Annotated in this window: 106 protein-coding genes and 1 tRNA gene (2 of these 107 running past the window's edge); 59 read left to right on the forward strand and 48 right to left on the reverse strand. The window is 69.1% G+C overall.

What is annotated here, in order from left to right; genetic code table 11:
* A protein-coding gene (locus K6T25_RS07345) for a DUF2391 domain-containing protein (RefSeq protein WP_222917629.1) crosses the window boundary here: on the reverse strand, positions 1–358 show its 5' portion. 83 nt of this gene lie to the left of the window's left edge; only the first 358 of its 441 coding nucleotides appear in the window; its start codon is at positions 356–358; its stop codon lies beyond the left edge, outside the window.
* 310 nt (positions 359–668) lie between these two features.
* On the opposite strand from K6T25_RS07345, the gene K6T25_RS07350 reads away from it, so the two are divergent.
* Both K6T25_RS07350 and K6T25_RS07355 read left to right on the forward strand, forming a co-directional pair.
* Entirely contained in the window at positions 669–1,850 is a 1,182-nt protein-coding gene (locus K6T25_RS07350; RefSeq protein ID WP_222917631.1) for an aspartate kinase, read from the forward strand.
* A 92-nt stretch (positions 1,851–1,942) separates the two neighbouring features.
* A complete protein-coding gene (locus tag K6T25_RS07355) occupies positions 1,943–2,548 on the forward strand; it encodes a DUF7090 family protein (RefSeq protein ID WP_222917633.1) in 606 nt (201 codons plus the stop codon).
* A gap of 26 nt (positions 2,549–2,574) precedes the next feature.
* Here K6T25_RS07355 and K6T25_RS07360 read toward each other — a convergent pair whose 3' ends face one another.
* The 6 genes from K6T25_RS07360 to K6T25_RS07380 all read right to left on the reverse strand — a co-directional run bounded on the left by K6T25_RS07360 (position 2,575) and on the right by K6T25_RS07380 (position 7,181).
* Positions 2,575–3,402 (reverse strand): DUF7089 family protein, encoded by an 828-nt coding sequence (locus K6T25_RS07360; RefSeq protein WP_222917635.1) that lies wholly within the window; start codon positions 3,400–3,402, stop codon positions 2,575–2,577.
* Entirely contained in the window at positions 3,403–3,492 is a 90-nt protein-coding gene (locus K6T25_RS15780) for a hypothetical protein (protein ID WP_425600880.1), read from the reverse strand. It lies immediately after the preceding gene.
* Between the two features lie 179 nt (positions 3,493–3,671).
* Positions 3,672–5,177, reverse strand: a complete 1,506-nt coding sequence (locus tag K6T25_RS07365) for an MATE family efflux transporter (protein ID WP_222917636.1) — start codon at positions 5,175–5,177, stop codon at positions 3,672–3,674.
* 365 nt (positions 5,178–5,542) lie between these two features.
* Positions 5,543–6,145, reverse strand: coding sequence for a Zn-ribbon domain-containing protein (locus K6T25_RS07370; RefSeq protein ID WP_222917638.1), 603 nt, complete (start codon positions 6,143–6,145; stop codon positions 5,543–5,545).
* A 2-nt stretch (positions 6,146–6,147) separates the two neighbouring features.
* On the reverse strand, positions 6,148–6,540 hold the full coding sequence (locus K6T25_RS07375) for a DUF2073 domain-containing protein (RefSeq protein ID WP_222917640.1): 393 nt from the start codon (positions 6,538–6,540) through the stop codon (positions 6,148–6,150).
* Positions 6,540–7,181 carry an Era-like GTP-binding protein gene (locus tag K6T25_RS07380; protein ID WP_222917642.1) on the reverse strand — a complete coding sequence of 214 codons (642 nt, stop codon included), beginning with the start codon at positions 7,179–7,181 and terminating at the stop codon, positions 6,540–6,542. The genes K6T25_RS07375 and K6T25_RS07380 overlap by 1 nt, the downstream gene beginning before the upstream one ends.
* A 1,121-nt stretch (positions 7,182–8,302) precedes the next feature.
* Here K6T25_RS07380 and K6T25_RS07385 point away from each other — a divergent pair.
* Positions 8,303–10,132, forward strand: a complete 1,830-nt coding sequence (locus K6T25_RS07385; RefSeq protein WP_222917644.1) for a Cdc6/Cdc18 family protein — start codon at positions 8,303–8,305, stop codon at positions 10,130–10,132.
* A gap of 186 nt (positions 10,133–10,318) precedes the next feature.
* Here K6T25_RS07385 and K6T25_RS07390 read toward each other — a convergent pair whose 3' ends face one another.
* Positions 10,319–11,077 carry a S26 family signal peptidase gene (locus K6T25_RS07390; RefSeq protein ID WP_222917646.1) on the reverse strand — a complete coding sequence of 253 codons (759 nt, stop codon included), beginning with the start codon at positions 11,075–11,077 and terminating at the stop codon, positions 10,319–10,321.
* A 398-nt stretch (positions 11,078–11,475) separates the two neighbouring features.
* Between K6T25_RS07390 and K6T25_RS07395 the strand changes: the two genes are divergently transcribed.
* Positions 11,476–13,068 carry a DNA-directed DNA polymerase II small subunit gene (locus K6T25_RS07395; RefSeq protein ID WP_222917648.1) on the forward strand — a complete coding sequence of 531 codons (1,593 nt, stop codon included), beginning with the start codon at positions 11,476–11,478 and terminating at the stop codon, positions 13,066–13,068.
* Positions 13,069–13,397: 329 nt separating this feature from the next.
* Complete coding sequence (locus K6T25_RS07400; RefSeq protein WP_222917650.1) at positions 13,398–13,976, forward strand: hypothetical protein; 579 nt, start codon at positions 13,398–13,400, stop codon at positions 13,974–13,976.
* A gap of 217 nt (positions 13,977–14,193) precedes the next feature.
* Here the strand turns inward: K6T25_RS07400 and K6T25_RS07405 are convergent, their stop codons facing one another.
* Positions 14,194–14,622 carry a hypothetical protein gene (locus tag K6T25_RS07405; RefSeq protein ID WP_222917652.1) on the reverse strand — a complete coding sequence of 143 codons (429 nt, stop codon included), beginning with the start codon at positions 14,620–14,622 and terminating at the stop codon, positions 14,194–14,196.
* A gap of 171 nt (positions 14,623–14,793) precedes the next feature.
* On the opposite strand from K6T25_RS07405, the gene K6T25_RS07410 reads away from it, so the two are divergent.
* Positions 14,794–15,486 carry a class I SAM-dependent methyltransferase gene (locus tag K6T25_RS07410; RefSeq protein WP_222917653.1) on the forward strand — a complete coding sequence of 231 codons (693 nt, stop codon included), beginning with the start codon at positions 14,794–14,796 and terminating at the stop codon, positions 15,484–15,486.
* A gap of 97 nt (positions 15,487–15,583) precedes the next feature.
* On the opposite strand, the gene K6T25_RS07415 is transcribed toward K6T25_RS07410, so the two are convergent.
* The 4 genes from K6T25_RS07415 to K6T25_RS07430 all read right to left on the reverse strand — a co-directional run bounded on the left by K6T25_RS07415 (position 15,584) and on the right by K6T25_RS07430 (position 20,428).
* Entirely contained in the window at positions 15,584–16,108 is a 525-nt protein-coding gene (locus K6T25_RS07415) for a DoxX family membrane protein (protein WP_222917655.1), read from the reverse strand.
* 129 nt (positions 16,109–16,237) lie between these two features.
* On the reverse strand, positions 16,238–17,524 hold the full coding sequence (locus tag K6T25_RS07420) for an ABC transporter ATP-binding protein (protein ID WP_225917835.1): 1,287 nt from the start codon (positions 17,522–17,524) through the stop codon (positions 16,238–16,240).
* Positions 17,517–19,289: an ABC transporter permease gene (locus K6T25_RS07425; protein WP_222917659.1), complete on the reverse strand. Its 1,773-nt coding sequence runs from the start codon at positions 19,287–19,289 to the stop codon at positions 17,517–17,519. The genes K6T25_RS07420 and K6T25_RS07425 overlap by 8 nt, the downstream gene beginning before the upstream one ends.
* Positions 19,250–20,428: a thiamine ABC transporter substrate-binding protein gene (locus tag K6T25_RS07430; RefSeq protein ID WP_222917661.1), complete on the reverse strand. Its 1,179-nt coding sequence runs from the start codon at positions 20,426–20,428 to the stop codon at positions 19,250–19,252. The genes K6T25_RS07425 and K6T25_RS07430 overlap by 40 nt, the downstream gene beginning before the upstream one ends.
* Before the next feature lie 118 nt (positions 20,429–20,546).
* Between K6T25_RS07430 and K6T25_RS07435 the strand changes: the two genes are divergently transcribed.
* On the forward strand, positions 20,547–21,617 hold the full coding sequence (locus K6T25_RS07435) for an AI-2E family transporter (RefSeq protein ID WP_222917663.1): 1,071 nt from the start codon (positions 20,547–20,549) through the stop codon (positions 21,615–21,617).
* 9 nt (positions 21,618–21,626) lie between these two features.
* Here the strand turns inward: K6T25_RS07435 and K6T25_RS07440 are convergent, their stop codons facing one another.
* Entirely contained in the window at positions 21,627–22,409 is a 783-nt protein-coding gene (locus K6T25_RS07440; RefSeq protein WP_222917665.1) for a sulfurtransferase, read from the reverse strand.
* Between the two features lie 250 nt (positions 22,410–22,659).
* On the opposite strand from K6T25_RS07440, the gene K6T25_RS07445 reads away from it, so the two are divergent.
* Positions 22,660–23,529, forward strand: a complete 870-nt coding sequence (locus K6T25_RS07445; protein WP_345778232.1) for a sulfurtransferase — start codon at positions 22,660–22,662, stop codon at positions 23,527–23,529.
* Positions 23,530–23,571: 42 nt separating this feature from the next.
* On the opposite strand, the gene K6T25_RS07450 is transcribed toward K6T25_RS07445, so the two are convergent.
* Positions 23,572–25,170: a stage II sporulation protein M gene (locus K6T25_RS07450; RefSeq protein WP_222917667.1), complete on the reverse strand. Its 1,599-nt coding sequence runs from the start codon at positions 25,168–25,170 to the stop codon at positions 23,572–23,574.
* 77 nt (positions 25,171–25,247) lie between these two features.
* Here K6T25_RS07450 and K6T25_RS07455 point away from each other — a divergent pair, with 77 nt between their 5' ends.
* On the forward strand, positions 25,248–25,877 hold the full coding sequence (locus tag K6T25_RS07455; RefSeq protein ID WP_222917669.1) for a transcription antitermination protein: 630 nt from the start codon (positions 25,248–25,250) through the stop codon (positions 25,875–25,877).
* A 33-nt stretch (positions 25,878–25,910) separates the two neighbouring features.
* Here K6T25_RS07455 and K6T25_RS07460 read toward each other — a convergent pair whose 3' ends face one another.
* The gene (locus K6T25_RS07460; RefSeq protein WP_222917671.1) at positions 25,911–26,180 is read right to left on the reverse strand and encodes a DUF7553 family protein; all 270 of its coding nucleotides are present in this window, start codon (positions 26,178–26,180) and stop codon (positions 25,911–25,913) included.
* 196 nt (positions 26,181–26,376) lie between these two features.
* Between K6T25_RS07460 and uvrB the strand changes: the two genes are divergently transcribed.
* On the forward strand, positions 26,377–28,464 hold the full coding sequence (gene uvrB, locus K6T25_RS07465) for an excinuclease ABC subunit UvrB (protein ID WP_222917673.1): 2,088 nt from the start codon (positions 26,377–26,379) through the stop codon (positions 28,462–28,464).
* 75 nt (positions 28,465–28,539) lie between these two features.
* On the opposite strand, the gene K6T25_RS07470 is transcribed toward uvrB, so the two are convergent.
* Positions 28,540–29,958 (reverse strand): MATE family efflux transporter, encoded by a 1,419-nt coding sequence (locus K6T25_RS07470; RefSeq protein ID WP_222917675.1) that lies wholly within the window; start codon positions 29,956–29,958, stop codon positions 28,540–28,542.
* A 214-nt stretch (positions 29,959–30,172) separates the two neighbouring features.
* On the opposite strand from K6T25_RS07470, the gene lipA reads away from it, so the two are divergent.
* The 5 genes from lipA (at position 30,173) to ilvA (ending at position 36,552) form a co-directional block, all read left to right on the forward strand.
* The gene (lipA, locus tag K6T25_RS07475; RefSeq protein ID WP_222917677.1) at positions 30,173–31,105 is read left to right on the forward strand and encodes a lipoyl synthase; all 933 of its coding nucleotides are present in this window, start codon (positions 30,173–30,175) and stop codon (positions 31,103–31,105) included.
* 322 nt (positions 31,106–31,427) lie between these two features.
* A complete protein-coding gene (pdhA, locus tag K6T25_RS07480) occupies positions 31,428–32,543 on the forward strand; it encodes a pyruvate dehydrogenase (acetyl-transferring) E1 component subunit alpha (protein ID WP_222917679.1) in 1,116 nt (371 codons plus the stop codon).
* Between the two features lie 4 nt (positions 32,544–32,547).
* Positions 32,548–33,561 (forward strand): alpha-ketoacid dehydrogenase subunit beta, encoded by a 1,014-nt coding sequence (locus K6T25_RS07485; RefSeq protein ID WP_222917681.1) that lies wholly within the window; start codon positions 32,548–32,550, stop codon positions 33,559–33,561.
* 3 nt (positions 33,562–33,564) lie between these two features.
* Positions 33,565–35,214 (forward strand): dihydrolipoamide acetyltransferase family protein, encoded by a 1,650-nt coding sequence (locus tag K6T25_RS07490; protein ID WP_222917683.1) that lies wholly within the window; start codon positions 33,565–33,567, stop codon positions 35,212–35,214.
* A gap of 117 nt (positions 35,215–35,331) precedes the next feature.
* Complete coding sequence (ilvA, locus tag K6T25_RS07495) at positions 35,332–36,552, forward strand: threonine ammonia-lyase (protein WP_222917685.1); 1,221 nt, start codon at positions 35,332–35,334, stop codon at positions 36,550–36,552.
* A 505-nt stretch (positions 36,553–37,057) separates the two neighbouring features.
* Here ilvA and K6T25_RS07500 read toward each other — a convergent pair.
* Positions 37,058–39,031, reverse strand: coding sequence for a DUF460 domain-containing protein (locus K6T25_RS07500; RefSeq protein ID WP_222917687.1), 1,974 nt, complete (start codon positions 39,029–39,031; stop codon positions 37,058–37,060).
* A 43-nt stretch (positions 39,032–39,074) separates the two neighbouring features.
* A complete protein-coding gene (gene rnz / locus K6T25_RS07505; protein ID WP_222917689.1) occupies positions 39,075–40,010 on the reverse strand; it encodes a ribonuclease Z in 936 nt (311 codons plus the stop codon).
* 197 nt (positions 40,011–40,207) lie between these two features.
* On the opposite strand from rnz, the gene K6T25_RS07510 reads away from it, so the two are divergent.
* The 6 genes from K6T25_RS07510 to hjc all read left to right on the forward strand — a co-directional run bounded on the left by K6T25_RS07510 (position 40,208) and on the right by hjc (position 45,801).
* A complete protein-coding gene (locus K6T25_RS07510) occupies positions 40,208–42,205 on the forward strand; it encodes a DUF4382 domain-containing protein (RefSeq protein ID WP_222917692.1) in 1,998 nt (665 codons plus the stop codon).
* A 228-nt stretch (positions 42,206–42,433) separates the two neighbouring features.
* Entirely contained in the window at positions 42,434–42,958 is a 525-nt protein-coding gene (locus K6T25_RS07515) for a DoxX family protein (RefSeq protein ID WP_222917694.1), read from the forward strand.
* Positions 42,959–42,971: 13 nt separating this feature from the next.
* On the forward strand, positions 42,972–43,265 hold the full coding sequence (locus tag K6T25_RS07520) for a hypothetical protein (RefSeq protein ID WP_225917836.1): 294 nt from the start codon (positions 42,972–42,974) through the stop codon (positions 43,263–43,265).
* Between the two features lie 200 nt (positions 43,266–43,465).
* On the forward strand, positions 43,466–44,515 hold the full coding sequence (locus K6T25_RS07525; protein ID WP_222917696.1) for an AAA family ATPase: 1,050 nt from the start codon (positions 43,466–43,468) through the stop codon (positions 44,513–44,515).
* A complete protein-coding gene (locus tag K6T25_RS07530) occupies positions 44,512–45,201 on the forward strand; it encodes a protein sorting system archaetidylserine decarboxylase (protein ID WP_225917837.1) in 690 nt (229 codons plus the stop codon). Before K6T25_RS07525 ends, K6T25_RS07530 begins: the two co-directional genes overlap by 4 nt.
* Before the next feature lie 111 nt (positions 45,202–45,312).
* A complete protein-coding gene (gene hjc / locus K6T25_RS07535; protein ID WP_222917697.1) occupies positions 45,313–45,801 on the forward strand; it encodes a Holliday junction resolvase Hjc in 489 nt (162 codons plus the stop codon).
* 31 nt (positions 45,802–45,832) lie between these two features.
* Here hjc and K6T25_RS07540 read toward each other — a convergent pair whose 3' ends face one another.
* Complete coding sequence (locus tag K6T25_RS07540; RefSeq protein WP_222917699.1) at positions 45,833–46,624, reverse strand: SWIM zinc finger domain-containing protein; 792 nt, start codon at positions 46,622–46,624, stop codon at positions 45,833–45,835.
* Between the two features lie 126 nt (positions 46,625–46,750).
* On the opposite strand from K6T25_RS07540, the gene K6T25_RS07545 reads away from it, so the two are divergent.
* Positions 46,751–46,957 (forward strand): DUF7472 family protein, encoded by a 207-nt coding sequence (locus K6T25_RS07545; RefSeq protein ID WP_222917701.1) that lies wholly within the window; start codon positions 46,751–46,753, stop codon positions 46,955–46,957.
* Positions 46,958–47,017: 60 nt separating this feature from the next.
* On the opposite strand, the gene K6T25_RS07550 is transcribed toward K6T25_RS07545, so the two are convergent.
* A complete protein-coding gene (locus K6T25_RS07550) occupies positions 47,018–48,118 on the reverse strand; it encodes a DNA primase (RefSeq protein WP_222917703.1) in 1,101 nt (366 codons plus the stop codon).
* A gap of 105 nt (positions 48,119–48,223) precedes the next feature.
* Entirely contained in the window at positions 48,224–49,327 is a 1,104-nt protein-coding gene (locus tag K6T25_RS07555) for an aminopeptidase (protein WP_222917705.1), read from the reverse strand.
* A gap of 137 nt (positions 49,328–49,464) precedes the next feature.
* Between K6T25_RS07555 and K6T25_RS07560 the strand changes: the two genes are divergently transcribed.
* The 3 genes from K6T25_RS07560 (at position 49,465) to K6T25_RS07570 (ending at position 51,270) form a co-directional block, all read left to right on the forward strand.
* Complete coding sequence (locus tag K6T25_RS07560; RefSeq protein WP_222917930.1) at positions 49,465–50,382, forward strand: decarboxylating 6-phosphogluconate dehydrogenase; 918 nt, start codon at positions 49,465–49,467, stop codon at positions 50,380–50,382.
* 97 nt (positions 50,383–50,479) lie between these two features.
* Complete coding sequence (locus tag K6T25_RS07565) at positions 50,480–51,064, forward strand: 2Fe-2S iron-sulfur cluster-binding protein (RefSeq protein ID WP_222917707.1); 585 nt, start codon at positions 50,480–50,482, stop codon at positions 51,062–51,064.
* Between the two features lie 133 nt (positions 51,065–51,197).
* Positions 51,198–51,270 (forward strand) — tRNA-Arg (locus K6T25_RS07570).
* Positions 51,271–51,701: 431 nt separating this feature from the next.
* Here K6T25_RS07570 and K6T25_RS07575 read toward each other — a convergent pair.
* Complete coding sequence (locus tag K6T25_RS07575) at positions 51,702–52,745, reverse strand: zinc-dependent alcohol dehydrogenase family protein (RefSeq protein ID WP_222917709.1); 1,044 nt, start codon at positions 52,743–52,745, stop codon at positions 51,702–51,704.
* A gap of 435 nt (positions 52,746–53,180) precedes the next feature.
* Here K6T25_RS07575 and K6T25_RS15715 point away from each other — a divergent pair, with 435 nt between their 5' ends.
* Complete coding sequence (locus tag K6T25_RS15715) at positions 53,181–53,999, forward strand: high-potential iron-sulfur protein (RefSeq protein ID WP_222917711.1); 819 nt, start codon at positions 53,181–53,183, stop codon at positions 53,997–53,999.
* Between the two features lie 39 nt (positions 54,000–54,038).
* Here K6T25_RS15715 and K6T25_RS07585 read toward each other — a convergent pair whose 3' ends face one another.
* Both K6T25_RS07585 and K6T25_RS07590 read right to left on the reverse strand, forming a co-directional pair.
* A complete protein-coding gene (locus K6T25_RS07585; RefSeq protein ID WP_222917713.1) occupies positions 54,039–54,230 on the reverse strand; it encodes a DUF8106 domain-containing protein in 192 nt (63 codons plus the stop codon).
* A gap of 77 nt (positions 54,231–54,307) precedes the next feature.
* The gene (locus K6T25_RS07590; protein WP_222917715.1) at positions 54,308–55,858 is read right to left on the reverse strand and encodes an FAD-binding oxidoreductase; all 1,551 of its coding nucleotides are present in this window, start codon (positions 55,856–55,858) and stop codon (positions 54,308–54,310) included.
* Positions 55,859–55,976: 118 nt separating this feature from the next.
* Here K6T25_RS07590 and K6T25_RS07595 point away from each other — a divergent pair, with 118 nt between their 5' ends.
* Positions 55,977–56,363, forward strand: a complete 387-nt coding sequence (locus K6T25_RS07595) for a hypothetical protein (RefSeq protein ID WP_222917717.1) — start codon at positions 55,977–55,979, stop codon at positions 56,361–56,363.
* 155 nt (positions 56,364–56,518) lie between these two features.
* Here K6T25_RS07595 and thsA read toward each other — a convergent pair whose 3' ends face one another.
* The 4 genes from thsA to eif1A all read right to left on the reverse strand — a co-directional run bounded on the left by thsA (position 56,519) and on the right by eif1A (position 60,323).
* The gene (gene thsA / locus K6T25_RS07600) at positions 56,519–58,168 is read right to left on the reverse strand and encodes a thermosome subunit alpha (protein WP_222917932.1); all 1,650 of its coding nucleotides are present in this window, start codon (positions 58,166–58,168) and stop codon (positions 56,519–56,521) included.
* Between the two features lie 193 nt (positions 58,169–58,361).
* Positions 58,362–58,925 carry a KH domain-containing protein gene (locus K6T25_RS07605; protein WP_222917719.1) on the reverse strand — a complete coding sequence of 188 codons (564 nt, stop codon included), beginning with the start codon at positions 58,923–58,925 and terminating at the stop codon, positions 58,362–58,364.
* Positions 58,926–59,029: 104 nt separating this feature from the next.
* On the reverse strand, positions 59,030–59,956 hold the full coding sequence (gene rio1, locus K6T25_RS07610) for a serine/threonine-protein kinase Rio1 (protein WP_222917721.1): 927 nt from the start codon (positions 59,954–59,956) through the stop codon (positions 59,030–59,032).
* A 76-nt stretch (positions 59,957–60,032) separates the two neighbouring features.
* Positions 60,033–60,323 (reverse strand): translation initiation factor eIF-1A, encoded by a 291-nt coding sequence (gene eif1A, locus K6T25_RS07615; protein ID WP_222917723.1) that lies wholly within the window; start codon positions 60,321–60,323, stop codon positions 60,033–60,035.
* A 168-nt stretch (positions 60,324–60,491) separates the two neighbouring features.
* Here eif1A and K6T25_RS07620 point away from each other — a divergent pair, with 168 nt between their 5' ends.
* Both K6T25_RS07620 and K6T25_RS07625 read left to right on the forward strand, forming a co-directional pair.
* Positions 60,492–60,671 carry a DUF7470 family protein gene (locus K6T25_RS07620; protein WP_222917725.1) on the forward strand — a complete coding sequence of 60 codons (180 nt, stop codon included), beginning with the start codon at positions 60,492–60,494 and terminating at the stop codon, positions 60,669–60,671.
* A gap of 95 nt (positions 60,672–60,766) precedes the next feature.
* Positions 60,767–61,147 carry an Hsp20/alpha crystallin family protein gene (locus K6T25_RS07625; protein WP_222917727.1) on the forward strand — a complete coding sequence of 127 codons (381 nt, stop codon included), beginning with the start codon at positions 60,767–60,769 and terminating at the stop codon, positions 61,145–61,147.
* A 125-nt stretch (positions 61,148–61,272) separates the two neighbouring features.
* Here the strand turns inward: K6T25_RS07625 and K6T25_RS07630 are convergent, their stop codons facing one another.
* Both K6T25_RS07630 and K6T25_RS07635 read right to left on the reverse strand, forming a co-directional pair.
* Positions 61,273–62,289 (reverse strand): tyrosine--tRNA ligase, encoded by a 1,017-nt coding sequence (locus tag K6T25_RS07630; protein ID WP_222917729.1) that lies wholly within the window; start codon positions 62,287–62,289, stop codon positions 61,273–61,275.
* A 100-nt stretch (positions 62,290–62,389) separates the two neighbouring features.
* Entirely contained in the window at positions 62,390–63,520 is a 1,131-nt protein-coding gene (locus K6T25_RS07635) for an ORC1-type DNA replication protein (RefSeq protein WP_222917731.1), read from the reverse strand.
* A 280-nt stretch (positions 63,521–63,800) separates the two neighbouring features.
* On the opposite strand from K6T25_RS07635, the gene K6T25_RS15670 reads away from it, so the two are divergent.
* Complete coding sequence (locus K6T25_RS15670; protein ID WP_222917733.1) at positions 63,801–64,433, forward strand: response regulator; 633 nt, start codon at positions 63,801–63,803, stop codon at positions 64,431–64,433.
* Positions 64,434–64,492: 59 nt separating this feature from the next.
* Here the strand turns inward: K6T25_RS15670 and K6T25_RS07645 are convergent, their stop codons facing one another.
* The gene (locus K6T25_RS07645) at positions 64,493–66,511 is read right to left on the reverse strand and encodes a MutS-related protein (RefSeq protein ID WP_222917735.1); all 2,019 of its coding nucleotides are present in this window, start codon (positions 66,509–66,511) and stop codon (positions 64,493–64,495) included.
* 266 nt (positions 66,512–66,777) lie between these two features.
* On the opposite strand from K6T25_RS07645, the gene larE reads away from it, so the two are divergent.
* A complete protein-coding gene (gene larE / locus K6T25_RS07650; protein ID WP_222917737.1) occupies positions 66,778–67,683 on the forward strand; it encodes an ATP-dependent sacrificial sulfur transferase LarE in 906 nt (301 codons plus the stop codon).
* Positions 67,684–67,716: 33 nt separating this feature from the next.
* Here larE and K6T25_RS07655 read toward each other — a convergent pair whose 3' ends face one another.
* Positions 67,717–68,361 (reverse strand): histidine phosphatase family protein, encoded by a 645-nt coding sequence (locus K6T25_RS07655; RefSeq protein ID WP_222917739.1) that lies wholly within the window; start codon positions 68,359–68,361, stop codon positions 67,717–67,719.
* 163 nt (positions 68,362–68,524) lie between these two features.
* Here K6T25_RS07655 and K6T25_RS07660 point away from each other — a divergent pair, with 163 nt between their 5' ends.
* On the forward strand, positions 68,525–68,857 hold the full coding sequence (locus tag K6T25_RS07660) for a DUF5789 family protein (protein ID WP_222917741.1): 333 nt from the start codon (positions 68,525–68,527) through the stop codon (positions 68,855–68,857).
* A 67-nt stretch (positions 68,858–68,924) separates the two neighbouring features.
* On the opposite strand, the gene tatC (K6T25_RS07665) is transcribed toward K6T25_RS07660, so the two are convergent.
* Positions 68,925–70,241 (reverse strand): twin-arginine translocase subunit TatC, encoded by a 1,317-nt coding sequence (tatC, locus tag K6T25_RS07665; protein WP_222917743.1) that lies wholly within the window; start codon positions 70,239–70,241, stop codon positions 68,925–68,927.
* Between the two features lie 181 nt (positions 70,242–70,422).
* Here tatC (K6T25_RS07665) and tatC (K6T25_RS15870) point away from each other — a divergent pair, with 181 nt between their 5' ends.
* From tatC (K6T25_RS15870) to K6T25_RS07680, 3 genes are all read left to right on the forward strand, one after another.
* Positions 70,423–73,197, forward strand: a complete 2,775-nt coding sequence (tatC, locus tag K6T25_RS15870; RefSeq protein WP_222917745.1) for a twin-arginine translocase subunit TatC — start codon at positions 70,423–70,425, stop codon at positions 73,195–73,197.
* 179 nt (positions 73,198–73,376) lie between these two features.
* Positions 73,377–73,589: a ribbon-helix-helix domain-containing protein gene (locus tag K6T25_RS07675; protein ID WP_222917746.1), complete on the forward strand. Its 213-nt coding sequence runs from the start codon at positions 73,377–73,379 to the stop codon at positions 73,587–73,589.
* Positions 73,586–74,308: a queuosine precursor transporter gene (locus K6T25_RS07680; RefSeq protein ID WP_222917747.1), complete on the forward strand. Its 723-nt coding sequence runs from the start codon at positions 73,586–73,588 to the stop codon at positions 74,306–74,308. The genes K6T25_RS07675 and K6T25_RS07680 overlap by 4 nt, the downstream gene beginning before the upstream one ends.
* A 13-nt stretch (positions 74,309–74,321) precedes the next feature.
* Here K6T25_RS07680 and K6T25_RS07685 read toward each other — a convergent pair whose 3' ends face one another.
* Positions 74,322–75,161 carry a 23S rRNA (uridine(2552)-2'-O)-methyltransferase gene (locus K6T25_RS07685; RefSeq protein ID WP_222917749.1) on the reverse strand — a complete coding sequence of 280 codons (840 nt, stop codon included), beginning with the start codon at positions 75,159–75,161 and terminating at the stop codon, positions 74,322–74,324.
* Between the two features lie 357 nt (positions 75,162–75,518).
* Here K6T25_RS07685 and K6T25_RS07690 point away from each other — a divergent pair, with 357 nt between their 5' ends.
* From K6T25_RS07690 to K6T25_RS07710, 5 genes are all read left to right on the forward strand, one after another.
* A complete protein-coding gene (locus tag K6T25_RS07690) occupies positions 75,519–76,595 on the forward strand; it encodes a histidine kinase N-terminal 7TM domain-containing protein (protein ID WP_225917838.1) in 1,077 nt (358 codons plus the stop codon).
* Complete coding sequence (locus K6T25_RS07695) at positions 76,550–76,714, forward strand: DUF1328 family protein (RefSeq protein ID WP_222917934.1); 165 nt, start codon at positions 76,550–76,552, stop codon at positions 76,712–76,714. The genes K6T25_RS07690 and K6T25_RS07695 overlap by 46 nt, the downstream gene beginning before the upstream one ends.
* 336 nt (positions 76,715–77,050) lie before the next feature.
* Positions 77,051–78,088 (forward strand): AI-2E family transporter, encoded by a 1,038-nt coding sequence (locus tag K6T25_RS07700; RefSeq protein WP_222917750.1) that lies wholly within the window; start codon positions 77,051–77,053, stop codon positions 78,086–78,088.
* 306 nt (positions 78,089–78,394) lie between these two features.
* Complete coding sequence (locus K6T25_RS07705) at positions 78,395–78,994, forward strand: hypothetical protein (protein ID WP_222917752.1); 600 nt, start codon at positions 78,395–78,397, stop codon at positions 78,992–78,994.
* Positions 78,995–79,093: 99 nt separating this feature from the next.
* A complete protein-coding gene (locus K6T25_RS07710) occupies positions 79,094–79,963 on the forward strand; it encodes a DNA adenine methylase (protein ID WP_222917754.1) in 870 nt (289 codons plus the stop codon).
* Between the two features lie 69 nt (positions 79,964–80,032).
* Here the strand turns inward: K6T25_RS07710 and K6T25_RS07715 are convergent, their stop codons facing one another.
* Positions 80,033–81,757: a YegP family protein gene (locus K6T25_RS07715; RefSeq protein ID WP_222917755.1), complete on the reverse strand. Its 1,725-nt coding sequence runs from the start codon at positions 81,755–81,757 to the stop codon at positions 80,033–80,035.
* A gap of 191 nt (positions 81,758–81,948) precedes the next feature.
* Between K6T25_RS07715 and K6T25_RS07720 the strand changes: the two genes are divergently transcribed.
* Positions 81,949–82,692 (forward strand): DNA polymerase sliding clamp, encoded by a 744-nt coding sequence (locus K6T25_RS07720; RefSeq protein WP_222917757.1) that lies wholly within the window; start codon positions 81,949–81,951, stop codon positions 82,690–82,692.
* Between the two features lie 53 nt (positions 82,693–82,745).
* Entirely contained in the window at positions 82,746–83,360 is a 615-nt protein-coding gene (locus K6T25_RS07725; protein WP_222917759.1) for an HAD family hydrolase, read from the forward strand.
* Between the two features lie 60 nt (positions 83,361–83,420).
* Here the strand turns inward: K6T25_RS07725 and K6T25_RS07730 are convergent, their stop codons facing one another.
* Together K6T25_RS07730 and K6T25_RS07735 are read right to left on the reverse strand one after the other, a co-directional pair.
* Positions 83,421–83,732 (reverse strand): hypothetical protein, encoded by a 312-nt coding sequence (locus K6T25_RS07730; RefSeq protein ID WP_222917761.1) that lies wholly within the window; start codon positions 83,730–83,732, stop codon positions 83,421–83,423.
* A 166-nt stretch (positions 83,733–83,898) separates the two neighbouring features.
* Complete coding sequence (locus K6T25_RS07735; protein ID WP_222917762.1) at positions 83,899–85,272, reverse strand: MFS transporter; 1,374 nt, start codon at positions 85,270–85,272, stop codon at positions 83,899–83,901.
* A gap of 95 nt (positions 85,273–85,367) precedes the next feature.
* Here K6T25_RS07735 and K6T25_RS07740 point away from each other — a divergent pair, with 95 nt between their 5' ends.
* The gene (locus K6T25_RS07740; protein WP_222917763.1) at positions 85,368–86,120 is read left to right on the forward strand and encodes a DUF7979 domain-containing protein; all 753 of its coding nucleotides are present in this window, start codon (positions 85,368–85,370) and stop codon (positions 86,118–86,120) included.
* Between the two features lie 41 nt (positions 86,121–86,161).
* Here the strand turns inward: K6T25_RS07740 and K6T25_RS07745 are convergent, their stop codons facing one another.
* The gene (locus K6T25_RS07745; protein WP_222917764.1) at positions 86,162–86,749 is read right to left on the reverse strand and encodes a DUF7474 family protein; all 588 of its coding nucleotides are present in this window, start codon (positions 86,747–86,749) and stop codon (positions 86,162–86,164) included.
* A gap of 83 nt (positions 86,750–86,832) precedes the next feature.
* A complete protein-coding gene (locus K6T25_RS07750) occupies positions 86,833–89,616 on the reverse strand; it encodes a hybrid sensor histidine kinase/response regulator (protein WP_222917765.1) in 2,784 nt (927 codons plus the stop codon).
* A 243-nt stretch (positions 89,617–89,859) separates the two neighbouring features.
* On the opposite strand from K6T25_RS07750, the gene K6T25_RS07755 reads away from it, so the two are divergent.
* Positions 89,860–90,324 (forward strand): universal stress protein, encoded by a 465-nt coding sequence (locus K6T25_RS07755; RefSeq protein ID WP_222917766.1) that lies wholly within the window; start codon positions 89,860–89,862, stop codon positions 90,322–90,324.
* A 25-nt stretch (positions 90,325–90,349) separates the two neighbouring features.
* On the opposite strand, the gene K6T25_RS07760 is transcribed toward K6T25_RS07755, so the two are convergent.
* On the reverse strand, positions 90,350–90,562 hold the full coding sequence (locus K6T25_RS07760) for a hypothetical protein (RefSeq protein WP_222917767.1): 213 nt from the start codon (positions 90,560–90,562) through the stop codon (positions 90,350–90,352).
* Positions 90,563–90,714: 152 nt separating this feature from the next.
* Between K6T25_RS07760 and K6T25_RS07765 the strand changes: the two genes are divergently transcribed.
* Together K6T25_RS07765 and K6T25_RS07770 are read left to right on the forward strand one after the other, a co-directional pair.
* Complete coding sequence (locus K6T25_RS07765) at positions 90,715–91,923, forward strand: DHH family phosphoesterase (protein WP_222917768.1); 1,209 nt, start codon at positions 90,715–90,717, stop codon at positions 91,921–91,923.
* A gap of 42 nt (positions 91,924–91,965) precedes the next feature.
* Positions 91,966–92,145, forward strand: coding sequence for a hypothetical protein (locus K6T25_RS07770; protein ID WP_225917706.1), 180 nt, complete (start codon positions 91,966–91,968; stop codon positions 92,143–92,145).
* A gap of 151 nt (positions 92,146–92,296) precedes the next feature.
* Here K6T25_RS07770 and K6T25_RS07775 read toward each other — a convergent pair whose 3' ends face one another.
* Entirely contained in the window at positions 92,297–92,803 is a 507-nt protein-coding gene (locus K6T25_RS07775; protein ID WP_222912950.1) for a DUF5807 family protein, read from the reverse strand.
* A gap of 147 nt (positions 92,804–92,950) precedes the next feature.
* On the opposite strand from K6T25_RS07775, the gene K6T25_RS07780 reads away from it, so the two are divergent.
* Positions 92,951–94,372 (forward strand): PAS domain-containing protein, encoded by a 1,422-nt coding sequence (locus K6T25_RS07780; RefSeq protein WP_222912951.1) that lies wholly within the window; start codon positions 92,951–92,953, stop codon positions 94,370–94,372.
* A gap of 34 nt (positions 94,373–94,406) precedes the next feature.
* Here K6T25_RS07780 and K6T25_RS07785 read toward each other — a convergent pair whose 3' ends face one another.
* From K6T25_RS07785 to K6T25_RS07800, 4 genes are all read right to left on the reverse strand, one after another.
* Positions 94,407–94,847: a DUF7112 family protein gene (locus tag K6T25_RS07785; RefSeq protein WP_222912954.1), complete on the reverse strand. Its 441-nt coding sequence runs from the start codon at positions 94,845–94,847 to the stop codon at positions 94,407–94,409.
* Positions 94,848–94,868: 21 nt separating this feature from the next.
* Positions 94,869–95,273 carry a 30S ribosomal protein S6e gene (locus K6T25_RS07790; RefSeq protein WP_222912956.1) on the reverse strand — a complete coding sequence of 135 codons (405 nt, stop codon included), beginning with the start codon at positions 95,271–95,273 and terminating at the stop codon, positions 94,869–94,871.
* 285 nt (positions 95,274–95,558) lie between these two features.
* The gene (locus K6T25_RS07795) at positions 95,559–96,413 is read right to left on the reverse strand and encodes a hypothetical protein (protein WP_222912958.1); all 855 of its coding nucleotides are present in this window, start codon (positions 96,411–96,413) and stop codon (positions 95,559–95,561) included.
* A 71-nt stretch (positions 96,414–96,484) separates the two neighbouring features.
* A complete protein-coding gene (locus K6T25_RS07800) occupies positions 96,485–97,435 on the reverse strand; it encodes a DUF8155 domain-containing protein (protein WP_225917707.1) in 951 nt (316 codons plus the stop codon).
* Between the two features lie 199 nt (positions 97,436–97,634).
* On the opposite strand from K6T25_RS07800, the gene K6T25_RS07805 reads away from it, so the two are divergent.
* The 3 genes from K6T25_RS07805 (at position 97,635) to K6T25_RS07815 (ending at position 100,267) form a co-directional block, all read left to right on the forward strand.
* A complete protein-coding gene (locus K6T25_RS07805) occupies positions 97,635–98,279 on the forward strand; it encodes a lipoate--protein ligase family protein (protein ID WP_222917938.1) in 645 nt (214 codons plus the stop codon).
* 39 nt (positions 98,280–98,318) lie between these two features.
* Positions 98,319–99,635 carry a dihydroorotase gene (locus K6T25_RS07810; RefSeq protein ID WP_222912960.1) on the forward strand — a complete coding sequence of 439 codons (1,317 nt, stop codon included), beginning with the start codon at positions 98,319–98,321 and terminating at the stop codon, positions 99,633–99,635.
* 89 nt (positions 99,636–99,724) lie between these two features.
* The gene (locus K6T25_RS07815) at positions 99,725–100,267 is read left to right on the forward strand and encodes a DUF7529 family protein (RefSeq protein WP_222912962.1); all 543 of its coding nucleotides are present in this window, start codon (positions 99,725–99,727) and stop codon (positions 100,265–100,267) included.
* Between the two features lie 55 nt (positions 100,268–100,322).
* Here the strand turns inward: K6T25_RS07815 and K6T25_RS07820 are convergent, their stop codons facing one another.
* On the reverse strand, positions 100,323–100,910 hold the full coding sequence (locus K6T25_RS07820) for a cysteine hydrolase family protein (protein ID WP_222912963.1): 588 nt from the start codon (positions 100,908–100,910) through the stop codon (positions 100,323–100,325).
* Between the two features lie 196 nt (positions 100,911–101,106).
* Here K6T25_RS07820 and K6T25_RS07825 point away from each other — a divergent pair, with 196 nt between their 5' ends.
* The 3 genes from K6T25_RS07825 to K6T25_RS07835 all read left to right on the forward strand — a co-directional run bounded on the left by K6T25_RS07825 (position 101,107) and on the right by K6T25_RS07835 (position 104,643).
* Positions 101,107–102,822 carry an Hvo_1808 family surface protein gene (locus tag K6T25_RS07825; protein ID WP_222912966.1) on the forward strand — a complete coding sequence of 572 codons (1,716 nt, stop codon included), beginning with the start codon at positions 101,107–101,109 and terminating at the stop codon, positions 102,820–102,822.
* A gap of 68 nt (positions 102,823–102,890) precedes the next feature.
* Positions 102,891–104,054 (forward strand): nicotinate phosphoribosyltransferase, encoded by a 1,164-nt coding sequence (locus K6T25_RS07830; RefSeq protein ID WP_222912968.1) that lies wholly within the window; start codon positions 102,891–102,893, stop codon positions 104,052–104,054.
* Positions 104,055–104,127: 73 nt separating this feature from the next.
* Entirely contained in the window at positions 104,128–104,643 is a 516-nt protein-coding gene (locus tag K6T25_RS07835; protein ID WP_222912970.1) for a hypothetical protein, read from the forward strand.
* Between the two features lie 64 nt (positions 104,644–104,707).
* Here the strand turns inward: K6T25_RS07835 and K6T25_RS07840 are convergent, their stop codons facing one another.
* Positions 104,708–105,310, reverse strand: coding sequence for a TIGR00296 family protein (locus K6T25_RS07840; protein WP_222912972.1), 603 nt, complete (start codon positions 105,308–105,310; stop codon positions 104,708–104,710).
* 510 nt (positions 105,311–105,820) lie between these two features.
* Between K6T25_RS07840 and K6T25_RS15875 the strand changes: the two genes are divergently transcribed.
* From K6T25_RS15875 to K6T25_RS07875, 6 genes are all read left to right on the forward strand, one after another.
* Positions 105,821–106,366, forward strand: a complete 546-nt coding sequence (locus K6T25_RS15875; RefSeq protein WP_486606331.1) for a WNWW family protein — start codon at positions 105,821–105,823, stop codon at positions 106,364–106,366.
* A 174-nt stretch (positions 106,367–106,540) separates the two neighbouring features.
* Positions 106,541–107,473 (forward strand): MBL fold metallo-hydrolase, encoded by a 933-nt coding sequence (locus K6T25_RS07855; protein WP_425600859.1) that lies wholly within the window; start codon positions 106,541–106,543, stop codon positions 107,471–107,473.
* A gap of 163 nt (positions 107,474–107,636) precedes the next feature.
* Entirely contained in the window at positions 107,637–109,568 is a 1,932-nt protein-coding gene (locus K6T25_RS07860) for an AMP-dependent synthetase/ligase (protein WP_222912976.1), read from the forward strand.
* Between the two features lie 149 nt (positions 109,569–109,717).
* Positions 109,718–111,583, forward strand: a complete 1,866-nt coding sequence (locus K6T25_RS07865) for a cation:proton antiporter domain-containing protein (protein ID WP_222912978.1) — start codon at positions 109,718–109,720, stop codon at positions 111,581–111,583.
* A gap of 58 nt (positions 111,584–111,641) precedes the next feature.
* The gene (gene lpdA, locus K6T25_RS07870; protein WP_222912980.1) at positions 111,642–113,069 is read left to right on the forward strand and encodes a dihydrolipoyl dehydrogenase; all 1,428 of its coding nucleotides are present in this window, start codon (positions 111,642–111,644) and stop codon (positions 113,067–113,069) included.
* A 58-nt stretch (positions 113,070–113,127) separates the two neighbouring features.
* Positions 113,128–113,388, forward strand: partial view of a hypothetical protein gene (locus K6T25_RS07875; RefSeq protein WP_222912982.1) — the 5' portion only. The gene runs 78 nt beyond the window's last position; only the first 261 of its 339 coding nucleotides appear in the window; the start codon lies at positions 113,128–113,130; its stop codon lies beyond the right edge, outside the window.

A 113,388-nucleotide genomic window follows, 5' to 3' on the forward strand; every position in this document is an offset into this window, starting at 1 on the left:
GATCGCGCATCGCCACCGGCGGGTCGACGTGGTTCGGGATGAGCGTCGCCGGCGCGTCGAACGACAGCGCGAGGATCCCGACCGAGAGGTACGAGACGGCGATGAGCGAGACGAACCGCAGCGGGACCCCGGCGACCTCCGCCTCGCGGTCGGGGTCGCGCTCGTCGTCGGCCTTGTACAGCGCCCCGTACCCGACCGTGAGAACGATGCCGACGGTCACGACTACCTGATACCACGCCATCCCGACGGCGAGGCCCCACACCTCGTCGGTGACGACGAACGGTCCCGCGAGGAGGAACCCACCGACGACCTGTTGGGCGGTGTCCGCGATGGCGAACCGCCGGCTGCGTCCGACCATGTCGCTTCGTTGCGGGGACGGATGAAAACTCCCCGTGACCGCGGATCGGCGAGGATACCGCGACCGCGGATCGGCGAGGATACCGCGACCGCGGATCGGCGAGGATACCGCGACCGTGGACCAGAAAGCGGACCGGACGGCCGAGTGCGGCTCGGAGTCGCAACCGTGCACGGCCGCGGGGGCAGTGAGTGCCGCGGCCGGCGACCCTTGCGACAGAGGACAGCGTTAAACGCGAACCGGTGTTATCCGGCGCCATGAATCGCGGAGAATCTGACGTACGTCCACCGCTGGTGGTCGAGGTGCGGTCGTAATGCGCGTCGTCGCGAAGTTTGGCGGTACCTCGCTCGGCTCGGGCGACCGGGTGGAGCGCGCCGCCGACTCCATCGCCGCCGCCGTCGAGCAGGGCCACGAGATCGCCGTCGTCGCGAGCGCGATGGGGTCGACGACCGACGACCTCCTCGACGAGATCACCTTCGAGATCGGCGACAAGGACCGCGCCGAGATCGTCTCGATGGGGGAGCGCACCTCCGTGCGCATGCTGAAGGCGGCGCTGGCCGCCCGCGGCGTGAACGCGATGTTCCTCGAACCGGGACGCGACGAGTGGCCGGTTATCACCGACGAGGTCGGCGAGGTCGACGTCGCTGCGACGCAAGAGCGCGCAGCCGCGCTGGCCGCGCAGATGGACGGCGTCGTCCCGGTCATCACGGGCTTTCTCGCGCAGACGCTTGACGGCGGGGTAACCACCCTCGGCCGCGGCGGTTCGGACACGACGGCCGTGATGCTCGGCAGGTACATGGACGCCGACGAGGTCGTCATCGTCACCGACGTGGAAGGCGTGATGACCGGCGACCCCCACGTCGTCGAGGGGGCGCGCAACGTCGCGAGTATCACCGTCGACGAGCTCCGGAACCTCTCGTTCCGCGGCGCCGAGGTGATCGCTCCGTCGGCGCTCGTGTACAAAGACGAGAGCCTCGACGTCCGCGTCGTCCACTACCAGCACGGCGACCTCCTCGGCGGCGGGACCCGCATCGAGGGGAGTTTCGAGAACCTCATCGACATGCGGGAGGACCCGCTTTCGTGCATCACGGTCGCCGGGCGCGCGATCCGAAACCGACCGGGAATTCTGGCCGATCTCTCGGAATCGCTCCGCAAAGAGGAGATCAACATCGACGCCGTCGCCTCCGGAATGGACTCGGTGACGTTCTACGTCGACACGGAGGTATCCGACCGCGCCGAGGCGGCGCTTCACGACGAAGTCGTCGTCGGCGACGGCTCGCTGTCGTCGGTCAGTACGGAGGCCGATTACGCCGTCATCCGTGTCATGGGCGGAGAACTCCCGAACCGGCCGGGCGTCGTCTCAAGCATCGTCGGCCCCGTGGCGAACGCGGGGATCAACGTCCACGACATCATCACCTCCGCCACCTCCGTCGCGATCTTCGTCTCCTGGGACGATCGCGAGGAGGTGCTCGAGATCGTCCAAGCCGAGTTCTGATCGCCGGGGGTCGTGTGACCGGTCGGGCACTGAACGACCGACTGGCTCGGAGCCGCAACGGAATTTAAGTTCGAGCGGTCGCTGTCAGGTACATGGACTACACGCTCGCCGTCAGCGACACCGAGACGACGATCCCCGGCGGAACGGGGGTGCTGCTTCTCCACCCGAGCATCGGCGAGACCGACCGCATCGACACGGACTTCCTGAAGGCCGACACCGACAACTTCCTCGTCGTCTCCACGCGAACCACCGCCCGCGAGGTCGAACAGAAGCTCGAACATTACGACGTAGACGAGTCGCGTGCGGAGATCCTCGACACGATCTCCGTCGAGCGGGGCTACTCCCGGCGCAGTTCGGACCATTTTCATTACGTCTCGTCTCCGGATGACCTCGACGGCGTCGTCAAGCAGGTCGAACGCTTCCTCGCCGCCCACGCCGGGAAGCGACGGATCAGCGTCGACTCACTCACCGAATTGGCCTATTACGCCGACGTCGACGGCGTTCACGATGCAGCAGAGAGGATGCTCAGCCTACTGGCAGAGCACGAGGCAGTCGGTCTGTTTCACCTCTCGCGAGAGGTCCACGACGACGCCGAGATCCGACGGTTCCGCGAGCTGTTCGACGTGGTTATCGACCTCACCGACGACGGCGACGTGACTGTCGAACTTCCCGGGGAGGACTCCTCGAACGGGGTCTGAAACGCCTTACGAAGCAAATCTGAGGGTTACTCGCCGAGCTTCTCGAACGTCTTCTCGGCCCACCGGACCGCGTAGCTTGGCCCGTGGTCGCGGTACGCCGCGGTGTCCAGCGCCGAGAACGGCGCGGGGAGGTCGAGGTCGTGTTTCACCGCTGCGCACGCGTACTCCGTCGCCGCGGTAAACGAGAGGTCGCCGCGGGCCACCTCCGACGGGAGGTTTTCCAGACGGCCGACGAGCCGGTCGCCGGCGTCGACCCACGCGGCGTGGATCTCGGGGTTCGACAGGGGTTCGGTGCCGATGCCAGCGTCGGTGTCGGCGTCGTCCGCCCACGACCGGAACACCTCGCGTGTCTGAACGCCGACCCAAGCGTCGAACAGTGCTGCCGCGAGCTGGTACGTCTCGTTGGGGGCCAACGGCGTCGCCGCTGCGAGATCGCGATACGACTCCCCGAAGAACGGGAGGAAGTGCTCCGGAACGTCGAGCGACAGTTCGACGAACGCCTCCGCCAGTAGGAACGCGAGGAAGTCCTCGGGTGTCCCCTCCGCGCGCTTCTTCGCGATAATCGTCGGCGGGGTCGTCTGACGCGTCCACACGACGGTGCCGTCGCCGGGCATCCCGATGGTGAAATCCGAGCCGGCGTACCGCCGCAGCTGCGCCGGCGCGTCGTCCGGAAGCCACTCCGCGGGATACGCCGCGGGATCGAGCGCGTCGACCAGTAAGCCGAGTTCCTCGGCGGCTTCCGGCGGGAGCGTCTCGAAGTCCGCTCCCGCGTCGAGGACGACGCACTCCGGGGCGTACGCCTCGCGGACGGTCGCGACGGGCGGCGCAAGCGTTCGTCGCTCGAAGCCGGCCATCTACCCGAACGCGAGAACGAGGATGATGCCGACCGCGAGGACGGCCGACACGCCGACGGTACCGAGCACGATCTTCGTCGCCTTACTCATGCCTCGACGTGGCAAGGCGTGGTGCATAAAGGCTTCATTCCGTCGCCGTCAGCCGACGGCGAGCCACGCGGACGGTCGTGAAGTGTCGGCCCCGGATAGCAGGTGCGAAGTGTCGGCCCCGGATAGCAGGTGCGAAGTGTCGGCCCCGACGGTCGGGTCATCGGGCCGTCAGTACGCGATCAGTCCGCCGACGTGCCGACGCCGGATTCACGAGCGACAGCCTTCCACGCGTCGCTGTAGTAGCGAACGACGTTGACGGCGGCCCGGGCGTACATGTCCCCGAGGATGGCCGCGAACACCGCGACCAGCCCGAGGCCCATCCCCGGAAGCGGAACGACCAGCGGGGCGATCCCGAGCGTCGCCGCGAACGGTCCGGTGAACAACGTGGCGGCGTACCCCGCGGGAAGTGCGAGCGCCGCGATCGGCAGTCGAACGACGTACGTGCCGATGATGCCGCCGTAGAACGGCCAGCGCGTGTCGCCGGCGCCGCGAAGTCCGCCGCGCATCGTCCGCGAGACAGCGAAGCCGGCGACGCCGAGCCCGAACACGCGGACGAACGTCACCGTGAGCGTGAGGTTCTCCGAGCCGAAGGCGGCCGCGATAGGTCGTGCGGCCACCGCGATGACCGCCCCGATGAGGAGTTGGGTGACGAGCGCGAGTCGGAGGGTCTGCCAACCGTACTCGTCGGCCTCATCGGGATCGCCGGCGCCGATCGCCTGCCCGACGAGTGTCGAGGCGGCCGTGGAGTATCCCCACGCGGGCATCAGCGCGAGCAGCATCACCCGCCGACCGATCGCGTAGGCCGCGACGACGTCCGTCCCGAGCACCCCCAACAGGAACAGGAACGGGAACCGACCGAACGTCCGGGAGAGCCTGGTTCCCGCCAGCGGGAGGCTCACCCGGACGAGTTCGCGCGCGATCCCCGTGTCCCACTGCTTGCCGCGGATCGGCAGGCGAACGGAGTAGCGACCCGAGAGGAGGGCCCAGGCGAACACGACCCCCGCGAGCGTCGTCGCGGCGACAGTTCCCCACGCCGCGCCGACGACGCCGAGTTCCGGGAACGGGCCGAGCCCGAAGATGAGCGCGGCGTTGAGCCCGACGTTCGTCGGGAGCGTGAGCAGGCGGACGTACATCGGGGTACGGGTATCGCCCGAACCGGCGAGTGCGCGGGCGGCGATCATCGACCAGAAGCGGAACCCGACGGAGTACATCACGACGCGGAGGTAGTCGCCGCCGAGGGCGATCGTACGCGGGTCGTTGGTGAGAACGCCGATAAGTTCCTCGGCGAAAAAATGCGTGAAGACAGTGATCGGCACCGCGAGTGCGATCGCCAACCACAGGGACTGCTTGATCGCGAAGTTCGCCTCCGCGGGATCGTCGGCACCCTGAAAGCGGGAGACGACGCTGATCGTCCCGGACGTGAGCGCGAGCGCGAGGCCGAACGGAACGAAGTAGTACTGAAAGCCGAACTCCAGCGCCGCGATCGCCGCGCCGCCGGCGTACATCCCGACCATCAGGAAGTCGGCGACGCGGAGGAGCGTCCGCAGGCCGCCGGTCACCATCACCGGGACCGCCAGATCGAACGCCTCCTCGCCTTTCCTCCGATCGATCAGCCCGAACGCTGCTAATACCGAGGGGAAGGCGAACAGCGCCGATCGGAGGCGCTCACGGAGCGCAGAGAGCATCCGATTCGGATCGGTGGTGGCGATGGCAAGGCACTATCGGAACCAGAAGCTGACACGAGGGGAACCGTACGGGTCGGGAGAAGGGGGCTAGTTCGAGTGGAGGGTATCGTTCGGAAGGAGGGGCTAGTTCGAGTGGAGGGTATCGTTCGGAAGGAGGGGCTAGTTCGAGGGGAGGGTATCGTTCGGAAGGAGGGGCTAGTTCGAGTGGAGGGTATCGTTCGGAAGGAGGGGCTAGTTCGAATGGAGAGTGTGATTGGATGGAGAGGATGAGGTCTCCTGGGCCGATGTGAAACAGGTCGGATCAGCGAGTCGTCCGATTGCGAAAGGGAGCCGTTTCGGGTGGCGCAGATCGTTCGGGCCCGCGTTCAGCGGTCGTCCCAGCCTTCGGGCATCTCGATGACGTATCGGCCGTCCTCACGCAACGAGATGATGTACTCCTCTCGGTCGTACAGCTCCATGAGGTTCAGTTCGTACTGTCCCGGACTGACGATGCGGATGGACTCGAACTGGTCGTTGAGCTTCTGCCGGAGGGCATCCAGGTTCGGGTCCGAATCCTCCGTATCCGCCGAATCGGCGTCGTCAGCTGACGAGGATACCTCATTCTGTTCGGTTCGATCGGTCACCGGTTCAGTGGATTCGGCGGCCGCCGCGAGTTCGTCGGGCGAGACGACGTCAGAGCGGGCGCTCGCCTGTGCGCCGTCTTCCGTGTCGGGTGCCGTCCGGGACGACGTGTTCGTTCCCGCCACGTCGTCTGGGTTCGTTCCCGCCACGTCGTTAGCGCTCGGTTCATCGCTCGAGACTGTCGAAGCGGTTCGGTCCGTGGTATCCTCCGTTTCGGGTGGAGCGGTATCGCTCCCGCCGTCCGGGTCGAACTGGAACTTGTTGCCGCCGCAGTCGGGACACCCCGAGAGCATCTCCTTCGATCCGTCGGCGAACGTCCGTCCGCAGTTGGTACACTGGTGCGGCATCGCTACTTGCGTGAGACGAGCGCGCTGATGAGGTCCTCGTCTTTGTGCAGCGTCTCGATCTGGTTTGCCGGCCCGATCACGGTCAGCTTCTTCGCGGTCTCCTCCTTGCCGAGGAGCCGACCGACGAGTCCCTGGTTCGGCTGTTGACTCGAGGGGTACGTCTCGATCTCGATGCCCGAGAAGTCGTCGGGGCTGATCTCGGTCATCGTGACCTCGATGAGCTTCGATTCCTCCTCGGGCGAGAGGCCGGCCTCGAGAACGACGATATCGCCGTCGCGGACGGAGTCGAGAATGAGCCGGATCTTCTCCATCGAGGTGAGTCCCTCCATCCGGCCGCCGCTGATCAGGTCGATACGGACGCCGTCCCCGTCGTCGGGAGCGGTTGCTTCGGACATTATCCGAAGTACTCCGCGATCTTCTCGTACACTTCGTCCATGTTGTCCCCCTCAAGCGCCGACAGCGGCACGGTCTCGTGTTGCGGGAACGCGTCGGCGATGCGCTTCACGTCGGCGTCGTCGAGGTCGACCTTGTTCGCGAAGATGAGCACCGGGAGGTCCTGACTCTCGATGATCCCGATGAGCATCGTGTTGACCTGCGTGAACGGGTCCGTGGTCGAGTCGAGCACGTAGATGACGCCGTCGACGTCCTCGCGGAGCCAGTGCATCGCCTCCGCGACACCCTCGGTCGCTTCCCGCGACCGCTTGACGGCGTCCTCCTTCTCCATGTCGTGATCGAGGAACTCCTTGTAGTCCACCTTCGTGGTCACGCCCGGCGTGTCCACGATGTCGATGGTGACGGTCTTGCCGTTCCGTTCGATCTCGACGTTCTCTTTCCTTCGCGCGCGACGCGTCTCGTGCGGGATGTGGCTCTCCGGCCCGACGGCGTCGCCGGTCCAGTCGCGGGCGATCCGATTCGCCAGCGTCGTCTTGCCCGCGTTCGGCGGGCCGTATATCCCGATCCGTTTGGGCTCGTCGTCGGCAAAAAGCCGATCGGTGACCCGTGTAATACTGTCCCTGAGATTGGTGAGCAGACCCATCCTGGCCTCCGTTCCCCTCCGTCCCGTGTGGAGGGCGTTATCGCTCCAAACCATCGGCGCCACTTAAGCACTACGTCAGACAGGGTACGCTACGGTTTCTCGCCGACGAACGGGTAGTACGAACGATCAACCTGTATGTAACCGATTGCAAGCCGAACGCTCGGGAGTGACAGCTGATTGGAGGAATCACGGTAGCCGGTCGGAAGGGAGGACTGCAGTTGGGGACATCCAACCTGAGAGGGGTGAATTGAGGTGATCGCTGTGAACACGCGTAGACGGGATAACGCCCGAAACGGATGCTAGGAAGGACTGCTAGCGCTCCGGGAGGACACCCAACCTCCGATCGGGACGATATCCCGACTCGGTATCGACTCGTATCTGGGTCGTGTGTCTGGTTGTAGTGATCTACTACCAACAGTAACGTGCGGAGGCTGCTAGATCACAGTCGGGTCCGATCACCCCCACCCCTCTGTTTCGTGTGGAACTCATCGATCACGGGGAGTGGGGGTCGTCGAGAAGAGGTTCTCTAGATCAGATAACACACCAAATAAATCGTATTTGCTAGTCGTTCGGATATTGTTAAATCTGCTGTGGCATAAATACTTCTGATCTGAATAAGGTCCTTCCCCCTCCCCCTCTACGAGCGTTTCCACCGGAAACGAAGGGGTGGGGGGGATACGAAGCGCGGCCCAGCTACGGACTCGGCATCGAGTATAGGTTCGACGCCACCAGGAGAACTTCTAGTCGAATCCGGGTACAACGTAGATCGATTCGAGCCGATGAAACTGCGGTCCTCGGTCGCAAAGCGAGCGAGTAATCCGTGTATCGTATCGGGATGTCCCGTAGTCGAAGACCGCTCATCTGACCGATCGCACACCCGAAACTTCGTATGTTGCACCCTTCTTTCTCGTCGAACGACCGCTCTCGAACTCGCCCGCATCGACGCCGTTCGAGCGAACAGTAACGTTTTTTAACAGGCTGTCCATCCTCTTCGATTGCATCATCTGGACACGATCGGTCACTGCTCCGGGTTCAATATACTCTATACACGGGTCGAAGACCCGTTATCCGGCAGATGCCCGCTATGGATTCCAGTCGAAACAAAGGGGTACAAGAGACCGATGACACGGGACGACGAACCGGAACACAGTTCGAACGACGGCGGAACCGACGACCGGTCGGAGGCGACGGTGAACTCCGACGAAAACAACGACTCCACCCGAAGTGACGGACGGTCGTCCGACTCCGGGAGCGGCGGCTCGGGAATCGAGTCCGAGTCGGACACGGAACCGGAATCTGCCCCCACTGTACCCTCCGCCGCGGACGATGACGGCGGGAAAAGCGGCGATCACGACGGCGATATCGGTCAGGACGCTAGCGGCGACACCGATCGGAACGCTGACGGCGACACCGATCGGAACGCTGACGGCGACACCGATCGGAACGCTGACGGCGACACCGATCTCGATGCGGGTGGAACGTCATTCGACTTCGGGTCCGGGTCGCGGTCGCGAACGGACGTCGATCTCGACGTCGACGAGGTACTCGCGGACGAGGACGACGAAGCGAGCACCGGATTGTTCGACGACCTCCTCTCCGGCGAGCCTATCTTCGAGAACAAGGAGGTGCTTCGTCCCTCGTACACGCCCCACGAGCTTCCCCATCGGAAAGACCAGATCAACAAGATGGCGACGATTCTCGTGTCCGCACTGCGCGGGGAAACGCCGTCGAACATCCTCATCTACGGGAAGACGGGGACGGGGAAGACGGCCTCGGCGAAGTTCGTCTCCCAGGAACTCGAGTCGACCAGTCAGAAGTACGACGTTCCCTGTGAGGTCGAGTACATTAACTGCGAGGTGACGGACACCCAGTACCGCGTGCTCGCACAGCTCGCGAACAAGTTCATCGAGAAGAACGAACGAGTCATCGACGATCGCCTCGACGACCTCCGCGACCTCCGTTCGACGGCTGCCGACGACGACAGAGCGCTCGAGGGGACCGAGTTCGCCTCCGTCGCCGATGTCGACGAGCGTATCGCCGACCTCGAGTCGGATCGCGAAGAGATGCAGGAAGTACCGATGACGGGATGGCCGACGGACCGCGTCTACTCGACGTTCTTCGACGCCGTCGACTATCACGAGCGCGTCGTCGTTATCATGCTCGACGAGATCGACAAGCTCGTCGAGAAATCCGGCGACGACACGCTGTACAACCTCTCGCGGATGAACTCTGAACTGACCAACTCACGCATCTCCATCATGGGGATCTCCAACGACCTGAAGTTCACCGACTTCCTCGACCCCCGTGTCAAGTCGAGCCTCGGGGAGGAAGAGATAGTCTTCCCGCCGTACGACGCCAACCAGCTGCGAGACATCCTCCAGCACCGGTCGGACATCGCGTTCAAGCCCGACGCCCTCACCGAGGACGTGATACCGCTGTGTGCCGCCTTTGCCGCGCAAGAACACGGGGACGCCCGGCGCGCGCTGGATCTCCTGCGCACCGCGGGCGAACTCGCCGAACGCTCGCAGGCAGACCTCGTCGAGGAGGCACACGTCCGACAGGCACAGGACAAAATCGAGTTGGATCGCGTCGTCGAGGTGGTGCGTACGCTCCCGACGCAGAGCAAGATCGTCCTCTTTTCGATCATCCTCCTCGAGCAGAACGGCGTTCACAACGTCAACACCGGCGAGGTGTTCAACATCTACAAGCGGCTCTGTGAGGAGATCGACGCCGACGTGCTCACCCAGCGTCGGGTGACCGATCTCATTTCGGAACTCGATATGCTGGGGATCGTCAACGCGGTCGTCGTCTCGAAGGGCCGCTACGGCCGAACGAAGGAGATCTCCCTGTCCGTCCCGATCGACGAAACCGAGGCCGTTCTCCTCTCGGATTCCCGTCTCGGGGACATCGAGGACGTCCAGCCGTTCGTCCAGGCCCGGTTCGACAACTGAGCTGTCGAACCCCGGCTACGCGGCCGGACGCACTCGCGACCGGATTCGAACAGTCGATCGATACACGGATTCGAACAGTCGACACGTCCACGTGGTTGACGGGCGGCCCGACTCGCAAGGTACCGGAGACAGTCGATATCCCCTTTCTTTCGACTCCACGATCCGCTTTCAGTATTCGAATTTCGGTTAGGCTATAGTTCCACCTGAAATGCTCCTGTTCACGCTCGTACTCGGGTTCGGCTGCGGGGTTCGCTCGCCGCCGAGTTCGGCGGCAGTTGCGAGCCCGCTTCCGGCGCCGTCAGTCTGCACGAGCACCACCTCCGAGAAGACGAGCCGAACGTACCCGAGGTACGGGACGCGAACGCGCGCGACGCCGCGGACCCATTCGGACTTCACGACGGGAGCGATACCGCTCACCTGATCGTATTCGGCGTTCGCGTCACCTTTCGTGATGAACCCATCGTACGGAGCCGGGCAGGCGGGAACGTCTTCACAGGAGGTCGCGGGCAGATAGTCGGGGTTCGCACGGTCGATCCAGTTTTCGTCCTCCTCGACGTGCAGCCGTGCCCGGTGAATGATCGGCGAGCCGCCCGATCCCGGCGGGTGATACACGATCACGGACCCTGGATCGCCGAAGGTGGCGTACGCTTCGGCCGCGCCGGTCTCGTAGGTAACGATCCCGGTGTCGCCGTACGCGAACTCAGGGGAGAACCGGTCCGGTTCCGTGATGAACACGAGGTCGCCACGCTCCATGTGCGGTTCCATGCTGCCGGATTCGACGGCGACCATCGGCGGCCAGACGCCCGAGACGGCGAACAGCAGGAGCCCGATCAGCGCGACCGCGAGCACCGACGTGAGCACCTCGCGGATGAACACCAACGCACCCGTCTCGGCGTGAAGGAACCGTGACAGCGGGTCGTCGGGTGACCGCCCGTCGTCGCTCATTACTCACTTGAACCCGGGGACCGGTGTTGAACTTTCTGTTACCGCGTCATCTTCCGGAGTTTGGTCCCGTTGATACCCACACTGTCAGATCGGACTGTCGCTACGTGAGGCTATCAACGCCGCGATTCAAGCACTGGTCACGATAAATCCGGGGTTGGTCAGGAGGCATCCGGGGCAGGTCACGAGATCTGTTTGGTATCACCGCGACCATGGATCGCATGGTCGACACCGCCGACACCCCTGAAACCGCCGACACCCCGAAACCCCCGACACCCCTGAAACCGCCGACACCCCTGAAACCGCCGACACCCCGAAACCCCCGACACCGCCGAAACCCCCGACACCGTTCCGGGTACCTATCCGCTATCCTTTTGCCTCCCCCCGGCGGACCTCCCCTCGTGCCGCTGGAGACGTCCTCCCGAGTCGTGCAGGCGCTCACCCGTCGCGGGTACAACGCCGAACGGGAGGCCGTTACGCTCATTGCCGAGTCGGAGACGCCGGAACTCGCTCTCGAAGCGGCTATCGAGACCGCGCCCGGGGACGCACTCGTCCTCACCGCGGATCACGTCCGTGAGGCGCTCGAAACCGACCCCGTTCCGGACCCCGAACAGATCGACGACGGGACACGATCGCCCGAGTCGACTGCCGCCACGTCCTCGGCGACGGACCCCGAGACCGATCACTCCGGCTCCTCCGTTTCGACTGGAGCAACGGGAAGAGAATCACCACACGATACCGGACCGGTTCCAAGCGAAACGGAGGGGTCCGCGGTCGGCGATCGATCCCCGAAGACGCCCGTCGTCGCGAACGATATGACCGGCGCGTCGACGGGGACGGGAGCCTACGACGAGTTCGTGGGCGTGTTCCGCGACCGGTACGAGCGGCTCTCCGGACAGCTTCGGGGTCGCGTCAACCATCGCCCCGCCGACTCCATCGAGGCGATGGGCGGCGGCGCTGACGTGGAGACGATCGGCCTCGTCAACGACATCCGGTCGACCGCATCGGGCCACTGGCTCATCGAGTTGGAGGACACCACGGGGACGTTCCCGTGTCTCGTGATGAAGGACCGCGACTTCGCGGACCTGGTCGACGAACTGCTGCTGGACGAGTGTATCGCCGTGTCGGGGACGCTCGCGGACGACGCGGGCATCGTCTTCGTCGACGCGATCCACTTCCCGGACGTTCCCCGCACGTACCGCCCGAGCACCGCTGACCGCCACGTACAGGCGGCGCTGATCTCCGACGTGCACGTCGGCTCACAGGAGTTCCTCGCCGACGCGTGGGGTCGGTTCGCCGACTGGCTCCACACGGAGGAGGCCGAACACGTCGAGTATCTCCTCCTCGCGGGAGACATGGTCGAGGGCGTCGGTGTCTACCCGGGCCAGGACGAGGAGCTCGACATCGTCGACATCTACGAGCAGTACGAGGCCTTCTCGGAGCACCTCAAGGCGGTGCCGGGCGACATGGAGGTCGTGATGATCCCCGGGAACCACGACGCGGTTCGACTCGCCGAACCCCAGCCGGGATTCGACGAGGAGCTTCGGGAGATCATGAGCGCCCACGACCCGCAGATCGTGAGCAACCCCGCGATGGTCAACGTGGAGGGTGTGAACGTCCTCATGTACCACGGCGTCTCTCTCGACGAGGTGATCGCCGAACTGCCGGAGGAGAAGGCCAGCTACGACGAGCCGCACAAGGCGATGTACCAGCTCCTCAAGAAACGACACGTCGCTCCGCAGTTCGGCGGGAAAACCCGCGTCGCCCCGGAGGAGCGCGACTACCTCGTCATCGACGAGGTGCCGGACGTGTTCCACACGGGGCACGTCCACAAGCTCGGCTGGGGAAAGTACCACAACGTCCTCGCGGTCAACTCCGGCTGCTGGCAGGCCCAGACCGACTTCCAGAAGTCGGTCAACATCGACCCCGACGTCGCCCACGCGCCGATCCTGGACCTGGACACGCTCGACATGACGGTTCGGAAGTTCACCTGAACCGCTTTTCGCCTCGGGTTTCCTCGCGCTCGCTTCGCTCGCGCTGCGGGAACCGCTCGGCGAAACCCCGTTCATGTTGTCGGATTCCTCCGAAATCCGACTACTAATCAGAACCGCGAAGCGGTGCTGATGATGCTGTCGGAACGCTCCGCGTTCCGACTGCTGACGAGAAATCTTCGACTTCCCGTAATGACAAAACTGCCGCTCACTCGGGTCGCCTTCGGCGACCCTCGCTCGCGGTGAGCGACCCGGTGACCCGCGACCGCACCGGATCCGCGTCGTCTCGAACTGCGAGAGGGTTCTTTCGTGTGGGCGCCGTATGCACTGGTATGCCACCGTCCCCGACACGCCGGGAATTGCTCGTCGCCGGCGCGAGCGCGTCGGCCGCCGCGTTCGCCGGCTGTCTCGACGCCGGCGACGACAACTCGGCGACGACCGACGGTGACAGCGGGGGCCCTGACTCGGGGCCCGCGACGACAGCCGACACCGACGGAACCGCCGTCGCGACGACCGCGGAGAATTCGGACGGAACCGTAACCCCCGGCGACGACCTCGACCTCCGCGAGGCCAACGTCACGGCGGTCTCGGTCGACTGTGACAGTGGGGAGTGTCGTTTCGACGTGACGCTGTACCACGATGACGACGGCGAGGACGGCTACGCGAACTGGTGGCAGGTGAACTCCCGCGACGGCGAGCGGCTCGGTCGACGCGATCTCGTCCACGCACACGGGACGCGGGAGTTCACGCGGTCGGCGACGATACGGGTCCCCGAGGGGATCAGCGAGGTGGTCGTCCGCGGGCACGATCGAACCCACGGCTACGGGGGCCAGGCGATGATCGTCGACCTCACGACCGGGGAGACGCGGGCCGTCCGACAGGGTTCCGGGCCGGACTGGTTCGCCGAGTGATGACGGGCGGGGCTCTCGCCTCATTCCGTTGCTCCCGTGGTCCCCCCGGAGTGCTCCCGTGGTCCGTCCGGAGTCGTGTCACACGACACCCGACCTGGTCACGTTGGTCGCGTTCCAGCCGGACGCCTCGCTCGGCGATCCTGAGGTCCCGAGCGACGACTGATGCACGGACGGATCCGCTCTCGCTTCCGGTTCGACTCCGGTCGGTTTCCCCGTACTACGGCTCGTCGACGCGGTAACGCGTCGTCGCGCGCCCTTCGAACCGTGGTCCCGCTCCGGTCGCCTCGAACCCCGCGCTCTCGGCCGCATCCCGGAGATCGTTTTCGTCCTCAGTCACGAGTAGTTCGACGGCCATCCCCTCGTTCGCGGCGAAGCGAAGCGGTTCGGCGAGCAGCTGTTCGGCGGCCTCACGGGTGCCGCCGAACTGCGTGACGTGAACGGCGTCGCCGCGGACGTCGAAGCTGACGAACCCCAAGAGATCGACGGGATCCGCGTCGACGTCCTCGTTCGGGTCGGTCGCGGCCTCCTCCTCGACGGCGACGCGGACCGTCCGGTCGTGGACCAGCCCCCGCATCGCGTCCGACGGCGCGTCGGCGATGGCTGCCAGCGCCTCGGCGTCCGCCTCCACCGCGTCCCGGACGTGCATACTCCCGCTTGGCCCGCATCCACCCTAAAGCCTCACCCCGCACGCTACAATCGTCACCCCGCACGCTACAATCTCACCCCGCACGCTACGATCCCGCCACGTACCCCACAGGGACACTCCGCCTCGGGCGACACCGGCGGGATATTACACGGCGGACACGAACTCGAGCACATGAGTGTTCGCAAGGAGTTCGACGCCTGGGCCGCGGACGGCCGCGATACGGGGATGGAGGAGCGCCACTGGCACACCGCAAAGCACGTGCTCGCGCGGATGCCCGTCGAGGACGGCGACCGCGTGCTCGATCTGGGAACCGGGAGCGGATACGCGCTGCGCGCGCTCGCCGAGTCGACCGGGATGGCTCGCGGGTACGGCCTCGACGGCGCCCCCGAGATGGCGCACAACGCCCGCGGGTACGCCCTCGACGCGTCGCCGGCCGCCGATCTCGGCTTCGTCGTCGGCGACTTCGGACAGCTCCCGTTCGCGGACGACTCGCTGGATCACGCGGTCACGATGGAGGCGTTCTACTACAGCGCCGACCCGGGCGAGACGCTCCGGGAGGTCGCCCGCGTCCTGCAGCCGGGCGGTACGTTCTACTGCGCGGTCAACTACTACGAGGAGAACGTCCACAGCCACGACTGGCAGGAGCACATCTCCGTCGACATGACCCGCTGGAACGCCGCCGAGTACCGCGCTGCCTTCCGCGAGGCCGGACTCCACGTCGCCGAGCAGGACAACGTCGCCGACACGGAGATCGACATCCCGCCCGCCGAGGAGTTCCCGACGGAGAACTGGGACACTCGCGAGGCCATGGTCGAGCGCTATCGCGAGTTCGGAACGCTGCTCACCGTCGGCGTCGCCCCGTAGGTGAGCGAGCACACGTCGTTGTCGGCATGGAGACGGCGTCAGTACCGAGAAGGCGTGAGATCGAACAGAAGCGGTCACCGGTCGCCGGTCGACATCCTCACAGGAGGTATCGGAGCAGCCCGTCCTCCCGGAGGTCGAACCGCTCGGCCAGCAGGCCGTCGACGCCGAGCACGCGGCCGGCGGCGAACACGCCGACGGTCACGAACGCGACCAGGCCGAGCAGGTCGCCGTTGACGTAGCCGTGCGCCCAGTCGGCGTTCCCGAGGTAGAACAGCACCATCAGGAGGCCGCCGAAGAGGGCGGCCAGCCGGGTGAGCGCGCCGACCACGAGTCCCAGCCCGATGAGCGCCTCGCCCACGGGGATGGCCACGTCGGTGAACGCCAGCAGCCACGGGGTGTTCGCGACCCACACGAACAGGCCGTGGAGGGGGCTCGCGCCGGTCGCGTTCGCCAGCCACCCGCCCGCGGCGAACGGCTCGGGGCCGATCAGCTTCGTCACACCCGCCTGCAGGAACCACCAGCCGGTGATCAGCCGGAGGGCGACAAGCCAGTAAGCGCCGACGTTTCCGACGCGGTGGGTTCCGAAGTCGAATCTCGTCTCGGTTGCAGCAGTTGTCGACATAGTTGTTCCTCCTACAGGTGAAGCAACGACCCCCACCGTGAGGAACCCCGGTGCTGACTCTCTCCGGCGGGGGTCCACCGTCTCGATTATATACCGGCTCGGTGCCGCTCGCTATCGTTTAGCATCCGGTCACAACCGCTCGACGACCCGAACGTCCGCGGAGTCGACGCCGAGGGCCACGGGTTCGCCCGCCTCGAACGACCGGCGTCCGTCGGTCCGGACGGTCACGTCGACGCCGTTCCAGTCGCAGTTGAGCCGCGTCGCGTCGCCGAGGAACTCCGTGCTCTCGACGGTCGCCGGCAGCAACGCGTCGGCGTCGCGGGTTCGGCCCGGATCCGCCGTCGGGTCCTCGCGGCCGAGCGGATCGCCGTCGTCCTCCCGACGGACGCGGATCCGCTCGGGACGCAGGCAGACGACGAGGCGCTCGCCCGCGTCGAACCGTCCGCCGTCGTCGAACTGTCCGCCCAAATCGGCTTCGATCCCATCGTCGGGGGCACTCGCGGTCGATCCGCCGGTAGCCGACAGCGGCAGCGTGTCGCTTCCATCGACGCGGAGCACGAGATGGTTGTCGCCGGCGGCGACCGCGCTCGTGGCCTCGGTCACGCGTTCCGAGATCTCGATCCCCGCCGCCCCGCCCCCGACGCGTTCGACCGCGCCCGCGAACACGTTGTTGTCGCCGAGGAACTCCGCGACGAACCGGGTCGCCGGCGCGTCGTACAGTTCGCGGGGCGGCCCGACCTGCTCGACCGTGCCGCCGTCGACGACGGCGACGCGGTCGGAGACCGAGAGCGCCTCCTCCTGATCGTGGGTGACGTACACCGTCGTGATGCCCAGTTCCCGTTGGATATCCCGCACCTGCACTCGGAGGCGCTCGCGAAGGCGCGCGTCCAGCGCCGACATCGGCTCGTCGAGCAGGAGGAGCCGCGGTTCGGGCGCGAGCGCTCGCGCGAGCGCCACCCGTTGTTGTTGGCCGCCCGAGAGCGTGTCGGGGTCGCGGTCGGCGAACCCCGGAAGGTCGACGAGTTCGAGCAGCTCCGCGACGCGCTCTTCTCTGGTGGTCCCCTCCGGCGGCCCCGAAAAGCGGAGCCCGTACGCGACGTTCTCGCCGACCGTCATGTGCGGGAACAGCGCGTAGTTCTGAAACACGACGCCGATCCCCCTCGATTCGGGTGGAACGCCGGCCATCGACTCGCCGGCGATGTGTATCGAGCCCGCGGTCGGCTCCTCGAAGCCCGCGAGACACCGAAGCGTGGTGGTCTTCCCGCACCCGGAGGGGCCGACGAGGGTGAAGAACTCGCCCTCCTCGACGGTCACGTCGACGCCGCCGAGCGCGGTCGTCGACCCGTACTCGACGCGGAGGTCCTCCACTCGAACCGCCGGGTCGGACCGCTCGGCCGGCCCGGATCCCTCACCCACGGAACTCACCCCCGACGCGCTCGATGACGACGAACGAGGCGGCCGTCACCGCCAGCAACACCGTCCCCATGGCGGTCGCGGGGCCGAGCCGCCGGCCGATGAACCGCTCGACGGCGACGGGCATAGTGTAGGTTCCGCCGCCCTCCGCGAGGATGACGGTCGCGTCGAACTCGCCGATGGAGATGGCGAACGCGAACGCGGCGCCGGCGACGACGCCCGGCCACACGAGCGGCAACTCGACGTCGAGGACGGTCCGCGCGCGGGAGGCGCCGAGCGCCCGCGCCGACTCCACGAGCGCCCGGTCGAGGCGGTCCAGCGGCGGGGCGACCGTCCGCACGACGAACGGGTAGGCGCCGACCGCGTGGGCGGCGACGACGGCGACGGCGCCGGTGACGGTGAACCGGTAGCCGAACGCCTCGAACCCGAACACGAGCCCGCGGAGCAGCCCGAGGCCGACGACGATCCCAGACACCGCAAGCGGCGCCATCGACAGCGCGTCGACGAGCCAGCGCCCGCGGAACCGCCGGGTCGTGAGCACGCCCATCGCGACGCCGAGCGGAAGCGCGACGGCGAGGGCAGCCACCCCGAACAGCAGCGAGTTGACGATCGCCGGGAACGGTTTCACCTGGAACGCCGCGCCGGTCGCCTGCCGCTCCAAGAGGAACCGGTAGGCGTCGAGCGTGAACCGCCCGTCGACGCTGACGCTCGCGTAGAGCATGCTCGCGAGCGGCGCGACGAACACGAACGCGACGACGACGGCGTAGCCGGCGATCGCGAGCCGACGCGCGGCGCGCTCGCGGCTCCACGAGTCGGGCCACAGCGGCCGGCGCGCGAGCGTCCGGACCCCGCGGCGCTCGGCCGCCTGCGCGCGCTCGTACCGGAGGTACAGCGCCATCAGCGACAGCGAGACGCCGGTCTCCAGCGCCGCAAGCGACGCGGCGCGGCCGTACTCCAGCTGCCGCCGGGCCGAGTAGATGAACACCTCGATGGTTGCGTACTGCGAGCCGCCCAGCGCCAGCGGGATGGCGAACGTCGCGAACGTGAACACGAACGTCAGCGTCGCGCCCGTCAGGAGTGCGGGGAGCAGTTGCGGAACCACCACGTCGCGGAACGCGCGCCGCCGCGAGGCGCCCAGCGAGCGGGCTGTCTCGACGGCGCCGGCGTCGACGGACTCCCACGCGGCGGCGACGACCCGCGTCACGAGCGGGGCGTTGTAGAACGCGTGCGCGACGAGGATCGCCCCCAGCGACGGGAGCAGATCGAGTTCGGGGAGCCCGAGCGCCGACAGCGCGGCGTTGAGCGTTCCGCTCGCGCCGAACGTGGCGTAGAACGCGGCGGCGACGAGCACCGACGGGACGACGAACGGTACCATCGTCACCGACCGGAGCGTGTCGCGGCCGCGGAACTCGAAGCGCGCGAGCACCCACGCCCCCGGGAGCCCGAGGAGGACGCTCAGCAGGGTCGACAGCAGCGCCTGATACGCGGTGAACCCCACTACGCGCACGAGATAGAACTCGTCGGTGAGCACCTCGACGAGCGGGCCGAAGGTGACTCGGCCGTCCTCGACGACGGCGTCGACGAACACCGTCGCCACCGGGTAGTAGAACAGCACCGCGAGGAGGAGGGCCGTGACGGCCGCCAGCAGGGGCAACGCGAACCGCTCCGCGAGCGCCGCGGGGCCGGCGCCCCGGGCGCGACGGAGGAGTCGACCGGGCCGGGCGTCGCTCACCCGCCGGCGAAGCGCCGCGCCCACTGGTCGGTCCATGTCCCGAGGTCGGCTTCGAGTTCGTCGTACGTGAAGGTGACCGACTCGGGCGGTTCCTTGGCGTACTGGGCGTAGTCGTCGGGCAGCGGGGCGTCCGCGATCGCCGGGAACGCGACGTTACGCTGGGCGATCCCGGCCTGGATCTCCGGCCGGAGCATGAACTCCATGAACGCCTCGGCGAGGCGGGGGGCGTCGCTGTCGGCGAACCGGCCCATGCCCTCGGGGTTGGCGTACCCCTGGTCGTTCAGGAACCGGATCTGGTGTTTGTCGAGGTCCTGTCCCTCCGCCGAGGCGAACACCTGGTCGGTGGAGTAGGAGACGACTATCGGCGCCTCCTCGTTGAGATACGCCGAGTAGGAATCCGACCAGTTGCCGAGCACGGTGACGCCGTTGTCCTGGAGCCGTTCCCAGTAGTCGAGGTAGCCGTCCGCGCCGAAGGCGTCGATGGTGTGGAGCATGAACGCCTCGCCGGTGGTCGAGGTGGCCGGGTTCTGCGCGATGAGGTCGCCCGCGAACTCGGGGCGGGTCAGATCCTCGAACGTCTCGGGGGCGACGAACTCGCCGTCGTCCATCGTCGCGTTCCACACCAGCGAGACGTAGCCGGTGTCGAACGGGACGGCCCGCCCCTGCGGGTCGAACTGGAGGCCGTCGCGGACGGCGTCGAGTCCCTCGATGGCTCCCGCCTCCGCGAACAGCGGGTCCGTGAACTGCCCCTCGCCGCGCTGCCCGTCGACGTCGATGAGTTGTCCGGTGTCGAGTCCGACGTACACGTCGGCCTCGAAGTCGACGCCCTGCACCGCGCGCTCGATGTAGTAGTTGAGCTCGCTGTCGGGCGTCTGGTACACGAGCGTCGCGTCGAACGCCGACTCGAACTCCCGCTTCAGCCACGCGCCCGGGCTCGTCGACGGCGCGTTCACGAACGGCGGGTACGTCGCGACCACGAGCGTGTCCGCCATCGACTCGGTCGGCTCGCCCGTCGTCGTGCCGGCGGTCGGTTCGTCGGTGTCGACCGCGTCGGTCGGTTCGCTCGTCGCCCCGTCGTCGACGGATTCGGCCGAGCACCCGGCCAGCCCGGCGACGCCGGCGGCGCCGACCGCCGTGAGGAATCGCCGTCTGCTGCGTCCGTTCGCGTCTGTCATTACTCGGTGGTCACACCCGGAGATAATTAATTCCCGCGATCCGCGCCGGAACTCGGGGACGACGCCGGACCGGCGCGTACGGGCAATCGTTTTGTACCGAGCAGTCCGGGGTAGGCGTATGCAGCCCAGTCGGCGGACCGCGCTCGCGGTGCTGCTGGCCGGGCTCCTCGTGCTCGCGGCGTTCGTCCTCCAAAGCGTGCTTTCGACGGTCGTGTTCGCGATCACCGTCGCGTACGTGTTGTACCCCTTCCGGGAGCTGGTGAGCGAGTACGGCTACTCCGAGCGGGTCGCCGCCGGCGCCGCCACGGCCGCGGGCTTTCTCGGGGTCGTGGCGCTCGCCTTGCCGCTCGCGTACGTGTTGTACCGTCGTCGTCTCGACCTGCTCGTGTTCCTCGGGGCGGTTCCCGAGCGGATCGTCGTCGATCTCGGGGCGTTCGTGTACGTGCTGGAGACCGCACCGGTGTTCCAGATCGCCCAGGCGACCCTGCGGAGTCTCGCGATCTCGCTGGCGGCGGCCGCCCCGGTCATCGCGCTGAAGCTGGTCGTGTTCGTCATCCTCGTGTACGGACTCCTGTTGAAGCCGAACGCGCCGCGCGTGGCTGCGCTGCGACTGTGTCCGAGCGAGTACCACGACGTGCTCTTCGCGCTCCACCGGCGCACGGCGTCGACGCTGCGGGCCATCTACGTGCTTCAGGGGGCGACCGCCGTGGCGACGTTCGCGGTCGCGCTCGTGACGTTCGTCGCGCTCGGGTACGAGTCGCCGTTCGCGCTGGCGGTCGTCGCCGGCGTGCTCCAGTTCGTCCCGGTGTTGGGGCCCAGCGTCGTCATCGTCGCGCTGGCGGTCGTCGACGTCGTCGCCGGCAACGCCTTCCGCGCGACGATCGTCCTCGTCGTCGGGCTGATCCTCGTCGGCTTCGTCCCCGATGCCGTGGTCCGCCCGCGACTCGCCGGCGGCGCCACCGACCTCCCCGTCTCGGTGTACTTCGTCGGCTTCGTCGGCGGCCTGCTCACGCTGGGCGCGGTCGGGTTCGTCGTCGGGCCGCTCGTCGTCGCGCTGTTGGCGGAGACGGTGCGGCTGCTTTCGGAGAACGGGATTCCCACTCAACAACAGCTCCCGGGGGTCGGTCCGGATTCGAACCCGGCGGTCGATGGCACGCAGTCGGAGAGCGACGACGAGTCGACACCCTGATCTGGGCGCCTACTCGGCCACGATCTCCCCGCTGCGCTCCTCCCACTCGGCGAGGCTCCCCTCGTAGAACAGCACGTCCTCGTACCCGAGATGACGAAGCACGAGGTAGGTGTGACTGATCCGACGGGCCGTGTTGCAGTACAGGAGGACCTCTCGACCCGGAGGTATCCCCCGCTCGCGAAGCGTCGTCTCCAAGTCCGCACGTGGCTGCAGCCCGCGCGTATCGGGGTCAACCAACTCCAGCCAGTCGAGGTTCACTGCGCCTGGGAGGTGACCCGCCCCGTACTCCTCGGGATCGCGGGTGTCGACGATCACCGCGTCGCCGCCGAGCCGATCGCGAACGCCCTCGAAGTCGACCAACGGGGAGGTCGCCGGTTCGCCGGGCTCGTAGTTCGTGGGGTCGACGTCGGTAGCCTCGCGTGCAGTTTCGTGTTCACGGCTCCACGAGCTGTAGTCGCCGTCGAGGACGTGCAGCCGTCCGGGATCGTGGCCGTACAGCTCCGCCGTAACGAGAAACCGCGCCGCGAACACGCCGTGTTCGTCGTCGTAGGCGACGATCTCGTCGCGCTCGTGGATTCCCGCCTCGGACAACAGCCGGCCCCACCGGTCGACGCCCGGGAGCAGTCCCTCGTCGCCGTCGCTCGACCGGAACTCGTCGAACGGGATCGAGACGGCACCCGGGACGTGGCCGATGCCGTCGTACTCCCACGCGTCGCGCACGTCGACGACGCGGACGTCGGAGTCGTCCAGTCCGTCCGCGAGCCACGCCGCGGACACGAAGGTGTCGCTCATACCCGTCGTTCACACGGCGCGACCAAAAGGCCGGCCGACCCGGCGAGGCCCGCGGTGCGTCAGAGAAACCAGAGAGTGTTGCCCGTTCCTACCCGTCCTCGCTCCGTCGGTAGTCGTGGTCGTCGCCGGTGACACGTCTCCCGAGATGACGGCGAAATTATGAGGCAATATATTCCGCTTCAGGGGACGAATGGCCGCCTCTGCCGGGGATGCGGGTATTATACGGCGGGGAAACGTACAGGCTATCGCAATGTCAAATTACGCGAAGGACGTCCTCGTCGACGCCGATTGGGTGGCGGACCACCTCGACGAGTTCCAGTCCGACGACCCGGCGCACCGACTGGTCGAGGTGGACGTCGACACCGAGGCGTACGACACCGAACACGCCCCCGGCGCCATCGGCTTCAACTGGGAGACGGATCTCCAGGACCAGACTCAGCGTGACGTGCTCACGAAGGACGACTTCGAGGCGCTGAACGCCGAACACGGCATTTCGGAGGACTCCACGGTGGTCCTCTACGGCGACAACTCGAACTGGTTCGCCGCCTACACCTACTGGCAGTACAAGTACTACGGCCACGACGACGTGAAGCTGCTCGACGGCGGCCGCGAGTACTGGCTGGAGCACGACTACCCGACCACCGACGAGGTGCCGTCGTTCTCGGAGACGAGTTACACCGCCGACGACCCCGACGAGTCCATCCGCGCGTACCGCGACGACGTGGACGACGCCATCGGCGCGGGCGTTCCCCTCGTCGACGTTCGCTCGCCCGAGGAGTACAGCGGCGAGATCCTCGCCCCGCCGGGCCTGCAGGAGACGGCCCAGCGCGGCGGCCACATCCCCGGCGCCCGCAACATCTCGTGGGCCTCGGTCACCAACGACGACGGGACGTTCAAGACGCAGGCGGAACTTGAGGAGCTGTACGACGACGTGCTCGCGGAGGGGGACGACGAGATCGTCGCGTACTGCCGCATCGGCGAGCGCTCGTCGGTCGCGTGGTTCGCGCTGCACGAGCTCGTCGGCGCCGACCAGACCGTCAACTACGACGGCTCCTGGACCGAGTGGGGCAACCTCGTGCGCGCGCCGATCGTCAAGGGCAGCGAGCCCGGCGGCGAATAAGCGGCTCGCCGTTTCGTCCTCAGTCTCGGCTTTATCGCGTCGCTACCCGCCCAGCACTGCCGCCGCGATCCGTGGCGTGAGGAACGCCTCGATGGCCGAAGCGATCACCAGCAGGACCCCGATCCCCACGAGCACGTACGCCGCTCGTTCCAACTCGCCGGCGACGGTCTCGGCGTCCGCGCGGCCCCGCACCGCGCGCCAGCCGACGCCGCCGAGCTGGAGCCCGAGCCCCCCGGCGACGGCGATCACCGGGAGTTCGAGCACGCCGTGGGGCGCCACGAGCGCGAGGAACGCCGTCCGGTCGAACACGCCCGCGAGCGCGCCCACGAGGACGCCGTTGAACAGCAGTCCCGACACCGCCGGGACGCCGAGCGCGACGCCGCCGTACACCAGTCCCGCGCTCACGAGCCAGTTGTTCGCCGCGATCGTGACGAACGGCCCGATCGGGACCGCCCCGAACACGCCCGCCACGTCGCTCGGGCCCGACGCCGTCACGCCGTACGGCGCGGTCGTGGCGTACCCCGCGACGATCCCCGCCGCGAGCGTCGCGAGCGCGGCGAGCACCGCGATCGCATGGCCGCGGACGAACCCCGCCAGCTCGCTCCACCCCAGTCGGAGCGCCCGCCGGGCGCGCGCGCCGGCCCCCGGACGCTCGACCGGTTCAGCCCCGTCGACGCCGGCGTACAGCGCCGTCGCCCCGGTATCGAGCAGTGGAGCGACCAAAAGCGGTAACACGATTCCGCCGAGGCTTCCCGCCCCCGCAGCGTTGGCAGCGGCGACGGCGACGGCGACCGCGACGTAGCCGCCGACGGCGACGAGCGCGAACCCGATCGCGTGTGCCGGGTGGTCGCGGACGAACCCGAGGCTCGCGCGGATCGAGTCGACGGTTCCGGCGTCGTCGACGATCGCGGCCGACTCCGCGAACGCGAGCAGGAAGTACGCGAGGACGACGAGCAGAGCGCCGAAGCCGACGAGCGCGACGGTCAGCAGGACCGCCGCCACGCCCGCGGCGGCGTCGCCCGCGATCACCGGTTGCGAGACCGCGAGGTTCAGCCCGACGAACAGCGGGAGCCCGATCGTGACGACAAGGACGGTCGCGCGCACGAGCGCGAGCCCGAGGAACGTCCGCCAGCGGCCGGCGGATCGGACCCCCGAGACGAGCGGCGCGCGCCCGCCGAGCCCGCCCCAGACGGCCCCGTACGTCACCGCGGACCCGAGCGATCCAGCGAGCAGGCCGACAAGGACCGCGCCGACGACCCCGGCCCCGATCGCGGCGACGACCGTCGGCGTCGCGGCGTTGGCCGCGGCGTCGGTCAACGCCTCGCCGGCGCCCGCGGGGAGTCCCCCGGCGCCGGGATCGGAACCCGCCCCGGGGGCGAGACCGGCGCCGGATCCGCCGTCGGATCTGGCGGCCTCCTGCAGTTCGACGGCGGCGCGCACGAGCGGTTCGAGTCGACCGGTCGCCGCCAGCGACGCCACGGCGACGCCGATCCCGACCGTCAGCGGGACGCGGGCGGCGGCCGTGAGCCCGATCGAGAGGAGGTACGCGGGAAGGATCGCGGCGGGACGGTCGCGGAGGAGTCGCCCGGCCGCCGTGAGGGCGGTCGAGACGGACCGGGACTCGTCGGAGGGACGCGACATATCCTCGCCTCTCCGGCGCGAGTGGTAAGCGTGTCGCCGGCGGGGGTTTCAAGCGCCACACGGGCGTACGTCCGTGCATGAACGCAGACGCCTTCTCCGAGGAGTTCCGCGACGACAACGAAACCCCCCTCTCTCGGCTCGGCTCCTCGAAGTCGCTGTACGCGCTCGCCGGCGGCGAGATGGACGCCGGCGCCGTGCGAACCGCCGTCGCCGCCGAGTTCGCGCTCGCCGGGCGTGCCTTCGAGTCGTGGAGCGCCGACGAGGCCAACGGCGACGCCGCGGCGCTGTTCGGCGACGTCGCCGAGGACGCGCGCGGACACCGCGACGTGGCCGACGCCGACTTCGACGCCGAGGCGGACGAGCCCCACGAGTACCCGGAGTACGACGTGCTCGCGGACCTGACAGGCACCACCGAGCGCGCCGGCGGGCTGTACGGCCGAGTGGTCGTCGCCCACACCCGCGCCGAACAGACGGTCGGCTTCTTCGTCGGCGACGCGGACCCGGCGTCCTCGAACGACTTCCGCGGGATCCGCGACGACCTGGCGGACAGTCTCGACGACGCACTCGACGTGCTCGCAGAGGTGTGCGACGGCGACGGGGACTGGAGCGCCGCCCGCGACGCCGCCGACGCCGTCGTCGACGCCGCCTACGAGGACTACGTGACGACGCTGGAGGGAATGGGCGTCAAGCCGAAGAACGTCTGCTGAGGCGGGCGGACGGTCGCCGCGGTCGGCGCCGACCTAGACGCCGGGGACGTCCTCGCGGTACTCGTTGATGCACCCGATGGCCGCCTCGGCGTGGTCCTGCGCGTCCTCGCCGGCGTCGCCGGCGGCGTCGCGGATGGTGTGCGTGTGCTTCGCCAGCCAGCCGTGATCGACGCCGCTGTCGTCGGCCGCGGCGGTCGCCAGCGTGTCCGCCTCCTGATCGAACCGATCTGCCGTCTCGCCCTCGACGGCGTCGGCGGCGCGCCGGAGGTGTTCGGCCGCGTCCGCGAGCAGGTCTGCGGTCATGGCCTACACGTCTCGGGTTCGGGTTGTAGGCGTTTCGCTGGGTGCAGTCGTCGCCCGTGAACCGGAGCGGCCGACGCGACCGCGCCCGCTCGTGGGCGGAGCGGCACGGAGACCGCTCCGCCGTTGGCCGCGGTCGCCCCTCCCTCCGGTCGCGGCGACCGCGCTCGTCAAGTGCCTCGACCCCCACAAACCGCCAATGAGCGAATCCGAGGGACCCCTCTCGCCGGACCGTCCCGAGGCCGAGAAGCCGTTCCGCGTCGACGCCCCGTTCGACCCCGCGGGCGACCAGCCAGACGCGATCCGCCAGCTCGTCGACGGGTTCGAGTCCGGGATGACCGAGCAGACCCTCCTCGGGGTCACGGGTTCCGGGAAGACCAACACGGTCTCGTGGGTCGTCGAGGAGCTGAACACCCCGACGCTCGTCATCGCCCACAACAAGACCCTCGCGGCGCAGCTGTACGAGGAGTTCCGGACCCTCTTCCCCGACAACGCCGTCGAGTACTTCGTCTCCTACTACAACTACTACCAGCCCGAGGCGTACGTCGAGCAGACGGACACCTACATCGACAAGGAGATGTCCATCAACGACGAGATCGACCGCCTCAGACACTCCGCGACGCGGTCGCTGTTGACGCGGGACGACGTGATCGTCGTCGCCTCCGTCTCGGCCATCTACGGCCTGGGCGACCCGACGAACTATCGCGGGATGGCGCTGGAACTGGAGGTCGGACAGGAGATCGGTCGCGACGAACTGCTCAAGCGGCTGGTGGACCTGAACTACGAGCGCAACGACGTGGACTTCCAGCAGGGGACCTTTCGCGTGCGCGGCGACACGGTCGAGGTGTTCCCGATGTACGGCCGCCACGCCGTCCGCGTGGAGCTGTGGGGCGACGAGATCGACCGCATGCGCAAGGTCGACGTGGTCGACGGCGAAGTCGTCAGCGAGGAGCCGGCGGCCCTCATCCACCCGGCCGAGCACTACTCGCTCCCCGAGGAGCAGATCGACCGGGCCGTCTCCGAGATCGAGGAGCTGATGGAGCGGCGCGTCTCGCACTTCGAGCGCCAGGGCGACCTCGTCGCCGCCCAGCGGATCGAGGAACGCACCACCTTCGACATCGAGATGCTCCAGGAGACGGGCTACTGCTCGGGCATCGAGAACTACTCCGTCCACCTCTCGGATCGGGAGTCCGGCGACGCGCCCTACACCCTGCTGGACTACTTCCCCGACGACTTCCTCACGGTGATCGACGAGTCCCACCAGACGCTCCCGCAGATCAAAGGGCAGTACGAGGGTGACAAATCGCGCAAGGACTCGCTGGTCGGCAACGGCTTCCGACTCCCGACCGCCTACGACAACCGCCCGCTCACTTTCGAGGAGTTCGAGGGGAAGACCGACCGCCGGCTGTACGTCAGCGCCACCCCCGGCGACTACGAGCGCGAGCGCTCCGAGCGGATCGTCGAGCAGATCGTCCGCCCGACGCACCTCGTCGACCCCGAGGTCACCGTCGAGCCCGCCCAGGGGCAGGTGGACGACCTGATGGACCGGATCGACGACCGGATCGAGCGCGGCGAGCGCACCCTCGTCACCACCCTCACGAAGCGGATGGCCGAGGACCTCACCGAGTACCTCGAGGAAGCCGGCGTCGAGGTGGCGTACATGCACGACGAGACCGACACGCTCGAACGCCACGAGATCATCCGCTCGCTGCGGCTCGGCGAGATCGACGTGCTCGTCGGCATCAACCTCCTTCGGGAGGGACTCGACATCCCCGAGGTCTCCCTGGTCGCTATCCTCGACGCCGACCAGGAGGGGTTCCTCCGCTCGGAGACGACGCTCGTGCAGACGATGGGCCGCGCCGCCCGCAACGTCGAGGGCGAGGTGATCCTCTACGCCGACGAGACGACGAGCGCGATGGAGGCGGCCATCGAGGAGACGAACCGTCGCCGCGAGATCCAGCGGCAGTTCAACGAGGAGCACGGCTACGAGCCCCGGACCATCGACAAGGAGATCGGCGAGACGAACCTCCCCGGGTCCAAAACCGACACCTCGGGCGTCTCTGGCGACGACGTGGCCGACGAGGAGGAGGCGCAGGCGCGCATTCAGGCGCTGGAGGAGCGCATGGAGGAGGCTGCGAGCAACCTGGAGTTCGAGCTGGCCGCGGACATTCGCGACCGCATGCAGGACCTCCGTCGGGAGTTCGACGTGGACCCGGAGGAGGTCGGGATCGAGCCGCCCGCGGAGGACGACGAGGGGATCGCGCCCGTCGACGACGACGGCTTCTGATCCTCGGGCCGGTCCAGCCACCTCGGCCCGGACGGGTTCGGGCGCACCTGGACGAATCTGGACCGCTCGGACGGTTCAGTCGTCGGCCGCGACCCCGGTCTCGCCGTCGCCGCCGGCACCCTCGGCCGCCCGCTCGTGGAGCCCCTCCCCCGTCGAGTGGCGGAAGTAGCCGACGAGCCCGACGGCGGCGACGACGTTCGATATCGTCACCGCCCAGAACGCGCCGATCGCGCCCCACCCGAGGACGAACGCGCCGATCGCGGCGACCGGCACCCGAACGCCCCAGTACTGCAGCATCGTCGCGTACATGCTCACGTCCGTGCGGCCGGCGCCGTTGAACCCGGCCTCGACCGTCCAGATCGCCCCGAGCGCCCAGTAGCCGAGCGCGAGTATCTGGAGGTACGCGACCGTGAGCGTCAGCGCCTCGCCCGCGATCCCGGGGACGAACAGGGTGGCGACCGCCTCGGGCAGGAGGTACTGCACGACGCCGATCGCGCCGAGGCCGATCGCGCCGACGCCGACGCCGAGCCACGTCGCCCGGGTCGCGCGAGCCGGCTCGTCGGCGCCGAGGTTCTGGCCGACGAGCGTCGTTCCGGCCGAGCCGATCGCGGCGGCGGGAACGAACACGACGGTCGCGACCCGCGCGCCGATCGTGTAGGCGGTGAGCGCGGCGGCGCCGCCAGTCAGGGAGACGATCGCCACGATCACGAGGCGGGCGACCTGTCGGGCGACTCCCTGACCGACCTTGGGGACGCCGACGGTGAGGAGTTCACGGAACTCCCCGCGGTCGAGCGAGACGGCGTCGAGATGGAAGGTGAAGCCCCGATGTCCCGAGCGCGCGGCGGCGATCATGACGAGCGCCCCGACGCCGAAGCCGATCGCCGTCGCGTAGGCGGCGCCCGCGATCCCGTAGCCCGGGATCGGGCCGTAGCCGAAGATGAGGACCGGGTCGAGCCCGATGCTGATCCCGATCGACAGGAGGTTCACCAGCAGCGGGGTGCGGGAGTCGCCGGCGCCGATAAACCCGTACTCGAACACGTCGCTGACGGTCGAGACGGTGTACGCCACGGCCATCGTCCCGAGGTAGATCGCGCCGAGCCGCGCGACCTCGGTCCCCGGATCGAACAGCGCCGTGAGCTGGCGGCCGAACGCGTTCGTTATCAGCACCATCCCCAGCATCACCGCGACGCCCGCGACGAGCGCATGGAACACCGCTCGGCTGGCGCCCCGCTCGTCGTCGTCGCCGATGCGCTGGGAGACGAGCACGTGTTCGCCGGTGAACACGCCGTTGACCGCCGCCGTCATCAGCCCGATCAACGGCGCCACGAGGCCGACGGCGGCGACGGCCTCGCCGCTGAGGCGACCGAGCCAGAGCACGTCGACGATGCTCTGGGCGGTGACCGCGAGCTGCTGGGCGACGATCGGGATCGAGAGGAACGCGAGCGCTCTCCCCAGCCGCCCCTCGGTGATCTCCTCGGGGGAGACGTCGAACATTCGTGGGTCTGTTCCACACTGTTAGCGATATAATAAATCCCTATCGGTTCAATCTGTTATCACTTCCGATGCACGGAACCGGCCTTCGGTCCCGCCCATCCGTCGGACACGTCAACCCGCGCCCTCGAACACGCCGCCAGACGCGGCCCCCCCATCCGCGCCGCGATCCGGGGGGATACCGCACGTTTTTGGCCTCCGCGACGAACGATACGGTATGAGTAGTCGGCGGCGGAAGCCGGACTGGCTGAAGATGCGCCCGCCGTCCGGCCGGCGCTTCACCGAGATCAAGTCCACCCTCCGCGACCGGAACCTCCACACCGTCTGCGAGGAGGCGAACTGTCCGAACCTCGGGGAGTGTTGGTCCGGGGAGAGCGGTCCCGGGACGGCGACGTTCATGCTGCTGGGCGACCGCTGCTCGCGCGGCTGCAACTTCTGTGACGTGAAGACCGGCGGGATGGAGCCGCTGGACCCCGACGAGCCGGCGAACGTCGCCGACGCGGTCGCGGAGATCGGGCTCGATTACGTCGTGCTCACCTCCGTCGACCGCGACGACCTCGCCGACGGCGGCTCGCGTCACTTCGCGGAGACGATCCGCGAGATCAAGCGTCGCGACGCCTCGGTCCTCGTGGAGGTGCTCATCCCCGACTTCGGCGGCGACCCCGAGGCGGTCGACCGGATCGTCGACGCCGAGCCGGACGTGATCGCCCACAACATCGAGACGGTCGAGCGACTTCAATGGCCCGTGCGCGACCGTCGCGCCGGCTATCAGCGGACGCTCGACGTGCTGGAGTGCGTCGACCGAACCTCCGACATCCGCACGAAAACGAGCGTCATGCTCGGGCTCGGCGAGTACGACCACGAGGTGTACCGTACGCTGCGGGACCTGCGTGGCGTCGGCGTCGACATCGTCACGCTCGGGCAGTACCTCCAGCCGTCGCGATCGCACCTCGACGTGTTCGAGTACGTCCACCCGGACGCCTTCGACACCTGGGCGCGCGTCGCCGAGGAGGACCTCGACTTCCTCTACTGCGCCTCCGGGCCGATGGTCCGGTCGTCGTACAAGGCGGGCGAGTTCTTCGTCGAGGCGCTCGTCCGCGACGGCGCCAGCGTCGAGGAGGCGCGCGAGGCCGCACACGCCGCCGACTGACCCCGCTGCGAACGCCGAACTCCCCAGTAGCGCACGCTCCGTCGCGAGTCGGTCCGCGGGGCAGTACCCACCGAGCCCACACGGCGTCTTCCCGTCCCGCGTCTCCGGCCTGCATTAACGATTGTCAAGAATGTCGGCTCCTTTTCGGCCGTTCGCAAACCAACATCGGGAATACCCAACGGAATTCGGACGAACGTTCGAGTAGCTGTGTGCATATTCGACGCCCTGCCAATTCTTGGCAGTATTTCTGTTCACAGTAAACTATTTACGAAAACACTATCAGGCGGGGCGGACAGCGTTCTGGTATGCGAAGGTGGGTACCGTGAGCACGCTCGAGCGCGACCCCGGCGACGGAATGGTCCAGGTCCTCGACGAGGAGGGCGGCGTCGTCGGCGACGTTCCGGACCTCTCCGAGGAGGAGTTCGTCGCGATGTACCGCCACATGAAACTCGCCCGCCACTTCGACGAGCGGGCGGTGTCGCTCCAGCGCCAGGGGCGGATGGGGACGTATCCGCCGCTGTCCGGACAGGAGGGCGCGCAGATCGGCTCCGCGATGGCGCTGGCCGAGGACGACTGGCTCGTCCCGTCCTACCGCGAACACGGCGCCGCGATGGTCCACGGACTGTCGCTCACGGAGACGCTGCTGTACTGGATGGGCGACGAGCGCGGGAGCCTCGTTCCCGAGGACGCGAACGTCTTCACTCCCGCCGTCCCCATCGCGAGTCAGATCCCGCACGCGACGGGGATGGCCTGGGCGGACAAGCTCAAGCACGACGGCGAGACGGACAGGGCGTTCATCTGCTACTTCGGCGACGGCGCCACCTCGGAAGGCGACTTCCACGAGGGGTTGAACTTCGCGGGCGTGTTCGACACGCCGAACGTGTTCTTCTGTAACAACAACCAGTGGGCCATCTCGGTCCCGCGCGAGCGCCAGACCGCCAGCGAGACGCTGGCGCAGAAGGCGGTCGCCTACGGCTTCGAGGGCGTCCAGATCGACGGGATGGACCCGCTGGCGGTGTACAAGGCGACGACGGCGGCGCTGGAGAAGGCGAAAAACCCCGGCGAGGGCGAGCGTCGTCCGACGCTGATCGAGGCGGTCCAGTACCGCTTCGGCGCCCACACCACCGCCGACGACCCGAGCGTCTACCGCGAGGACGACGAGGTCGAGGAGTGGAAGGCGAAAGACCCGATCCCACGGCTGGAGCGGTTCCTCCGGAACCAGGACGTCCTCGACGACGAGCGCGTCGCCGCGGTCGAGGAGTCGGTCCGCGAGCAGGTCGCCGACGCGATCGACGCCGCCGAGTCGACCGTGCGGCCCGATCCGGGGTCGATGTTCGACCACGTGTTCGCCGAGCAGACACCGGAGATCCGGCGGCAGGCAGCGGAGTTCGCACAGCTACGCGAGAAGTACGGCGACGAGGCGTTCGTCGAGGAGTGAGATCATGAGCACGCAAGACCAAGACCGAGAGCAGACGGCCACGCAGAATCTGACACTGGTACAGTCGGTCCGCGACGCGCTCGCGACCGAGATGGAGTCGGACGACGACGTCCTCGTCATGGGCGAGGACGTGGGGAAGAACGGCGGCGTCTTCCGGGCGACCGAGGGCCTGTACGACGAGTTCGGCGAGGACCGCGTCATCGACACGCCGCTGGCGGAGTCGGGCATCATCGGCACCGCCGTCGGCATGGCCGCGATGGGGCTGAAGCCCGTCCCCGAGATCCAGTTCTCCGGGTTCGCGTACCCCGGGTTCGATCAGATCGTGAGCCACATGGCTCGACTGCGCACGCGCTCGCGGAGCCGCTACACGCTCCCGATGGTGCTGCGCATGCCCTACGGCGGCGGAATCCGCGCGCCCGAGCACCACTCGGAGTCGAAGGAGGCGTTCTACACCCACGAGGCCGGGCTGAAGGTGGTCATCCCCTCGACCCCGTACGACACGAAGGGGCTGCTCATCTCGGCGATCCGCGACCCCGACCCCGTCGTCTTCATGGAGCCGAAGCTCATCTACCGCGCCTTCCGCGGCGACGTACCCGAGGGCGACTACGAGGTGCCGATCGGCGAGGCCGTCACCCGCCGCGAGGGCTCGGACGTGTCCGTGTTCACCTACGGCGCCATGACCCGACCGACCATGGAGGCAGCCGAGGAACTGGCCGAGGAGGGTATCGACGCCGAGGTCGTCGACCTGCGCACCGTCTCGCCGATGGACCGGGAATCTATCGTCGAGTCGTTCAAGAAGACCGGCCGCGCGTGCGTCGTCCACGAGGCGCCCAAGACCGGCGGGCTCGCCGGCGAGATCACCGCGACGCTGCAGGAGGAGGCGCTGTTGTACCAGGAGGCGCCGGTCAAGCGCGTCACCGGCTACGACGTGCCGTACCCGCTGTACGCGCTGGAGGACTACTACCTCCCGAACGCGGCGCGAGTCGCCGACGGTATCAAGGAGGCCGCGGAGTTCTAACCCATGGCCGAGAAGGAGTTCAAGCTCCCCGACGTCGGCGAGGGCGTCGCCGAGGGGGAGCTCGTCAACTGGCTGGTCGCCACCGGCGACACGGTCACCGAGGACCAGCCGGTCGCCGAGGTCGAGACCGACAAGGCGCTCGTGGAGGTCCCGTCCCCCTACAACGGGACGGTGAAGCAACTGCACGTCGAGGAGGGGCAGATGGTCCCCGTCGGCGACGTGATCGTCACGTACGACGTGCCCGAGGAGGGCGACGACGCCTCCGGCGAGTCCGGCGAGCCCGCCGGAGACGAGCCGGAGGCGACTGATCCGGATGGGTCCGCCGACGCCGACGCCGACGCGGCGAGCGGTGAGCCGGCGACGACCGACTCGGACGCGGGATCGGCGGACGAGGCGCCCGAACCGTCCTCCGGACGCGTGTTCGCGCCGCCGTCCGCGCGCCGGCTCGCCCGCGAACTCGGCGTCGACATCGCCGCCGTCGAGGGGAGCGGCCCCGGCGGCCGCGTCAGCGAGGGCGACGTTCGCGCACACGCGGAATCGGGCGAGTCCGGTGACGCCGGTGCCGCCGGCGGCGACTCGTCCGGTCCGAAGCAGGTCGACATGGGCAGCAAGCAGTCCGCAGTCTCCCGGAAGGGAGGAGACGACGCCGACGGAGCGACCGCCGAGGCCGCCGCCGGTTCCGCACCCTCGTCCGTGGAGGCCGCGGGGCGCGACCGAACGCTCGCGGTTCCCGCGACCCGCAAGGCCGCGGAGGACGCGGGCGTCGACCTCGACGACGTGCCGACCGACGAGACGCGCGACGGCGAGGCGTTCGTGACGAGCGAGCAGGTCCAGGGGTACGCGCAGGCAGTCAAGGAGGCGAAGGCTGCCGAAGCTGAAGGAGCCGCGGCCGGCGGCGACGAGACGGGCGCGCCCGACCGATCCGCCGCGGCGGGTAACGGCGCGGCCGCCTCGCGCGAGCCGGAATCGGTTCCCTATCGCGGCGTGCGCCGGACCATCGGCGAGCAGATGGAGACCTCGAAGTACACGGCGCCGCACGTCAGCCATCACGACACGGCCGTCGTCGACGACTTGGTCGACGTGCGCGCGGACCTGAAGGAGCGCGCCGCCGAGCGCGACGTGCGACTCAGCTACATGCCGTTCGTCATGAAGGCGCTCGTGGCCGGTCTCAAGGAGTTCCCGTACCTCAACTCCGAGCTCCGCGAGGACAACGAGGAGATCCTCCTGAAGAAGGAATACAACCTCGGCATCGCCGTCGCCACCGACGCGGGCCTGATGGTCCCCGTCGTGAAGCACGTCGACGAGAAGTCGATCCTCGAGCTCGCCGCGGAAGTGAACGACCTCGCCTCGCGCGCCCGCGAGCGAAAGGTCTCCCGCGAGGAGATGCAGGGCGGCACCTTCACGATCACCAACTTCGGCGCCATCGGCGGCGAGTACGCCACGCCGATCATCAACTACCCGGAGACGGCGATCATGGGGCTGGGCGCCATCGACGAGCGTCCGGTCGCCGAGGACGGCACGGTCCGCGCGGCCCACACGCTCCCGCTGTCGCTGTCGATCGACCACCGCGTCATCGACGGCGCCGAGGCGGGCCAGTTCACGAACTACGTGATGGAGCGGCTGGAGAACCCGAGCCTGCTGCTGCTGGAGTAGCTCGGCTCTCTCCCCTCCCTTCCGTCTCTCTGCCGTCCCTCGACGCTCTCCGACCGCCGACACGGGCTTCCGATCCGCGCAACTTTTGCACCGCGCTGGCGACACCGCCAGCAACGAATGTCTTCCTCGGTCACGATCACCGATATCCGGCGCGCACGCGAGCGGTTCGATCCCGACATCGTCCGCGAGACGCCCGTCGAGCGCTCGCGCTCGCTCTCGGAGATGAGCGGCGCGGACGTGCGCCTCAAGATGGAGCACCTCCAGCGCACGGGCTCGTTCAAGACACGCGGCGCCTCGAACAAGTTAGCCCAGATCGTCGATGCCGGCGACGCGGAGCGCGTCGTCGCCGCCAGCGCCGGCAACCACGCCCAGGGCGTCGCGCTCGCGGCCTCGAACGCCGGTATCTCCTCGACGGTCGTGATGCCCGAGGACGCCCCGCAGGCGAAGGTCGACGCGACCCGCGGCTACGGCGCGGAGGTCGTCCTCCACGGTCGGGAGTTCCAGGGGGCCGTCGCGCACGCTCGTGACCTCGCCGAGGAGCCCGGCTCCGTCTTCGTTCACGCCTACGACGACCCCGCCATCGTCGCCGGCCAGGGAACGCTCGGCCTCGAACTCGCCGAGCAGGTGCCCGATCTCGACACCGTGATCGTTCCCATCGGCGGCGGCGGACTCATCGGGGGGATCGCCACCGCGCTCGCGTCGGTCGCTCCCGAGGTCCGCGTCGTCGGCGTGCAGGCCGAGGACGCCGCGACGGTGCCCGACAGCCTCGACAAGGGCGAGCCCGTCGACCGCGAGCACACCCGGACCATCGCCGACGGCATCGCCACCGGAGGCGTCGCCGACCTCACATACGACCTCATCGAGCGCCACGTCGACGATGTCGTCACCGTCAGCGACGACGAGATCGCCCACGCCATCCTCACGCTGCTCCAGCGCGCCAAGCAGTTGGTCGAGGGCGCCGGCGCCGCCAGCGTCGCGGGCCTGCTGTCCGGTCGGATCGACGTGGCCGACGAGACGGCCGTCCCGCTGCTGTGTGGCGGTAACATCGACATGTCGATGCTCGACACCGTCCTCGAACACGCGATGACCGACCGCGACCAGCTCCTCCGCCTGCGCGTCCGCATCGAGGACGAACCGGGCGAACTGTCGGCGCTCTCGACGGTGCTGGCCGACCGCGGCGCCAACGTCCGCCACGTCCGCCACGACCGCGCCGTCGAGGACCTGCGCGTCGGCGAGGCGTACCTCGTGTTCGAGGTCGCGGCGGCGGGCCGCGAGCACGCCGGCCAGCTCATCGACGCGATCCGCGACCGCGGCTACGAGGTCACTCGGATCAACTGAGGGTCGGATCGCCGCTCGGCATGCGACCGGTTCGACTATTTACTCGGTTCGTGGTACCGATCCTTCTTCCAGTCGAAACCAAGGGGTTGTCGTCGCCGTGTCTGTCGATTCGAGGGTCTATATGAACACGAATCGCGTTTCTCATTGTCTGACGTTCGACTGACGCCGGACCTACGGACGACCTACGCTCGACGGACTCGTTTATCGTTTCCGACACGTCGGCCGTCGCCGCGTCCTCGCCGATGGGCTGTTTCGGGAGCGGATGGCTGGCGCGTCGCGCCGCTCACTCACCCGGTCTCGCTCGCTACGTTCGCTCGCCCTTGCCCGCTCACGGGTCGCTTCGCTCGCGGGTCGCTCCGCTCGACCGCGCACCGCTCCCCGTTCGCTTCGAGGGCTCGCTCGCTACGTTCGCTCGCCCTCGCCCGTCTCGTGGGCGGCTCGGGCCACGCGGCCTCACTGCGTTCGGCCGCGCACACCTCGCCGCCGGCTTTCGAGGGCTCGCTCGCTACGTTCGCTCGCCCTCGCCCGCCCGATGTTCGGAGATGATCTCGTCCACCATCGCCTCGGTCCGCTCGCGCTCGCGCTCCGCGGCGCGGTCCTCCCAGTCGTCGATCACCGCCTCCACGTCGCTCTCGCGGGCGACCGCCAGCTCGTCGACCTCCTGTATCGTCACGTCGTCCGCCGGACCGACGGGGATCTCGTGGTCGAACAGCACCTCCTCGGCGGCGCCGGAGAGCCCCCCGTTCCGCAGGATCACCCGGGGTTCCGTCCCCACGAGTCGCTCGGCCGTGGCGCGTCCGGCGCCGGAGGCGTCGCGGAGATACACCACGTCGCCGGCGGCGAGCCCGTACTGCTCGTCGGCGCGCTCGATCGCGCGCTTCGTGAACTGCTCGACCACCTTCACGGGGACCAGATCGCGTCCCTTCGAGACGTCCGCGAAGTTGTCGTGGTCCAACTTCCACAGCGTCTTCATGCGCGCGAGCTTGTCCTCGAGTTCCTCGACCGTCTCCTCGGCCTCGTCGCGCTCGCGCTCCAGGCGACTGTTCTCGCGGCGGATCCGCGTGACCTCGCGGTCGCGTCGGGCTTCGAGGCGCTCCTCGCGGCGCGCGTCCGACAGCTCCTCCTCCAACTCCTCGATCTCGTCGTCCTTCCCGTCGAGTTCGGCCTTGAGGTCGTCGACGTGTGCTTGGAGGCGGTCGACCTGCGACTCCAGATCCCGGATGCGTTTCTCCTCGTCGGTGAGTTCGCGCGGCTCCGGGCCGGACTCCTCGGCCTCCTCACCGTCGTCGTCCCGGAGGTCCGAAAGCGCCCCCTCGACGGACTGCTCGTCGGCGACGACGCGGGCTATCACCTCCGCGCGGTCGATCCCGGCGGGGGTCTTCCGACCGACGCGCTCGAACTGGTCCTCGTGGCCGTCAAACGCGAACAACGCCGCCGCCAGCGCGTCGCGCTCGTGGTCGTTGTCGTACGACTCCTCGCGCGTGCGATGGAGCTTCTCGTCGACCGGGAGGTCGCTGCCGGGCGTCCACCCGGCGGCGTTGAAGCTCCGCCGGAACGTCTCGACGGTCTCGGGCATCGGCGTCACGTCGGCGGCAACGATGACGGGGCGTCCGCGCTCGACGAGCCACTCGATCACCTCGGCGGTGTCGGCGGTCCGTGTGGAGTACACGTCGAAGACCGTGCCGTCGAGGCCGACGACGGCGGCGGCGGTCGTCGTCCCCGGGTCGATGCCGACGATCACGCGGTCGCGGCGCTTCACCAGCGGCTCGAACTCGATGCCGTCGCGCCGCTCGCGCTCGATCTCGACGCGGGTGTCGCCCGAGCGATGGGCGCTCACCGGGATGTCCTGCGGGCGCGCCGACACGGAGAAGACGGCGTTCGAGTAGCCGCCGTACTTCTCGGTGATGTCGACCTCGTACTCGAGGCCCGCGTCCTCCAACTCGGACTCCACCTCGCGGGCCTGCCGCTTCACGTTCCCGTGGATCCGGCGCGTGTAGCGGTCCTGACTCCAGCCGCCCTTCCCGGTCGAGCGGCCGCGGGACACCTTCACCGTCGTCGTGTCGGTGAAGGCGGTCACCTCGTAGCCGACGTTCGCGGCCGCGAGACGAGCGCTCGCTTCCGCCTCCTGCATCGGCTTCTTGCCGTACGGGACGCCGTGGCGGGAGGCGACCCGCGAGAGCGGTTCCGGCCGCTCGGCGCCGGTGACCTGCACGAGCGAGGTCCCGTGTGGGAGCGACCGCAGAAACCGGACGAGGTCGTCTTTGTCCGCGGCGAGTTCGTAGGCGTTGTCGGTGGCGACGACGGCCGGTTCGTCGGCCTCGATACGCCGGCGGAGCTTTCGATGCGAGACGACGTCCCGCTCGATCGACTCGCCGTCGAAGACGACGAGGGCGTAGGAGGGCGCGTCGCCCCGGATGTCGCCGCTCTGAATGTCGACCCCGAACACGAGGGAGTCGAGCGCGCTCGTCCGGGCGTTCACGCCCGCGTGTTGGCGGCTGGCGCGTAAAAACTCCGCGCCGGGATCACTCCCCGTCCGCGTCGGGGTACGGAACCTCGATCTCGTCGCCGTCGTCGGGAAGGAACGCCTCGCCGTCGAACGCCGTTCGCGCTTCCTGCTCCAGGTATCGGGCCCGCCCCGCGTATCGCGAGGAAACGTGAGTGAGCGCGAGTCGCTTCGCGCCCGCACGGTCGGCGATCCGGGCCGCCTCGACGGCCGTCGAGTGGGCGGTCTGTCGGGCGCGGTCTGCGTCCTCGTCGAGGAACGTCGCGTCGTGAACGAGCAGATCCGCCCCCTCGGCGATCTCGACGGTCGCGTCGACCGGGCGAGTGTCGCCGGTGTAGACGATCCGCCGACCGGGACGCGGCGGGCCGACCACCTGTTGGGGCTCGATGACGCGGCCGTCGTCCAACTCGACCGGCTGGCCGTCGTGGAGTTTGCCGTACGCGGGGCCGGGCGGGATGTCCAGTTCCTGTTCGGCCTTCTCTCGGTCGAACCGGCCCTTCCGGTCGGCCTCGACGAGCACGTAGCCGACCGAGGAGGTGCGGTGCTCGGTCTCGAACGTCCGGATCTCGTACTCCTCGCGGTCGAGGGCGACGGCGCCGGGGCGGACCTCGTGGACGGTGACCGGGAAGCTCGGGTCGTGGCCGGCGGCGTGGACCAGCTCCGTGAGGTGGCGCTTCGACCCGGGCGGGCCGTGGATCGCCAGCGGCGCCTCGCGATCGTTGAAACTGAGGCTCTGGATCAGTCCCGGGATCCCGAGCACGTGATCGCCGTGGAGGTGGGTGACGAACAGGTGCGAGAAGCCGAAGCCGGTGCCGAAGCGCATCATCTGCCGCTGGGTCCCCTCCCCGCAGTCGAGGAGGAACTCGTCGCCCTCGCGGTTCAGGTACAGCGCGCTCGGCGCGCGCGCCACCGTGGGTACCGCGCCGCTCGTCCCGAGGAAGGTGACCCGTATCATACCGGATGTGATGGTGCCGACGGTGAAACGCTGTCGAAGCGACGTGCGCCCGGCGGGGGCGTTCACTCGTCGTCCGACCGTCCGGTCGGTCGTGACTGAACCCGGCGCAGTCACGCGATTAATCCGGATGAATTCAGGAGAATTCGGGTTCGTGGCCGTACAGGTATATGCCGTCACGCCCGTAACGACCGATCGCAATGACCCGACACACGACCGGCTGGGCCGCCGTCGCCGCGGCCCTGATGCTGATCCTCGCCGGCTGCGCCGGCGGCGTTCCCTCCGGACCCTCCGGGGGCGACGCCGGCACGGCCGACGGTGCCGGCGGGGACGACGGGGGGACCGTCAACTTCTACATCAGCGACCAGCAGAACGCGATCGACCAGTTCGAACACCTGAACGTCACGATCACCGAGATCACGCTCGTTCGGGCGGACGGAGACGACCGAGACGACGCCGACACGGACGACAGCGACGCGGACGACGAGACCGAGACGACAGAGACGACGGAGCCGACTGAACCGACCGAGACCGCCGAGTCGACTGAGACACCCGAGTCCGACGACGCGGACGACGACGAGGGCGAGCAGGTGACCTACGAGGTCGACAACGTCACCCTCGACTTGACCGAGCTGCAGGGCGCGAACGCCTCCAAGCTGGGGTCGGTTCCGGTGCCCAACGGCACGTACACGCAGGTGTCCATCGAGGTCGAGTCGGTGAACGGTACCCTCACTGACGGCTCCTCGGCGGACGTGAAGCTGCCGTCGAACAAGCTCCGACTGAACAAGGAGTTCACCGTCGGTAACGGCGAGGAGGTGGACTTCGTGTTCGACGTGACCGTGTTCGAGCGCGGTCCCAACGGCTACATCCTCAAGCCGGTCGCCGGCGAGTCCGGCACGGGCGACGAGGTCGAGATCCGCGACGTCGACGAGGATGCGGACGAGCAGGACGACGACCGCGGGGAGGCAGACGATGCTGACGACGCGGACAGTGCAGACGATGCTGACGACGCGGACGACGCCACCGAGACAGCGTCGACCGAGAGCGAGTCCGACGACGACACCGCCGACTCCTCGAACTCGGGACAGTCCTCGATGGACTTCTATCTCAGCGACGAACAGAACGCAATGGGCGATTTCGCCCACCTCAACGTCACGGTGACGACGGTCGGCCTGCACCGGGCCGGCGACGAGGGCGGCTGGGTCGAGAAGGACGTCGACGACCGCAGCGTCGACCTGACGACGCTGCTCGGCGCGAACGCGACGAAGCTCGGCACCTTCGGCGTCGACAACGGGACCTACGACAAGGTGTTCGTCCACGTGGACGGCATCGACGCGACGCTGGAGAACGGCGACTCCGTGAACGTGAAGCTGCCGTCGAACAAGCTCCAACTGAACACGGAGTTCACCGTCGGCGACGGCGAGGAAGTCGACTTCGTCTACGACATGTCAGTGTTCAAGGCCGGCAACTCGGGCAAGTACATCCTCAAGCCGGTCGTGAGCGAGTCCGGCACGGGTGACGAGGTGCCCATCGAGGACGTCGACGAGACGGACTCGGACGACGATTCCGACGAGGAGGCCGACGAACTGAACGCCTCGTTCGTCGGGAACGTCACCGTCGGCGAGAACGCGACCGTCGAGGTGACGCGCAACGGCTCGGCCGTCGAGAACGCCACGGTCGAAGTCACGCAGGAGATCGACGGCGACGAGACCACCGAGACGCTCACCACCGACGCGAACGGAACGGTCTCCTTCGCGGTCGACGCCAACGCGACCGAACTGAGCGTCGAGGCGACCGCGGGCGACGACGGCGAGGCCGAGATCGAACGCGAGTTCGAGACCGAGGAGGAGTCCGAGTCGGCCGATCTGAGCGCCTCGTTCGTGGGGAACGTCAACGCGGGCGAGAACGCGACCGTCGAGGTGACGCGCGACGGCTCGGCCGTCGAGAACGCGACCGTCGAAGTCACGCAGGAAGTCGACGGCGAGGAGATCACCGGAACGTACGCCACCACGGCGGACGGGACGATCACGTTCGCGGTCGACGCGAACGCGACGCGGCTCTCGGTCGTCGTGACCCACGCCGACGGCGAGGCCGAACTCGAACGGGAGTTCGACGCCGAGGCGACCGCTGACGGCTCGTCCGGCGGGAACGACGGCGACGGGAACGACAGTGCGGCGCTGCGTTTCGCGGCCGTCTGATCGGCGGCCCCGCGGTTGCGACGACGGACGGAGACGGCGGTGACAGTGCCGCCGTCGCGTCCGACGCCGCGGCGCCGCGCGACTCACAATTTATACCTCTCGATCGTTGATCAACGATTGGGTAGTATAGAACCGCTCGCGTCCACTTTCGCCGGGTTTCACCGACTGGGAACCGGGTGTCGTTTATACCAAGATAGCCGTCCAATCCACATCTGTGAGGTGAGACCCATGGCATATTCGGAAACCAACCCGCTGGCCGAGAACTTCGGCTTCGATGTCGGCGGACCGATCGCGGCGTACTGGATCGCGCTCCTGCGCGTCATCACCGGCTGGTGGTTCTTCCACGCCGGCGTGACGAAGATCATCGAGGGCGGCCTGAACTTCACGTACGGCGTGATGTACATGCAGGAGATGACCGGGACCGCACTCGGACCGATCCCGGTGTGGATGGGCAACAACCTCGGGTGGCTCATCGCGCCCGGCGTCCCGCTGTTCGAGACGCTCATCGGGCTCGCGCTGATAGCCGGCGCGTTCGTCCGACTGGCGGCCTTCGGCGGCACGATCTTCATGACCCTGTTCTGGATCGGGAACGCGGGGTTCGGCCACGGGGTCGTCAACAGCGACTTCATGGGCCTGCTCCTGTTCGTCACGATGATCTTCCTCGGGGCCGGACGCTACTACGGCCTCGACGGGATCATCGAGAAGCTGGGATTCGTGAAGGCGAACCCGAAACTGCGGTACCTGCTCGGCTAAGGAGGTGACACACATGACTCAACAATTCGACATCGTCGACAAGGTTGCGCTGGCCGTCAGCGCGGCCCTGATGCTGCTGGGCGTCGTGATCCTCGGACTCATCGAGGTTCTCGCGGGCCAGCCGTACGGGGCCGCTCCGCTGACGAACGAGGCGGGCGACGTGATCGCGACTCCCGCCATCGACCCGGTGGTCCGAACTGGGCTGGTGATCCTCGGACTGGTCGTCCTGCTGATGTGGGGCGTCTACCGGGCGATCACGGTCGATCCCCCGGCTGACCGGACGACGACCGAAGTAACCGCGGACTGATCGACGACCGTCCGCGAACCGACTGCAGACCACGCGACGACCGCCGTGTCGACCGCGCGGGTCGATCCGGTTTCCGACCGCCGCTTTTCGCGACCGACTCGTCCGACAGCGACGCGCCCGTCGTTCCGATCGAATCTCGTCGGGTGACCCACCCCGGCGAACGGCAGGGTTCAAGCCGCTCGGACCGCTACCGGAGGGTAATGGACGGCCCGCTGTGGACGGACACGCACGCCCCCGCGCTCGCGGACCTCCCGCAGGAGGACGTGCGCGAGCGCCTCTCACGGGCGGTGGACGAGCCGATGAACCTCGTGATCCAGGGCCCGTCGGGGTCGGGGAAGACCGCCGCCGTGCGCGCGCTCGCGGCGGCGGCCCACGACGACCCCGACAACGACCTCGTCGAGATCAACGTCGCGGACTTCTTCGGGCGAACCAAAAAGGAGATCCGCGAGGACCCCCGGTTCGCCTCGTTTCTGGAGGGACGCAGCCGGATGGCCAAACGCGACATGATCAACCGCGTGCTCAAGGAGTCGGCCGCGAACGCGCCGATGTCGGGCACGTACAAGACGGTCCTGTTGGACAACGCCGAGGCGATCCGCGAGGACTTCCAGCAGGCGCTGCGCCGCGTGATGGAGCAGTACCACCGCACGACACAGTTCGTCATCGCGACGCGCCAGCCCGCGAAGCTCATCCCGCCGATCCGCTCGCGGTGTTTCCCGGTACCCGTGCGCGCGCCGGCGACTGACGAAACCATCGAAGTCCTCCGTGGGATCTGCGAGGCAGAGGAGGTCGACTACGACGACGACGGCCTGGAGTTCGTCGCCAGCGCGGCCGCCGGCGACCTCCGGAGGGCGGTCCTCTCGGCGCAGACGACCGCCGTCGAACACGACGAGGTGACGATGTCGGCCGCCTACGAGACGCTCGGCGAGGTCGGCACCGACGAGGAGGTGCTCTCGGCGCTGTCGGCCGCACGGACGGGCGACCTGACGGAGGCCCGCTCGACGATCGACGACCTCCTACACGACGAGGGGTACGAGGGCGGCGACCTGCTCCGGGAACTGCTCAGGGTCGCGCGCTCGAAGTCCGACGCCTCCTCCGAGGCGGTCGCTCGGCTTCACGCCCTCGCGGGCGAGGTCGACCTTGACCTCGTGGAGGGGAGCGACGACCGCATTCATCTCACCCATCTGCTCGCGGCGTGGGGTGCGGGTCGGACGACGACCGAGACCGGCGTGCGAGACCCCGCGGACGCGTGATATCGATCCCGGCCGCCGTCCCGATCCCGGATCTCGCCCCCGGAAGCGAGCGACGCGTGTTCGTCCCGTTCGCGCTCGCGGTTCCGTTCCTGTTCCTCGTGCCGCCGCTTGGGCTGCTCCTGCTGGGTGTCGGGGCGTTCTCGGCGTACTTCTACCGCGACCCCGAGCGCGAGCCCGCGGGTGAGGGCGTCCTCGCCCCCGCTGACGGACACGTCTCGGTGATCCGCGAGGACGGCGACCGCGTCCGCGTCGGCGTGTTCATGAGCCCCTTCGACGTGCACGTCTGTCGCGCGCCCGCCGGCGGCGCCGTGGCGCGCTTGGACCACCGCGGCGCCGCCCACCGGCCGGCGTTCGTCAAGGAGTCCGAACGGAACGAGCGGTTCGAGTACACGTTGCGGGAGGGTGGGGGCGACGCGGACGACGGCGCGGGCGGCGGAGCCGAAGCCGAGCCGGACGGCGACGCCGGGCGCGTCGACGGCGCGCTCATCGCGGGCTGGTTCGCCCGGCGGATCACCCCCTACGTTTCGCCTGGAGATGCGGTCACACGGGGCGAACGGATCGGCTACATCGCGTTCGGCTCGCGGGCCGACGTTGTGCTCCCGGTCGGCTACACCGCCGAGGACGTCCGTGTGAGCCGGGGAGAGGCGGTCCGTGCGGGAGAGTCGGTGGTCGCACGGCGGGGCTGACGGTCCACGGGCGGTGCCGCGTCCCGTCGCGTTCCGCTCCCAACGTTCACTTTCACTCCGGGGTCTCGCGCGACCGTGTGGGTTATGGCCGCCAGCGGTTCACCTTCCCCCATGCCGGGCAACCCGAAGGGCGACCGCCGGGAGCGAGAACTCGTCAACAGGCTCCACGACGCCGGGTTCGCGGTGATGCGCGCGCCCGCCAGCGGCTCCTCCACTGACCGGGAGCTACCGGACGTGCTCGCGGGCGACGGCCGGGTGTTCTACGCGGTCGAGGCGAAGTCCTCCTCGGGTGACCCCATCTACCTCCGCGGCGAGGAGGTGGAGGCGCTCATCTACTTCTCGCGCAACTTCGGCGCCTCGCCGAAGATCGGGGTGCGGTTCGACCGCGAGGACTGGTACTTCTTCCATCCGGGCGACCTCTACGTCACCGACGGCGGGAACTATCGGGTGAAAAAGGAGACGGCGCTCGACGACGGCGAGACGATCGACGACCTGCTGGCCGCCAGCGAGGACACCGAATCCGACTCCAGCGTGAGCGAGGTGCTCAACGCCGTCGAACAGGGTGTCCTCTCGGCGGAGGAAGCCGAGGAGATGCTGTAGCTCCCGATCTCGGCTTGTCGCTCCGCGTCGTTCAGATGCCGATAACTGGCGTCTCCGGCCGATCTGTGGGGTCGAGCCGGCGGAGCCGCGAGGCCGGGAAGCCGTAGCGCTTCCGTCCGGACACGTCCATCGGGCCGGGACTGGCGGGGGCGTTGCCGGCGTACACCGCCTCGATTACCGGCTCGTGATTCCCGTAGTCGGCGTTGGTCTCGTAGTCGGCGATGGGCGTCCCCTCCTCGGTCGCGTACTCGTCCGCGCGGTCGGTCGTGACGCCCGTGACGACGAGGCGCTTGTCGGTCTCGCGGTCGCGGACGAACGAGCCGACGGCGGGTCGGTGGTCGCCACAGAGGAACGCGCCCGTCTCGCGGGCGGGAACGAACACGCCGTCGCCGCAGACGGCACAGGCGGCGACGCGCTCGCCGGGGGCCGGCACGCGGCCGATCCCGACCTCCATGTCGACGCGCCGGAGATGCTTGCAGCGGCTCCCCCGAATTGCGTGGTCCGGGCAAGTGCAGGTGTCGCTCCCGAGGTCGACGACGTAGGTGCCGCCGTCGGTGTCGACGAGGTATCGGTCGTCGTCGCGGAGGGCGTACACCGCCATCGGCTCCGTTCTGGCGCGTGCGGTCCGCCCGGAGTCGCGGGGGTCGGCGGCGCCGTCGAGGTCGTTCGGACCGCCCGGTCCGTCGGGTCCATCCGGCGTGTCCGGCACGTCCTCGGGGAGGGCACTCCGTCCGCGCGTTCCGTGGCTCCCGCGGTCGCCGTCGTACCGGTCTCCGTCGTGACTCCGATTCGATCGTTCGCCGGCGGTACGTGGTGGTGTCATTGGTCAACGAACCTACGAGTCGAGCGACCCTAAGGGCTCGGTCGGTGCTTCGCGGACGGTTCGCGGGATCCGGCGCCTGACGAGCGCTTCGAAGCCCTTTTGCCGAGTCCACGGATACGCCGGTGCATGGAAATCGACGCCGAGATGCGCCGCATGATCGCCGTCTCCGTCGGCGCAGTCGTCGTCTTCATCGCCCTTCTGGTCGCCATCGGGATCCAGTACACTGACGGACACGACCTCTCGAGCGTCGGCGCGTACTACTTCGTCGCCGCGATCGGGCTGTTCGTCGCGCTGATGGCCGCCGCCGGCGTCCTCCTCGATCGAGAAGAGTAGCGACGCGGTCCGCAGCGCCCTCCCTTTTTCATCCGTGTTCGCACCACGAGCCGGTACCGCTCAGGCCGCGGCGTCGCCGACGTCCGTCCGTTCCCTGTCGCGCCAGTCGACGACCTCGTCGGCCTCGCGAAGCTCCCGACTGTAATACTCGAGGGGATGTGGCGCCACGCTGCGGTGGTTGTGCTCGTTCTCGCAGATCCCGTACTCCCCGAGCGTCCGACACGACGGCGGCGGATACTGCGCGCCGGAGTCGTCGCGGAGGTACGCGAAGCGGTCGGCGACGAGGTCGGGGTCCAGTCCCGTCAGCGCGACGACCTCCTCTGCGTCGAGGTTGAGGCCGGCGAGGAACGCGAGCAGCGAGAAGCGCTCGTACGGGTCGAGGTCGTCGCCGCCCTGCGTCCGACCGAGCAGTTTCCCGATGCACGGCGGGAAGTACTCGGGCGCGACCACGTCGAGGTCGGCGGCGACGCTGCGATCCGCGAGCAGGTCGCGGAGGTCGCTTATTTCGGCTTCCAGTTCGTCGGCCAGTTCGTCGCCGACGCCCTCGAACGGGAGCCCCTCGGCGACGCGGTCCTCGACGGCCTCCCGGATCAGGCGGTACAGCTCCTCGCGCTCGGTGCGAACCTCGCCGTCGACGAGTTCGCGGTTGACGAGCCGCCAGTCGTCGCCCCACTCGGGGTCGACGTACGAGAGGTACGCGCCGACGCCGAGCCAGAGCCACTTCCCCTCGATTTGCCCGGGCTTCGGCTCCTCGACGCGGACGGCGCTGCCGAGGTCGAACTCCCGCAGCAGGGCGGCCTGATCGATCCGAGCGGGCTCGCGGCGCGCGCCGTCGTCGCGGGCGCGCTGGAGGTCCTCGGTGAACCGGCGGTAGGCGGTCGCCGCCTCGGCCTCGGCGTACTTCTCGACGGCCGCGCGGGAGTCCAGCAGCGAGACGAGGATCCGCGCGATGGGGTACGAGAGTAACTCGTCGCGGGTGTCCCACTCGCGCGACTCCGCCGCCTCGACGGTTCCCTCGGTGAGCGCGCGTTCGACCCGCTCGCGCCCGCGGTCGACGGCGGGGTCGCCGTCGGCGACGAGCGCGGCCAGATCGACGCCCGACTCGCGGACGGCCTCGCGGGCCGACGCGAAGAAGGGATAGCGGGCGTGGCGCGGCTCCATGGTCGGCTGTTCGTGGTGGAGGCTGGAGGTTAAGCGCGACGGTCTGGTACGTCCCGGTTCGGGGCGCCACCGACGCGGCTCCGATCCGGGGCGGCCCGGATCGACCTACGCCGACTCGAACCCGTCCTCCCAGCGGAACGTGCCGTTTCGCTGGACGACCTCGCCGTCGACGAGCATCCGCGAGTCCTCGGCCATGTCCGTGATCATGTCCACGTGAACCGCCGAGTCGTTGCCAGACTCCCCTTCGGGGAGACAGGCGTCGTACGCGCGCCCCAGCGCGAGGTGGACGGTGTCGCCCATCTTCTCGTCGAACAGGATCGAGTCGGTAAAGCGGTCGATGCCGCGGTTCATCCCGATCCCGAGCTCGCCCAGCCGCCGGGCGCCCTCGTCGGTGTCGAGCACGTCCGCGATCGCGTCCTCGCCCTGCTCGGCCGCGAAGTCGACAACCTCGCCGCCCTCAAAGGTGAGTGACACGTCCGTCACGCGCGTGGCGTCGATGGTCATCGGCACGTCGAAGTACACCTCGCCCTCGGTGGCGTGGGGTGCGGTGAACACCTCGCCGGAGGGGAGGTTGTGCGAGTCGTACGCGACGCTGGCGGCGGAGTTGACCGCCGTGCGGTCCTCGATGGACATCGTGAGGTCGGTTCGCTCCTTCTCGATGCGGACCTCCGACCCCGCGTCGAGGATCTTCTTCATGTTCGCCATCTCCTCGGCCAGCGACTCCCAGTCGCGGAGGACGGCGTCGTACACGAAGTCCCGATACTCCTCGTGGGCCATTCCGGCCTGCTGGGCCAGCGATCGCGTCGGGTGAACGGTGGATACCCAGTCGGTGTCCATCCGCGCCTCGCGGGTCTCCGTGGTCGCTTTCCGTGTCTTCTGCCGGCGGTCACCGTCCACGTCCGCAAGCGCCGTGGTGTTGCGTCCGCCGCCGATGCGGAGGTACACGTCCGCCGCCTCCAGCATCGCCACCTTCGGCTCGCTGTGGGCGAACTCGCGGTCGTCGTCGCCGGCGCGGAGGAACGCCCGGCCCACCTCGCTGGACCCGTACGTCGTCAGCAGCGTCGCGTCCCGGTTCCCCAGCTCCGCGGCCACCGCGACCGCGAGGTCGTGGGCGCCCTCGGCGACGTCCATCACGACCTGATCGCCCGCCTCGACGCGGGCGCTCCAGTCGACGAGTACCTCGGCGTGCTCGCGCACTCGGTCGTCCATGTCGGCGGGTGCGGCGGGCGAGCGCCTAAATCCGGCGCTTTCGGGCGTCCGCGTCCCGCGGATTCGCGCGTTCCCGCGCCGCCGCTCCCACACACCGCAACGCCTACGCCGGACCTCGCCGACGCGCCGGTATGAGCATGCAACTCGGCGTGATCGGGCTGGGTCGGATGGGGCAGATCGTCGTCGACCGCGTCCTCGACGCCGATCACGACGTGGTCGCGTTCGACCTCGACGCGGAGGCGACCGCCGCGGCCGCGGAGGCCGGCGCGGAGCCGGCGGACTCCGTCGACGACCTGTACGAACGACTGAGCGACGGGACCGACGGCGAGGGCGACGGCGCCCGCATCTGGCTGATGGTGCCCGCCGGCGACCCGGTGGACGCCACGCTCGACGAACTCGAACCGCACCTCACGGGCGACGACGTGGTCGTCGACGGCGGCAACTCCCACTTCGAGGACGCGACGCGCCGCGCGGAGTCGACCGACGCGGCGTACCTCGACTGCGGCACCTCCGGCGGCCCCGCCGGCGCCGAGTTGGGCTTCTCCCTGATGGTCGGCGGCCCCGAGTGGGCCTACGAGGAATTGACGCCCGTGTTCGACGCCGTCGCCACCGGCCCCGCGGGCCACGACCGGATGGGGCCCGCCGGGTCGGGCCACTACGTGAAGATGGTCCACAACGGCGTCGAGTACGCGCTGATGCAGGCGTACGGCGAGGGGTTCGAGCTGCTCCACCGCGGCCGCTACGACCTCGATCTGGAGGCCGTCGCGCGCACGTGGAACAACGGCGCGGTCATCCGCTCGTGGCTGCTTGAACTGTGCGAGGAGGCGTTCCGCGAGGAAGGCACCGATCTGGGCGACGTGGCAGACCGTATCGAGGGGGGGTCGACGGGCACCTGGACCGTGCAGGAGGCGCTCGAACAGGAGGTTCCCGTGCCGCTCATCTATCAGGCGCTCGCCGAGCGCTTCGACTCCCGCGAGGAGCGGTTCGGCCGCCGCCTCGCCAGCCGGTTGCGGTACGGCTTCGGCCGCCACGAGGTCCCCCGGACGGGGGAGTGAGACTCGCCGAACACGTTCGCCGTCGGGGGGATCGACCCGTCCTCGCCGCCGGTGGCTGATCACAACCCTTGTTACCCCCCGCTTCCAACCCGGAATCATGGTAGACCCCGTGACTATCGGGTTCGGCGCGGGCCTCGTGTTGGTCTTCGTCGCGCTGCACGTCGCCCGCGGTACCGGCTGGGAGGCCACCGCGGACATCTCCGAGGAGGTCATCGAGCGGCGGGCCTCCACCGTCGAGGAGACGGAGTTCCCCGAACCGGGGAGCCGCGCTATCGGGGGCGGAAGCGCCCCCGCGGGCGCGGTCACAGCCGGCGAGGAGGGCGAACTGGAGGAGGGCGCGGCGGCCGAGGAGTCGTCGTCCGGCCCCGGCGATATCCCGGAAGACGAGATCGAGCACTTCGAGGTCGAGTTCGCGAAGGAGGGCGACACGATCGAGATCGCCAACAACGAGACGGTTCTGGAGGCCGGCGAGGACGAGGGCTGGGATATGCCCTACGCCTGCCGGCAGGGCCAGTGTGTCTCGTGCGCCGGACAGATCACGTCCGGCGGCAACTCCGAGGAGTTCGTCGAACACGACAACCAGCAGATGCTCGACGACGCCGAACTCGACGAGGGGTACACCCTCACCTGTGTCGCGTACCCCCGCGGGGACTTCACGATCGAGACCGGCGAGGCGCCGTAGCGCCCCACGTCCGCTTCCCCGCCGACCCGTTCTCACGCCGTCGTTTTCGTCTCCCACGGCTCCGCGTTCCGCTCGTCGCGCGGCCGTGACGGTTCCGAAGGCTTATTCTCCGGGCCGCGATACGGAGGTGTGAGGGCGGCTAGTTCAGCGGACAGAACGCTTGGTTCCGGACCAAGAGGTCGGGGGTTCAAATCCCTCGCCGCTCGCTATCTCTCGCGGCACACTGTGACGTACGGCACGAACGTAGTGAGTGCCGTGCGGAACCGTGCTGCGTGTGTCGCTTCTGCAAGAGGGATCTGAACGACGGGACGAGCGAGCGACAGCGAGCGAAGATCAGGTGGTGCACATCCCTCGCCGTTCGTGTTCTGCCGGACCCCTCGCGACGAGCGTCGCGAGGAGCCGAGTCCGGCGAGCTCTGCACATCTGCGTCGGACCGAGGTCCGTCGCCCCCGACCATCTCGTCGCCGTAGTGGTCGCAACTACTGCTCCCTACTTCACGGAACTCTGGCGTGTCGCCGTCTGCTCGTACGGCGACTCCTCGGCGATAATGCGCGTCTCTTCGCTCCCCGATCGTCGCGACCGGTTCCCGAAGCCGTCTCGGGACGCCGGCTGGCCGATCAGTCGTTCGTCAGCCGTCTCACTCCCAGGGCTTCACCAGCACCTTCACGGCCTCGCGCTCGTCCATCATACGGTAGCCCTCGGGGACGCCGTCCAGGCCGACCGTCTCGGTGAATATCGGCGACGGGTCGAGGGTGCCCTGGAGCACGTCGGCCATCAGGTCCTCGGCGTACGCACGGACGGGGGCGACGCCGCCGCGGAGCGCGACGTTGTCGCCGAAGAACGGGAAGAGATCGAGGCCGCCCTCCATCCCGTGTGGGACGCCGACGTAGCCGACGGTGCCGCCCGGGCGGGCGACCTCGACGGCCGTCTCCATCGCGGAGGCGGCGCCGACGCACTCGAGCACGTGGTTCGCGCCGCCGTTCGTGATGTCGAGTACCGCGTCGACGGCGTCGTCGCCGCGCTCGGCGACCGTGTGAGTGGCGCCGAACTCCTCGGCGATCTCGAGACGGTCCTCGTGGTGGCCGACGGCGACGATGCGCTCGGCGCCCAGCCGCCTCGCTGCCGCGACGCCACAGAGGCCGACGGCGCCGTCGCCGACGACGACCGCGTCCGCGCCGGCCTCGACGCCCGCCGAGCGGGCGGCGTGGTGGCCCGTCCCCATCACGTCGGTGAGCGGGAGCAGGGACTCCAGGACCTCCTCGTCGTCGGCGTACCGGTCCGGCACCCGGACGAGCGTGCCGTCGGCGTGCGTCGAGCGGACGAACTCCCCTTGCCCGCCGCCGTTGTCGCCGCCCCAAGAATCGCCGTTCGCACACGAGGTGTGTAGGCCCTTGCGACAGAACTCACACGAACCGCAGGAGATGGCGAAGGGGGCGAGCACGCGATCGCCCGGCTCGACCGAACGCACGTCCTCGCCGACTTCCTCGACGATGCCCATCGGCTCGTGACCGACGCCGGTGCCGGCGTCGCGGTCGCTCTCGCCGCGGTAGAACCACAGGTCCGACCCGCAGACAGCGGTGTGGGTCACGCGGACGATGGCGTCGGTCGGCTCCTCGATCTCGGGCTTGTCGACCTCCTCGACCCGGATGTCGCCGGGGCCGTGGAACACTGCTGCGCGCATGGACGACTCGACGGTCGCCGGCGGTTTCAACCCACGCCTGGCGGCGACGCGTTCGAGCGATCCGCCCGGCGGGCCCCTCGTCGTCGGCCCGCGGGTCCCACGGCGGGTCGAGGGTCACGCGGGAGGCGCTGGACGCCCGGCGAGAACCGCCCCGATCGAGGAAATCGCCCCCACGAGATGCGCGTGTTCGCCGATCGCGGCGCGGCTACCCGCTCCGACGGACTCACCGCACGGTCACCGTATTTTCGCGTTGTCGCTCGCCGTATTATTGTTCTTAATACACACGTTCAAATGTGATGGACGGCCGATCTGACCGGAGTATCCACGATCTCTCGCAGCTACGGCCGCTTAACGCTACTATTACTGGTATGTGTGGTTCCTATACATATGACATCTGCGCAACACTTATAAAATTGCGCTTTTGAGACAATAGTAATGATCGATACCCTACTATCGGGCGACGCGTCGTCCTACGACATGTGGAGTCGGCGGAACTACCTCGTCGCGACCGTCGGTATCGCGGCGGTAAGTGGCTGTACCGGCGACGGCGGCGGCGAGGCGACGGAGCCCACCGCCGGCGCCGAGACCGAAACGGAGCCGACGGGGACTCAGGAGGAGGGAGGGGAGACGGAGGAGGAACTCCCCGAGGGCGTCTCCGAGGACGAGTTCGAACGTGGTCCCGTTCCGGACGTCTACCTGTCAGCGACATCGCTCGGCAACGAAACGCGCAACCCGGACGAACTGAACACGAAAGCGGACGTCGGCTTCTCCGAGTTCGACGAGGCGGTGGAGAACGCGGCCCACCAGCCGGGAACGTGCTGTGCAAACTGCGCCGACTTCGTTCCGGACAAGAACGGGGACGGATTCGGCGCCTGCGCGGAGGTCGAGGGATACATCGGTGGCGAGGACTGGTGTACGATCTACGAGTCGCTGCCCGAGCCGTCGGTCCCCGCGGGGATGTCCGAGGACGACCTGGCGACGGCGGCGGTGCCGGAGGCGTACCGCACGGCCAACTCGGCGGGCGGCGAGAAGCGGACTCCCGACGACCTCCTGGCACAAGCCGACGTGAACCTCACGGAGTCGGTCGAAGCGATCGCCGAGGGGACCGCGATGCCGGGGCAGTCCTGCGGCAACTGTGCGGAGTTCATCCCGGACCGGAACGGCGACGGCTGGGGCGCCTGCGCGAAAGTCGAGGGGTACATCGCGGCGGAGGACTGGTGTAGCGTCTGGGAACACATCACCGAGGAACTGTGAGCCGACCGGGGCGCCCGTCCGGGGCGCCGGCGGTTCGGCCTACGCGGCGACGGGGCTTGCGATGCGACGAACCGTCACGACGGCGTCGCAGTCGGGGCACGCGATCGACTCGCCGCCGGACAGGGCTTCGACGATCCAGTCGCCGTCGACGGGCGCGGCGTGACTGCAGTCGGGGCAAAACAGCGTGTTCTTCGGGGGCGGTCGTCGGGTCTGTGTGGAGGATGTGTCCATACACGTAATACGTGCTCGGGACGGATAACCCCGTCCCCAATATTCGGGCACGAGAGAGTCTCTCACCCTCGATCGTATTATAATCGGCCGCTCGGGGAGAACACGCCGTCGGGATCCCACGACTCCTTCGCCTCCCGGAGCCACTCGTAGTTATCGGTGTAGACGCTCCGCGCGGCGGCGTCGCCGCGCTCGGTTCCCGAGAAGTTCGGAAGCTCCCCGGTCACCGCGCCGATTTCGCGAACCGACTCGACGGACTCGCGCGCCCACGAGACGTGTCCATCGTCGTCGGCGGGGTCGACCCACTGCGCTTCGAAGTTGAGCACCGCCTCGGCGTCGCGTTCGGGCACCGCCGTTTCCGCGGGCGCGAGATCCGCCACGGCGCCGCCGAGCGGCCAGACGACCACCGTGTCCTCGTCGCCGGGCAGCGCGGTCATCCGCTCGGCCACCAGGTCGACGAGGTCGTCGGTGAACGACTCGACGGCGACGGACGTCCAGTAGTAGCGGTCGCCGGGGGTCGAGTCGCCGCCGAGATACGCCTGCAGCTCTCGGTAGCGCACCCGCTCGGCGCGCTCGAACACCGGCTCGACGTCGTCGCCGCCGAGCGCCCGAAACGGCGCGAGCGCCCGTTCGCCCTCTCCGGGGTCGCCGCCGTGCGCGCCGAGGACGCAAAGCGCCAGTTTCCCGGCGGAGTCGGCCGGGAACGCCGGGTCGTCCGGGACCCGCGCGACGTACGGCGAGACGTTCGTGGCGCGCGGCGCGTCGCGCAGACGTTCGCGGTACTCGCGGAGGAGGGCCGCGATGTCGTCGGCGTCCTCGACTGGGAACCACGTGTCGCACATCGCCACCTCGTCGGGGACCGACACGAGGTCGAACGCCAACTCGACGGCGACGCCGAAGTCGCCGCCGGCGCCCCGAACCGCACGAAACAGATCCGGGTTGGAGTCCGGGCTCGCGGTGACACGCCTGCCGGCGGCGGTCACCAACTCGACCCGCCGGAGGCGGTCGCACGCGAGGCCGTGCGCCCGGGAGAGGTATCCCGTGCCGCCGCCGAGGGTCAGGCCGGTCACCCCGACCTCCGGGGCCACGCCCTGCGGCGTCGCGAGGCCGTGCTCGGTCGTCGCCGCGTCGAGTTCGCCGATGGTGACGCCGGGTTCGACGACGGCGACCCCCGCGTCCGGGTCGACCGTCACCTCCCGCATCGCGCCCACGTCGCACACGAGCACGCCGTCCCCGGTCGAGGTTCCGACCGAGGAGTGCCCGCCCGAGCGCGTCGCGATCCCGACCCCGGTCTCACGGGCGGTCCCGACGACGCGAGCGACGTCATCCGGGGTCGTGGGATACGCGACGGCGGCCGGGTACGCTGAGACGAGTCCGTTCCAGACGCGTCGGGCGTCGCCGTAGCGCTCGTCCGCCGGCGTCACGACCGCGCCGGGAAACAGCGTCCGCCAGTCGCCGACGGCGTCTCGGGTCACGCGGCGCCCATCGCCGGTCAGCTCGGCCGCTAGCGACGCGAGCGCGTCGGCGTGGGCGTCGGCGACCGCGCGGGCGTCGTCGCGACCGAACGTCGACGTTCGATCGGTCGTCCGTTCGACGGTATCGCCCGCGGCGTCGCGTGATTCTCCGTTCATACCACCCGATATATCCGCGGGGAGGAAAAGCCATCGCGGGGTGTCGCCTGCCGAGGTACCCGGCGCGGCCGCGACCGACAGCGCAACCGCTATCGGTGCGCCGTCCGGACCGGCGCACATGGAGCGACGGCGTGCGCTGGCGTACGCGCGGATCGGGATCGCCTACCCCGTCGGCAGCGTCGCCGCCGCCGTTGGGCTCGCGTGGGTGCTCGGGTGGGACCCCGGACTCGTCGTTCTCGCGCTGTCGATGGCCGCCGCGGCGACGCTGGCTGGCGTCACCCTTTCGGAAACCGGCGGGATGCGGCCTCCGGAGGCCGACCGGGGACGTGAGCAGCAGCGCGGTATTCTCGGTCTCGGCGGCAACGGTGGCGGCGGCAGTGCGGACGGCGACGTCCCTGACGTGGCCCGGAGCCGTCGAGCGCGCCTGCGGGTGTTCTCGCTCGGGCTGTTCGTGCTCACCGTCGCGCTCGTGTTGGTGCTCGGCGGCGTGGTGCCGGGGCTGTAGGCGGGACGGACACTGAGCTGTCGGCGGAGGCTGTTCTCGGTGCGATCGCGACACGGAGAGCCACGGCTCGCGGTCGCGGCGTCGAAAGAATCGAAGATCGGTCGAGAGACGGTGCGTGTCGGCGTCGTGGGGTCTGGTGTTGGCTGGGACCTACTTCACATCGCGCCGCCCATGCCACCCATACCGCCCATGCCGCCCATGCCGCCGCCGCCCGGCGGCATCTCGTCGTCGCCGCCGTCGTCGGTGCCGCCGCCCTTCAGGTCGCCGGCCGCGATGACGTCGTCGATGCGGAGGATCATCGTCGCCGCCTCGGTGGCGGACTCGATGGCCTGCGTCTTGACGCGGCGCGGCTCGAGGACGCCCTCGGCCTCCATGTCGATCACGTCGCCCGTGTAGGCGTCGAGACCGGCGCCGAACTCGCCGCCGTCGTGGCGAGCACGCAGGTCGACCAGCGAGTCGATCGGGTCGAGGCCGGCGTTCTCGGCGAGGGTGCGCGGGATGACTTCCAGCGCGTCGGCGAACGCCTCGACGGCGAGCTGCTCGCGGCCGCCGACGGAGTCGGCGAAGTCACGCAGCTCCAGCGCCAGCTGGGTCTCGGGCGCGCCGCCGCCGGGGAGCACCTGCCCGTCCTGCAGCGTCGTGCGCACGACGCCGAGCGAGTCGTCGATCGCGCGCTCGACCTCGTCGACGACGTGCTCGGTGCCGCCGCGGAGCACGAGCGTGACCGAGCGGGCGTCCTCGACGTCCTCGACGAAGATGCGCTCGTCGCCGCCGATGTCCTTCTGGGCGACGGAGCCGGCGAAGCCGAGGTCGTCCTCCTCGAGGTCGTCGAGGTTGGCGACGACGCGGCCGCCCGTCGAGCGGGCCAGCCGCTTGAGGTCGGAGTCCTTCGCGCGGCGGACGGCGAGAATGCCCTCCTGCGCGAGGTAGTGCTGGGCCATGTCGTCGATGCCGTCGCCGACGAAGACGACGTCCGTACCGACGGCGGTCAGCTTGTCGACCATCTCCTTGAGCTGCTTTTCCTCCTGGTCGAGGAACTGCTGGAGCTGGTCGGGGTCGGTGACGTTGACCTCGGCGTCGATCTCGGTCTCCTTGACCTCGATGGCGCCGTCGAACAGCGCGACGTTGGCGTCCTCGACCGCGTAGGGCATGTTCTCGTCGACGCGCTCCTTGTCGACGATGACGCCCTCGATGAGCTCGGAGTTGCCGATGGAGCCGCCGACGACGGTCTCGACGGAGACGTTGTCGGTGTCGACGCTGCCGTCGTCGTCGCGGACGGCGAGGACGGCGTCGACGACCAGCTCGGCGAGCGCGTCGCGGGCGGACTCGGCCCCCTTGCCGGTCATCGCCGTCGCGGCGATCTTCTCGAGCGTCTCGCGGTCGTCCGCGGTGACGTCGATGGCCTTCTCGTCGAGGACCTCCCCGGCCTTCTCGGCGGCCTGGCGGTACCCCTGCGCGATGGTCGTCGGGTGGACCTCCGAATCGATGAGCTCCTCGGCCTGATCGAGCAGCTCACCGGCGATGACGACGGCGGTCGTCGTGCCGTCGCCGACCTCGTCCTCCTGGGTCTCGGAGACCTCGACGATCATGTTGGCCGCCGGGTGGTCGATGTCCATCTCCTTCAGGATGGTCACGCCGTCGTTCGTGACGACGACGCCGCCCGAGGAGTCGACGAGCATCTTGTCCATCCCTTTCGGACCGAGCGTGGTCCGAACGGACTCCGCGACGGCCTTGCCGGCCGTGATGTTCATCGACTGGGCGTCCTTGCCCGACGTTCGCTGGCTGTCCTCCGAAAGTACGATCATGGGCTGATTGCCCATTCGCTGGCGCTGAGACATGAGTCACTCAGTGATTGTTTCCGATTCTATAAAAAGGTGTCGTCGACGGCCCGTCAACACCTCGCACGACCCTGATTCGGGCGTGTGTGACGAGTTGTCAAGGCGGATTTATATACGGGATCGCGGGCCGAAGAACTGTCGGTGGCGGGGTCGTCGCGCGCTACCGTGGCTCCTCGGCATTCCCCGTCGGTGCCGAGAGGTCCGGCGCGCCGTGGATCTCGTTGTGCTTGCGCTCGAGGAACGAGTAGACCGCGCCGTGGGGAGCGCCGTCGAGGATCATTCCGGTCGCGCGGCGGACGGCCTCGACCTCCTCGGGCTGACCGATGACGCCGAGGGTGGTTCCCTTGATGACCACTTCGGCGCCCGAGAGATCTTCCATCAGCTCCCGCGTGCGGCCGTTCTCGCCGATGAGGCGGCCCTTCTGGCGCTGGAGGTCGTTCTTGTTTCGCGTCCTCGATGCGAGGTCGACCAACTCGAACCGTCGCAGATCGTGCTCCAACAGCGAGAGGGCGACCTCGGGGGTGAACCCGCGGCCGATGGCGCGGACGATGTCGGGAGCGACCAGGCCGGCGACCGGGTCGCCGACGCTGTCGATGGCGACCGAGCCCGACTCGGAGTCGATGTCGAGTCGTACCTCGGCGCGGTCCTCGATCTCCCGCATCGTCTCGCCGCCCTCGCCGATGAGCACGCCGATGCGGTCCTGCGGAACCTTCACGTGCTGCATACACGCAATTTCCGGCCCGACGCGGTTAAGCGTTCCCTCGGGAACCCGCCGAGTCAGCGGGTCACACGCTCGAACCGTCGACCGTCCGACGGCGTCGTCCCCGACTACTCGTCGTCGCTGTCGCGGTCCTCGGGGTTCGGGTCCGTCGCGGGATCGGGCTCGGCGCTCGGCTCCGCCTCGGGCGTGGTGACGTACCCGTGGAGGTCGTCCGCGTCGGCGTCGAGGCCCTGTCTGGAGAAGAACGAGGCGACGTTGCGGCAGTCCCGCTTCAGGAAGTCGTCGGCGTTCGGATGGTGGACGGTCACCGCCTGTCCAAGATCGATGACGACCAGTTCCCCGTCGTGAATGATGAGGTTGTACTCCGAGAGATCGCCGTGGATCAGCCCCGCCGAGTAGAGGCGCCGCATGTACTCGCGGACGACCTCGAAGGCGGTTTCGGGGTTCTCCACGTCGACCTCCGCGAGTCGGCGAGCGCGGTCTTCGGCGTGGCCGACCAGTTCCATCACGAGGACGTTGCGCTGGACGGCGATCGGCTCCGGCACACGCACGCCGGCCGCTCGGGCCCGCGAGAGGTTCGAGAACTCCTTGCGTACCCACGCGACGACCACCTGCTTCTTGTCGGAGCCGATCCCCTCGAATCGGGGGTCGCCCTCAAGGTAGTCGCGCATCTGCCGGAAGTTCGAGGTGTTGATCCGGTACACCTTCGCGGCCACCTCGCGTTCGTCGGCGCCGAGCGCCTCGTACACGTTCGCCTCCTTCCCGGTGGAGACCGGGCCGCCGAACGCGACGATGTGGCCGTCGCGAGTGAGCTTGTACAGCGCCGCGAGCGTGGCGTCGTCGAACACCGACGCCTCGACTTTGAACTGCTCGGTGTTCTTGACGCGCTTGCGGAACTCGTCGAACTCGTCGTCCTGTCTGCGGGCGATCTTGTCGGCCTCGGTCTGGGCGATGTCGTCCAGGTCGAGGTCCTCCCACTCGTCGCCCGGCGCGTCCGCCTCGTCGGGTTCGACGAACCCGAACTCTCCGGTCATCTCCTCGTACGTACGCGCTCGGGAGTGAAAAGCACCGGTACCCCGCGGGTGTCATCGCGTCGCGACCGGGGGCGATTCAGGCGATGTGGCCTTCGTCGCGAAGCTGGTCCGCGTCCTGGCTCTCGTAGCGGTGTTCGATGTCCGCCTTCTCGTCTTGCCAGTCCCAAGGACTGACGAGGACGAGGTCGCCCTCGCGGATCCAGGTCCGTTTCTGCATCCGTCCGGGGATCCGCGCGGTGCGTTCGACGCCGTCGTTGCACCGGACCTTCACGCGGTTGGCGCCGAGCATCTCGGTCACCTCGGCGAACACTTCGTCGTCGTCGGGCATTCGGAGATTCTTGCGACCGGTGCCGTCGCCGTCGCTCATACTCCTGTGTTCTCGCGTCCGACAGTTAAGTTCGGCGGGTGCGCGGCCGAGCAGTGCGAGGCCGAACGTAGTGAGGCCTCGACAGCGAACGGCGATCGAGGCGAGCCGCGACCGGGCGCCGCGCTCGGAACCCGCCGACCTTTTCAAGAGCTACCGTCACGACCGGGTATGATCGACAAACTCGGCACCGCCGGCGTCGCCGGCGCGGTCCTGCTGTTCGCCGGCCTCGCGCTCGTCGCGTGGTCGTCTCCGATCGTCGCGGTCGGCCTGGCGCTCGTGCTCGCGGGCACCGGTCTCGTGGTGAAGGGCCTCGCAACCAGCCTGATGCGGCAGTTCGGCTTCGCGTAGGCCGACGCTCGTTTCGGAGAAGCCGTTTTCGAAACATTACAAAATTTACTTGTTGAACCGCGAACAACGGTCGACTGCACACGAGGTGATCAGCCATGGCGCTCCCGACGAACACGGCGAGTTCCTGGATGCAGAACCTCGACCTGCCGTCCCGCGTTCTCGGCGAGGGCGGCTTCGGTGGCACCGACTACGAACTGTACGAGGAGGACGACGAGTTCGTCCTCACGATCGACATGCCCGGCTTCGACCGGGAGGAGATCACGCTCACCTGGGACGAGGGCGTGTTGAACGTCGCGGCTGAGCACGTCGACCAGGACCGCGGCCGCAAGAAGACGTACCACCGACGCTTCCGCTTCCCGCGGGAGGTCGACGAGGACGCCATCGGCGCGCGCTACGAGAACGGCGTCCTCGAGGTGACGCTCCCGGCCATCGTCGGCGGCGGCGCCGCCGGCACGGAGATCCCCATCGAGGGGTAACTCCGCCGACGTAGCGCCGCCGCGACCGGCCGAACCGCCCGCTCAGCGGGTCGTTCTGAACAGCGGTAGCGAGGCGAAAGCCCACCCGTTCACGGGTGGGATGAAGCCGACAACTGGGAACCTATTCACTTCGCGTCCAGTTCTCGAAGCACGTCGCGGCCCGGAGCGATGAGCTCGTCGAGGTACGTCGCGAGCGCGCCCTTCGCGTCCGCGGGGTGAAGCTCGCCCGACTCCAGGTCCGCCGCCAGCGACTCGTAGTCGTCGTACTCGAGGTCGCCGCCGTACTCGTCGGGACGCTCGACGACGACCGTGTCGAAGCGCGGGAACACCGAGTACTCGAAGATCTCGAGCACGGGGTTCTCGCGCTCGTTCCCCTCGTCGTCCGGCTCGGGGTCGCGCGTCGGCGGGCAGAACGCGCCGTTGATCTTCTCCTCGATGTCCTCGGTGGAGTCCTCCATCGAGATGGTCGTCCCCGACGAGGAGGACATCTTGCCGACGCCGGTGTCGAGGTCCGCGAGGATCGGCGTGTGCAGGCACGGCCGGGCCTCGTAATCGTGGTCGCTCTCGCCGTCCATCGCGGGAACCTGCTCGCGGTGGAGCATGTGGACCTTCCGCTGGTCGAGGCCGCCGACGGCGAGGTCGAGATCGAGGTAGACGATGTCCAGCGCCTGCATCAGCGGATACACCAGGTGGCTCACCTTCGCGGTGTCGCCGCTCTGGATCTCCGCCATCGCGCGCTGGGCGCGATTGAGCGTCGTCGACAGCTCCAGTTCGTGCGTGTCGAGGACGTACTCCTCGTCGAGCTGGAACTCCGAGCCGTAGACGAACTCCGTCGACTCGGCGTCGAGACCGTACGCGAGGAACTGGTCGCGCATGCGCTCGGCCGTCTCGCGGATCTCGGCGAACGTCCCCTTGTCGTTGAGGTACGCGTGTACGTCCGCGAGGAGGACGACGACCTCGAAGCCCGCCTCCTGCAGATCGATGAGCTTGTTCGCCGTCAGCATGTGCCCGATGTGAAGGACGCCCGACGGCTCGTATCCGACGTACACCCGCTTGCCGTCCGGGTCCTCGGCCAGCGCGCGTACCTCCTCCTCGGTGACCACCTCGGTCGCGTTCCGGGTGATCAGATCGTGGGCATCCATACCCGAGGGTGTCGCGTGGGCCGAGTATGTCTTTCGGATGTGTGTGAGCCGTTGCCCGGCGGTTCTCTCTCGACCGGCCGGCGGCTTCTCGCCCGCCGAACTACCTCTCGATCCGCTCGAGCACCGCCTCGGGGTCGTACGCCAGCGAGATCGACCGCGAGCGCCCCCGCCCTTCGACCTCGGCGTACTCCGTCTCCACCAGCCCGAGCTGGTCCAGCTTGTTGACGATCTCCGAGTAGCGCGTGTAGCCCAGATCGGTCCGGTCGTGGAACGCCTCGTACACGGAGCCCGCCTGCTCGCCGTCGTGCTCGGCGAGCACCTCGACGAGCGCCGTCTCCGACTCCGAGAGTCCGCGGAGGCTGCGCGAGAGGTGGACGTACTTCGATTTGTCGTACGCCTCCTCGACGTCCTCGATGCTGATCGTCCGGGAGGCGCGCATCTCGGCGTTCAGCCCCGCCCGCCGAAGCAGGTCGATTCCGACACGGAGGTCGCCCGACTCGCCGGTCAGCTCCGCCACTCGGTCGAGCTCGGTGTCGCCGAGGACGCCGTCGTGGAAGCCCCGTTTCGCCCGTTCGCGGAGGATGTCGACCACCTCCTCGACGTCGTACTTCGGGAAGAACACCTCCTCGGGACGGAACACCGACTGCACCCGCGAGTCCAACTCCTCGATGACCGACAGCGAGAGGTCCGAGGAGACGCAGATGACGCCCACCTTCGCGCCGGCGTGGGCCTCGTGGGCCCGCAACAGCGAGTACAGCGCGTCCGAGGCCTCGTTCTCGTAGAACAGGTAGTTCACGTCGTCGAGCGCGACGACGAGCACCTCGTCGTCCTCGACGAGCCGGTCAGCGATCTGGCCGAACAGCTTCTTGAACGAGATGCCCGACGAGGGCGGCTCGTAGTCGAAGATCCCCTCGAAGATGCGCGAGAACACCGCATACCGGGTCGAGTCGACCTGGCAGTTCACCCGAACCGTTCGCACGTCCGTCTGGGCGCCCAGCTCCGAGAACAGCTTCTGTACGGAGGTGGTCTTGCCGGTGCCCGGCGGCCCGCGGACGACGGTGTTGAGCGGGCGCGAGCCGCGTGCGGCCGGCCGGAGCGCGTACTTCAGCGACTCCAGTTGGCTCTCGCGGTGACGGAACGTTTCGGGGACGTAGTCGATCTCGAAGACGTGTTCGTCCCGGAAGACGGATTCGTCCCACGACAGCATCCCGTCCTCGGGGTCCCCGGCCATGATACCGGACTCTCGCTCGTCCGATCACTTAATCGTTCCCCGGTGGCGGAGTGAAAGTGAAAACTCGTTCGAGACGCCACGCCCAGCGGATTACGCCCTGAATGTGGTTCAGTACCGCTCCGGTCGTCGACGCGGGGGATCGTCCGCTCTTCCCGGACCACCCGGTACGCGATGAGATCGCAGTCTCCAGTCTCGTCGGGCGCTTTTGTCGGGTGAATCCGGCTTAATCCGGCGAACGCGTCGACCGGGTTAACGAGGGTACCGATCGTGGGGGACGTCAATGACCGATGAGCCCGTGGGGGACGAGAGAACAGCACTCCCGGCGCACGAGGACCGCCCGCACGTGCTCGTCGTCGACGACGAGGCGGACGTCCGGGAACTGTACGCGGATCAACTCGCCGACGAGTACGACGTGTCGACGGCGGCGTCGGGGTCGGAGGCGCTCGACGTGCTCGACGACTCGGTCGAGGTGGTCCTGTTGGACCGGCGGATGCCCGGGCTACACGGCGACGACACGCTCGAGCGGATCCGTACGTCCGGCGTCGACGTACGCGTTGCGGCCGTCTCCGGCGTCAGCGTCGGTCTCGACGTGGTCGGACTTCCGGTCGACGCGTACCTCGAAAAGCCGGTCGACTCCGCCGACCTCCGGGACGCGGTCGACCGGCTCGTCCGGGTCGCCCGGTACGACGACCGCGTCCGCCAGTACTTCGCTGTGATGCACAAACAGGTCGCGCTTGAGGCGGCCGACGTTCACCGGCCCGACGACGAATACGGCGAGCTCGCCCGGCGTCGCGAGGCGCTGGAGTCGGGGATCGACGATCTGCACGCCCGGCTCGACCACGAGGATTACGAGTTCCTGTTTCGCGACCTCGGGAACGACGGACACGACTCTCCCGCCGATCTGTACGCCTGACGCGTCCCACCACCACTCGATCCGCTCCCCCTCTCTCCTCTCGTCTCCTCCTCGCCTCCTCAGAACTTCTCCAGCAGCCCCTCGTAGAACGCGGGGTCGGCGTCCGCGCCGGACCCGGATCCGTCGGAGTCGCCGGCGCCGGCCTCCCGCGCCAGCTTCTCGACGATCAGCTCCGGCGTCGACCGCGCGAGGTGGTCCTTGCGCGGCGAGCGGTTCACCACCAGCTCGCCGTCCTCGAGCCCCACCGCCTCGATGCCGTCGACCGCGACGTCGACGGCGGCGGCCTCCCGGATCTGCCGCGCGAGGTGGGAGACGAACACGCCGGTTGCGCCCTGCTCGTCGAGGGCTTCGAGGATGCCCGCGATGATCTTCGCGGAGGCGCCCGGTTCGGTGATCGACTCCAACTCGTCTACGAGCACCAGCCGGCCGGACGCGCCCGACACGAGGTCGCCGAAGTCGCGCAGCGTCGACTCGAACGCGCCGGCGTCGAGCGTCCCCTGAGATTTCGCGTAGTAGTGCAGCTCCGAGACGCGGCCGACGCGCGCCGACTCGGCCGGAACGGGCAGACCCATGTGCGCGAGCGTGACGATCAGCGCGACGAGATCGAGCGTCGAGGTCTTCCCGCCGGAGTTCACCCCCGACAGGAGCGTCACCCCCGAAACCGTGTAGTCGACGGGTTCGGCCTCCGTGAACGGTACGTCGAGCAGCGGGGAGCGGCCCCCCTCGATCGCGAACCAGGTCCCCTCGTCGTCGATCTCGGGGACGACGCAGTCGAAGTCGCGGGCGAAGCGCGCGACCGCCAGCTCCACGTCGAGCTCGAGGGCGTCGGCGACGAGCTCGTCGGCCGGCTCGCGCAGCGCCGCCAAGTCCTCCGCTAACCCCGATTTGAGCGCCGCCGCCCGCCGATCGCGGGCGGTCTTCAGCTCGGTCCGCAGGCGGTTCAGCGGCTCCTCGTTGTGCTCGGTCGGGAACGTTGGGTCGCCCGCGAAGATCCGCTCGGTGAACTCCGCCTCGCTCTCGTCCAGCCGGAGCGCGTCCGCGAGCTGCTCGCGCGCCCTCCGGATCGCCGCGTCGTACTCGTCGGCCAGCTCCCGCGAGAGCAGGCTGTCGACGCGGGCGCCCTGCTCGACCAGCGAGAGGAAGTCGGTCCCCTCGATGGTCACGTCCTGCTCGCGGATGGCGTCGCGAAGGTGGTCGTTGGCGACCGACTCCGCCGTCGAGACCGCGGCGTCGAGGTCGTCGACGGCGTCCGAGAGCCGATCCAGTTCCTCGTCGCCGCGGACGGTGCCGTCGTCGTCCAGCCGCGAGAGCGCGTCCCGCAGCGCCCCCGGATCGAGGGCGGGGTCGATGCCGGCGGCCTCGTGCACGTCGAGCGCCGCCAACAGCTCCGCGCGGTTCTCCGCGAAGAACGCGAGCAGGCGCTCGGGGACGACCTCCTCGTGGCGGGACTCGGGGTCGGTGATCACCCGGACGTCGCCCTCGACGTCGACGCCGGCGAACGCCTCGTCGACCGCGACGACGGTGGCGTACGACCGCGCGAGCTCCGCGAGGTCGCGGGCGTCCTCCACGACCTCGACTGAGAGCTCCGGAAACGCGTCCTTCACCGCGGCGTAGCGCTCGGCGTCGGCGGTCGCGAGCGCCCGCTCGCGAACCCGGAGCCCCCGCGGCTCGGTCGGCTGCTCGACGTTCTCCAAGGCGTCGAGGACCGCCTCATCGGGATCGCGCTCGACCGCCTCGGCGGCCCACTCGCGCACCTCCTCGATGCGCGAGGGCGTCGCGGAGGGGTATATCGTCCGCAGACGCTTCTCGGCGTAGTCGGTGACCGCCCGCTCCTGCAGGAGGCCGAGGGCGTCCTCGTACACCTCGCGGGCGCGGTCGGTCGCCAGCCAGCCGCCGGGGTCGTCGTGGCGCTCCCGGACGGCGCCGCGGGCGATGGCGGCCGCCCGGCCTTCGGTGAGGCCGCGGGCCCGGGCGAGCGTCGCCACGTCGCCGCGGCGCAGCGCCGCCTCCGCGTCCTCCAACTCCGCGAGGGCGTCGGCGGTCTTCTCGCCGACGCCCGGGACCGACGTGAACTCCATTCGACGCCCGGTAGCGCGGCGGGGGTCAAAACCGTGCCGGGGAATGCGCGGTTGAGGGAGCGAACGGAGTGAGCGACCGAGACCGCGAAAACGCGAACGGCGAGCGAAGCGAGCCGTGAGCGGGGCAAGGCCGAACAAAGCGACCCGCGAGCAGGGCGAGGTACGACCGGAGGGAGACCGCGAAAACGCGAGCGACGCGAACACGGTCGTCCCGTTGTCCCGCCCCGTTCGGACGACTTTTGGGTCGTCACCTCCTCGTTCGGGGCATGGACGACGACGTGGCGGCGAAAGCGGCGGCCGCGCGCGAGTTTCTCGCCGAGCGCGACGGCGTGCTCGTCGCGTTCTCGGGCGGCGTGGACTCGTCGGTCGTCGCGGCGCTCGCGCGCGACGCCCTCGGCGACGACGCGGTCGCCTGCACCGCGAAAAGCGAGACGCTCCCGGCCGAGGAACTGGACGACGCGGCCCGCGTCGCCGACGACATCGGCATCGATCACGCGATCGTGGAGTTCTCCGAGCTGGACGACCCGGACTTCGTCGCCAACGGCGACGACCGCTGCTATCACTGCCGGACGATGCGCCTCTCGCGGATGTACGAGGCCGCCACGGAGCGCGGCATCGGCACGGTCTGTGACGGCACGAACGCCTCCGACCCCGGGGAGGGGCACCGGCCGGGACTCGACGCCGTCGAGGAACTCGACGTGGTCTCCCCGCTCCTGCAGGCGGGCATCACGAAAGCGGAGGTCCGCCGGATCGCCGAGCACTACGACCTCGACGTGGCCGATAAGCCCTCGATGGCGTGTCTCTCCTCGCGCATCCCGACCGGGCTGGAGGTGACCGAGGAGCGCCTGACCCGCATCGAGAAAGCCGAGCGCCTGCTGCGCACGTGGGGATTCTCGCAGTTCCGTGTCCGCGACCACGACGGCCTCGCGCGCATCGAGGTCGGCGCCGACGAGTTGGAGACGGCGCTGAACACGGACTTCGTCGCGGCCGCCCGCGACCACATGCTGGAGCTCGGCTTCGACCACGTCACGCTCGATCTCCAGGGGTACGAGACCGGAAGCGTTAGCCCCGGGAGCGAGGCGGACGCCGACGGCGAGGGAGAAAACGCCGTCAACCGCGACGGGGAGCCGGTCGTCGAGGACGTGTTCGCGCGCGAGTACCCGACCTCGTAGGACCGCTGCCGATGCGAGCACCGCAGCTTCCGTTCAGTAGTTCTCCTGCGTCGTCGCTTCGGGAAGGAACGACGTGACGTTCTCGCGGACGAGTGCGCCGTCGCCGTCGCGTCCGACCCGGATCTCGTTGACCGCGCAGTTGCCCTGATCCTGATCGAGCACCGCGGCGACCACGTCGAGTCCCTTGATAGCACCCGTGACGGCGTACAGCGGACCGCCGTGGGCGATAACGGCGACGGTCTCGTCGGGGTCGAGCCCCGTCCGGAGGTCCACGAAGGCCGCCTCCACGCGTTTCCACATGTCGAGCAACGACTCGCCGCTCTCGGGGACCGTCTCGGCGGCCGCATACCCGATCTCCGAGAGGGTGTACTCGGGATACGTGCCGAACAGCTCGTCGTAGGTGAGTCCCTGCATCCGGCCGAAGTCGCGCTCGCGCCACCGGGCGTCGAACGTCGCCCCCGCGCCCGTCGGCCGCGAGACGGCGCGGGCGGTCTCAGCTGCCCGCTCCAGGTCGGAGGCGACGATCCGGTCGACGGCGTACTCGGCGTCGAGAAACGTCGCCAGCGCGGCCGCCTGTCCGCGACCGCGTTCGGTCAGGCTCGTGGGGGCCCAGCCCTGTACCCGTCGCTCGCGGTTCCAGGTGGTCTCGCCGTGGCGACACAGGAGGATCGTTCCCATCGAACGTGGATGGACGGGGAGACGAGAAAAGACCGCCGGCGAGGGCCGACGCGCCGAGGTCCGCTCGTCGTCCGACTCCGTTCCCCCCACGTCCCGAGCGGCGACCGAGTCCGGTCGTGTCGTACTGCCATACCGTTATCCGGCTCGGTCGTCTAGCAGGCATATGGCCGATGACAAACAGGGACGAGAGGACCAGGCGGCCGACGAGGAGCAACGCCAACGGGAGCGGGACATGAAGGAGGCGCGCACCAGGGCCGAAGAACCCGAACCCGTGGGCGACGATCCGGAAGACCAGTTGGGCGAACTCGACGACGTGCTCGAATCGCACGAGTACCCGGCGACGACCGACGAGTTGGTCGAGGAGTACGGCGAGTACGAGGTCGAAACGCAGGACGGGGTGCAGTCGCTCGGCGACGTGTTCGCGGGAACCGACGACCGGACGTACGGCTCCGCGGACGACGCGAAAACCCGTATCCTGGGACTGCTTCGTCGCTGACGACCGCGTTCAGAACCTGTCGAGTACCGAGGGGAACACGTGTGGCTGACGGGAGCCGTCCCCGCGGCTAGTTCCCCGTCCAGCGCAACAGCGCGAGCGTCCCCTCGAACAGCGCGATCATGGTCGCGCCGACGATGATGGGTGCCATGCCGGTCGGATCCGGCGAGACGATGAACGCCAGCCCGACGAACGCCGACCAGAACAGTAGCCGGCGGTCCTCCATCCACTCGCGGGTCACCAGCCCCATCATGATAGCGAGCTGAATGAACAGCGGGATCTGGAAGACGATCGCCATGTAGCCCATCAACAGGAGGATGAGGTTGAACGTCTCCCGGAGGCTGAACGCCAGCTCTGCGCTCCCTTCGGTGTAGCTGATGAAGTAGTCGAAGATGACCGGGAGCACGATGAAGTGTGCGAACGCGACGCCGATGACCCCGAGGATCAGGCTCGTCGGCACCGCCGCGAGGTAGTAGCGCCGCTCGTGTGGGTACAGGCCGGGACGCATGAAGCGGTACGTCTCGTAGACGAACACCGGCAGTCCCACGAGCAGTCCCGCGAGCGACGCCACCTTCAGCTTCGTGAGCAGGAACTCCAGCGGGCCGTACACGCGGGGTTGGTTCTGTTCGAACCCGACGTGGGAATCCCACAGGAACTCGATGATCTGCTCGGCGCTCGGGACCGTCGGCGAGACGGTGCCGATCAGCAGCACCACGACCACGACGACGCCGGCGATCCCGAACACGATGCCGAGGCGGCGCATCATCTCCTCGATGTGCTCGGCCAGCGGCATCTCCTGGTCGGTGTCCGGGCCGTCACTCTCGCCGCCGAGCGCGCCGACGCCCTTGTTCACCGCCTCCATTCCTTTCTGGGCCGCGGTCATGGCGCCGCCGCCGTTTGCGGCCGGCTGTCCGCTCTCGCCGGAGCGCTCGCCGGCGACCGCGTCGGGAACCGGCTGTGAGTCGTCGATCTCCGGCGCGTCGCCGGCGATCGGGGTCGGCTCGTTCGGGGCTCGTTCGGGGTCGTCGTCCTCGCCGTCGCTGTCGGACTCTCCGCCGGCGTTGCTGCCGCCAACGTCACCGCTCTCGCTGTCACCGCTGTCGTCGTCGCGCCCGCCGCTGTCGTCGCCGTCGTCGTTGTCTCCATCGCCGCCAGCGACGGCATCGCTGCTGTCTCCGTCGCTCGCGTCGGAGTCGGCGCTGTTCGCCGGCTCGTCCGATTCGCTGGGAGCATCGTTCCCGTCGGCATCCTCGGGGGGGCTGCGACGGTCGATCTCCAGTTCCTCGTCGGCGGACTCGGACGCCTCATCGGACTCGCCAGTCTCGGCGTCGCGGTCGCCGTCGGTCTCGGCCGACGGCTCCTCTGGCGGATCCGAGTCCGCAGTCATGGGTGGGGTTCGCCCCCGATCCGTTATAGGCCTTTTCTGATGGCGCCATCGGACCCGTCCGCGGTCGCTCGCCCGACGGGCCGTCGACCCGGCGGGGCGACGAACCGCGGCCGCAGTTCTCGTCGTCGCCACGACGCGTCTCTTGAAAAGGTTGATAACCGGCAAGTCGCTCTCATGCGGTATGTCGAGCGCGCTCGACGAGGACACCCAACAGACGTTGGCGGACGGCAGGGCCGCCGCCGGCGCGATGCTTCGGTCCGCCCAGAAGGACCTCCAGAAGGTGTTCCTCGTCTTCCTCGCCGGGTTCATGGGGACGTTCTACGCCCTCCGGCTGTACGTCTGGGACTTCCTGAAGTCCGTCACGCGCGCACAGCTCAGCGATGCCGCCGGCCAGGAGGTCGAGATCATCGCGCAGACGCCCTTCGACGTGATCCTCCTTCAGGCGAAGATCGGTCTCATCGTCGGGATCGTCGTCGGTATCCCGCCGCTTTTGTACTTCTCTCGCGACACCCTCCGCGAGCGGGGCGCCTGGCCGCAGACGCCGGTCGCCCGCTGGAAGCTCGCGCTCATCGCGCTGCTGGCGGTCGGCTTGTTCGCGGGCGGTGTCGCCTACGGCTATCTCGTGTTCTTCCCGTTCATGTTCGCGTTCCTCGCGAACAACGCGCTCTCCGCGGGCATCCTCCCGACGTACTCCATCGTGAAGTGGGCGCAGTTCATCGCGCTGCTCACGTTCTCGTTCGGCTTCGCCGCACAGATGCCGCTGGTGATCACGGCGCTGTCGTACGCCGAGATCGTCCCCTACGAGACGTTCCGCGAGAAATGGCGCCACGCCGTCGTCGGCATCTTCGTGTTCGGCGCCGTGTTCTCGCCGCCGGACCCGTTCACCCAGGTGATGTGGGCGGCGCCGCTGCTGCTGCTGTACGGGGCCTCGCTGTACCTCGCGAAGGTCGTCGTCACCGCGAAACGGGGAAGCGAGCGCATCGACGCGGCCGCGACCGCGCGGCTCCACTGGAACGTGCTCGCCGGCGTCGGCGTCGCCGCCGGCGCCGCAGTGTACCTGTTTTACGCTCGCGGCGGCGCAGCAGCGGTCAACGGCGTCGTCGCGGGGACGGGGCTGACGAGCTATCGGATCGCGACGGGGCTCGCGGCGCCGGTGCTGGCGGCGCTTGCGGTCGGCGTCGGGATCGCCGTGGCCGTCGTGACGCTGGCGTACTTCGTGTACGCCGAGCTCGACGAGACCACGGCCGTCGTCGGCGACGCCGGCGACCCCGACGCGATCGACCTCTCGGCGCTGGACGAGGCGGGCGTTCGCGCCGCGCCGCCGGAGGCGTTCGACGGGATGACCGAGCCCGAGGCGCTCGAGGCCGCCTCCGCCGCCATGGAGGCTGACGAGCCCGGCAAGGCGCAGGCGATCCTCGACCGCTTCGACGAGGCCGCGGCGGCGGGGACCGCCGGCGCGGCCGACAAGGACGCCGCCGGGGACGATGTCGCCCGGTCGGGGCCGCCCCGCGATCTGTTCGCCGGCGACGGGGGCGTCGTCGAACCGTTCCGTCGCGGCGCCGGGTTCGTCGACTGGCGCGGTCGGTTCGGCTCGCTGTGGAACGTCCTGCTCGGCATCGCGGGCATCGTCGCCGCGGTCGGCTACGTGCTCGTCGAGCGGCCGGCGCTCGCGGATTCGGTCCTCGCCGAGTACGGCACGAGCGCGGCCGCGATCCTCGCGGCCGTCGGGGTGAGCGGTACCGCGGCGCTCGTCGCGTTCGTCGCCGCCGGGGTCGCGCTCGCGCTCCTGTTGGGCGTGCTGCTGGCCGTCTACTTCGCGTACGTCGCGGGCACCGACCCCGCGGCCGTCGACGTCGAGGTGCTCACCGCCGACGAGGTGCGCCGCGCCCCCGACGCCGTGTTCGCGGGCATCTCGGAGCGCCGTGCGAGCTACCTCGCCGACCGCGCGGCCGCCGCCGGCGACTCGGCGAAGGCGCGTGCGGTGCTGGACCGCTTCGACGAGATCCAGTCGGCTCGCGAGGCCGCAGACTCGTCGGAGACCGACGATTCCGGGGGTGGGGGCGGCCCGTCGATCCCGGGGCTGTCGGACGATGCCAGCGACCGGACGTCGCGGGCGACCGGGACGCTCCTCGAAGGGCTCACCGACGGCGAGCGCGACGAGGAGGACATCGGCGGCTACTACGACGACCTCGCGTTCATCGCCGCCTCGCTTCGCTCGCGGCTGTTCGTTCTGGTGTCGGTGTTCGGCGTCACGCTCGCCGGCGTGTTCGCGTTCCTCTACCTCGGCGGGATCGGCGACGTGAAGAACAACTTCGTGAACCGGATCCCCGAGGAGATCGTCGGGGTCGGCGCCGAGAACTTCGGCGTCATCGTGCTTCACCCGGTGGAGGCGCTCGTCTTCGAGGTGAAGATCTCGACCATCGCGGGCGCCGTCGCGGTCCTCCCCTTCATGGCGTACTACGCGTGGCCCGCGCTGCGCGACCGCGGCTTCGTCCGCGGCCGCCGGCAGGTCGTGTTCGGCTGGGTGGCGGCGCTGTTGGCGGGCCTCCTTGGCGGGCTCGCGCTCGGCTACACCGTCATCGCGCCGGCGGTCATCTCGTGGCTCGTCAGCGACGCGCTGGCGGCGGGCATGGTGATCAGCTATCGCATCAGCAACTTCGCGTGGCTGGTGTTCTTCACCACCGTCGGGATCGGATTCCTCGCGAACATCCCCATTCTCATGATCCTCCTCAACACGACGGGTGTGTCCTACCAGGCGATGCGCTCGCGCTGGCGGGAGGTGACCGTGGCCCTCATGCTCGCGGCGGCGCTGTTCACCCCGGCGGACGTGTTCACGATGTTCCTCGTGACGATCCCGATGATGGCCGCCTACGGCGTCGGCCTGCTCATCCTGTGGGTGATGACCCTCGGTGGCCGGCGCAACCTCGCCGAGCCGACCGTCGATCTGACCCGCTGACAGCCCCCGAACCGTTCGTCGGGACGCCTCCCGACACATCTCGTTCCCATCGGCCTGTGGGACTCTCATTCGTCGCCGCGAGCGGCCGGGTCGTGGATCGCCGTCGGGCGGCATGTGATACTTGCGGGAACCGGCATCCGAGTCCGAAGCTTCAAATATTCGCTCGGGAATCCCTGAATATGCCCAAAATAAGCGTCGAGATGCCCGGTGAGCTTCTCGGAGACCTCGACGAGCACGTCGGCGACGACGGAAAGTTCGTGAACCGCAGCGACGCGATCCGCGCGTCGGTGCGCAAGACGCTGGACGTGCTCGACGAGATAGACGCGCGCCACGGGCGACTGGCCGACGGGGAGTCGGCGGAACAACACGCGCCGGAGGACGACCCCGAATGAGCGGTGTCGACGGCGCCGCCGCGGAGCCGCGCCGGCTGGACGTCCCGGTGGCCGCGGTCGTACTCACCGCGCTGTTCGTCTCGGCGCTGGTCACCGCGCAGGTGATCTCGGCGAAGCTGCTCGCGGTCTCGTTGCCCGTGCTCGGCGCGGTGACCGCGCCCGGCGGGACGCTCGCGTACGCGGTCACCTTCTTCGCCTCCGACTGCCTCTCGGAGCTGTACGGCAAGTCGTACGCCCGGACGGTGGTGAACGTCGCGTTCGCGATGAACTTCGTCCTGCTGGCGTTGGTGTTTGCGACCATCGCGACGCCCGCCGCGCGGGGATCGGTCGATCCCGCCGCCTTCGAGACGGTGCTCGGACTGTCGGGCAACGTCGTGCTCGGCTCGCTAGCCGCCTACGTGATCAGTCAGAACTGGGACGTGATCGCCTTCCACCGCATCCGCGAGTTCACCGACGGCGACGCGCTGTGGCTACGAAACGTCGGGTCGACGGCGTCGAGCCAGCTCATCGACACGGTCGTGTTCACGCTCGTCGCGTTCGCGATCGCGCCCGCCGTCCTCGGCGTCGGTGCGGCGCTGCCCACCCCGGTGCTCGTGTCGCTCGTCGTCGGACAGTACGTCCTCAAGCTCCTCATCGCGCTGGTCGACACGCCGTTGGTGTACGCGGCGGTCGCGCTCGTCCGCCGCGACGAGGACGACGCTGCCGCTGTGAGCGCCTGAAGCAGAACGGGGGTCAGTCGACGCGCTCGGCGAAGCCGAACCGCGGCTTCACGTCGTCGACGACGACCTCGACGGTCTCGCCGGCCTCGGCGCCGGGGACGAACAGCGTGTACCCGTCGACGCTGGCGACGCCGTCGCCCTCATCGCCCACGTCGGTCACGTCGACGGTGAGTCGGTCGCCTTCGGAGACCGGGGAGTCGGTGCGTCCGCGGGCGATCAGGTAGCGCTCGGAGGAGCGCTTCCGGCTCGCCTCGGGGGTGTACGCCCGGACGTACTGGAACTCCGCGGCCACGTCGTCGCGGAAGTCCGCGAGGTCGGGGCCGTCGAACACCTTCACGACGAAGTCGCCGCCCGGCTTCAGGAGCTCCAGCGCGGTGTCGAACGCCTGCCGACAGAGGTGGATCGAGCGGGCGTGATCGAGCTGGTACTCGCCGGTCATGTTCGGCGCCATGTCGGAGACCACCACGTCGACGGGCCGTTCGGGTCCGGCGTTCTCGTCGGGATCCGGGTCCGCGGATCCGGACGGCTCGTCACGGCCGTCCGGGTCGACCCCGAGCGCCTTCCGGAGGTAGTAGCGCGTGCGCTCCTCTGTCATGTCGCCGCGGACCGTCTCGACGTGTGGGTGCTCGAGGTCGTCGATGCGCTGGAGGTCGACGCCGACGACGCGGCCGGCCTCGGTCACCGCCTCGGCGGCGATCTGGAGCCAGCCGCCGGGGGCGGCGCCGAGGTCGACGACGGTGTCGCCGCGATCGAACAGGCCGACCTCGTCGTCGATCTGGCGGAGCTTGTAGGCCGAACGGGCGCGGTAGCCCTCCTGTTTCGCCCGGTTGTAGAAATCGTCTTTACCTGCCATGACTACCATGCTGAAAACACTGCCCTGTTCTCGGCTGTCGATGCGAGCGAATCCGCGTTCATACCCGGTCGAACGTGGTCGAACCGGAAAGGCACATCGCATGGGCGTGACCCGCGACTGGGATGGCTCTCTTGAACCTTTGAACGCGGAAGACGCCAGCACGACCGACACCCATCTCGAAAACTCGTTTCACCGAGGTTCAAGGGGAACCCCGTGCGGTATCGGTCAAGACCTGAGCTGTGATGTATCGGACCGAATTCACTCGCTGGCTGGGCATCCAGGAGACGTTTTCGGAGGCCCGTTTGGGTTCTATACGCAAATATTTATAAATACTCAAAAAGAATTATATTATAACTAATGCTACACTCTCTTGGAATTGTCGGACAACTATACCTCGGTGTCTTCGCGCTCAGTGGGATCGTCTGTTTCGCCGCCATCAGTCGGGCGCGGAAGTTTCAGGACCCCGATGTCCGCCGCGGACTGGTGGGGTTGCTCGCCACTGCCGGCGGGTGGGCGCTCCTCAGGGTCGCCGGGTTCCTGCTCCCCGATCCGTTCCGTATGCCGGCGTACATCATCGGACTCGCTATCGGGTTCGCCACCGTCTGGGCGTGGCTCTACTTCTGTTCCGCCTACTCCGGACGGACGTACCACCGCAACACGCCGTTGCGACGACTGGGTGTGTTCATCTTCCTCATCGTCGTGTCGATCAAAGTCACGAACCCCATCCACGGGGCGTACTTCACGGTGAGGCAGACGTCGACGCCGTTCGCACACCTCGCGGTGGAACACAACGTACTCCACTGGACCGCGACAGGCCTGTCGTACGTGCTGTCGGCGGTGGGACTGTTCATGATCTTCCAACTCTTCTTCGAATCGGGGTACGACACCCGACCCCTCAGCGTGCTATCAGTCCTGATCGGACTTCCGGTCGTGCTCGACATCGTCGCTCAGTTCACGCCGTTGCTCATCAACATCATCTACGCGCCTATCGGGGTGGCAGTGTTCGCAGTCGGTGTGCTGTTCGTCTTCGAACGCCGCTTCATCGCGGTACAGCGGGCGTCGTTCGGTGACGACCTCTCCATCTATCTTGACGAACGGGGACGGATCCGCGACTACTCGGCGACCGTCAGGGACGTGCTACCGGAACTCGACGACTCGGCGGGCGACCGCCTCTCCGAGGCTGTTCCGTCGGTCGTTGAGGCCCTCGAAAGCGACGACCAAATACTCGAACGCGAGCAGTCCGGCGAACCGCGGTACTACTTCGTCTCCACGAGTACCACCATGCTCGGTGACGCCGGAGCGCAGGTGGTACTGCTCTCGGACGTCACCCAGACGGAGCGCCAGCGCCGCCAACTCGCGGAACGTGAGTCCGAAGTCAATTACTCCCGCTGCAATTCGGAGGAGGATTCATCGAACTCGCGGTCCTCTTCCTGATATTCGCGGTCGTCGCGGCGGTTCTCGGGGCGAAGGGGATCGCTGGGCTCAGTATGCAGGTCGCCAAATGGCTCATCATCATCTTCGTCATTCTGGCCATCATTTCATTCGTCCTCTAACCCAACAGCGATCACTGACTCGACGCTGTGTGCGGCGTGCGTACCTGATATTGACCGAAGTACCCAATTTAGCATCGGGGATCAGCGTAGTGAACACGGGTAGCAGACCCACCGAGGTCACTAGTGGAATATCCGACCGGAGTGTCGACTGTGGATTGCTGGTCAGACTGTCGGATTCATCCCGCGCCTACAGGCGCGGGTACCCTCATTGCTCTGTATAAGGGGTATGGTTGACCACGCAAGCAAACTACCCCGAGAGGTCTCGAGAGATGGGTATGACACAGTCACCGATGAGCGACTCAGTGGGGTCTACCTCCGAGGGTGCGTAGAACTCCGATGACGGCGGAAGATACCGAGGCACGCTGGCCCTCGGATCGCACTGGATTATCGTTTCTGGCAGTCGTCAGTATCGTTTTCGCCGCGCTCATCGTCCTCACCCAACTCCCGTACATCATTCTCGCAATCGTTCTCGCCTACGTTCTCACGCCCGCACAGCAGCGGCTCGAACGGCGGCTGAGTGCAGGTTCGGCTGCCTTCACCCTCACCGCGATCTCGGTCCTGCTGTTGTTCGTGCTCGTGACGTACATCGTCACGATCGCCATCCAGCAGGGACTGGCACTTTTTACTGCCATACAGGCTGGAGAGTTCAGCTCCGGCGCTGTCGAGAGCCATGTCGCCACCATCGGCCACGTGGTCGACCTCGAGGCGTTGTACGCGACGTATCAGGGGCCGATAGGGACCGGGTTGGAACGTCTGGCCACGGGCGCACTAATCGCTATCGACGGCCTTCCGAGCGTGTTTATCGGCCTCACCGTGACGACCTTCGTGCTGTTTGTCCTCCTGCGAGACGGGACACAGTTGGTCGCTTGGCTTCGCACAGTCGTTCCCGTGTCCGAACCCGTACAGCGGGAACTGATGGGCGAACTCGATGACCTCATGTGGGCGTCCGTCGTCGGTAACGTCGCCGTCGCGGGGATCCAAGCCGTACTACTCGGGACCGTATTGGTGCTTGTTGACATGCCTGGGTTCGTCTTCTTGACCGTGGTGACGTTCGTCCTCTGCTTGCTCCCACTTGTGGGGGCGTTCGGAGTCTGGGTTCCGGCTTCGGTCTTCCTGCTCGCGATGGGGCGCCCCGTGGCAGCGCTGATCATCGTCGGCACCGGCTCCGTAGTTAGTGTCTCGGACACCTATCTTCGGCCGCTGATCATCAACAGAAGCGGGGCATTGAACGTCGCGGTCATCACCGTTGGCATCTTCGGAGGCATCATTGTGTTCGGGGTGGTCGGTCTGTTCATCGGGCCGGTCGTCCTCGGGGGCACGAGGGTCATCCTCGACCAGTTTGCCCGGGAACGGGCCGAATCGACCAGCGGCTGAAGACCGTTCGCGATCACCGAATTCGACTACGACGGGGACGTGCCAACTGCTGCAGACATCGTCTCCCGAAGTACGGCTGCTATCTCGGTCGGGCGAGTTGAGTGACGAATACGGACGCGTTCCGCACTTCCGACCCGCTCGACCTGTGTATGTCCGTACTCGCCGGATCTCCTCGCCTACTCGTTTCGCGTGGACGCGGGCAACTCGTTCGCTCGGCGGCCATCACCGCCGCCGAGGCAGTTCGGGCGTCCGCGGGGCGACCGCGGATCGAAACGACCACGACGCTCCCGCCGCGGCCGTCACCGTATGTCCGCGTCGATCGCGTCGACGTACTCCGCGGTGTTCGCCCCCGAGCTGTTCGTGCTCCTGTGTGGACTGACGGCCGTCTGCTACGAGTGGTGGCAGTCGACCCGGCGGTCGTGGACCGGGATCGCCGCCCGAGTCGGCGTGCTCGGGTTCGGCTGGACGGTCGCGTTCGCCGTCTACCAGGGTTTCCCCGCGCTCCTCACGGTCGCGCCGGCGTGGGTGACGGACGCCACCGGAAGCCTGGGCCTCGGGGTCGGGCTCTCGGTCATCTGGGGCTGGTGGCGGCGTGCCGACTGGGGGTCGATCGTCCCCGACTACGCGCTCCTGCTCGTCGCCGTGACCGTCCCGCACCTTCTGATCACGCCCGTGTGGGACGTGTCGAGCCACGTCCTGTACGCGGTGGTTCCGGCCGGCTTCCTCGCGCTCGTCGACCGGCGCGCGGCGCCGCTCGCGCTCGTCGCGCTCGGGATGGTCGTCGCCCGCCCCCTCGCGGGCGCCCACACCTGGGGCGAGTCGCTCGGCGGGCTGGCGCTCGGCGTCGCGGCGCTGGCGGCGTACGCGTCGATCACCGGGATCGGCGACCCGTCCTCGACCGCGTAGTCGCAGGGACCCCTCACCGGGGGCGGCGCCCGCGTCCGGGCCGCCGCCCCGGCGCTTGCCAGCGTTTAAGAACGGCCGCGAGCGAGTGGAACCAACAGCATGGTCGAGCCGATCCTCAAGTGGGCGGGGGGCAAACGCCAGTTGCTCTCCGAGATCACGGGGCAGTTCCCCGCCGACTTCGAGTGCTATCACGAGCCGTTCGTCGGCGGCGGCGCCGTCTACTTCCACCTGGAACCGGAGCGCGGCTCGATCAACGACCTCAATGACCGGTTGGTGACGCTGTACGAGGTCATCCGGGACCGCGATCCCGAGGACCTGATCGCGGAGAACGAGACGCACGAACACGACGAGGACTACTACTACGACGCCCGCGACGAGTTCAACGACCTCCACGAGGTCGACGACAAGACCGACGACCAGCGGCTCCGTGAGGCCTCGCTGTTCATCTATCTGAACCGAACGTGCTTCAACGGGCTCTACCGCGAGAACAACAGCGGCGAGTTCAACGTCCCCGTCGGCCGCTACGCGAACCCCGACTGGGTGCAAGCCGACCGGATCCGCGCGCTCCACGAGGTGTTGCGGGACACGGCGATCCACAACGAGGACTTCGAGTACGTCCGGGGGGAGGCGGACGCGGGGGACCTGGTCTACTTCGACCCGCCCTACGAGCCCGTCTCGACCACGGCGAACTTCACCGACTACCACGCCGAGGGGTTCGACAAGGACGATCAGAAACGGCTTCGGGACCTCGCGGTCGACCTCGACGAAAAGGGCGTCTCGATCGTCCTCTCGAACTCGCCACCGGTCGCGGAGCTGTACGAGGAGTACGATCAGTTCACCGTGACCGTCGTCGGCGCGACCCGCTCGATCAACAGCGACGGGGACAATCGTGGGGAGGTCGCCGAGGTGTTGATAACGAACGTCCCGGACGCCGAGAAGCGGCGGACGACGCTCTCGGAGTACAACTAACGTCGCCCGCAATCTCCGGGAGATCCCCCGGGAAGCCGTTCCCTCCGGGTTCCACTCGACCGCGGTGATCTACTCCTCCTCGGTCTCCACCTCCTCGTCAGGCTGTTCCTCGCCCTCCTCGATCGGCGCGTTCGGCGCGTGTCGCTTCACGCCGTTCACGGCGTCGAGAGCCTTCGACCGGCCCGTGTACCCCTCGCCGGACGTTCCGAGGATCGTTCCGTTGCGGTGCCGGAGCCGCCAGCGGAACTCGCCGCCGGCGTCCTCGTACACCTCGATGGCCGCGGTGGCCATCGTGAGTCGGTCGGCCTCGGGGGCGTACTCCCGGACGCGGTCGATCGCGTCCTCCAGCTTCGACCGGGAGCTGTACCCCTCGCCGGAGTCCGCGATGGTCTCCCCGTTCGCGGCGACGAGCCGCCAGCGGTGGCCGCCGCCGGCGTCCTCGAACGTCTCGAACCGGACGCCGGAGTCGGCGTCGACGGCGGCGTCCCCGGCCACCTCCTGGACGCGGTCGGCCGCTCGGCGGCCGTTCGACCGACTGGCGTAACCCTCGCCGGAGTCGCCGAGGATGTTCCCGTTGCGGTGGACGAGTCGCCAGCGGAACTCGCCGGCCGAGTCCTCGTACACCTCGATGCCCGCCGGGTCGAACTCCAGGTAGTCGGCGGGGCCGATGGTCGAGCGGACCGACTCGATCCCGTCTTTCGCGGACGACTTCGAGGAGAAGCCGCGGGTCCCCGCCGCGATGGTCTCGCCGTTGTCGTGGCGGAGCCGCCAGCGGTACTCGTCGTCGGCGTCGCGGTACAGCCGGAACCGCGCGCTCGGCTCCTCGGCGACGGGTTCGGCGGCCGGCTCGGGATCCTCCTCGTCGCGCTGCCAGACGACCGCCGCGCCAAGCGAGTTGCGCTTGACGCTGCGCATCCCCCGGCGGGCGGTCCGGTCGGAGCTGTACCCCTCACCCGAGGTGGCGATGATGTTGCCGTTGCGATGGACGAGCCGCCAGCGCCACTGTCCGGACTTGTCGCGGTACACGTCGAACGTCGCCGAGCTCTTCGAGAGCGCGTTGACGTGCGACGCCGCCGCGTTCAGGTCGTCGCGTACCGACGCCGTCTCCTCGCGTGCGGCTGCAGTCTCCGCGGTCGCGGATCGGGTCTTCTCGCGAGCCTCTTCGCGGGCCTCCTCGGCCGCGCGCTCGGCCTCCGCCGTCTCCGCCCGCGACTCGTCGAGGTCGGATTCGAGGGCGTCGATCCGGTCGTCGCGCTCGGCGACCGCCGCCTCCAGTTCCTCGATCCGTTGGTCGTCCGCCTCGTCGTCGGCGCGGGCGTCGGCCAACTGCTCCTCGACGGCCTGTCGCGCGCGGCTCTGCCCGACCGAGATCGGCGCGAGCGCACCCGAGAGGGTGATGAGCGCCAGCCCGAGGGTGTACACCGCGACGACCCCCTGTGCGCTCCCCGAGCCGAGCGCCCACTGTCCGGGGAAGACGGTCAGGAACCACGCCATCGCGGCCAGACAGACGAGAAGACCGACGTACACGAGCAGCTTGGCGGTCCGGTGGAACGATTGGCCGACCACGAGGCCGGCGAAGGCGGTCGCGAGTCCGATCCCGGTGAGGAGGTACGCGATCCCCCGGGTTCCGGTCTGCCCTGATCCCATCGACGTGAGGAACACCGCCATCCCCACGACCGCGATAACGGTCCCGGCGACGAACAGCCAATACCCGTACACCTCGTCGGTCGTGAACGGCTCGCCGAACCGCTCTCGGTACGCCGACGTGAGCCTGCCAGCTCCTGGTTCACTCATGGTACTAGCTACCGATTCACAGTATATTGGCTTCAAACTATGTTCTCCTGTCGTCCGATCGACCGACTGACAACCGACGATCCTGGACCGTGGCAACGTCGTCGTCCGCGGCTCCGTCGGCGACCGAGGCCGATCGAAGCCGGAACGGGAACCGCGGGTATTTTTACGGGCACACTCGTAGCCCGCGATATATGTTCAAGGCCATCGTGAGCGCGTCTACCCTCCGCGACGCGCTCGACTCGGTGAGCGTGCTGGTCGACGAGTGCAAGATCCGGCTCAACGAGGACGAACTCGCGATCCGCGCCGTCGACCCGGCCAACGTCGGCATGGTCGATCTCTCGCTCGAGGCCGCCGCGTTCGAGTCCTACGAGGCCGACGGAGGGGTCATCGGGGTCAACCTCAACAGGCTGGAGGACATCGCCGGGATGGCCAACACCGGAGACCTGATCCAGCTCGAACTCGACGAGGAGACCCGCAAGCTCCACATCCACATCGAGGGGCTCAGCTACACGCTCGCGCTCATCGACCCGGACTCCATCCGCCAGGAGCCGGACATCCCCGATCTCGATCTCCCCGCCGAGATCGTGCTGGAGGGTGCCCAGATCAACCGCGGTATCACCGCCGCCGACATGGTGAGCGACCACATCCGCCTGCGCGTCGACGAGGCGGAGGAGGCGTTCTTCATCGAGGCCGAGGGCGACACCGACGACGTCGACCTCCGGCTCGACCGCGAGGACCTCATCGACCTACAGGCCGGCCCCGCCGACTCGCTGTTCAGCCTCGACTACCTCAAGGACATGAACAAGGCCATCCCGAAGGACGCGGAGGTCCGCGTCGAGCTCGGCGAGGAGTTCCCCGTCAAGCTGCACTACGAGTTCGGCGAGGGGATGGGGCAAGTAACATACATGTTGGCCCCGCGTATCCAGAGCGAGTAGACCGCCGCGCCGGAACCGACGGCTTCTCGGTCGCGTCGGCCGCGCTCCCGAGTGTGACGACCGCCATCTGGTTCGACCTCGACGGCACGCTCGTCTCGTTCCCGGAGTACGGGGCGGTGCTCGCGACCGCCTGCGAGGGGGTCGGGATCGGGGACGCAGACGCGTTCGCGACCGCCTACAACGACGCCTTCTTCGACTACTTCGGCGACCTCGCGGCCGAGCCGTACCGCCGGGCGGCCGCGGACGCGCTCGCGGCCGTCGACGCCGACGCCGCTCCCGAATCGTTCGTCGCGGCAGTCCGCGACGCGGAGTACGAGGCCGTCGAGACGCCGCCCGCGGTCCGAGAGACGATATCGACGCTCGCGGCCGCCGACGACGTTGCGGTCGGCGTCTGCACGAACGGCGTCCCCGAGTGGCAACGCCGAAAGCTCCGCGAGTCGGGGCTGACCGCCCACGTCGACGCGACGGTCGTCAGCTACGAGGCCGGGGCACACAAGCCCGCTCCGGAACCGTTCGAGCGAGCCGAGGCGGCCATCGAGGCGGACCGGCGGGCGATGATCGGCGACGGCGAGGAGTCCGACGTGGTCGGCGCCCGGGAGCGCGGATGGGAGGCGGTCCACGTCGACGGTCCCGCGGACGTTCCGGCCGCGGTCGACTCGGTTCGCTGACCGTCGGGCGGCGGGTCGGCGGGCCGGTCGGTCGACGGGCCGGCAACGCGGTCGGGCAGCTCACGCCGGTTCGTCCCGACCGGCGGTCGGAACGCCGACCGCCCCCGACACCAAGGCGGCGCTCAGGAGACACGCGGCGGCGGGCGCGAACGCGAAGCCGACGGTCGCCGCGGCCGCGAGCGCGACGCCGGTCATCGCCAGCGCGGCGCCCCATAACAGCCGCCCGCTGTCGGTCCACGCGGCGCCCGAACCGACGACCGCGGCCGCGGCGGCGCCGGCGACCAGCAGGGCCGCGAAGACGTCGACGAACGGTCGGGGTGCGGGAAGCGACGCGGCGGCGCCGATCGCGGCCGCCGTCGCGACAGTGGTCAACAGTCGACTTGCCGCCCGCTGCGGGGTGGAGGGTCGCCCCGGATGCATACCGGACGGTCGCCGCCCGACGGCTAATACCCCCGGGCACGTTCCAGCCCCGCTGTCGAGCGCGGCAGATCCGCCCCGGCGGCGGTCGGTTTCGACTTCGGGGTCGCGCGACGGGCGCTCACCACGCACCCGTCGACTCGGTCGCCCCGCCGCGACCCAGCACCCACACCACCGGCACCAGCAGCACCGCGCCGGCGACGAACGGCGACCAGTACGCGAGCACGTACGCCGCGGCGGCCACGGGCGGACCGACGGTCCGGCCGAGGCTCCCGGCGCCCTGGGTGACGCCGAACGCCGCCCCCTGGGTCTCGTCGCTGGCGCGTTCTGACACCAGCGTCGACAGCGAGACGTTCAGCGAACCGTTGCCGAACGACAGCAGCGCCCCCACCGCGAACAGCGCGACGGTCGGCCCGGTGAGGAGGGGCCCCGAGAGCAGGCCCGTCCCTGACCCGCCGGGCAGCGGGAGCAAGCCGCCGAGTTCCGGCGTGAACGGGAGCAGCGCGAGCGACGCCGCCAACGCGGTGCCGCCGATCGCGGCCAGCCGGACCGCGCCGAGGCGACGCTCCAGCGGACCGACGAGCGCGCCCTGGTTGACCGTGCCGAGCACGCCGATGTACGTGAGGAATATCGCGGCGGCGGTCGCGTCGTAGCCGTAGAAGTCGGCGGCGAAGGGGATGAACATCACCTGGATGCCGGCGAACGCGACCGAGGTGACGAAGTACGAGGCGACCAGCGGCCGGAGCGTGTCGTCTGCGAGCGCCGAGCGGAACTGTCCGACCAGCGACCGCCGACCGCCCCCGCTGGGGCGCGTGCGGTCCGGTTCCCGCAGGACGGCCACGGCAGCGCCGGCCGCGAGAAACGACAGCCCGGCGGCGAGGAAACTCGGGAGGGTGAACCGCGTCGTCGGAACGACCGCCGGAAGCAGGGCGTCGGCGGCGGCGACGACCTGGTCGCTCGCGGCGACGCCGCCGAGCGCGGGGCCGAACACGAACCCCAGCGAGAAGGCGGCGCCGACGAGCCCGAGCGCGCCCGCCCGCTTCTCCCGCGGGGTCACGTCGGCGACGTACGCCTGCGCGGCGGAGATGTTGCCGCCGGCGGCGCCCGCGAGCGTCCGCGAGAGCAGCAGGGTCGCGACGGCGGCCGCGGAGCCGGCGATAGCGCCGACCTCGGTGGCGAAGCCGAAGACGAGCCAGGCGACGCCCGCCATCGCGACCGAGAAGGCGATCACCGGCCGTCGCCCCCGCTCGTCGGAGATCCGCCCGAGCGTCGGCGCCGCGAGGAACTGCGCCAGCGAGTAGGCGGCGGCGATGAGCCCGATGAACACGTCGCTCACGCCGAACGACCGCACGTAGAAGGGGAGGATCGGGATGACGACGCCGAAGCCGAGCAAGTCGAGGAAGACGACGGCGATCACGACCGCGACCGCGCGGCGGGAGCCGCCGGCGCCGGCGTCGTCGTCGCCGGCCGAGGATCGATCGGGAGGCGCGGGCACATCGGACCGACGGCCGGCGAGGACTTAGCGGTCGTGGTGGGTTCTCACGACAAGACACTTACTCGTCCTGTGTCCACTCTCCGGTGACCCCCTCCATGCCCACCGACCGCACCGCGCTCGTGCTCGTCCTCGTCGGACTCCTCCTCGTCCCCGGCCCCGCGTACGCGTTCGCGCTCGACGACCTCGGCGGGGAGGAACGGCATCGGAGCTCGACGGGCTACTCCGCCACCGAGATCACCGCCTCGAACGACACGGTGCTCGCGGACCGCTACGCCGACCGCCTCGCCTTCCGACCGTCGAGCCTCGAGTACCGCCACGTTCGCGAGGTGTTTCGCGCGCCCAACGAGACCCGCGAGGCGCTCGAAACCGCGATGACGGACGGCGCAGCCTCCGTCGAGTCGGACGCCGTCGTCGCCGACGTCCGACGGCTTCAACGGAACTACACGTTCCTGACGACCGAGTACGACACCTATCACGCGTTCTCGCTCGCGGACGGCGAACTGACGACGACCGTCGCGAACGACTCCGAGATCGCGGCCGTCGTCCGTACGCAGTTGGTCGCGAACTACACCTCCCTGCCGCCCGCCGAGCGGCGGACGTTCCGGAAGATCCGCAACGCGACCGTCTCGGAGGCGGCGTACGACTACCGCCCGTGGAGCGACGAGCCCGTGCCCGATGCCCCGATCGTCGAGCGCGACGGGACGTACTACGCCGTCGAAGTCACGTCGCATACGGACGACTTCGACTTCCCCGACGGGCTGTTGCTCGGGCTCGTCGCCGCGGGGGTCGGTGTCGTCACCGTGCTCGTCGGTATCGCCACGCTCGGGTACAACCGCTGGCGATCGTAGCGTCGCCCCGACGCGCTCCCGCTCCGGAGAGCCAGTCGACCTCAGCCGTGGCGCTCGATCACGCGCTTCGCCGCCTGCGCTTTCTCTTTCCACCCGTAGCCGGCCTCGTACACGTGGCGCTTGCTGTCGACGAGCTGTTCGGGACTCGACTCCTCGAAGCCGCCGCGCTCCCACGTTCCCGAACGGTGGAGCCACTCGATGACGTTCTGGCGGGTCTCCGTCCACGAGAGGCCGACCATCTCGTACCACGCCACGAGCGCGAACACGGCGTTGTCGTGACAGCCGGGGTAGCTCCCCTCGCGGTAGATGGTCGCCATCGGCTCGCGAGTCGGCTCGGACACCTCCTCGCGGTAGCGCTCGGCGGTGAGCAGCTCCAGCGTGTCGCCGTTCTCTTCGACGCGCCCCTCGCGCCGGAGCAGATCCAGCGCGGCGCGGTGGAGCCCGGACCACTCGTCGTGGACGGCGTGTTGCAGCGCGGACTCGCTGACGGGGCCGTCGACGAGAACCGTCAGGACGTCCGTGTACGCCTGCTCGACGTGGTGCCACTCGGTCCCCTCGAAGTCGCAGCCGGCGTCGTGCAGGCTGTTCGTGGTGCGACAGCCGGGGCAGGGGTACGCGAACCGTGGCACGAGTATCGTGTGGTGGGTGGGTCGGCGGCTTAGGTGTCGTGGTTCCGTTCGACCCGTCGGCCGACTCCGGAAGCCGCCGACCGTTACTCGTCGACCGAGGCCACGCCGGTCACCTCGAACCGGGCGCCGCCGTCGGTCCCCTCGGTCGCACGGATCTCCCAGCCGTGGGCGACGACCACCTGTTTGACGATCCGGAGGCCGAAGCCCGTCCCCTTGTCGCTCGTCGAGTACCCGGCCTCGAACACCGAGTCGCGCCGACTGGCGGGGATCCCGACGCCGTCGTCCTCGAGGAAGAAGCCGTCGTCCAGGTCGCCCACGGTGACGGTGACGCTGTCGCCGCCGTGTTCGACCGCGTTGCGGACGAGGTTCTCGAACAGCTGTCTGAGGCGCCGCTCGTCGGCCAGGATCGGTCGGTCGGCCTCGACGACGAGCTCCGACTCGCCCGTCTCGACGTTCGCCCAGCACTCACGGACCGTCGCCGCCGGATCGATCGGCGCGAGATCGGTCGCCGTGTCGTCCTCGCGGGCCAGCGCGAGGAGGTCCTCGATCAGCGCCTCCATCCGGTCGTGTGCGCGGTCGACGGCGTCGAAGTGCTCGCTGTCGCAGTCGCCGCGGGCGAGGTCCAACCGGCCGGTGGCGACGTTCAACGGGTTCCGGAGGTCGTGGCTGACGACCGAGACGAACTCCTCGAGCCGCTCGTTCTGTCGGCGGAGTTCGTCGCGGCTCTCGCGAAGGCGACGCTCGCGCTCGTGCTCGTCGAGCGCCGTCTCCGCGGCCGTCGTCAGAATTCGCGCGAGGAACTCGTCGGTCGAGTCGAACGCGTCGGGGGCGGTCTCGCCGACCGAGACCGTCCCGTGCGTCCCCAGGGGGAGCAGCATGAGGCTCCGGAGGCCGGTCCCCGTGTCGACCGCGCCGGTGTCGGCCTCGATATCGTCGTACACCCGCACCTCGTCGGCCTCGAAGCTGGCCCAGTTGAGACTGCCGGAGTCGGCGGTGAACGGCTGGCGCTCGGGGATCACGTCGGCGACCGCGTCGGACTCGGCGACCGGCGCCAACTCGCCCGAATCGGCGTCGAAGAACCGAACCACGGTGACGCTGAACCCGAGGATCCCCTCGGCCGCCTCGACGATCCGGTCGGCGATCGCCTGCCGTGAGTCCGCCCGGATGAGATCCTGTGTCGCTTCGTGCAGCAGTTCGAGCCGATCCTGGCGCTCTCTGAGGGTCTTCTCGCGTGCCACGCGATCGAAGGCGGCCTCCAGGTAGTTCGCGAGGATCTCGACGAGGAGAACGTCGGTCTCGGTGAACGCGTCGGCGTTCGTCGAGGAGATGATGAACAGGCCGTAGTCGCCGATCGGGTGAAACAGGACGCTCTCGGCCGGCGTCTCCTCCGCTATCCGATCCGTGTCGGACACCGACCGGACGTGCGTCGGTCCGTCCGCCCGAAACGCCTCCCACGCGAAGTGCGCCCGGGTGCCGGGCGCCGCCGATCGATCGTACGTCGGGATCTCGTCGAACGCCGCCTCGACGGAGTCGGCCACCGAGGTCGGCTCCAGTCGGTCGCCGGCGTCGTTCAGGAGGTGGACGGAGCTCAACTCGGCGCCGATGATCTCGTCGGCCGCATCCGTCGCCAGGTCCGCTGTTTCGGCGACCGTCCGGGTGTAGTTGAGCGCGCGGGACCGCTCCCGAAGCTGTTCGAGCTTGCGATCCCGCCGTTCTCGGTCCGACACGTCGCGACTGCTCACGAGGAACCGGTCGGCACCCGAGAGGTCGAGCCGCCTGGTATGGACGGTGACGGGGAACGTCGATCCGTCGCGTCGGGTGTACTCCCCCTCGAACTCCCGTCGGTCACCGACCTCCATGTCCTCCCAGATCTCACGCACGGTGGTCGGATCCAGGGTCCGGTCGATGTCCCACACCTTCATCGACGTGACCGCCTCCTCCGTGTACCCGGTCTCCGCGAAGAACTGTGGGTTCGCGTCGAGGACGTTCCCCTCGGCGTCGTGGATGTCGATCATGTCCGGCGATTCCTCGAACAGCGCCTCGAGGCGGGCGGTCGTCTGCGTCAGCCGGTCTTCGCGCTCCTTCCGATCGGTGATGTCGGTGATGAACCCTTCGAGCGCCTCCACGCTCCCGTCGTCCGCGTACACGCCGCGTCCCCGCTCCCACATCCACTTCATCTCCCCGTCGCGCGTCCGGATCCGGTAGGTGACCTCGAAGGCGCCATCCGCCGCGAGCCCCTCCTGGACGGCGTCCCACATGGCCTCGCGGTCGTCGGGGTGGATGACTTCCGACCCCCACTCGACGCGGTCGGACTCCAGTTCCGCCGCGGTGTACCCCGTCAGCACCTCGACCTCCCCGTCGACCGTCTCCATCGGCCAGGTCGGCTCGTTGCAGCAGCGGTAGACGATGCCCGGAAGGTTCCCGATGAGCGTTTCCAACCGGCGCGTCCGCTCGGTCAACATCCGTCGTGACTGGCTTGCCTCGACGGCGTTCACGATCCGATTGGCGAGCAGCGCGTACTGGTCGGTGCCGCCTCCTTTCTGGATGTAGTCGGTGACGCCCGCCGAGATCGCATCGCTCGCGACCTCCTCGCTCCCCTTCCCGGTGAACAGCAGAAACGGGAGATCCGGATACTCCTCACGGACCGCTCGGAGGAATTCGATCCCGTTCTTGCCCGGCATGTCGTGGTCGGACACGACGCAGTCCACGTCGTGGTCGGCCAGCACGTCCAGCCCCGCCTCGGCGTCCGTCACGCCACGAACCTCGATCCGGTCGTGTTCGCGCTCGAGGAACGTTGTGACCAGTTCGCCGAACGCCGGCTCGTCGTCGACGTGGAGCACTCGTATCGGCTCGTGAGTGTCTGCCATGGGAACCTGCTTCTGTCGCCAGAAACACCGAGGGGACTTAAGCGGTGGCCGTCGGGGCACCGATGCCGAGGATCGGCGGTCTCCGTCCGCGTTCCGCGGACGAGTACCGGCACACACACACCGACGGTCTCGGCGCCGTTACCGCCACACGGTTCCGACTGCCGGGTCGCAAGCGCCGTGTGGGCGCGGGGGAACGCCGGGGAGCGCCGAGTTTTAAGCACGCGCCCGAAGAACAGTCGTGTAATGCCCGAGTTCGACACCATCGTCGTCGCCACCGACGGCTCCGACAGCGTCTCGCGTGCCGTCGAGGTCGCGCTCGATCTGGCCGACCGGTTCGACGCCGCGGTGCACGCGCTGTACGTCGTCGACAGCGGCGAGGTCGACTCCTCGCCGGAGGAGGTCCGCGATCAGATGCGCAACGCCCTTCAGGAGCGCGGCGGCGAGGCTATCGTCGACGTGCAAAAGCGCGCCGGCATCGACGTGACCGCCGTCGTCCGCGAGGGTCGCCCCGCCAACGAGATCGGCGACTACGCCCGCGAGATCGACGCCGACCTGGTCGCCACCGGCACCCGCGGGCGACACGGCGAGAACCGCTTCCTCATCGGTTCGGTCGCCGAGCGGGTCGTCCGCACGTGTCCCGTCCCGGTGTTGACGGTTCGGCAGCTCGGCGGCGAGGTCGACGACCGGTACGGCGGCGCACCGGTCTGAGTTCCGGGGGCGGCCCGACGACCGGCTACGACTCGGCGTCGCCCGCCCGCGACGGCGACCCGAACACGAAGTACACGAACGCGACTGGGAGAACAGCGACCACGGCGGCGACCAGGACCGTCGCCCCGTTCCCGTCGTATCCGGTCGCCGCAGCCTCCGCGGCGACGGTCGCGACGACGAGCGTGACGAGGAGGTACTTGAGGTCCACGAGGTGGGCCACGAGATCGGGGTCGGCCATCGTCGATGACCGACACGCCCGCTCGGAAAACGGTAGCGGTCCCGCCTCCGGCGACTGCTGGCCGACACCGCTGTCCCCCCGGTCGCTCCGGTTTGACCGGCCCCACGTTGCACACCACCGCCGTTTTTTACCGCGCGTCGCGACCTCCGAACATGGACGACGAACTCATCGACAGCGACACCCTCCCGCTGGACCGCAAGTCGCGGCTCCCCGGGACGGGCTTTTTCTACCCGGACTCGCTGGACGAGGACCGATCCGAGGAGCGCGCGAAGGAGGCCGTCGAGGGCGCCGAGGCGGTCGTGATCACCGACTCCGACGCCGACGGCCTCGGCTGTATCGCGCTGATCCGCGAGGCGTACGACGCCGCCCTCGATCCGACGCCGTTCGAGGAGCGCCGCCGCGCGAAGCTCGACGGCACCGACGAGGACGGCGAGGAGGAAGACGAGGCGGAGGACGACCGCGCGGAGTCGTCGGTCGCGCTGCTTCCCTCGGGTCCCCACTCCTTCGAGGAGGACCTCGGCTACGTCGCCGAGTTCCTGGAGGAAGGAACCGACGTGTTCGTCTGCGACATCTGCCCCGACGCGTTCGAGTACATCGCCGAGGACCTCGGCGCGGTCGTCGACCGTGCGGGCGCCGTCCGCTGGTTCGACCACCACCAGTGGGACGAGGAGCTGACGGCGTCGGTCCGCGATCTGGGGATCGACCTGGTCGTCGGCGAGAGCGACGAGGAGTGCTCGACGGACGTGACGCTGCGGTCGCTCGACTACGAGTTCGACGAACGCTTCCGCAAACTCGCGACGGTCACTCGCGACCACGACCTCTGGCTGAAGGCGGACGAGCGCTCCGACGACCTCGCCGACTTCGCCTACTGGACCGGGGGCGAGGAGTACGCGGCGATCGTCGGCGCCTACGGCGTCGACCTGCCGCCGGTCGCGATGGAGTACGTCGAGGACCGTCGCGTCGAGAAGCGGCTGCTGATCGAGAAGGCGGTCGACCGCGCGGTCGAACACGAGGTGGGCGACTGGTCGGTCGGCGTCACCTACGGTCGGTGTTCCCAGAACGAGGTCGCAGACACGCTTCGCGAGCAGGGCATGGACGCGGCGGTCATCGTCAAGCCCTCGGGGTCGGCGTCGATCCGCGGCTCCGACGACTTCGAGCGCTGCCACGAGGTCGCCGGCCGGGTCGACGGCGGCGGCCACCCGAAGGCCGCCGGCTGTAAGCCCGACATCTACGACGACATGCTCGACTACGGCCACCACTGGAGCACCGAGGGCGCGACGGCCAAGCGCGTCATCCTCCGGGCGTTCGAGTCGGTCGCGGCGGACGCCGCGGCGGAGAACGCGGCCGACGCGTCCGAGTAGGTCGACGCCTGGGCCTCCGGCAACGCCCGCGACTCCCGGGACATGCTGGAGTTCAGCGACCTCCGCGAGATCACCCCGGAGATCGAGACGTACGACCTCGGCGACGTGGGCGAGGCGTACGACCGGATGATCGCCAACGAGGCGCGCTTCCGCGTCGTTCTCGACCGTAGCCGACGGGTCGACCGGAGCCCCTTTGTACGCGCGGCCGCTCCGATAGGATGACGGCACGGTCAGGCGGCACCTTTCACCCAGGTGGGTCACCCCGCCGCGGGTACCGTCGACTGACCTACCCCGTCGCTCTACACTCCGGAGCGACGGCCCTCGACGGCCCGACACGGGCCACCCCGGCGCCGGTTCCTCCGACGCCCCGATCTCACTCCTCGACTGTCGGCTCCTCGACGTACTCGCCCATGACCCATTTGTGCGAGTAGTCGGTGCCGCACGAGCAGTGGGCGTACGCGTGCATCACGTCGCCCTCGGCGTACAGCCCGCCGACGCCCTCGTTCTGTTCTTCCGCGAACGCGAAGACGAACTCCGCGCGGTGGTCCGCCTCGGGATCCTCGGCGGCATCCGGACACTCGCCGCCGCCCAGGTCGGGGTAGATGACGCCGTCGCGGTCCATCGCGCCCTGCGCGAACTGCATCGGGTCCATGCCGGTGCCGGCGGCGAACGCCTTGCGTCCGTCCTCGCCGGGGAGCACGAGGACGACGCCCTCGTCGACGGCCCGACCCATGTCGGCGATCTTCCCCTGCTCGTCGAGATGGTCGTGCGTGAGGTAGATGGCCACGTCCTCGAGGCGCTCGCCCGCGAGGAACTCCGCGAGCTTCCCGTCGTCGGCGTCGATACCCGCTTCGGCGTCGCCGCCGGCGTCGTCGGTCATACCACGGAATCGGCGCGCGAGTCGTATAAGATCGTTCGTCCCGAGTCGTAACCGGTGCGGTCGCGCCGAACCGCCGATCGACCCCGCCGTACCAACCCTGATACTTGCGGGTAAAGCGGTTTATTCATCGACGGCGTTGCTTCGATAATGAACGAGGAGAACGACGATATCACCGTTCTCTACGTCGACGACGAGCCCGACCTGCTGGAACTGCTTGTCATCGGACTCGAGCGCGAGTCGGACCGACTGACGGTGCTGACGGAGACCTCGGCGGCCGACGGACTCGACCGCTTTCGCGACGCCGACGTGGACTGTATCCTCAGCGACTACGCGATGCCGGGCGGGACGGGGCTGGAGTTCCTCCGGTCGGTCCGCGAGATCGACCCGGACGTTCCGTTCATCATGTTCGCCGAGACGGGAGACGAGCACGTCGCGAGCGAGGCAATCTCCGCGGGCGTCACTGACTACGTCATCGAGAAGGCCATCGGGGGCCAACACGAACTGTTGGCGCGAAAGATCACCGCCAACGTCGACCGCCGGCGGGCCGAGCGGCGTGCCCAACGCACCAACGAGCGGCTCCGCGAGATCGCCGGGGTCGCGAACGACGCCCTCTGGATGTTCTCCGACGACTGGGAGGAACTGCTGTTCATCAACGAGGCCCACGAGCGGCTGTTCGGACAGCCCACCGAGGAGCTCCGCGACGCGCCCGACTCCTTCCTCGACCGGGTCCACCCCGACGACGTCGACCGCGTACGGCAGGCGATGGAGCGCGCCTCCGACGGGAACCCCCAGAGCGTCGAGTACCGCGTCCACAAGTCCGACTCGGTGGTCGTGTGGCTGGAGTCACACTGCACCCCCATCAGGAGCGACGATGGAACGGTCCGGCGGCTGACGGGATTCACGCGGGACATCACCGACCGCAAGCGACACGAGCAGGAGCTCGCGAGCAGGAACGAGCAGCTCGACGGTTTCGCCTCGACGGTCGCACACGACCTCCGGAACCCGATCAACATCGCCGACGGCCACCTCGGCCTGGCTCGCCAGCAGTTCGACAGCGAGCACCTCGAGGCCAGCGCCCGGGCGGTCGTCCGGATGGAGGAGCTGCTCGAGGACCTGCTCTCGCTGGCACGCACCGGCGACGAGATCGGCGACACCAGACCGATCGATCTCGCCGAGGTCGTTCGGGCCGCCGAGGACAACGTCGCGATGGCGGAGGCGTCGCTCGCGATCGAGGACACGGCGACGATCGAGTGTGACCCGACTCGGCTCAAGGAGGCCGCCGAGAACCTGCTTCGAAACGCGATCGAACACAACGAGGGACGCGTCGAGGTAACGGTCGGGACGCTGTCCGGCGACGGGTTCTTCTTCGAGGACGACGGCGTCGGGATCCCGGTCACGGAACGGGAGGCCGTCTTCGAGAACGGCTACTCCACGATCGAGAAGGGAACGGGGTTCGGGCTCTCGATCGTCGAGCAAGTCGTCACCGCACACGGATGGGACATCGGGGTGACGAGCGGTGACGCCGACGGTGCCCGGTTCGAGGTGACGGGCGTCTCGGTCGACCAGTGACGCCGACGGCGGCCGTCGGGTCCGATCCCCCGGCCTACTCGTCGTACAGCGAGTCGGCGATGTCCTGCAGTCCCTTGTCGGGTCGCTTCGTCACCGTGTAGACGGCGCGCTCGCCGGGGACGCGCAGGCCGTAGAGGTAGCCGGGGTCGATCTCGTCGAGATCGACCGGGTCGCCGGGCCCGCGGTCGTGCTCGCGCGCCCACTCGACGAGGCGGTTCTCTGCGTCGCCGCCGGCGCCCGCCTCGCGCATGCGCTTGCGGTCGTCGTAGGCGCCGCCCACGAGCAGTCCCTTGGAGTCGCTCGTCACCGTCGCGTGGCGCTGGTCGCCGTCGAGGACGAGCCGGATCTCCTCGCCCGCCGAGAGGGCGGCCTCCTCCGGGATCCGCAGGCAGGGGAGCCTGGTGCCGCCCGACCGCGCGAGGCGCGCGCGGTGGCTGGTGACGTCGTCGGCGTCGCTGGCGAGTCTGTCGCTCATGAGCGGTCGAAGGGGGTCGCGTTACTCCTCGTCGTCGTCCGCGTCGGCCTCCTCGTCCGCTTCGTCCTCGCCGAGCGCCTCGGCGATGGAGCCCCCGATACGGGCGTTGATCTGGACGGTCTCCTCGGAGATCTGGCGGCCGCGGACGGTGACGCGCTTGCGCTCGCCGTCGCGCGAGGGCTTGTAGCCGACGCCGCCCTCGAGCAGGAGCTCCTTCAGCTCGCTGCCGGGGACCTCCTCGCGCATCGGCCGGCCGGCCTTGTCGGAGCCGCCGGTCAGGGTCAGGTCGCCGTCGACGCCGACGGCCGCGCCGTCGACCTCCTCGCCGATCTCCCGTCCGAGGAATCGGTTGGCGTCCTGTCCGTCCACGTCGAACTGCCGCGTGTCGCCGGCGTCGTCGCCCACGACGATCTTGAATTCAGCCATTACGGGGTACTGCTCGGCGGTGAGAGAAAAGACCGTCGAAAGCGTAGCCGAGAACCGAAGGTTCGAGGCTACGGCCGTGTGCGGCGAGGTCTTCGTGCCGAGCCGCAGAGAAATGAAAGCGTGGTCCGAGGCCGTGAGGCCGAGGACCACGGCGTTGGCGGCGCGCTTGCGGGCGCGCCGCCCACAGAGAACGCGTGGCCGAGAGGTGCGAGGACGAGCGAAGCGAGCCCTCGAATCGAACGCGTACTCAGCGACACGTGGGGCGGATCCCCGTCGTCAGACCTGCTACCGGGCGACCGCCACCGCGCCGGCGTCGACGACCGCGCTCGGCGCGCCGCGGTACGTGCCCTCGCCGACGGCCTCGGTGGCCGGAACCGCCACCCATCCGGGTCCGTCGCCGGTCACGACCGTCCGGGTCGACTGTCGGAAGCCGTTTCCGGTCCACCCGCCTGCGAACCAGTCGTTTCGCGCCTCGTAGCGGACCGAGACCTCGACGGTCGCGTTCGCGGGCGCGTCGTACGAGAGGAACATCCGGGTGCCGAACTCGCGACAGACGGTCGACTCGGGCGCCGGGAACGGGCACGCCGCGTCGGTCGCGTCGACCCGCGGCCGCAACACCGGCTCCGACCCCACCGGCGAGCGCGTGTCGATCGGCTCTTCGACCGCGAGTTCGACGCGCACGAGGTAGTCGTCGAGCGTCCGGATCGGCGTCTCCCGGGGATCCGGGGTCGGCGTCGCCGCGCCCGGCATCGCGGTTTCCCCGTCGGGGTCGATCGGCCGCGGCGGCGGGCGCTCGCGGTAGGCCGGCTCCAGCGTCGGTACCGACACCGCGAGCATCGGGCCGTACTCGGTGTCGACGACCTCGAACGACCAGTTCGCCGGCGCGTCGACGACGCCCGGCGAGCCCGCGACGAGCGCGTCGCCGACGGAACTCGTTCCGTTCTCCACGGGCAACGGGAGATACAGCGTGACGTTCGTCAGCGTCGCGTCCGGTTGGATCGACGCCCGATACTCCGCGGTGTGGGTGTACGACTCCGGAACCGGGCGGGTGAACTGCCAGACTCCGGCGGCGAGGACGCCCGCCGCGAGGAGGAGGACGACGGCGGCGACGACGAGCACGATCCGGAGGCGACGGTTCATCGTCAAACATGTTGTCTTATGAATATATAGTCCCGTCGCCGTCAGCCCCCCACGTGGTATCGCGCCGCGCGTCACCCGAGCCGTACGGGATCGTCGCTGGGGACGATCGAGACTCGCACCTCGTCGCCGACGGCGAACGTCGGATCGCCAGCCTCGGGGCGGGTGACCAGCTTCGCGCCGGCGCGGACGTCGGCGCGGGCGGCGAACAGCGACAGCCCCGTGATCCGCTCGCCGTTCGCGAGCACGTCCACATCGGCCCAGTCGACGTGGCGGCCGTCGCGGGTGCCGACCTCGGCGCCGAGCAGCGAGACTGAGCCGCCGGCGGCGTCGCCGGCGCCGTCGGCACCCGCGTTTGGCACGCCGCCGCCGGAGTAGTGTGCGAGGCCGCCGTCGAGCGGTCGCCCGTCGTCGGCCGCGATAGCCGTAAAGCCCGGAGCGGCGGTGCCGTCCGTGGGGGGCGACATCGGCGCGTCCAGCACCGCGTAACTGGGTCCCGTCTCGACGACGGTCCCGGTGCCGTCCCACGCGAGCGCCGTCACGTCCGCGTCGGCGACGAGCGGGAGCGACCCCGACGCCCGGTAGGCGTTCTTCCCGTGCTCGCGGAACTCCAGGTGGACGTGGTTGTCGACCCAGCGGCCGAAGAACCCCGAGCGAACCAACTCGCCGAGGGCGTCGCCGACGGCCACCTCGTCGCCCGCCTCGACCGCGGGATCGACGTGGAGCACGCGTGCGACGTGGTCGCCGGTGTCGATCACGATCAGGTGGTCGTGGTCGACGGCGTACTCGCGGTCGGGGCAGCCCACGCTCCGGGTGTCGAGCACTTCGCCCGCGACCGGCGAGACGCCGGCGTTCGACTCGGGGTAGAGGTCGACTGCACACGCGCGGTCGTGGGCCGGGTACGGCGAGTTGTACAGCGAGAACGTCCGGTAGCGCGCGAGCAGCGACTCGGGGAGGACGACCGGGGTAGTCGCGTCCGTCTCGCCGTCGTCCGCCCGCGGCCGCTTCCCCGGCGACTTCTCCATACCCCGAACACGCGACGCAAGCGCTTAGGCGACCCGACTCCGAGCGACGGGCGTGACGAACAGCGACGGATCGGGGCGCGTTCGCGTGTACCGCGGCCGCCGAGCCGAGCGCGAGGTCGAGGGGAACGAGACCTCGGACGGCGAGCGGGGAGGGACGACCCGCGAGTCCCGCGAGGCCGACCGCGCCGCGACCGCCGCGATGCTCGCGGAGGCCGGAGAGTCGGGCCTCCCCGCGCTCCGCGTGTGGGCGCCGGGTCGCTCGCTCGCCTTCGGCCGCCGCGACGCACACGCCGACGGTTACGCCCGAGCGACGGCGGCGGCCCGCGAGCACGGCTTCCCCCCGGTCGAGCGCTCCGTCGGCGGCCGGGCGGTCGCGTACGCCGAGTCGACGCTAGCGTTCGCCCACGCGATACCGCTTGACGACGCTCGGGTCGGCCTGAACGACCGCTACGAGGACGCGACCTCGACGCTCGTCGCCGCCCTCCGCGACGCCGGCGCCGACGTGGAACGGGGGGAGCCGCCGGCCTCGTACTGCCCGGGCGACTACTCCGTCCGCGTCGCGGGCGGCGGCAAGGTCGCGGGTATCGCCCAGCGCGTCCGCCAGGACGCCGCGCTCGTCTCCGGGTGCGTCACCGTCGCCGAGCGCGGGCCGATCCGGGCGGTGCTCGCCGCCGTCTACGACGCGCTCGGCGTGCCGTTCGATCCGGAGTCGGTCGGCTCCGTGGCGCGGGCGGGCGGCCCGAACGGTCCGACCGCGGTGCGGGAGGCGCTTGAAGCCGGGTTTGTCGAGGGTCGCGAGGTCGAGGTGCGCAACGTGGCCGACCTTCCGGCGGGCGACGGCTGATCCGCGGAACTTACGCCCGGTGCCCGCGCACCACCGCCAATGAGCACGCTGTTCAGGAACGCCACGCTCGCGGACGGCCGCGTCCGCGACGTGCTGGTCGAGGGCGAGACGATCGCGCGGGTGGCGGACGGAGGCACCGTCGGTCGCGTCGACGCAGCCGACGACGTCGGCTGCGACGGAAAGCATCTCCTCCCGGGCGCTATCGACGCGCACGTCCACTTCCGCGAGCCGGGATTCGCGCACAAGGAGGACTGGCACACCGGGTCGCGCTCGGCCGCCGCCGGCGGCGTCACCACCGTCGTCGACCAGCCGAACACCGACCCGCCGACAGTGACGGGCGCGGCAGTCGACGAGAAGGCCGACCTCGCGGCGAAGTCGCTCGTCGACTTCGGGATCAACGGGGGCGTCACGGCCGACTGGGACCCCGACTCGCTGTTCGAGCGCCCGCTGTTCGCGCTCGGGGAGGTGTTCCTCGCCGACTCCACCGGCGACATGGGGATCGAGGCGGACCTGTTCGCCGACGCCGTCGCCCGCGCGGCCGCCGAGGACACGGTCGTCACCGTCCACGCGGAGGACGCGGACCTGTTCGACCGGGCGGCCCTGGATCGCGCCGGCGACGGAACCGGCCGCGACGCCGATGTCGACGCCTGGAGCGCCTACCGAACCGCCGAAGCCGAGGCCGCCGCCGTCGAGCGCGCGCTGGAGGTCGGCGCCGACTCCGACGCCGCCATCCACATCGCCCACACCTCGACGCCGGAGGGGATCGACGCCGCCAGCGACGCGGGCGCCACCTGCGAGGTGACGCCGCACCACCTGTTCCTCTCGCGTGAGGACGCCGGCGACCTCGGCACCTTCGGCCGGATGAACCCGCCGCTCCGCAGCGAGAAACGTCGGGAGGCGGTGTTCGAGCGCGTCGCCGACGGCACGGTCGACATCGTCGCCACCGACCACGCTCCCCACACCCGCGCGGAGAAGGCGGCGAGCGTCCGGGATGCCCCCTCGGGCGTACCCGGCGTCGAGACGATGCTCCCGCTGCTCTTGCAGGAGGTCCGCGAGGGCACCCTCGAGTTGGAGCGCGTGCGCGACCTCGTCGCCGCGAACCCGGCGGCGATCTTCGACGTGCCGGGGAAGGGGCGGATCGCGGAGGGCGCCGACGCAGACCTCGTGCTCGTCGACCTCGACTCGGCCCGCGAGATCCGCGGCGACGACCTCCACTCGACGTGCGGGTGGACGCCGTTCGAGCGCCGTGAAGCAGTCTTCCCGGAGTTGACCCTCGTCCGCGGATACGTCGCGTACGACGCCCGCGGCGACGGCGAGGCGTTCGGGGACGCGATCGGCGAGAACGTTCGCGGGTAGCCGTCGCGAGCGACACGTCCGGCGGTCGGGCGTCGCCGTCGCGACTCCACACGGCAACGGTTTTCCCCACGCGCCGCCGCCGGTGGTGTATGGCCGGTAGCCACCCGCTCGCTGGATACACCGAGTTCTGGGACGACGTGATGGCCGACATGGAGGCCACCGCCGAGGAGTACCGCGAGGCGGGCTGGAACGTGCTCGAACTCCACCCGGGCGACGTGACGCCCCTGCCCAACGTCTCCACCGACGGCACGGGGATCGAGGTGGACCGCACCGGGTTCGACGTGCTCCTCCCGGGCGACGAGTTCGCCGCCGCACAGGAACTCGTCGAGGGGCTGGAGGTGACCGACGAGACTTCGGCGGCGTTCGACGAGTACGACGCCTACCGCGCCCGGCAGTCGGATGTGGTGTTCCTCGTCGTCGTGATGAAAGCCGAGACCGCCGGCGAGGCGGTCGCGTTCCCGCTGTACTACGCCGAGGAGCAGGCCGAACCGATGCTGGAACGCGCCGATGCCGCGGGCGAACTCCGCGCGTACCTCCGCCCGCTCGACGACTCCGAGCGCGTCGTGTTCTCGCTGTCGGACCCCGAGACGCTGTTCCCCGAGAACCGGGACGAACCCACGACCGAGGAGTAACGCGGGAGACGGGCCGTCGCCGTCATCGACGGCGGCGGTCGGGCGTTCGCCGATCCTACACGAACGTCACGTCCGCCAGCGTCGCGGTCTCGCCGAACAGCCAGTCGGCGTGGTCGACGGCGTACTCGCGGTGGTCCTCGGTGATGTACCCGAGCGCGTCCTCGACGACGACCGGCCGGTAATCGCGCAGCCCCGCGGAGCCGGCGGTGTGAAGGACGCAGACGTTCGCGAGCGTTCCACAGATCAGCAGGTCGTCGACGCCGCGGGCGTCGAGCCACCCCTCCAACTCGGTGTCGTGGAACGCGTCGTAGGTGTGTTTCTCGACGACGTGATCCGCGTCCCTCGTCGGGAGGTCCTCGACGAGTTCCGCGTCCCAACTCCCCTCGACGACGTGTTCGCCCCAGCGGTCGAACTCGTCGTAGTAATGGGTGTCCTCGAACTGTTCGGACGGGTGGACGTCTCGGGTGTAGACGACGCGCGCGCCGGCGTCGCTCGCGCGCTCGACGAGCGTCCGGACGGGATCGATGGCCGCCGCGCTGGGCTCGGCGTAGAGGCTCCCGTCGGGGTGACAGAACCCGTTCTGCATGTCGACGACGACGACGGCGGTTCGGGAGGAGTCGAACGCGTCCTGATCTGAGACCATGGCCGACGCTTCGGACCGGGATCACAAAACCGATCGGCGGGCGCTCCGTCGCGGTCGACGTGGTCGTGTGTGCTCCGGCGCAGCGGTCCGTTCGTGTCGCGGTGCGGACTCCGAGCCCATGAACTCGCGGTCGAACGGACGACGTGGCGGTTGTGGTTCGGACAAGGTACTTCTACCCCCGGACCAATGCGGGGATATGCGACGATCGGCCCCGCATCCGCTCTCGCGACTCGGCGCCCTCGTGCTCGCGCTCGCGCTCGTGTGTACCGCCGCGGCGCCGCCGCTCGCTGCGGCGGCGTCCCCCGCCGCGGACGCGGGGACCGACCGGCTCGCGGACGGGAGCGCGACCGCGTCTCAACAGGAAGCCCGGCCGGACCCCGAGTCCGACGTGATCGGGTGGGAGGGCGGCTACTGGCACAACGAGAGTATCGACGTCGATCAGTCCGACGGGTTGAGCGACGAGGAACTCGACGCGTACGTGTCCCGCGCGATGGCCCGCGTCGAGTACCTCCGCGAGGCGGAGTTCGACTCCGACGTTCCGGTGTCGATCATCACCCGCGAGGAGTACCGCAACCGGAGTTCGGGCGGCGGCAGCGGCGATGCGTCCCGAACCGAGTTCAACCGCTGGAACGATCAGGTGTGGGAGGGGCTGTTCATCGTCGGCGAGTCGACCGGCTCCGGCGACGCGATCGGCCAGACCACCGGGTCGTCGGTGCTCGGCTTCTACTCGCCGACACGCGACGAGATCACGATCGTCACCGACTCGCCGGACTCGCCGACGATCGACAACGCGACGCTGGTCCACGAGCTGGTCCACGCCCTGCAGGACCAGCGCTACGACCTGACGAACGAGACGTACCGCGCCTCCACTCAGGACGGAGACCTCGCGATCGACGGCGTCGTCGAGGGGGAGGCGAACTACATCGAGACCAACTACGCCCGGCGCTGCGGCGCCGAGTGGGAGTGCGTCGACACGCCGCAAGCGAGCGGTGGCGGCGGGGGCGGCGGTGGGGGCCCCAACCTCGGCGTCCTGTTGACGCTGCTCAACCCCTACTCCGACGGGCCGGTGTACGTGAACGAGATCATCGAGGAGGGAGGCTGGGACGCCTTCGACGAGCGGTTCCGGAACCCGCCGGTCTCCTCGAAGCAGGTCATCCACCGGACCGACGCGACGCCGCGGCCCATCGAGTTCACCGACGAGGGGACGAACGGCTGGAGCACGTTCCCGCGCGACAACCCGCGGCTCGGCCAGAACGGCTCCGACACCGTGGGCGAGGCGTCGATCTACGCGATGTTCTGGTATCAGGCACGGGAGTACCAAGCCGACACGATCGACTCGAACAGCCTGTTCCAGACGAGCGACCCGTACGACACGTACAACTACGACGCCGAGCCCTCGAACGGATGGGCCAACGACCGGCTGTTCCCGTACCGAAACGGCGAGGGTGACGACGCCGAGTACGGCTACGTGTGGATCACCGAGTGGGACACCGAGGCCGACGCGCGGGAGTTCCACGACACGTACCTCCGGATGCTCGAGGCCCACGACGTCCGCGAGACCGACGAAGGGTACTACGTCGTCCCCGACGGCCCCTTCGCCGACGCGTTCCTCGTCAGACTCGACGGCGAGCGGGTCACGATCGTGAACGGCCCAACCGTCGACGACGTGCGGGACATCCGTCCGACGATGGACCCCGCCGAAACGGGGGCCGACGAAACCGAGAGCGGAACCGACGCGACGGCCACAGCAACGGACACTGCCGCCGGTGAGGCCGGCGGCGACAGCGGGGACAACGGCGCGGGCGGCGACGACACGTCCGACACGACCGAGGTCGGCGGCGCCGGGTTCGGGTTCGGGGTCGCGGCCGTCGCGGTGGCGATCGCGGGACTGTCGGCTCGGCGGCGCCGCTGACCGCGGCGGCTCCGACGTCGATCCGCGGATGGCGTGACTTTTTGCGTCGTCCCGGCGAATCCGGGGACATGACCTCCTCGCCCCCCGCGTTCGACATCGTCGGGGCCGACGCCGTCCGCGACGGGTCGGCGACGGACGCGTACTTCGATCGGACCGTCGAGACGCTGCGCCACGCCGACCGGAACCCGACGGTCGTCGCCGAGGTGACCGCCGACCAGTTCCCCGACGGCGACTTCGAACTGTTCGCGGGTGTGAAGGACGCTGCCGCGCTGTTGGCCGGGCATGCGGTCGACGCGGACGCGCTCCCCGAGGGAACGCTGTTCGACGGCGGTCCGGTGCTCCGCATCGAGGGGACGTACCTGGAGTTCGCGGCGCTGGAGACCTCGCTGCTCGGCTTCCTCTCGCACGCCTCCGGCGTCGCCACGGCGGCGCTGGAGTGTCGCCGCGCGGCGCCCGAGTCGAACGTGCTCTCCTTCGGCGCGCGTCACGTCCACCCCTCGATCGCCGCGATGGTCGAGCGCAGCGCGCTCGTCGGCGGCTTCGACGGCTTCTCGCACGTCGCCGCCGGCGAGACGCTCGGTCGCGAGCCGTCGGGGACGATGCCCCACGCGCTGCTCATCTGCTTCGGCCGCGGCAACCAGGCGGACGCCTGGCGCGCCTTCGACGAGGCCGTCCCCGAGTCGGTGCCGCGGATCGCGCTGTGTGACACCTTCTCCGACGAGAAGGAGGAGGTGCTCCGGGCGGTCGAGACGCTCGGCGACCGCCTCGACGGCGTCCGCCTCGACACCACCGGCTCCCGCCGGGGCGACTTCCGCCACATCGTCCGCGAGGTGCAGTGGGAGCTCGACGCCCGCGGCTACCCCGACGTCGACGTGTTCCTCTCGGGTGGACTCGGGCCGACCGAACTCCGGAGCCTCCGGGACGTCGCCGACGGGTTCGGCGTCGGCGGCTACGTCTCCAACGCAGACCCCGTCGACTTCGCGCTCGACATCGTCGAGGTCGACGGCGAACCGGCGGCCAAGCGCGGGAAGCTCTCTGGCGTGAAGGAGGTGTACCGCACGCCCGACGGGGGCCACCACGTCGGTCTCCGCGGGCGCGAGGGCCCCGACGGCGGCGAGTCGCTCATGGAACCGCTGATCCGCGACGGCGAGGTCGTTCGGGAGTTCGACATCGACGACGCGGCGGGGCGGGCGCTGGCGGACGCGACGGCGGTCGGGTTCGGCGGGGAGTAGCCGGACCGACTCGAGCCATCGTCGAGTCAGCGGGGGCACAAGACGTTTACCACGACCGCGGCTCGGTCCGGCGATGCCCTCCAGACGCGACCTGCTTCGGACCGGCGCGGCCGGCCTCGCGGCGAGCGCGACCGCCGCCGTCGCCGGCTGTGGGTTCCACTCGCCGTCCTCGCTCGATCACGCGTTCACCGCCGACACCGACCCAGCCCCGTCGGCGTTCGACTGCGACGGCCACGCGGTTCGCCTGACCGTCGACCCCCCACCGTCCGGAGCGGCCGAGAGCGGTCCCGCCCTCCGACTCCGTGGCCAACTCCCGTCGTTCGATCCGTCGTGCGAGCGGCTCACCAGCGAGTTGGTACGCGGCCCCGAGGGACTGTACTACGGGGTGACCGTCGCCGTCGAGAAACGGGGGTGGCCCGACCCGTGCGACGGTACGGCGGGACCGGTCGCGTACAGCCTCACGTCGTCGGTCGACCCGACCGGGCTCCCGCTTCGTGTCGACCACGTCCGCGGCGAGTCGACGCCGTTCGAGACAGAGTTCGAGGAGGCGGCCGTGGCGGGAGACGACCCCGCCGAGGCCGGCTGCTGAGCGAGACTGAGCGGCACCGCTCGCGGATTCTGTTCGGCGGAGAAGCCCGTCTGTCGGGGGGCGCTTACAGCTGTTCGACGGAGCCGCCGTCCTCGCGCTCGCGGAACACCTGGCCGTCGATGAGCGTCACCATCGTGTCGTCGTCCTGCCATGCCATCGGCGAGAGGCCGGCCTTACGGCAGACACGCGAGAGGAACCGTTCCTTGCTCCAGTCGTTCTCGACCGGGATCGTCGGGTACAGCCAGCCGTGCTTGCCGTTGTGGTCGATTGCGACGCCGTGGCGGCCGAGCTCGAGGTCCTCCACGGGGTCGTTGGTGAGCGTGACGCCGGAGACGACACACGCGGAGACGACCACGGAGTCGAGCTCCTTCGGCTCCAGTTCGGAGCCGCCGGTGTCGTCGGAGGCCGCCTTGATCGCCGCCTCGACGATGGCGTGACCGAGCTGGTCTTTCCCTCGATACGACCCGGCACAGCCTCGCATCCGCCCGCGGCCGCGGGTGGACTGGAGCCGGACGAACGCGCCCGTCCTGGCGTAGAACGCGTCGCGCATACTCCCGGGCTGTTCACGCTGGCCCTGGAGGACGAACGCTTCGACCGACTCCCGAGCGAGTTCGACCGCGCGTGCACCGTCCTCGTAGGTGAGCCGCACGGCCTTCGCTTCGGACATACCACTGCTGGGGGCCGTGCCGACTTGAAGTCTTCCCTCTTCGTGCGAGTTACTCCCACGCTATCTTCGGAGCGGCGGCGAGCCGACCGATCGCGGCCGCCTCACGCGCGCCCGTCGCGCCCCCGAACGCTTTATCCCGGGGAACGGCCTACCTCGAACCGGCAGAGGGAGCCCGACCCCCGTGTGCCCGACCCTCGCGGCGACGGCGCATGAGGAAAGTCCCCCCACCCCCGGACGGGCGACCGGGCGCAAGCCCGGAGTCGGAGACGACTGGCTCTGGAACAGCAACGAGACCCCCCGCCCCGACCCATGAGGTGCGCGCGGCGACCGCTCGGTCGCCGCCGGCGTCCGCGGCTCCGTCGCGGACGCGCGAACCGACCCGAGAGGGGAGGGAGTTGACCCACCGAGGGCCGCGGCCTCGCCGCGAGACGGGCGGGAACGGATGGAACGGCGAATCCTCGCCGGTGCAAGCCCGCGTCGACGGACGGCCGCCGCGCGGCGGCCGCCCCGATGGTAGTCCGGGTGCTCGCGTCCCGCGCGAGCGACCGGGGCACGCGCCCCGCGACCGACGCGGACGCTCAGCCGAATGTCGGGCCGAACAGAAGGGGGCTTACTCCCCTCAGCCGCTCTCGTGCTCGCCAGCGACCGGGCCGGAGTACCGCCGCGACCGACGGTAGTCACCCGCCTACCGTCCGACGGCGGTCGTGCGACCGTCTGACACGCACCCGACTAACTAAAACCGATGGACCCCCAACCGACGGTGTGGACAGCAGAGAACTCACGGCGGCCCTCGAGCGCGAGTTCGGGGGGACCGAGGCGACCCGCCGGACCGTCGCCCGTCAGGCACGGGACCTGGCCGACTCCGGCGCGATCGAGGCGGACCGCGGCCACGAGCTCACCGTGGAGGACGTCATCGAGAACCTGGCGGATGCGCCCGACGACCACGACCTGGTCGAACGGTGGAACTGGTGGCTCGGGTCCCTCGAAACCGCCTACGGCGGCTACGAGCGCTTCACGGTCCGGTTCGTCGACGACGGCCCCGACGTGAACGCCTGAGTCGGCCGCTCCGGGTCGCGCTGAACCGCCGCCGTCTCTCGCCGGTCGCGACCCAGCATTCCCCCGCCCCGCCCTCCGCGTGTCACGTCTCACCAGCCCCAGGCTCGTTCGGACGGAGCGGCTCGCTCCGGCGGCTCCCGAATCCTTTTGGTATCGACCGACGCGGGTTCGGATATGGCCACGGAGATCGATCCCGGCGAGTACGCCCCCGTTCCCGAGTGTACGGACCTATACTATCTCGATACCGATATGTACGACACCGCGAACTACGGCTCGGTGTACCTCCTCGACGCCGAGCGCCCTGCGGTGATCGACACCGGACTCGGGAACAACCGCGAGTTCCTCTTCGACGCGCTCGACGAGATCGGGATGACGCCCGAGTTCATCCTCCCCACACACGTCCACCTCGACCACGCCGGCGGTGCCGGCTTTCTCGCGGAGCGCTACCCGGACGCGACGGTGATGATCCACGAGACCGGCGTGGAGCACCTCGTCGACCCGGAGCGACTCGTCGAGGGCACGAAGGCCGCCGTCGGCGACCAGTGGCAGTTCTACGTCGAACCGGAACCGATCCCCGAAGAGCGGATCGAGTCGCTCTCGGGCGGCGAGACGATCGACCTGGGCGACCGAGACCTGGACGTCCACCACGCGCCGGGCCACGCTCCCCACCAGGTCGTCTTCCACGACCGCGGCGACGACGTGGTGTTCACCGCCGACGCCACCGGCATCTACGTCCCGCAACTGGACACCATCGAGCAGACCTCCCCCCCGTCGCAGTTCGACCTCCACGGCTGTCAGGACGACGCCGACATGATCCGCGACCTCGACCCGCGATACCTCTGTTTCGGCCACTTCGGCCCCCGCGAGTTCGAGGACGACATGCTCGCCGGCTACAAGCGCACGCTCGCCGAGTGGGTCGAGGCGGTGCGTCAGCGGCGCGAAGTGCTGGACGACGACGAGGCCGTCCTCGACCACTTCGCCGAACACGCGCCCCGGGACCTCATCGACGTGTGGGGCGAGCGGAAGGCCCGAGAGGAACAGCGGATGAACACTCGCGGCGTGCTCGGCTACCTCGATTACATGGAGAACCGGAACGAGACGATCTGAGACCCGCGCTCGGGCTCGTCGACGGTGGGATGGCTGCCGCGACTGCGCTGCCGGACGACCGTCGCGACTACCGGACGACTGCGTGACGACGGGGAGAAACAACGCCGAACAACGGGCGTCGCGAGGGGACCGACTTATTACCGGTGGAGCGACAGGGAGTGACATGGATCTGCGCCAGGCGGAACGCGAGTACGACCCCGGGGTCACCCGGGACTCGCTGGCGGCGACGTTCGACGCGAGCGCCCGCGAGCACGCCGACCGGGTGGCACAGCGGTACAAGGGCGGGGTGTACGATCGGACGCTCGTCCGCGCGGGCGTCGTCGACGCCGCCCCCGACGGCGATTTCGCGGACCTCACGTACGCCGAGATGCGTGACCTCGTACGTCGGCTCTCGGCGGGCTTCCGCGAACTCGGCGTCGCCGCGGGCGACCGCGTCGGGATCTTCTCGAACACGCGCATGGAGTGGGCCCACAGCGACTTCGCCCTGCTCGGCGCGGGCGCGGTCGTCACGACGGTGTACGAGTCGTCGTCGACCGATCAGGTTCGACACCTCCTCGACGACCCCGGCGCCTCCGGCGTCGTCGTCGAGAACCGCGACCTGCTGGAGCGCGTGCTCGCCGTCGAGGACGACCTCGATCTGGAGTTCGTCGTCCTCGTCGACGGCGAGGCACACGAGCGTGACGACGTGTACACGCTCGGGGAGGTCCACGACCTCGGCGCCGCGGTCGACCCCGGCGACGGCTGGGTGATCGACCGCGACCTCGACGACCTCGCGAGCCTCATCTACACCTCGGGCACCACCGGCACCCCGAAGGGCGCCGAACTCACTCACCGAAACTTCCTCGCCAACGTCGACCAGTGCATGCGACGGTTCGGCGACCGTCCGGACAAACCGGCCGACGTCCCGGTCGTCGACGAGGAGAGCGTCACCCTGTCGTTTCTCCCCCTCGCGCACGTGTTCGAGCGCCTCGCCGGGCACTTCATGATGTACGCGGCGGGCGCGACCGTGGCGTACGCCGAGTCGCCAGACACGCTCCGGGAGGACTTCGGGCTCGTTCGCCCGTCGACGGCGACGAGCGTCCCCCGCGTCTACGAGAAGCTGTACGCCGCGATCCGCGAGCAGGCGGCCGAGTCGAGCGTGAAAGAGCGGATCTTCAACTGGGCAACCGCCGTCGGCCGCGAGCACCACCGCGCCGACGACCCCGGCGTCGCCCTGCGGACCCGCTATGCGGTGGCCGACCGCCTCGTCTTCTCGAACGTGAAGGAGGCGCTCGGCGGCAACGTCGACTTCTTCATCTCCGGCGGCGGGTCGCTGTCGGCGGATCTCTGCGAGCTGTACCACGGGATGGGCGTCCCCATCCTGGAGGGATACGGGCTCACCGAGACGGCGCCGGTCGTCGCCGTGAACCCTCCGGAAGAGCCGAAAGTCGGCACCATCGGGCCGCCCGTTTCCGACGTGGACGTCCGCGTCGACGACGAGGTCGGTGCGATCGACGGTGACGACGGCGAGGTGGGCGAGCTGCTCGTTCGCGGACCGAACGTCTTCCGGGGCTACCGGAACCTCCCGGAGGCGACCGAGGCGGCGTTCGTCGAGATCGACGGCGAGCGGTGGTTCCGTACGGGCGACGTGGTCGCGATCCGCGAGGACGGGTACATCGCCTTCCGCGAGCGCGCCAAGCAGCTCATGAAGCTCTCGACGGGCAAGTACGTCCCGCCGGGGGCCATCGAGGACTCCTTCGCCGCCTCCGAGTACGTCGAGCAGGCGATGGTGATCGGCGACTCGAGGAAGTTCGTCTCCGCGATCGTCGTCCTGAACATCCCCGCCGTACGCGAGTGGGGCGACACGCAGGGGCACGATCTTCCCGACGACGACGACGCGCTGTGTCGCGACGATCGAGTACGGGAACTCGTCCGGACGGAGGTCGACCGCGTCAACGAGGACTTCGAGGCCCACGAGACGATCAAGCAGTTCCGGGTCGTCGCCGAGGAGTTCTCGGAGGAGAACGACCTGCTCACCCCCACGATGAAGAAGAAGCGACGCAACATCCTCGAGCGGTACGCCGACGACATCGGGAGCATGTACGCGGAGTCGTGATCGACGGCGACATCCGCCACACGCCGATCGGATCGTGGTGGTTCCATCGGAACGGAATCCGTCAGCTCTGTACGCCGACCCCGCCTACCTCTCCGCAGTAGCCGCCTTTTTATCCGCGCCACCCGACCACGACCCATGGAGGTGAGGAGATGTCGGCAGGCGCCGGACAACTGATCGCAGTCGTCGCCGTCATCATCGCCGTCGGGGTGGCCGCGCAACTGCTCTCGGACCGGTTCCAACTCCCGAGCATCATCTTCCTCATCGCGGCGGGGATCGCTCTCGGCCCGGAGGGGCTGGGTATCATCACTCAGCAGACGTTCGGTCTGACCGGACTGTCGACCATCGTCGGCCTTTCGGTCGCGATCATCGTCTTCGAGGGGGCGTTCCACCTCAAGATCGACGAGCTCCAGCAGGCGCCGGTGGCGTCGATCCGCCTGGTTACGGTCGGCGCCGCGATCGCGTTCGTCAGCACGACCGCGGTCGTCCGGTTCGCGCTAGGGCTGGAGTGGCTCGTGGCGGCGCTCATCGGGGCGCTGCTCGTGGCGACCGGCCCGACGGTGATCGCGCCGATCCTGGAGGTCGTTCCGGTACGCGACCGCGTCGCCACCGCGCTCGACACCGAGGGGATCGTCAACGACGTGACCGCCGCGATCCTCGCGGTGGTCATCTTCGAGGCGATCGTCTCCGACACGACCGATCCCGTCGAGATGGTCGCGCTGTTCGCCGAACGGCTCGGCGTCGGGGTGGTCGTCGGCGCGGTCGTCGCCGCGATCGTCTACTACGCGCTCCGGTACATCGACCTCTCGCCGGGGAACGCCCCGCGGAACGCGCGGCTGCTCATGCTGGCCGGCGCGCTCGTCGCCTACGGCGAGGCGAACCTCGTTCGCACGGAGGCGGGGATCGCGGCCGTCGCCGTCGCCGGCATCCTGCTCGGAAACGCGGACATCCCGTACGAGGAACAGATCACGGACTTCAAGGGCGACATCACCCTGCTCGTGCTCTCGTTCGTGTTCATCTCGCTTGCGGCGCTGTTGGAGTTCGAGAACCTGATCCGGCTCGGGCTCGGTGGCGTCGCGGTCGTCGCGGCGGTGATGTTCGTCATTCGGCCGGCGCTGGTCATGCTGTCGACGATCGGGGACAGCTTCGAGCGCAACGAGCGGATCTTCATGTCGCTGGTCGGCCCGCGTGGTATCATCCCGGCGTCCGTCGCCACGCTGTTCGCCGTCGAGCTGGCGAACGCGGAGATGACGGCGGCGGCGAACGCGCTCGTGGGGACCGTCTTCCTCGTCATCATGGCGACGGTGGTTCTCGAGGGCGGGTTCGCCAGACAGATCGCGGAGAAGCTCGACGTGATTCCAATGAGAGTACTCATCATCGGGGGCGGGACGGTGGGCCGGACGCTCGCCGACCGCCTCGAGGACCGCGGCGAAGACGTGGTCCTCATCGAGAACGACGAGGACGTGGTAGAGATCGCCAGAAACGAGGGCCACGCGGTCCACATCGGCGACGGCACCGACACGGAGGTGCTCCGGTCGGCGGGCGGGGAGAACGCCCGCATCGTCGTCGCCGCCACGGGGGACGACGACGTGAACCTGCTGGTCGCCCAGCTGGCCGAGTCGAAGTTCTCCCCCGAGACCGTCCTCGCACGGGTGAACAACCCGGACAACGTCGACGCGTTCGAGGAGCTCGGCGTGCGCACCGTTTCCTCGGTGTTCGCGACCGCACAGGCCCTCGACAACTACATCGAGCGCCCCGCGCTCGCGAACTGGATGGGCGAGATCGGCCGCTCGGGCGACGTCCAGGAGATCGAGATCACCTCCGAGGACACCGACGGCAAGACGGTCGGCGAGCTGGGGTCGGAGCTCCCCGGGAACAGTCTGATCGCGCTCGTCGCCCGCGACGGGGAGACGCGCGTGCCCGATCAGGAGTACACCCTGCAGCGAGGGGACCGGGTCACCGTCATCGGCGACCGTGACGACGTGCGGACCGCGATGGATCGGCTCCACCCGAAGTAGCGTCGCCGCGGCCGCAATTCCTGCCAGTTTATCATCCGGGGTTCGCAAGACCCGCGTAATGGTCGTCGGAGACATCTCGACCGGAACGGACGTCGCCGTCATCGGGGCCGGTCCCGGGGGCTACGTCGCCGCGATCCGCGCGGCACAGCTGGGGCTCGACACGACCCTCATCGAGAAGGACGCCTACGGGGGCGTCTGCCTCAACCACGGCTGCATCCCGTCGAAGGCGTTCATCCACGGCGCGAGCGTCGCTCACGAGGCGGGCAACGCCGAGGAACTGGGGATCTACGCCGACCCCGCCGTCGACGTGGAGCGCATGCAGCGCTGGAAGAGCGGCGTCGTCGACCGCCTCACCGGCGGCGTCGAGAAGCTCTGCAAGGCCAACGGCGTCAACCTCGTCGAGGGGACGGCGACGTTCGCCAACGAGCACAAGGTCCGCGTCGCTCACGAGGGGGCCGGACAGGGCAGCGAGTCCATCGAGTTCGAGCACGCGATCGTCGCCACCGGGTCGCGGCCGATCCAGATCCCCGGCTTCGAGTTCGACGGCGAACGCGTGCTCTCCTCGCGCGACGTGTTGGGGATGGAGTCGCTCCCGGACAGTCTCGTCGTCGTCGGCGCCGGCTACATCGGGATGGAGCTGTCGACGATGCTCGCGAAGCTCGGGACCGACGTGACGGTCGTCGAGATGCTCGACGACGTGCTTCCCGGGTACGAGGGGGACATCCGGCGGATCGTCCGCAACCGTGCCGAGGAGTTGGGGGTCGAGTTCCACTTCGGCGAGGGCGCCAGCGGCTGGGAGGAGACCGCCGAGGGCGGCGTCGCCGTCACGACCGAGACGGAGGACGGCGAGGAGGCCGAGTACCTCGGCGATCAGGTGCTCGTCGCCGTCGGGCGCTCGCCGGTGACCGACACGCTCGAACTGGAGAACGCCGGGCTCGAACCGAACGACGCCGGGTTCCTCGAGACGGACCATCAGGCCAGGACCGACGTGGACTCGATCCTCGCCGTCGGCGACGTGGCCGGCGAGCCGATGCTCGCGCACAAGGCCAGCGCGGAGGGGATCGTCGCCGCGGCGGTCGCGGCCGGCGAGCCCGCCGCGCTCGACCACCAGGCCGTGCCCGCGGCCGTCTTCACCGAGCCGGAGATCGCGACCGTCGGACTCACCGAGGACGAGGCCGCCGAGGAGGGATTCGAACCCGCCGTCGGCCAGATGCCGTTCAACGCCTCCGGGCGCGCGCTCACCACCGGCCACACCGAGGGCTTCGTCCGGATCGTCGCCGACGAGGAGACCGGCTTCGTGCTCGGCGGACAGATCGTCGGCCCCGACGCCTCCGAGCTGATCGCCGAGCTCGCGCTCGCCGTCGAGATGGGTGCGACGCTCGAGGACGTGGCCGCGACGATCCACACCCACCCCACGCTGGCGGAGGCGACCATGGAGGCCGCCGAGAACGCGATGGGGCAGGCGATCCACACGCTGAATCGGTAGGTCGGGCGCGCCGACGGGATCACATCACGCTTTTCACACGACGCGGCGACCCCGGAACATGGGACTGTTCGACCGCGACACGGACATGAGCGACGACGACATCGACGGGGACGCCGACGCAGCCGGCGCCGACGACCGCCCGACGTTCGAGCCGGTCCCCGGAACCGCCGAGCGCGACGACGCGAGCGCCGGCGAGGAGAGCGAGAACGGCGACGAGAACCCGCTCTCGAAGCTCGTCGGCGCGCGCTTCCGCGACGACGACTTCAGCGGGACGCTCAAGCGCGCCGTCGACGTGGAGGCGGGCGTCGTGTTGTACGCC

It is taken from the genome of Halobaculum rubrum (genome assembly GCF_019880225.1).
GTDB classification, from domain to species: Archaea; Halobacteriota; Halobacteria; order Halobacteriales; family Haloferacaceae; genus Halobaculum; species Halobaculum rubrum.

Coding starts and splice junctions, on each gene's coding strand:
- K6T25_RS07350 (WP_222917631.1), top strand. CDS start 669: ATGCGCGTCGTCGCGAAGTTTGGCGGTACCTCGCTCGGCTCGGGCGAC.
- K6T25_RS07355 (WP_222917633.1), top strand. CDS start 1,943: ATGGACTACACGCTCGCCGTCAGCGACACCGAGACGACGATCCCCGGC.
- K6T25_RS07360 (WP_222917635.1), bottom strand. CDS start 3,402: ATGGCCGGCTTCGAGCGACGAACGCTTGCGCCGCCCGTCGCGACCGTC.
- K6T25_RS15780 (WP_425600880.1), bottom strand. CDS start 3,492: ATGAGTAAGGCGACGAAGATCGTGCTCGGTACCGTCGGCGTGTCGGCC.
- K6T25_RS07365 (WP_222917636.1), bottom strand. CDS start 5,177: ATGCTCTCTGCGCTCCGTGAGCGCCTCCGATCGGCGCTGTTCGCCTTC.
- K6T25_RS07370 (WP_222917638.1), bottom strand. CDS start 6,145: ATGCCGCACCAGTGTACCAACTGCGGACGGACGTTCGCCGACGGATCG.
- K6T25_RS07375 (WP_222917640.1), bottom strand. CDS start 6,540: ATGTCCGAAGCAACCGCTCCCGACGACGGGGACGGCGTCCGTATCGAC.
- K6T25_RS07380 (WP_222917642.1), bottom strand. CDS start 7,181: ATGGGTCTGCTCACCAATCTCAGGGACAGTATTACACGGGTCACCGAT.
- K6T25_RS07385 (WP_222917644.1), top strand. CDS start 8,303: ATGACACGGGACGACGAACCGGAACACAGTTCGAACGACGGCGGAACC.
- K6T25_RS07390 (WP_222917646.1), bottom strand. CDS start 11,077: ATGAGCGACGACGGGCGGTCACCCGACGACCCGCTGTCACGGTTCCTT.
- K6T25_RS07400 (WP_222917650.1), top strand. CDS start 13,398: ATGCCACCGTCCCCGACACGCCGGGAATTGCTCGTCGCCGGCGCGAGC.
- K6T25_RS07405 (WP_222917652.1), bottom strand. CDS start 14,622: ATGCACGTCCGGGACGCGGTGGAGGCGGACGCCGAGGCGCTGGCAGCC.
- K6T25_RS07410 (WP_222917653.1), top strand. CDS start 14,794: ATGAGTGTTCGCAAGGAGTTCGACGCCTGGGCCGCGGACGGCCGCGAT.
- K6T25_RS07415 (WP_222917655.1), bottom strand. CDS start 16,108: ATGTCGACAACTGCTGCAACCGAGACGAGATTCGACTTCGGAACCCAC.
- K6T25_RS07425 (WP_222917659.1), bottom strand. CDS start 19,289: ATGGACCGACCAGTGGGCGCGGCGCTTCGCCGGCGGGTGAGCGACGCC.
- K6T25_RS07430 (WP_222917661.1), bottom strand. CDS start 20,428: ATGACAGACGCGAACGGACGCAGCAGACGGCGATTCCTCACGGCGGTC.
- K6T25_RS07435 (WP_222917663.1), top strand. CDS start 20,547: ATGCAGCCCAGTCGGCGGACCGCGCTCGCGGTGCTGCTGGCCGGGCTC.
- K6T25_RS07440 (WP_222917665.1), bottom strand. CDS start 22,409: ATGAGCGACACCTTCGTGTCCGCGGCGTGGCTCGCGGACGGACTGGAC.
- K6T25_RS07445 (WP_345778232.1), top strand. CDS start 22,660: ATGTCAAATTACGCGAAGGACGTCCTCGTCGACGCCGATTGGGTGGCG.
- K6T25_RS07450 (WP_222917667.1), bottom strand. CDS start 25,170: ATGTCGCGTCCCTCCGACGAGTCCCGGTCCGTCTCGACCGCCCTCACG.
- K6T25_RS07455 (WP_222917669.1), top strand. CDS start 25,248: ATGAACGCAGACGCCTTCTCCGAGGAGTTCCGCGACGACAACGAAACC.
- K6T25_RS07460 (WP_222917671.1), bottom strand. CDS start 26,180: ATGACCGCAGACCTGCTCGCGGACGCGGCCGAACACCTCCGGCGCGCC.
- uvrB (WP_222917673.1), top strand. CDS start 26,377: ATGAGCGAATCCGAGGGACCCCTCTCGCCGGACCGTCCCGAGGCCGAG.
- K6T25_RS07470 (WP_222917675.1), bottom strand. CDS start 29,958: ATGTTCGACGTCTCCCCCGAGGAGATCACCGAGGGGCGGCTGGGGAGA.
- lipA (WP_222917677.1), top strand. CDS start 30,173: ATGAGTAGTCGGCGGCGGAAGCCGGACTGGCTGAAGATGCGCCCGCCG.
- K6T25_RS07485 (WP_222917681.1), top strand. CDS start 32,548: ATGAGCACGCAAGACCAAGACCGAGAGCAGACGGCCACGCAGAATCTG.
- K6T25_RS07490 (WP_222917683.1), top strand. CDS start 33,565: ATGGCCGAGAAGGAGTTCAAGCTCCCCGACGTCGGCGAGGGCGTCGCC.
- ilvA (WP_222917685.1), top strand. CDS start 35,332: ATGTCTTCCTCGGTCACGATCACCGATATCCGGCGCGCACGCGAGCGG.
- rnz (WP_222917689.1), bottom strand. CDS start 40,010: ATGATACGGGTCACCTTCCTCGGGACGAGCGGCGCGGTACCCACGGTG.
- K6T25_RS07510 (WP_222917692.1), top strand. CDS start 40,208: ATGACCCGACACACGACCGGCTGGGCCGCCGTCGCCGCGGCCCTGATG.
- K6T25_RS07515 (WP_222917694.1), top strand. CDS start 42,434: ATGGCATATTCGGAAACCAACCCGCTGGCCGAGAACTTCGGCTTCGAT.
- K6T25_RS07520 (WP_225917836.1), top strand. CDS start 42,972: ATGACTCAACAATTCGACATCGTCGACAAGGTTGCGCTGGCCGTCAGC.
- K6T25_RS07525 (WP_222917696.1), top strand. CDS start 43,466: ATGGACGGCCCGCTGTGGACGGACACGCACGCCCCCGCGCTCGCGGAC.
- hjc (WP_222917697.1), top strand. CDS start 45,313: ATGCCGGGCAACCCGAAGGGCGACCGCCGGGAGCGAGAACTCGTCAAC.
- K6T25_RS07540 (WP_222917699.1), bottom strand. CDS start 46,624: ATGACACCACCACGTACCGCCGGCGAACGATCGAATCGGAGTCACGAC.
- K6T25_RS07545 (WP_222917701.1), top strand. CDS start 46,751: ATGGAAATCGACGCCGAGATGCGCCGCATGATCGCCGTCTCCGTCGGC.
- K6T25_RS07550 (WP_222917703.1), bottom strand. CDS start 48,118: ATGGAGCCGCGCCACGCCCGCTATCCCTTCTTCGCGTCGGCCCGCGAG.
- K6T25_RS07555 (WP_222917705.1), bottom strand. CDS start 49,327: ATGGACGACCGAGTGCGCGAGCACGCCGAGGTACTCGTCGACTGGAGC.
- K6T25_RS07560 (WP_222917930.1), top strand. CDS start 49,465: ATGCAACTCGGCGTGATCGGGCTGGGTCGGATGGGGCAGATCGTCGTC.
- K6T25_RS07565 (WP_222917707.1), top strand. CDS start 50,480: ATGGTAGACCCCGTGACTATCGGGTTCGGCGCGGGCCTCGTGTTGGTC.
- K6T25_RS07575 (WP_222917709.1), bottom strand. CDS start 52,745: ATGCGCGCAGCAGTGTTCCACGGCCCCGGCGACATCCGGGTCGAGGAG.
- K6T25_RS15715 (WP_222917711.1), top strand. CDS start 53,181: ATGATCGATACCCTACTATCGGGCGACGCGTCGTCCTACGACATGTGG.
- K6T25_RS07585 (WP_222917713.1), bottom strand. CDS start 54,230: ATGGACACATCCTCCACACAGACCCGACGACCGCCCCCGAAGAACACG.
- K6T25_RS07590 (WP_222917715.1), bottom strand. CDS start 55,858: ATGAACGGAGAATCACGCGACGCCGCGGGCGATACCGTCGAACGGACG.
- K6T25_RS07595 (WP_222917717.1), top strand. CDS start 55,977: ATGGAGCGACGGCGTGCGCTGGCGTACGCGCGGATCGGGATCGCCTAC.
- thsA (WP_222917932.1), bottom strand. CDS start 58,168: ATGATCGTACTTTCGGAGGACAGCCAGCGAACGTCGGGCAAGGACGCC.
- K6T25_RS07605 (WP_222917719.1), bottom strand. CDS start 58,925: ATGCAGCACGTGAAGGTTCCGCAGGACCGCATCGGCGTGCTCATCGGC.
- rio1 (WP_222917721.1), bottom strand. CDS start 59,956: ATGACCGGAGAGTTCGGGTTCGTCGAACCCGACGAGGCGGACGCGCCG.
- eif1A (WP_222917723.1), bottom strand. CDS start 60,323: ATGAGCGACGGCGACGGCACCGGTCGCAAGAATCTCCGAATGCCCGAC.
- K6T25_RS07620 (WP_222917725.1), top strand. CDS start 60,492: ATGATCGACAAACTCGGCACCGCCGGCGTCGCCGGCGCGGTCCTGCTG.
- K6T25_RS07625 (WP_222917727.1), top strand. CDS start 60,767: ATGGCGCTCCCGACGAACACGGCGAGTTCCTGGATGCAGAACCTCGAC.
- K6T25_RS07630 (WP_222917729.1), bottom strand. CDS start 62,289: ATGGATGCCCACGATCTGATCACCCGGAACGCGACCGAGGTGGTCACC.
- K6T25_RS07635 (WP_222917731.1), bottom strand. CDS start 63,520: ATGGCCGGGGACCCCGAGGACGGGATGCTGTCGTGGGACGAATCCGTC.
- K6T25_RS15670 (WP_222917733.1), top strand. CDS start 63,801: ATGACCGATGAGCCCGTGGGGGACGAGAGAACAGCACTCCCGGCGCAC.
- K6T25_RS07645 (WP_222917735.1), bottom strand. CDS start 66,511: ATGGAGTTCACGTCGGTCCCGGGCGTCGGCGAGAAGACCGCCGACGCC.
- larE (WP_222917737.1), top strand. CDS start 66,778: ATGGACGACGACGTGGCGGCGAAAGCGGCGGCCGCGCGCGAGTTTCTC.
- K6T25_RS07655 (WP_222917739.1), bottom strand. CDS start 68,361: ATGGGAACGATCCTCCTGTGTCGCCACGGCGAGACCACCTGGAACCGC.
- K6T25_RS07660 (WP_222917741.1), top strand. CDS start 68,525: ATGGCCGATGACAAACAGGGACGAGAGGACCAGGCGGCCGACGAGGAG.
- tatC (WP_222917743.1), bottom strand. CDS start 70,241: ATGACTGCGGACTCGGATCCGCCAGAGGAGCCGTCGGCCGAGACCGAC.
- tatC (WP_222917745.1), top strand. CDS start 70,423: ATGTCGAGCGCGCTCGACGAGGACACCCAACAGACGTTGGCGGACGGC.
- K6T25_RS07675 (WP_222917746.1), top strand. CDS start 73,377: ATGCCCAAAATAAGCGTCGAGATGCCCGGTGAGCTTCTCGGAGACCTC.
- K6T25_RS07680 (WP_222917747.1), top strand. CDS start 73,586: ATGAGCGGTGTCGACGGCGCCGCCGCGGAGCCGCGCCGGCTGGACGTC.
- K6T25_RS07685 (WP_222917749.1), bottom strand. CDS start 75,161: ATGGCAGGTAAAGACGATTTCTACAACCGGGCGAAACAGGAGGGCTAC.
- K6T25_RS07690 (WP_225917838.1), top strand. CDS start 75,519: ATGCTACACTCTCTTGGAATTGTCGGACAACTATACCTCGGTGTCTTC.
- K6T25_RS07700 (WP_222917750.1), top strand. CDS start 77,051: ATGACGGCGGAAGATACCGAGGCACGCTGGCCCTCGGATCGCACTGGA.
- K6T25_RS07705 (WP_222917752.1), top strand. CDS start 78,395: ATGTCCGCGTCGATCGCGTCGACGTACTCCGCGGTGTTCGCCCCCGAG.
- K6T25_RS07710 (WP_222917754.1), top strand. CDS start 79,094: ATGGTCGAGCCGATCCTCAAGTGGGCGGGGGGCAAACGCCAGTTGCTC.
- K6T25_RS07715 (WP_222917755.1), bottom strand. CDS start 81,757: ATGAGTGAACCAGGAGCTGGCAGGCTCACGTCGGCGTACCGAGAGCGG.
- K6T25_RS07720 (WP_222917757.1), top strand. CDS start 81,949: ATGTTCAAGGCCATCGTGAGCGCGTCTACCCTCCGCGACGCGCTCGAC.
- K6T25_RS07740 (WP_222917763.1), top strand. CDS start 85,368: ATGCCCACCGACCGCACCGCGCTCGTGCTCGTCCTCGTCGGACTCCTC.
- K6T25_RS07750 (WP_222917765.1), bottom strand. CDS start 89,616: ATGGCAGACACTCACGAGCCGATACGAGTGCTCCACGTCGACGACGAG.
- K6T25_RS07755 (WP_222917766.1), top strand. CDS start 89,860: ATGCCCGAGTTCGACACCATCGTCGTCGCCACCGACGGCTCCGACAGC.
- K6T25_RS07760 (WP_222917767.1), bottom strand. CDS start 90,562: ATGGCCGACCCCGATCTCGTGGCCCACCTCGTGGACCTCAAGTACCTC.
- K6T25_RS07765 (WP_222917768.1), top strand. CDS start 90,715: ATGGACGACGAACTCATCGACAGCGACACCCTCCCGCTGGACCGCAAG.
- K6T25_RS07770 (WP_225917706.1), top strand. CDS start 91,966: ATGCTGGAGTTCAGCGACCTCCGCGAGATCACCCCGGAGATCGAGACG.
- K6T25_RS07775 (WP_222912950.1), bottom strand. CDS start 92,803: ATGACCGACGACGCCGGCGGCGACGCCGAAGCGGGTATCGACGCCGAC.
- K6T25_RS07780 (WP_222912951.1), top strand. CDS start 92,951: ATGAACGAGGAGAACGACGATATCACCGTTCTCTACGTCGACGACGAG.
- K6T25_RS07785 (WP_222912954.1), bottom strand. CDS start 94,847: ATGAGCGACAGACTCGCCAGCGACGCCGACGACGTCACCAGCCACCGC.
- K6T25_RS07790 (WP_222912956.1), bottom strand. CDS start 95,273: ATGGCTGAATTCAAGATCGTCGTGGGCGACGACGCCGGCGACACGCGG.
- K6T25_RS07795 (WP_222912958.1), bottom strand. CDS start 96,413: ATGAACCGTCGCCTCCGGATCGTGCTCGTCGTCGCCGCCGTCGTCCTC.
- K6T25_RS07800 (WP_225917707.1), bottom strand. CDS start 97,435: ATGGAGAAGTCGCCGGGGAAGCGGCCGCGGGCGGACGACGGCGAGACG.
- K6T25_RS07805 (WP_222917938.1), top strand. CDS start 97,635: ATGCTCGCGGAGGCCGGAGAGTCGGGCCTCCCCGCGCTCCGCGTGTGG.
- K6T25_RS07810 (WP_222912960.1), top strand. CDS start 98,319: ATGAGCACGCTGTTCAGGAACGCCACGCTCGCGGACGGCCGCGTCCGC.
- K6T25_RS07815 (WP_222912962.1), top strand. CDS start 99,725: ATGGCCGGTAGCCACCCGCTCGCTGGATACACCGAGTTCTGGGACGAC.
- K6T25_RS07820 (WP_222912963.1), bottom strand. CDS start 100,910: ATGGTCTCAGATCAGGACGCGTTCGACTCCTCCCGAACCGCCGTCGTC.
- K6T25_RS07825 (WP_222912966.1), top strand. CDS start 101,107: ATGCGACGATCGGCCCCGCATCCGCTCTCGCGACTCGGCGCCCTCGTG.
- K6T25_RS07830 (WP_222912968.1), top strand. CDS start 102,891: ATGACCTCCTCGCCCCCCGCGTTCGACATCGTCGGGGCCGACGCCGTC.
- K6T25_RS07835 (WP_222912970.1), top strand. CDS start 104,128: ATGCCCTCCAGACGCGACCTGCTTCGGACCGGCGCGGCCGGCCTCGCG.
- K6T25_RS07840 (WP_222912972.1), bottom strand. CDS start 105,310: ATGTCCGAAGCGAAGGCCGTGCGGCTCACCTACGAGGACGGTGCACGC.
- K6T25_RS15875 (WP_486606331.1), top strand. CDS start 105,821: ATGGTAGTCCGGGTGCTCGCGTCCCGCGCGAGCGACCGGGGCACGCGC.
- K6T25_RS07855 (WP_425600859.1), top strand. CDS start 106,541: ATGGCCACGGAGATCGATCCCGGCGAGTACGCCCCCGTTCCCGAGTGT.
- K6T25_RS07860 (WP_222912976.1), top strand. CDS start 107,637: ATGGATCTGCGCCAGGCGGAACGCGAGTACGACCCCGGGGTCACCCGG.
- K6T25_RS07865 (WP_222912978.1), top strand. CDS start 109,718: ATGTCGGCAGGCGCCGGACAACTGATCGCAGTCGTCGCCGTCATCATC.
- lpdA (WP_222912980.1), top strand. CDS start 111,642: ATGGTCGTCGGAGACATCTCGACCGGAACGGACGTCGCCGTCATCGGG.